119 protein-coding genes and 3 tRNA genes (1 of these 122 running past the window's edge) are annotated in these 114,644 nt (G+C 65.3%); 35 read left to right on the forward strand and 87 right to left on the reverse strand.

The features are described from left to right. Positions 1-67: 67 nt before the first annotated feature. The 6 genes from hadB to E4P29_RS01115 all read right to left on the reverse strand — a co-directional run bounded on the left by hadB (position 68) and on the right by E4P29_RS01115 (position 1,807). Entirely contained in the window at positions 68-493 is a 426-nt protein-coding gene (hadB, locus tag E4P29_RS01090; protein WP_135041206.1) for a (3R)-hydroxyacyl-ACP dehydratase subunit HadB, read from the reverse strand. After that, positions 480-992 carry a (3R)-hydroxyacyl-ACP dehydratase subunit HadA gene (hadA, locus tag E4P29_RS01095; protein WP_135041208.1) on the reverse strand — a complete coding sequence of 171 codons (513 nt, stop codon included), beginning with the start codon at positions 990-992 and terminating at the stop codon, positions 480-482. The genes hadB and hadA overlap by 14 nt, the downstream gene beginning before the upstream one ends. Positions 993-1,083: 91 nt before the next feature. Beyond that, the gene (gene rpmG / locus E4P29_RS01100; RefSeq protein WP_027498281.1) at positions 1,084-1,251 is read right to left on the reverse strand and encodes a 50S ribosomal protein L33; all 168 of its coding nucleotides are present in this window, start codon (positions 1,249-1,251) and stop codon (positions 1,084-1,086) included. 81 nt (positions 1,252-1,332) lie between these two features. Next, positions 1,333-1,405: transfer RNA gene (locus tag E4P29_RS01105), tRNA-Met, on the reverse strand. 63 nt (positions 1,406-1,468) lie between these two features. Next, positions 1,469-1,541, reverse strand: a tRNA-Thr gene (locus E4P29_RS01110). 183 nt (positions 1,542-1,724) lie between these two features. Then, positions 1,725-1,807, reverse strand: a tRNA-Tyr gene (locus E4P29_RS01115). 176 nt (positions 1,808-1,983) lie between these two features. Here E4P29_RS01115 and E4P29_RS01120 point away from each other — a divergent pair. Beyond that, positions 1,984-2,484 (forward strand): YajQ family cyclic di-GMP-binding protein, encoded by a 501-nt coding sequence (locus E4P29_RS01120; protein WP_135041210.1) that lies wholly within the window; start codon positions 1,984-1,986, stop codon positions 2,482-2,484. 66 nt (positions 2,485-2,550) lie between these two features. Here E4P29_RS01120 and htpX read toward each other — a convergent pair whose 3' ends face one another. Both htpX and E4P29_RS01130 read right to left on the reverse strand, forming a co-directional pair. Then, positions 2,551-3,420 carry a zinc metalloprotease HtpX gene (gene htpX, locus E4P29_RS01125; RefSeq protein ID WP_135041212.1) on the reverse strand — a complete coding sequence of 290 codons (870 nt, stop codon included), beginning with the start codon at positions 3,418-3,420 and terminating at the stop codon, positions 2,551-2,553. An 87-nt stretch (positions 3,421-3,507) separates the two neighbouring features. Then, positions 3,508-4,527, reverse strand: coding sequence for a polyprenyl synthetase family protein (locus tag E4P29_RS01130; RefSeq protein ID WP_135041214.1), 1,020 nt, complete (start codon positions 4,525-4,527; stop codon positions 3,508-3,510). Positions 4,528-4,823: 296 nt separating this feature from the next. On the opposite strand from E4P29_RS01130, the gene E4P29_RS01135 reads away from it, so the two are divergent. After that, positions 4,824-6,071, forward strand: a complete 1,248-nt coding sequence (locus E4P29_RS01135; RefSeq protein ID WP_135041216.1) for a geranylgeranyl reductase family protein — start codon at positions 4,824-4,826, stop codon at positions 6,069-6,071. 12 nt (positions 6,072-6,083) lie between these two features. Here the strand turns inward: E4P29_RS01135 and E4P29_RS01140 are convergent, their stop codons facing one another. The 4 genes from E4P29_RS01140 to E4P29_RS01155 all read right to left on the reverse strand — a co-directional run bounded on the left by E4P29_RS01140 (position 6,084) and on the right by E4P29_RS01155 (position 8,903). Then, entirely contained in the window at positions 6,084-6,779 is a 696-nt protein-coding gene (locus E4P29_RS01140; RefSeq protein WP_027498286.1) for a demethylmenaquinone methyltransferase, read from the reverse strand. A gap of 14 nt (positions 6,780-6,793) precedes the next feature. After that, entirely contained in the window at positions 6,794-7,933 is a 1,140-nt protein-coding gene (locus tag E4P29_RS01145) for a glycosyltransferase family 1 protein (protein ID WP_209205259.1), read from the reverse strand. A gap of 63 nt (positions 7,934-7,996) precedes the next feature. Next, positions 7,997-8,422, reverse strand: a complete 426-nt coding sequence (locus E4P29_RS01150) for a glutaredoxin domain-containing protein (RefSeq protein WP_135041218.1) — start codon at positions 8,420-8,422, stop codon at positions 7,997-7,999. Next, positions 8,415-8,903 carry a DUF3592 domain-containing protein gene (locus tag E4P29_RS01155; RefSeq protein WP_209205260.1) on the reverse strand — a complete coding sequence of 163 codons (489 nt, stop codon included), beginning with the start codon at positions 8,901-8,903 and terminating at the stop codon, positions 8,415-8,417. The genes E4P29_RS01150 and E4P29_RS01155 overlap by 8 nt, the downstream gene beginning before the upstream one ends. A 55-nt stretch (positions 8,904-8,958) precedes the next feature. Here E4P29_RS01155 and E4P29_RS01160 point away from each other — a divergent pair, with 55 nt between their 5' ends. Further along, positions 8,959-9,462, forward strand: coding sequence for a DUF2505 domain-containing protein (locus E4P29_RS01160; RefSeq protein ID WP_135041220.1), 504 nt, complete (start codon positions 8,959-8,961; stop codon positions 9,460-9,462). Here the strand turns inward: E4P29_RS01160 and menD are convergent. After that, a complete protein-coding gene (gene menD / locus E4P29_RS01165; RefSeq protein ID WP_135041222.1) occupies positions 9,459-11,069 on the reverse strand; it encodes a 2-succinyl-5-enolpyruvyl-6-hydroxy-3-cyclohexene-1-carboxylic-acid synthase in 1,611 nt (536 codons plus the stop codon). The two genes, E4P29_RS01160 and menD, sit on opposite strands and share 4 nt — an antisense overlap. Before the next feature lie 62 nt (positions 11,070-11,131). On the opposite strand from menD, the gene E4P29_RS01170 reads away from it, so the two are divergent. Genes E4P29_RS01170 through E4P29_RS01185 form a run of 4 tightly spaced genes read left to right on the forward strand, consistent with a single transcriptional unit; the run spans position 11,132 to position 15,098 of the window. Continuing rightward, entirely contained in the window at positions 11,132-11,719 is a 588-nt protein-coding gene (locus E4P29_RS01170) for a flavin reductase family protein (protein ID WP_094617372.1), read from the forward strand. After that, the gene (locus E4P29_RS01175; RefSeq protein WP_135041224.1) at positions 11,716-12,780 is read left to right on the forward strand and encodes an AbrB family transcriptional regulator; all 1,065 of its coding nucleotides are present in this window, start codon (positions 11,716-11,718) and stop codon (positions 12,778-12,780) included. The genes E4P29_RS01170 and E4P29_RS01175 overlap by 4 nt, the downstream gene beginning before the upstream one ends. Before the next feature lie 49 nt (positions 12,781-12,829). Further along, a complete protein-coding gene (locus E4P29_RS01180) occupies positions 12,830-13,678 on the forward strand; it encodes a siderophore-interacting protein (RefSeq protein WP_135041226.1) in 849 nt (282 codons plus the stop codon). A gap of 22 nt (positions 13,679-13,700) precedes the next feature. Then, positions 13,701-15,098, forward strand: coding sequence for a DUF2252 domain-containing protein (locus tag E4P29_RS01185; RefSeq protein ID WP_245154095.1), 1,398 nt, complete (start codon positions 13,701-13,703; stop codon positions 15,096-15,098). Between the two features lie 51 nt (positions 15,099-15,149). Here the strand turns inward: E4P29_RS01185 and E4P29_RS01190 are convergent, their stop codons facing one another. Genes E4P29_RS01190 through E4P29_RS01200 form a run of 3 tightly spaced genes read right to left on the reverse strand, consistent with a single transcriptional unit; the run spans position 15,150 to position 17,256 of the window. Continuing rightward, positions 15,150-15,593, reverse strand: coding sequence for a hypothetical protein (locus E4P29_RS01190; RefSeq protein ID WP_027498296.1), 444 nt, complete (start codon positions 15,591-15,593; stop codon positions 15,150-15,152). Positions 15,594-15,643: 50 nt separating this feature from the next. Continuing rightward, a complete protein-coding gene (locus tag E4P29_RS01195) occupies positions 15,644-16,615 on the reverse strand; it encodes an o-succinylbenzoate synthase (protein WP_135041228.1) in 972 nt (323 codons plus the stop codon). Beyond that, positions 16,612-17,256 carry a PaaI family thioesterase gene (locus E4P29_RS01200; protein ID WP_027498298.1) on the reverse strand — a complete coding sequence of 215 codons (645 nt, stop codon included), beginning with the start codon at positions 17,254-17,256 and terminating at the stop codon, positions 16,612-16,614. The genes E4P29_RS01195 and E4P29_RS01200 overlap by 4 nt, the downstream gene beginning before the upstream one ends. 68 nt (positions 17,257-17,324) lie before the next feature. On the opposite strand from E4P29_RS01200, the gene E4P29_RS01205 reads away from it, so the two are divergent. The 3 genes from E4P29_RS01205 (at position 17,325) to E4P29_RS01215 (ending at position 19,815) form a co-directional block, all read left to right on the forward strand. Beyond that, positions 17,325-18,218: a 1,4-dihydroxy-2-naphthoyl-CoA synthase gene (locus E4P29_RS01205; RefSeq protein WP_135041230.1), complete on the forward strand. Its 894-nt coding sequence runs from the start codon at positions 17,325-17,327 to the stop codon at positions 18,216-18,218. Positions 18,219-18,224: 6 nt separating this feature from the next. Next, positions 18,225-19,346: a GGDEF domain-containing protein gene (locus tag E4P29_RS01210; protein ID WP_245154096.1), complete on the forward strand. Its 1,122-nt coding sequence runs from the start codon at positions 18,225-18,227 to the stop codon at positions 19,344-19,346. An 88-nt stretch (positions 19,347-19,434) separates the two neighbouring features. Continuing rightward, entirely contained in the window at positions 19,435-19,815 is a 381-nt protein-coding gene (locus tag E4P29_RS01215; RefSeq protein WP_135041232.1) for a VOC family protein, read from the forward strand. Here the strand turns inward: E4P29_RS01215 and E4P29_RS01220 are convergent. Both E4P29_RS01220 and E4P29_RS01225 read right to left on the reverse strand, forming a co-directional pair. Next, positions 19,812-21,083, reverse strand: coding sequence for an EAL domain-containing protein (locus tag E4P29_RS01220; RefSeq protein WP_245154097.1), 1,272 nt, complete (start codon positions 21,081-21,083; stop codon positions 19,812-19,814). The genes E4P29_RS01215 and E4P29_RS01220 overlap by 4 nt on opposite strands. Positions 21,084-21,188: 105 nt before the next feature. Then, positions 21,189-22,517 (reverse strand): hypothetical protein, encoded by a 1,329-nt coding sequence (locus E4P29_RS01225; protein ID WP_245154098.1) that lies wholly within the window; start codon positions 22,515-22,517, stop codon positions 21,189-21,191. Positions 22,518-22,694: 177 nt separating this feature from the next. Here E4P29_RS01225 and E4P29_RS01230 point away from each other — a divergent pair, with 177 nt between their 5' ends. The 5 genes from E4P29_RS01230 to menE are packed head-to-tail and all read left to right on the forward strand — an operon-like array spanning position 22,695 to position 25,982. Continuing rightward, on the forward strand, positions 22,695-23,867 hold the full coding sequence (locus E4P29_RS01230) for an inorganic phosphate transporter (protein ID WP_135041236.1): 1,173 nt from the start codon (positions 22,695-22,697) through the stop codon (positions 23,865-23,867). A 7-nt stretch (positions 23,868-23,874) separates the two neighbouring features. Continuing rightward, positions 23,875-24,162: a hypothetical protein gene (locus E4P29_RS01235; protein ID WP_027498305.1), complete on the forward strand. Its 288-nt coding sequence runs from the start codon at positions 23,875-23,877 to the stop codon at positions 24,160-24,162. Positions 24,163-24,186: 24 nt separating this feature from the next. Further along, a complete protein-coding gene (locus E4P29_RS01240; RefSeq protein ID WP_135041238.1) occupies positions 24,187-24,516 on the forward strand; it encodes a DUF3349 domain-containing protein in 330 nt (109 codons plus the stop codon). A 4-nt stretch (positions 24,517-24,520) separates the two neighbouring features. Next, positions 24,521-24,835, forward strand: coding sequence for a DUF3349 domain-containing protein (locus tag E4P29_RS01245; RefSeq protein ID WP_135041240.1), 315 nt, complete (start codon positions 24,521-24,523; stop codon positions 24,833-24,835). 10 nt (positions 24,836-24,845) lie between these two features. Further along, a complete protein-coding gene (gene menE, locus E4P29_RS01250) occupies positions 24,846-25,982 on the forward strand; it encodes an o-succinylbenzoate--CoA ligase (RefSeq protein ID WP_135041242.1) in 1,137 nt (378 codons plus the stop codon). Between the two features lie 112 nt (positions 25,983-26,094). Here the strand turns inward: menE and E4P29_RS01255 are convergent, their stop codons facing one another. Together E4P29_RS01255 and E4P29_RS01260 are read right to left on the reverse strand one after the other, a co-directional pair. Beyond that, the gene (locus E4P29_RS01255; protein ID WP_135041244.1) at positions 26,095-26,463 is read right to left on the reverse strand and encodes a nuclear transport factor 2 family protein; all 369 of its coding nucleotides are present in this window, start codon (positions 26,461-26,463) and stop codon (positions 26,095-26,097) included. Positions 26,464-26,595: 132 nt separating this feature from the next. After that, entirely contained in the window at positions 26,596-28,272 is a 1,677-nt protein-coding gene (locus tag E4P29_RS01260) for an alpha/beta hydrolase (protein ID WP_245154099.1), read from the reverse strand. Between the two features lie 62 nt (positions 28,273-28,334). On the opposite strand from E4P29_RS01260, the gene E4P29_RS01265 reads away from it, so the two are divergent. The 3 genes from E4P29_RS01265 to E4P29_RS01275 all read left to right on the forward strand — a co-directional run bounded on the left by E4P29_RS01265 (position 28,335) and on the right by E4P29_RS01275 (position 30,960). Continuing rightward, complete coding sequence (locus tag E4P29_RS01265; RefSeq protein ID WP_135041246.1) at positions 28,335-29,114, forward strand: PIG-L family deacetylase; 780 nt, start codon at positions 28,335-28,337, stop codon at positions 29,112-29,114. Positions 29,115-29,176: 62 nt separating this feature from the next. Then, positions 29,177-30,130 (forward strand): ATP-binding cassette domain-containing protein, encoded by a 954-nt coding sequence (locus E4P29_RS01270; protein WP_135041248.1) that lies wholly within the window; start codon positions 29,177-29,179, stop codon positions 30,128-30,130. Beyond that, complete coding sequence (locus tag E4P29_RS01275; protein ID WP_135041250.1) at positions 30,127-30,960, forward strand: ABC transporter permease; 834 nt, start codon at positions 30,127-30,129, stop codon at positions 30,958-30,960. Before E4P29_RS01270 ends, E4P29_RS01275 begins: the two co-directional genes overlap by 4 nt. On the opposite strand, the gene E4P29_RS01280 is transcribed toward E4P29_RS01275, so the two are convergent. After that, the gene (locus tag E4P29_RS01280) at positions 30,957-34,226 is read right to left on the reverse strand and encodes a BTAD domain-containing putative transcriptional regulator (RefSeq protein ID WP_135041252.1); all 3,270 of its coding nucleotides are present in this window, start codon (positions 34,224-34,226) and stop codon (positions 30,957-30,959) included. The genes E4P29_RS01275 and E4P29_RS01280 overlap by 4 nt on opposite strands. Positions 34,227-34,344: 118 nt before the next feature. Between E4P29_RS01280 and E4P29_RS01285 the strand changes: the two genes are divergently transcribed. Together E4P29_RS01285 and E4P29_RS01290 are read left to right on the forward strand one after the other, a co-directional pair. Continuing rightward, a complete protein-coding gene (locus E4P29_RS01285) occupies positions 34,345-35,595 on the forward strand; it encodes an Hsp70 family protein (protein ID WP_135041254.1) in 1,251 nt (416 codons plus the stop codon). A gap of 47 nt (positions 35,596-35,642) precedes the next feature. Further along, a complete protein-coding gene (locus E4P29_RS01290) occupies positions 35,643-36,512 on the forward strand; it encodes a 1,4-dihydroxy-2-naphthoate polyprenyltransferase (protein WP_135041256.1) in 870 nt (289 codons plus the stop codon). Here E4P29_RS01290 and E4P29_RS01295 read toward each other — a convergent pair. The 5 genes from E4P29_RS01295 to E4P29_RS01315 all read right to left on the reverse strand — a co-directional run bounded on the left by E4P29_RS01295 (position 36,509) and on the right by E4P29_RS01315 (position 38,620). After that, positions 36,509-36,889, reverse strand: coding sequence for a phage holin family protein (locus E4P29_RS01295; RefSeq protein ID WP_209205261.1), 381 nt, complete (start codon positions 36,887-36,889; stop codon positions 36,509-36,511). The two genes, E4P29_RS01290 and E4P29_RS01295, sit on opposite strands and share 4 nt — an antisense overlap. A 33-nt stretch (positions 36,890-36,922) precedes the next feature. Then, positions 36,923-37,426 carry a Clp protease N-terminal domain-containing protein gene (locus E4P29_RS01300; RefSeq protein WP_135041261.1) on the reverse strand — a complete coding sequence of 168 codons (504 nt, stop codon included), beginning with the start codon at positions 37,424-37,426 and terminating at the stop codon, positions 36,923-36,925. A 6-nt stretch (positions 37,427-37,432) separates the two neighbouring features. Beyond that, complete coding sequence (locus tag E4P29_RS01305) at positions 37,433-37,648, reverse strand: hypothetical protein (protein WP_032365231.1); 216 nt, start codon at positions 37,646-37,648, stop codon at positions 37,433-37,435. A gap of 61 nt (positions 37,649-37,709) precedes the next feature. Then, positions 37,710-38,054: a nitroreductase/quinone reductase family protein gene (locus E4P29_RS01310; RefSeq protein ID WP_245154100.1), complete on the reverse strand. Its 345-nt coding sequence runs from the start codon at positions 38,052-38,054 to the stop codon at positions 37,710-37,712. A 65-nt stretch (positions 38,055-38,119) separates the two neighbouring features. Continuing rightward, positions 38,120-38,620 carry a MarR family transcriptional regulator gene (locus E4P29_RS01315; protein WP_135041263.1) on the reverse strand — a complete coding sequence of 167 codons (501 nt, stop codon included), beginning with the start codon at positions 38,618-38,620 and terminating at the stop codon, positions 38,120-38,122. 74 nt (positions 38,621-38,694) lie between these two features. Between E4P29_RS01315 and E4P29_RS01320 the strand changes: the two genes are divergently transcribed. The 4 genes from E4P29_RS01320 to E4P29_RS01335 all read left to right on the forward strand — a co-directional run bounded on the left by E4P29_RS01320 (position 38,695) and on the right by E4P29_RS01335 (position 43,856). Beyond that, positions 38,695-39,603 (forward strand): NAD(P)/FAD-dependent oxidoreductase, encoded by a 909-nt coding sequence (locus E4P29_RS01320; RefSeq protein ID WP_135041265.1) that lies wholly within the window; start codon positions 38,695-38,697, stop codon positions 39,601-39,603. A gap of 113 nt (positions 39,604-39,716) precedes the next feature. Continuing rightward, positions 39,717-41,054 (forward strand): HNH endonuclease signature motif containing protein, encoded by a 1,338-nt coding sequence (locus E4P29_RS01325; RefSeq protein ID WP_135041267.1) that lies wholly within the window; start codon positions 39,717-39,719, stop codon positions 41,052-41,054. A 25-nt stretch (positions 41,055-41,079) separates the two neighbouring features. Then, positions 41,080-43,539, forward strand: coding sequence for an aminopeptidase N (pepN, locus tag E4P29_RS01330; protein WP_135041269.1), 2,460 nt, complete (start codon positions 41,080-41,082; stop codon positions 43,537-43,539). A 5-nt stretch (positions 43,540-43,544) separates the two neighbouring features. Then, complete coding sequence (locus E4P29_RS01335) at positions 43,545-43,856, forward strand: hypothetical protein (RefSeq protein WP_135041271.1); 312 nt, start codon at positions 43,545-43,547, stop codon at positions 43,854-43,856. A 6-nt stretch (positions 43,857-43,862) separates the two neighbouring features. Here the strand turns inward: E4P29_RS01335 and E4P29_RS01340 are convergent, their stop codons facing one another. Then, entirely contained in the window at positions 43,863-44,945 is a 1,083-nt protein-coding gene (locus E4P29_RS01340; protein WP_032390389.1) for a PLP-dependent cysteine synthase family protein, read from the reverse strand. Continuing rightward, on the reverse strand, positions 44,942-45,211 hold the full coding sequence (locus E4P29_RS01345) for a DUF4229 domain-containing protein (protein ID WP_245154128.1): 270 nt from the start codon (positions 45,209-45,211) through the stop codon (positions 44,942-44,944). The genes E4P29_RS01340 and E4P29_RS01345 overlap by 4 nt, the downstream gene beginning before the upstream one ends. Before the next feature lie 283 nt (positions 45,212-45,494). Here E4P29_RS01345 and E4P29_RS01350 point away from each other — a divergent pair, with 283 nt between their 5' ends. After that, on the forward strand, positions 45,495-45,710 hold the full coding sequence (locus E4P29_RS01350; RefSeq protein ID WP_027498325.1) for a BldC family transcriptional regulator: 216 nt from the start codon (positions 45,495-45,497) through the stop codon (positions 45,708-45,710). Positions 45,711-45,845: 135 nt separating this feature from the next. Then, positions 45,846-46,043, forward strand: a complete 198-nt coding sequence (locus E4P29_RS26215) for a membrane protein (RefSeq protein WP_027498326.1) — start codon at positions 45,846-45,848, stop codon at positions 46,041-46,043. Between the two features lie 9 nt (positions 46,044-46,052). On the opposite strand, the gene E4P29_RS01360 is transcribed toward E4P29_RS26215, so the two are convergent. The 7 genes from E4P29_RS01360 to hemL all read right to left on the reverse strand — a co-directional run bounded on the left by E4P29_RS01360 (position 46,053) and on the right by hemL (position 53,884). Further along, complete coding sequence (locus E4P29_RS01360; RefSeq protein ID WP_348539757.1) at positions 46,053-47,282, reverse strand: MinD/ParA family protein; 1,230 nt, start codon at positions 47,280-47,282, stop codon at positions 46,053-46,055. Positions 47,283-47,852: 570 nt separating this feature from the next. Continuing rightward, on the reverse strand, positions 47,853-48,833 hold the full coding sequence (gene ccsB, locus E4P29_RS01365) for a c-type cytochrome biogenesis protein CcsB (protein WP_135041275.1): 981 nt from the start codon (positions 48,831-48,833) through the stop codon (positions 47,853-47,855). A 3-nt stretch (positions 48,834-48,836) separates the two neighbouring features. Continuing rightward, on the reverse strand, positions 48,837-50,456 hold the full coding sequence (locus E4P29_RS01370) for a cytochrome c biogenesis protein ResB (protein WP_135041277.1): 1,620 nt from the start codon (positions 50,454-50,456) through the stop codon (positions 48,837-48,839). Continuing rightward, positions 50,453-51,262 (reverse strand): cytochrome c biogenesis CcdA family protein, encoded by an 810-nt coding sequence (locus E4P29_RS01375; RefSeq protein ID WP_032365436.1) that lies wholly within the window; start codon positions 51,260-51,262, stop codon positions 50,453-50,455. The genes E4P29_RS01370 and E4P29_RS01375 overlap by 4 nt, the downstream gene beginning before the upstream one ends. A 5-nt stretch (positions 51,263-51,267) precedes the next feature. Then, positions 51,268-51,858 carry a TlpA disulfide reductase family protein gene (locus E4P29_RS01380; RefSeq protein WP_135041279.1) on the reverse strand — a complete coding sequence of 197 codons (591 nt, stop codon included), beginning with the start codon at positions 51,856-51,858 and terminating at the stop codon, positions 51,268-51,270. Continuing rightward, positions 51,851-52,513: a histidine phosphatase family protein gene (locus E4P29_RS01385; protein ID WP_027498332.1), complete on the reverse strand. Its 663-nt coding sequence runs from the start codon at positions 52,511-52,513 to the stop codon at positions 51,851-51,853. Before E4P29_RS01385 ends, E4P29_RS01380 begins: the two co-directional genes overlap by 8 nt. 51 nt (positions 52,514-52,564) lie before the next feature. Continuing rightward, positions 52,565-53,884 (reverse strand): glutamate-1-semialdehyde 2,1-aminomutase, encoded by a 1,320-nt coding sequence (hemL, locus tag E4P29_RS01390; protein WP_135041281.1) that lies wholly within the window; start codon positions 53,882-53,884, stop codon positions 52,565-52,567. 117 nt (positions 53,885-54,001) lie between these two features. On the opposite strand from hemL, the gene E4P29_RS01395 reads away from it, so the two are divergent. Beyond that, the gene (locus E4P29_RS01395) at positions 54,002-54,508 is read left to right on the forward strand and encodes a pyridoxamine 5'-phosphate oxidase family protein (RefSeq protein WP_057472741.1); all 507 of its coding nucleotides are present in this window, start codon (positions 54,002-54,004) and stop codon (positions 54,506-54,508) included. On the opposite strand, the gene E4P29_RS01400 is transcribed toward E4P29_RS01395, so the two are convergent. Genes E4P29_RS01400 through E4P29_RS01415 form a run of 4 tightly spaced genes read right to left on the reverse strand, consistent with a single transcriptional unit; the run spans position 54,505 to position 58,255 of the window. Further along, positions 54,505-55,032 carry a hypothetical protein gene (locus E4P29_RS01400; RefSeq protein WP_135041283.1) on the reverse strand — a complete coding sequence of 176 codons (528 nt, stop codon included), beginning with the start codon at positions 55,030-55,032 and terminating at the stop codon, positions 54,505-54,507. The genes E4P29_RS01395 and E4P29_RS01400 overlap by 4 nt on opposite strands. Positions 55,033-55,085: 53 nt before the next feature. Then, entirely contained in the window at positions 55,086-55,775 is a 690-nt protein-coding gene (gene bioD, locus E4P29_RS01405; RefSeq protein ID WP_135041285.1) for a dethiobiotin synthase, read from the reverse strand. Further along, positions 55,772-56,905 carry an 8-amino-7-oxononanoate synthase gene (locus tag E4P29_RS01410; protein ID WP_135041287.1) on the reverse strand — a complete coding sequence of 378 codons (1,134 nt, stop codon included), beginning with the start codon at positions 56,903-56,905 and terminating at the stop codon, positions 55,772-55,774. The genes bioD and E4P29_RS01410 overlap by 4 nt, the downstream gene beginning before the upstream one ends. Positions 56,906-56,944: 39 nt before the next feature. Next, positions 56,945-58,255 carry an adenosylmethionine--8-amino-7-oxononanoate transaminase gene (locus E4P29_RS01415; protein ID WP_135041867.1) on the reverse strand — a complete coding sequence of 437 codons (1,311 nt, stop codon included), beginning with the start codon at positions 58,253-58,255 and terminating at the stop codon, positions 56,945-56,947. Positions 58,256-58,327: 72 nt separating this feature from the next. Between E4P29_RS01415 and E4P29_RS01420 the strand changes: the two genes are divergently transcribed. Genes E4P29_RS01420 through E4P29_RS01430 form a run of 3 tightly spaced genes read left to right on the forward strand, consistent with a single transcriptional unit; the run spans position 58,328 to position 61,938 of the window. After that, the gene (locus E4P29_RS01420; RefSeq protein WP_135041289.1) at positions 58,328-59,674 is read left to right on the forward strand and encodes a serine hydrolase; all 1,347 of its coding nucleotides are present in this window, start codon (positions 58,328-58,330) and stop codon (positions 59,672-59,674) included. Between the two features lie 40 nt (positions 59,675-59,714). Beyond that, positions 59,715-59,927, forward strand: coding sequence for an inositol 2-dehydrogenase (locus E4P29_RS01425; RefSeq protein WP_245154101.1), 213 nt, complete (start codon positions 59,715-59,717; stop codon positions 59,925-59,927). A 43-nt stretch (positions 59,928-59,970) separates the two neighbouring features. Further along, positions 59,971-61,938, forward strand: a complete 1,968-nt coding sequence (locus E4P29_RS01430) for an acyl-CoA dehydrogenase (protein ID WP_135041293.1) — start codon at positions 59,971-59,973, stop codon at positions 61,936-61,938. 14 nt (positions 61,939-61,952) lie between these two features. Here E4P29_RS01430 and E4P29_RS01435 read toward each other — a convergent pair whose 3' ends face one another. The 15 genes from E4P29_RS01435 to E4P29_RS01500 form a co-directional block, all read right to left on the reverse strand. Then, positions 61,953-62,750, reverse strand: a complete 798-nt coding sequence (locus E4P29_RS01435) for a cyclase family protein (protein WP_135041295.1) — start codon at positions 62,748-62,750, stop codon at positions 61,953-61,955. Continuing rightward, positions 62,750-63,925: a PQQ-dependent sugar dehydrogenase gene (locus E4P29_RS01440; protein ID WP_135041297.1), complete on the reverse strand. Its 1,176-nt coding sequence runs from the start codon at positions 63,923-63,925 to the stop codon at positions 62,750-62,752. Before E4P29_RS01440 ends, E4P29_RS01435 begins: the two co-directional genes overlap by 1 nt. A gap of 85 nt (positions 63,926-64,010) precedes the next feature. Further along, the gene (locus E4P29_RS01445; RefSeq protein ID WP_135041299.1) at positions 64,011-64,214 is read right to left on the reverse strand and encodes a heavy-metal-associated domain-containing protein; all 204 of its coding nucleotides are present in this window, start codon (positions 64,212-64,214) and stop codon (positions 64,011-64,013) included. A 21-nt stretch (positions 64,215-64,235) separates the two neighbouring features. Beyond that, positions 64,236-64,517, reverse strand: coding sequence for a metal-sensitive transcriptional regulator (locus E4P29_RS01450; RefSeq protein WP_027498342.1), 282 nt, complete (start codon positions 64,515-64,517; stop codon positions 64,236-64,238). A 16-nt stretch (positions 64,518-64,533) separates the two neighbouring features. Beyond that, positions 64,534-64,785 carry a hypothetical protein gene (locus E4P29_RS01455; protein ID WP_135041301.1) on the reverse strand — a complete coding sequence of 84 codons (252 nt, stop codon included), beginning with the start codon at positions 64,783-64,785 and terminating at the stop codon, positions 64,534-64,536. Then, positions 64,782-65,270: a hypothetical protein gene (locus E4P29_RS01460; RefSeq protein ID WP_135041303.1), complete on the reverse strand. Its 489-nt coding sequence runs from the start codon at positions 65,268-65,270 to the stop codon at positions 64,782-64,784. Before E4P29_RS01460 ends, E4P29_RS01455 begins: the two co-directional genes overlap by 4 nt. After that, a complete protein-coding gene (locus tag E4P29_RS01465) occupies positions 65,260-65,700 on the reverse strand; it encodes a hypothetical protein (protein ID WP_135041305.1) in 441 nt (146 codons plus the stop codon). Before E4P29_RS01465 ends, E4P29_RS01460 begins: the two co-directional genes overlap by 11 nt. A gap of 35 nt (positions 65,701-65,735) precedes the next feature. Then, positions 65,736-65,909 carry a hypothetical protein gene (locus tag E4P29_RS25815; protein WP_155288423.1) on the reverse strand — a complete coding sequence of 58 codons (174 nt, stop codon included), beginning with the start codon at positions 65,907-65,909 and terminating at the stop codon, positions 65,736-65,738. Between the two features lie 81 nt (positions 65,910-65,990). Then, positions 65,991-66,629, reverse strand: a complete 639-nt coding sequence (locus E4P29_RS01470; protein WP_245154102.1) for a hypothetical protein — start codon at positions 66,627-66,629, stop codon at positions 65,991-65,993. Continuing rightward, positions 66,626-67,600, reverse strand: a complete 975-nt coding sequence (hemB, locus tag E4P29_RS01475; protein ID WP_135041307.1) for a porphobilinogen synthase — start codon at positions 67,598-67,600, stop codon at positions 66,626-66,628. Before hemB ends, E4P29_RS01470 begins: the two co-directional genes overlap by 4 nt. 94 nt (positions 67,601-67,694) lie before the next feature. Further along, entirely contained in the window at positions 67,695-69,257 is a 1,563-nt protein-coding gene (locus E4P29_RS01480) for a bifunctional uroporphyrinogen-III C-methyltransferase/uroporphyrinogen-III synthase (protein ID WP_094715079.1), read from the reverse strand. Positions 69,258-69,416: 159 nt separating this feature from the next. Then, complete coding sequence (gene hemC / locus E4P29_RS01485; protein ID WP_027498348.1) at positions 69,417-70,376, reverse strand: hydroxymethylbilane synthase; 960 nt, start codon at positions 70,374-70,376, stop codon at positions 69,417-69,419. Next, complete coding sequence (locus E4P29_RS01490; RefSeq protein ID WP_135041309.1) at positions 70,373-71,770, reverse strand: glutamyl-tRNA reductase; 1,398 nt, start codon at positions 71,768-71,770, stop codon at positions 70,373-70,375. The genes hemC and E4P29_RS01490 overlap by 4 nt, the downstream gene beginning before the upstream one ends. After that, positions 71,767-72,579 carry a redox-sensing transcriptional repressor Rex gene (locus E4P29_RS01495; RefSeq protein ID WP_135041311.1) on the reverse strand — a complete coding sequence of 271 codons (813 nt, stop codon included), beginning with the start codon at positions 72,577-72,579 and terminating at the stop codon, positions 71,767-71,769. Before E4P29_RS01495 ends, E4P29_RS01490 begins: the two co-directional genes overlap by 4 nt. Before the next feature lie 155 nt (positions 72,580-72,734). After that, positions 72,735-73,016: a glutaredoxin family protein gene (locus tag E4P29_RS01500; protein WP_135041313.1), complete on the reverse strand. Its 282-nt coding sequence runs from the start codon at positions 73,014-73,016 to the stop codon at positions 72,735-72,737. Positions 73,017-73,220: 204 nt separating this feature from the next. On the opposite strand from E4P29_RS01500, the gene E4P29_RS01505 reads away from it, so the two are divergent. After that, a complete protein-coding gene (locus tag E4P29_RS01505; RefSeq protein ID WP_245154129.1) occupies positions 73,221-74,156 on the forward strand; it encodes an HAD-IB family hydrolase in 936 nt (311 codons plus the stop codon). Positions 74,157-74,174: 18 nt separating this feature from the next. On the opposite strand, the gene E4P29_RS01510 is transcribed toward E4P29_RS01505, so the two are convergent. From E4P29_RS01510 to E4P29_RS01555, 10 genes are all read right to left on the reverse strand, one after another. After that, positions 74,175-74,663: a GNAT family N-acetyltransferase gene (locus E4P29_RS01510; protein WP_167735351.1), complete on the reverse strand. Its 489-nt coding sequence runs from the start codon at positions 74,661-74,663 to the stop codon at positions 74,175-74,177. Positions 74,664-74,682: 19 nt separating this feature from the next. Then, positions 74,683-75,732: a lysophospholipid acyltransferase family protein gene (locus tag E4P29_RS01515; protein WP_135041315.1), complete on the reverse strand. Its 1,050-nt coding sequence runs from the start codon at positions 75,730-75,732 to the stop codon at positions 74,683-74,685. Then, entirely contained in the window at positions 75,729-76,856 is a 1,128-nt protein-coding gene (locus E4P29_RS01520; RefSeq protein ID WP_228139283.1) for an NAD-dependent epimerase/dehydratase family protein, read from the reverse strand. The genes E4P29_RS01515 and E4P29_RS01520 overlap by 4 nt, the downstream gene beginning before the upstream one ends. Positions 76,857-77,039: 183 nt before the next feature. Then, positions 77,040-77,141 (reverse strand): AURKAIP1/COX24 domain-containing protein, encoded by a 102-nt coding sequence (locus tag E4P29_RS01525; protein ID WP_003402602.1) that lies wholly within the window; start codon positions 77,139-77,141, stop codon positions 77,040-77,042. 231 nt (positions 77,142-77,372) lie between these two features. Continuing rightward, positions 77,373-77,609: a helix-turn-helix domain-containing protein gene (locus E4P29_RS01530; RefSeq protein ID WP_008713658.1), complete on the reverse strand. Its 237-nt coding sequence runs from the start codon at positions 77,607-77,609 to the stop codon at positions 77,373-77,375. Between the two features lie 127 nt (positions 77,610-77,736). Further along, positions 77,737-78,552, reverse strand: a complete 816-nt coding sequence (proC, locus tag E4P29_RS01535) for a pyrroline-5-carboxylate reductase (RefSeq protein ID WP_135041317.1) — start codon at positions 78,550-78,552, stop codon at positions 77,737-77,739. Between the two features lie 18 nt (positions 78,553-78,570). Further along, positions 78,571-79,428, reverse strand: a complete 858-nt coding sequence (locus E4P29_RS01540) for a thioesterase family protein (protein ID WP_135041319.1) — start codon at positions 79,426-79,428, stop codon at positions 78,571-78,573. 20 nt (positions 79,429-79,448) lie between these two features. Continuing rightward, a complete protein-coding gene (locus E4P29_RS01545; RefSeq protein WP_032365210.1) occupies positions 79,449-80,291 on the reverse strand; it encodes a sugar phosphate isomerase/epimerase in 843 nt (280 codons plus the stop codon). Positions 80,292-80,303: 12 nt separating this feature from the next. Next, a complete protein-coding gene (locus E4P29_RS01550) occupies positions 80,304-81,518 on the reverse strand; it encodes a hypothetical protein (protein WP_135041321.1) in 1,215 nt (404 codons plus the stop codon). Beyond that, complete coding sequence (locus E4P29_RS01555; protein ID WP_135041323.1) at positions 81,515-82,468, reverse strand: Ppx/GppA phosphatase family protein; 954 nt, start codon at positions 82,466-82,468, stop codon at positions 81,515-81,517. The genes E4P29_RS01550 and E4P29_RS01555 overlap by 4 nt, the downstream gene beginning before the upstream one ends. Before the next feature lie 33 nt (positions 82,469-82,501). On the opposite strand from E4P29_RS01555, the gene E4P29_RS01560 reads away from it, so the two are divergent. Then, positions 82,502-83,299: a hypothetical protein gene (locus tag E4P29_RS01560; protein WP_027498360.1), complete on the forward strand. Its 798-nt coding sequence runs from the start codon at positions 82,502-82,504 to the stop codon at positions 83,297-83,299. 68 nt (positions 83,300-83,367) lie between these two features. Here the strand turns inward: E4P29_RS01560 and E4P29_RS01565 are convergent, their stop codons facing one another. From E4P29_RS01565 to E4P29_RS01615, 11 genes are all read right to left on the reverse strand, one after another. Then, positions 83,368-84,057 carry a response regulator transcription factor gene (locus E4P29_RS01565; RefSeq protein ID WP_027498361.1) on the reverse strand — a complete coding sequence of 230 codons (690 nt, stop codon included), beginning with the start codon at positions 84,055-84,057 and terminating at the stop codon, positions 83,368-83,370. Further along, on the reverse strand, positions 84,054-85,226 hold the full coding sequence (locus E4P29_RS01570; RefSeq protein ID WP_027498362.1) for an ATP-binding protein: 1,173 nt from the start codon (positions 85,224-85,226) through the stop codon (positions 84,054-84,056). Before E4P29_RS01570 ends, E4P29_RS01565 begins: the two co-directional genes overlap by 4 nt. Positions 85,227-85,363: 137 nt before the next feature. Continuing rightward, positions 85,364-86,119, reverse strand: a complete 756-nt coding sequence (locus tag E4P29_RS01575) for a phosphoglyceromutase (RefSeq protein ID WP_135041325.1) — start codon at positions 86,117-86,119, stop codon at positions 85,364-85,366. Beyond that, a complete protein-coding gene (locus tag E4P29_RS01580; RefSeq protein ID WP_135041876.1) occupies positions 86,116-87,258 on the reverse strand; it encodes a low temperature requirement protein A in 1,143 nt (380 codons plus the stop codon). Before E4P29_RS01580 ends, E4P29_RS01575 begins: the two co-directional genes overlap by 4 nt. Positions 87,259-87,485: 227 nt before the next feature. Further along, positions 87,486-87,893 (reverse strand): hypothetical protein, encoded by a 408-nt coding sequence (locus E4P29_RS01585; protein ID WP_245154103.1) that lies wholly within the window; start codon positions 87,891-87,893, stop codon positions 87,486-87,488. 10 nt (positions 87,894-87,903) lie between these two features. Next, positions 87,904-88,446, reverse strand: a complete 543-nt coding sequence (locus E4P29_RS01590; RefSeq protein ID WP_135041327.1) for a DUF3558 family protein — start codon at positions 88,444-88,446, stop codon at positions 87,904-87,906. A gap of 158 nt (positions 88,447-88,604) precedes the next feature. Further along, positions 88,605-89,744, reverse strand: a complete 1,140-nt coding sequence (locus E4P29_RS01595) for a lipase family protein (protein WP_245154104.1) — start codon at positions 89,742-89,744, stop codon at positions 88,605-88,607. A gap of 94 nt (positions 89,745-89,838) precedes the next feature. Further along, entirely contained in the window at positions 89,839-91,590 is a 1,752-nt protein-coding gene (locus E4P29_RS01600; protein WP_135041329.1) for a CocE/NonD family hydrolase, read from the reverse strand. Continuing rightward, positions 91,587-92,849 (reverse strand): lipase family protein, encoded by a 1,263-nt coding sequence (locus tag E4P29_RS01605; RefSeq protein ID WP_245154105.1) that lies wholly within the window; start codon positions 92,847-92,849, stop codon positions 91,587-91,589. The genes E4P29_RS01600 and E4P29_RS01605 overlap by 4 nt, the downstream gene beginning before the upstream one ends. A 37-nt stretch (positions 92,850-92,886) precedes the next feature. Next, the gene (locus E4P29_RS01610; protein ID WP_135041331.1) at positions 92,887-94,329 is read right to left on the reverse strand and encodes an MFS transporter; all 1,443 of its coding nucleotides are present in this window, start codon (positions 94,327-94,329) and stop codon (positions 92,887-92,889) included. Further along, the gene (locus tag E4P29_RS01615) at positions 94,326-95,780 is read right to left on the reverse strand and encodes a condensation domain-containing protein (RefSeq protein WP_135041333.1); all 1,455 of its coding nucleotides are present in this window, start codon (positions 95,778-95,780) and stop codon (positions 94,326-94,328) included. The genes E4P29_RS01610 and E4P29_RS01615 overlap by 4 nt, the downstream gene beginning before the upstream one ends. A 260-nt stretch (positions 95,781-96,040) precedes the next feature. On the opposite strand from E4P29_RS01615, the gene E4P29_RS01620 reads away from it, so the two are divergent. Both E4P29_RS01620 and E4P29_RS01625 read left to right on the forward strand, forming a co-directional pair. Then, positions 96,041-97,063 carry an alpha/beta hydrolase family protein gene (locus tag E4P29_RS01620; protein WP_135041335.1) on the forward strand — a complete coding sequence of 341 codons (1,023 nt, stop codon included), beginning with the start codon at positions 96,041-96,043 and terminating at the stop codon, positions 97,061-97,063. A 35-nt stretch (positions 97,064-97,098) separates the two neighbouring features. Continuing rightward, positions 97,099-98,064: a glucosyl-3-phosphoglycerate synthase gene (locus tag E4P29_RS01625; protein WP_135041337.1), complete on the forward strand. Its 966-nt coding sequence runs from the start codon at positions 97,099-97,101 to the stop codon at positions 98,062-98,064. A 69-nt stretch (positions 98,065-98,133) separates the two neighbouring features. On the opposite strand, the gene E4P29_RS01630 is transcribed toward E4P29_RS01625, so the two are convergent. From E4P29_RS01630 to E4P29_RS01675, 10 genes are all read right to left on the reverse strand, one after another. Beyond that, on the reverse strand, positions 98,134-99,726 hold the full coding sequence (locus E4P29_RS01630) for a 4-coumarate--CoA ligase family protein (protein ID WP_135041339.1): 1,593 nt from the start codon (positions 99,724-99,726) through the stop codon (positions 98,134-98,136). Positions 99,727-99,825: 99 nt separating this feature from the next. Beyond that, complete coding sequence (locus E4P29_RS01635; RefSeq protein ID WP_135041341.1) at positions 99,826-101,094, reverse strand: ABC transporter permease; 1,269 nt, start codon at positions 101,092-101,094, stop codon at positions 99,826-99,828. Then, entirely contained in the window at positions 101,091-102,311 is a 1,221-nt protein-coding gene (locus tag E4P29_RS01640) for an ABC transporter permease (protein ID WP_032365197.1), read from the reverse strand. The genes E4P29_RS01635 and E4P29_RS01640 overlap by 4 nt, the downstream gene beginning before the upstream one ends. After that, positions 102,304-103,806 (reverse strand): ABC transporter ATP-binding protein, encoded by a 1,503-nt coding sequence (locus E4P29_RS01645; RefSeq protein ID WP_135041343.1) that lies wholly within the window; start codon positions 103,804-103,806, stop codon positions 102,304-102,306. Before E4P29_RS01645 ends, E4P29_RS01640 begins: the two co-directional genes overlap by 8 nt. Positions 103,807-103,824: 18 nt before the next feature. After that, the gene (locus E4P29_RS01650; protein ID WP_245154106.1) at positions 103,825-104,916 is read right to left on the reverse strand and encodes a BMP family ABC transporter substrate-binding protein; all 1,092 of its coding nucleotides are present in this window, start codon (positions 104,914-104,916) and stop codon (positions 103,825-103,827) included. 77 nt (positions 104,917-104,993) lie between these two features. Further along, positions 104,994-106,424 carry a nucleobase:cation symporter-2 family protein gene (locus E4P29_RS01655; protein ID WP_135041345.1) on the reverse strand — a complete coding sequence of 477 codons (1,431 nt, stop codon included), beginning with the start codon at positions 106,422-106,424 and terminating at the stop codon, positions 104,994-104,996. Positions 106,425-106,481: 57 nt separating this feature from the next. Beyond that, positions 106,482-106,988, reverse strand: coding sequence for a YbjN domain-containing protein (locus E4P29_RS01660; RefSeq protein WP_135041347.1), 507 nt, complete (start codon positions 106,986-106,988; stop codon positions 106,482-106,484). Beyond that, on the reverse strand, positions 106,985-108,313 hold the full coding sequence (gene mshA / locus E4P29_RS01665) for a D-inositol-3-phosphate glycosyltransferase (protein WP_167735352.1): 1,329 nt from the start codon (positions 108,311-108,313) through the stop codon (positions 106,985-106,987). The genes E4P29_RS01660 and mshA overlap by 4 nt, the downstream gene beginning before the upstream one ends. A 67-nt stretch (positions 108,314-108,380) precedes the next feature. Then, on the reverse strand, positions 108,381-109,229 hold the full coding sequence (locus tag E4P29_RS01670; RefSeq protein ID WP_135041349.1) for an alpha/beta hydrolase: 849 nt from the start codon (positions 109,227-109,229) through the stop codon (positions 108,381-108,383). Between the two features lie 11 nt (positions 109,230-109,240). Then, positions 109,241-110,566: an ROK family protein gene (locus E4P29_RS01675; RefSeq protein WP_135041351.1), complete on the reverse strand. Its 1,326-nt coding sequence runs from the start codon at positions 110,564-110,566 to the stop codon at positions 109,241-109,243. Between the two features lie 332 nt (positions 110,567-110,898). Between E4P29_RS01675 and E4P29_RS01680 the strand changes: the two genes are divergently transcribed. Further along, positions 110,899-111,654, forward strand: a complete 756-nt coding sequence (locus E4P29_RS01680) for an SDR family oxidoreductase (protein ID WP_135041353.1) — start codon at positions 110,899-110,901, stop codon at positions 111,652-111,654. 135 nt (positions 111,655-111,789) lie between these two features. Here E4P29_RS01680 and E4P29_RS01685 read toward each other — a convergent pair whose 3' ends face one another. Beyond that, positions 111,790-113,064 (reverse strand): Ig-like domain-containing protein, encoded by a 1,275-nt coding sequence (locus E4P29_RS01685; RefSeq protein ID WP_209205264.1) that lies wholly within the window; start codon positions 113,062-113,064, stop codon positions 111,790-111,792. 86 nt (positions 113,065-113,150) lie between these two features. After that, positions 113,151-114,644 carry the 3' portion of an MBL fold metallo-hydrolase gene (locus E4P29_RS01690; RefSeq protein ID WP_135041355.1) on the reverse strand. 57 nt of this gene lie beyond the right edge of the window, so only the last 1,494 of its 1,551 coding nucleotides appear in the window; its start codon lies off the right edge, out of view — the gene reads right to left on this strand; its stop codon occupies positions 113,151-113,153.

Raw genomic sequence — 114,644 nt, forward strand, 5'->3', positions numbered from 1 at the left:
CACACTCTTCGGAACAGATAAATCCCGTCGTTCCGGCCGCACAGCGCCCGTCCGGATCGACCCATCATCAGGCCAAGCGCACCGTAGCGGTCGCTCGCCCGAAAATCTTCTTGCCCTCGAACTTCGCCACGATAGCGATGACGGCAGTTCGCTCGTCCGCATCCACCGACTTGATCTTTCCGGAGAACTCGACCGCAGCCGAGGAGTCCGCGGACACGTAGACCGAGCTGGTGAAGCGGACGTTGTATTCGGTGACCGCACCGGGATCACCCAGCCACGACGTGACGAACCCGGCACCGAGGCCCATCGTCAGCATGCCGTGCGCGATCACGTTGTCCAGGCCGGCCAGACGGACGACCTCGTCACTCCAGTGAATCGGATTCGGATCTCCGGACACACCCGCGTAGTTCACCAGATCGCCGCGCGTGAGCATGACGACTCGCTCCGGCAACTCGTATCCGACGGAGACGTCGTCGAAACTACGAAGCGCCATGCATGATCACTTCCTTGACCGCGTGCGCGATGTTCTCGTCGACCTCGCCGCCGGTACGCGCGACGATGGTCGTCCACGTCGTCTGCACGATCTCGCCGTTCTGATCGGTGACGATGTTCTTGGTGGTCATGATGTCGCTGCCACTCATCTGCCGAAACGACTCTAGGTGCACGTCGCACACCAATCGATCGCCGACCTGGATCGGGCGGTGAAATTGCAGCCGCTGATCGGTCTGCAGAATCTGACTCGGGTCGTAACCGGTGATGACCTCTTTGAACATCCGCGTCTGCGCGATGATGCCCACCAGCGAAATGAAGGTCAAGGGCGCGAGGAGACCGTCGTAACCGAGGCCCTTCGCTGCGTCCTCGTCATGATGCGCGGGATGGAAGTCCTGGACCGCACGCGCATACTCACGGACCTTTTCGCGGCCGACCTCGTAGAAGTCGTCGACGCGGTAATGAAAACCGACCATGGATGCCGCGTGAGCGGATACATCCATGGCCGGAATTTCAGTTGATGCCGCAGCATCGAGTGGTGCTTGTGACACGGTGGAAACGACCTTTTCTACCCTTACGCAAGGGCAGTTGGAACTAGCGAGACTCGCGGTGCGCCCGGTGCGTGCCGCAGTTGGAGCAGAACTTCTTCAGCTCGATGCGGTCGGGATCGTTCCGACGGTTCTTCTTGGTGATGTAGTTGCGGTGCTTGCAAACCTCGCAGGCCAAGGTGATCTTGGGCCGCACATCGGTGGAGGAGGCCACTGGACGCCTACTTTCGGGTAAATCTGATCTGGGTCAATCAGGACTGTTCATGCGTGCTACTTGCCGTGCTTGCCTACTGTGTAGCGGTGACCGGACTTGAACCGGCGACGCAACGATTATGAGTCGTTTGCTCTACCAACTGAGCTACACCGCCTCAGGTGCTCATCGTCCACCATCCCACGAACGGGAGCGCGGCGTCGAGCCATCCAATCCAGCGAGCCCCCTAACGGAATCGAACCGTTGACCTTTTCCTTACCATGGAAACGCTCTACCGACTGAGCTAAGGGGGCGAGTGACTACGGGAACTCTCGTTCCGCAGGCTCCTCGCCAACACACGAACAGGCCGTGCGCTGAAGCCTTCAAGAGGTTACACATTCCGAGCACCGACTGCCAAATTGCGAGGTCAGCGACCCTGATTTGTCCTCTTCACATGGAAACCCCAGCGAGAAAATTTCTCGCCGGGGTTCCAGGTGTGGCAGATGTAGGATTCGAACCTACGTAGGCATAAGCCGACGGATTTACAGTCCGCTCCCATTGGCCGCTCGGGCAATCTGCCGTGCTGCGATCGAAGTCCGTGCTGGTCTTCGACGCGGTGAGAAGAATACAACGAACGTCCCCCCGGAACGCAAACCGGGTGGATACGGTCGGTAGCGGGCCGATAAAGTCCCAGCGGGATGTGGACCGATACCACCGCAGATACAAATTTTTCGATTCGACTGGAGAGTGTGAGAAGTGGCTGATTCGTCCTTCGACGTAGTGAGCAAAGTCGACCGTCAGGAAGTGGACAACGCTCTCGGACAGGCCGCGAAGGAGCTGGCGACCCGCTTCGACTTCCGGGGATCGGACACCAGCATCGAATGGTCCGGCAGCGGCGAGGCCGAGACCATCGTCATCACGTCCGAATCCGAGGAGAAGGTCAAGGCAGCCCTGGACGTCTTCAAGGAAAAACTGATCCGACGCGACGTCTCGCTCAAGGCCTTCGAGACCAACGACCCCGCCGCGTCCGGCAAGGTCTACAAGGTCACCGGCAAGCTCGTGCAGGGCATCAGTACCGAGAACGCCAAGAAGATCTCCAAGAAGATCCGCGACGACGGCCCCAAGGGCGTCAAAGCGCAGATCCAGGGCGACGAGCTGCGCGTGAGCAGCAAGAAGCGCGACGACCTACAGGCAATCCAACAGTTGCTCAAGAACGAGGACTTCGGCATCGCGCTGCAGTTCGTCAACTACCGGTAGAGCGCCGCATGTGAGTGGAACCTCGTAGCAGACTACGAAGTTCCACTCACATGCCGCAGGCTCCGGTCAGTAGGGCCGGTGGCCGGCCATCCGCTCGAGCCGCTCGATTCGGTCGGCCATCGGCGGGTGGGTGGCGAACAGTGCGCCCGCCTTGTCGCCGATGCGGAACGGGTTGGCGATCATCAGATGCGACTCTGCGGCCAACCGCGGCTCGGGCGGCAGGGGTGCCAGCTGCACCCCCTGCTCAAGTTTGCGCAGTGCCGACGCCAGCGCCAGCGGATCACCGGTCAGCTCGGCACCGGACTGGTCGGCCTGATACTCCCGAGAGCGAGAGACCGCGAGCCGCACCAACGTGGCCGCGATGGGTCCCAGCATCGACACCAGCAGCAGAGCGAGCGGATTGGCTCCCCCGTTGCCGCGGCCACCGAAGACGTTGGCGAAGAAGGCCAGGTTCGCCAGGCCCGAGATGACCGCCGCCATGGCACCGGCCACCGACGAGATCAGGATGTCTCGGTTGTAGACGTGCGAAAGTTCGTGCCCGAGCACCGCTCGCAGTTCCCGTTCGTCGAGCATCCGCAGAATGCCTTCGGTGCAGCACACGGCTGCGTTGCGCGGGTTCCGTCCGGTGGCGAACGCGTTGGGATTGTTGGTCGGGCTCACGTACAGCGCGGGCATCGGCTGGTGCGCGGCGGTCGCCAGTTCCCGCACGATCCGATACATCGCGGGCTGTTCGAGCTCGCTCACCGGCACGGCGTGCATCGACTTCAGCGCCATCTTCGCGCTGTTGAAGTACGCGTAGCCGTTGACGCCGACAGCCAGCACGATCGACCCGATCAGAATCATCGAGTTGCCGAACAACGAACCGATGAAGACGATCAGCGCAGACATCCCGACCAGTAGGCCGAATGTCTTCGCACCGTTGGCGTAACTGTTCATCGTGACGGGTGCCTCCTCGTACCGGGTGTTCCTACCCGATTCAACGACGGCACCCCGACCTGCAGTTCCCGTTCACCGAGTGGGCGACTACCCCACGCGTTCGACGGTGTAGTTCACCAGTCGCCCCAGGGCGTCGTTGGCCGGGCCCTGCGGCAGCAGAGCGAGCTCGGCGTGGGCGCGGTCGGCGTACTCGCCGAGGGTCTTCTTGGCCGCGACCATGCCGGGTGACCGCTGCAACAGCTCCAGAGCCTCGGTGACCAGGGCGTCCTCGGTGACCGGGCCGGCCAGGATCTCACGCAGGCGGTCGCCGTCGGCACCTTCCTCGCGGAGTGCGAACAGCACCGGCAGGGTGTGTACGCCTTCGCGCAGGTCGGTGCCGGGAGTCTTACCCGACTGCTCGGTGGCCGAGGAGATGTCGATGATGTCGTCGGAGATCTGGAACGCGGTGCCGACAGCGTCGCCGAGGCGCTCGAGGCGTCCCACGTGCTCGGCATCGCCGCCGCTGAACGTACCGCCGAAGCGCCCACACGAGGCGATCAGCGACCCGGTCTTCTCCCACACGACCTTCAAGTAGTGCGCGATGGGATCGTCGGTGCTCTTGGCCCCGATCGTTTCGCGCATCTGCCCGGTGACCAACTCGGCGAAGGTCTCGGCGATGATGCGAACGGCGTCGGGCCCGAGCGTCGACACCAGACGAGACGCATGCGCGAACAGGTAGTCGCCTGCGAGGATCGCCACACTGTTGCCCCAGCGTGAGTTCGCGCTCTCCGCACCTCGACGCATCGACGCCTCGTCCATGACGTCGTCGTGATAGAGCGTCGCCAAGTGCACCAACTCGACCACGGTGGCGGCGGTGACGATCGCCGGATCGGTCGGGGACGGCCCCAGCTGGCCGGTCAGCACGGTGAACAGGGGCCGGAATCGCTTGCCCCCGGCCTTCGCCAGATGCAGAGCAGCCTCGGTCAGGAACTCCTCACCGTCGGACAGTTCGCTGATCATCAGTTCTTCGACGCGCGCGAGACCGTCGGCGACGGATCGAGCGAGCTCCGGGTCACCCAGGTCGACCCCGGCAACGACCGTTTCTGCGGTCGCGTCGTCTGTACTCACGATGTTGATCCCTGTCCTGTCGTCGGCGTCGAGCGGCGATGGATGACGGAAACTGCTGCTCGGGTACTACCGTAATGAACCTAGTGTGCACACTTGCACGACGGTGCCGCCCACCACAGGTGACTATTCCCTCACCGAACCGAGCCCGAGTCGCTTCCCGACGCGCCCTCCCGGGGCCGATGAGTGAACGACGTCACCGCTCCCGCGGTGAATACACCCGGTGAGCAGCGGCAACGACAACCGTCCACCGGAGGCCCTGGCGACGCAGCATCGCGGCGATCGGGATACTGGGATCTGTGACCTCATCCAACCCGGCCCTGCCCTCCTCGACCGACGTGTTGGTCGTGGGCGCGGGCCCCGCAGGATCGTCCGCGGCAGCGTGGGCCGCGCGAGCCGGCCGCGACGTCGTACTCGCGGACGCGGCCGTCTTCCCCCGGGACAAGACCTGCGGCGACGGACTGACTCCGCGCGCGGTCGCCGAACTCGATCGCTTGGGGTTGGGCGAATGGGTTCGCGGTACCGCGCGCAATCGCGGGTTGCGCCTGAGTGGGTTCGGCCAGGAACTCGAGCTCGAATGGCCGAGCAGATCTTTCCCGGCCGTGGGCAGTGCCGTCCCGCGAACCGAATTGGACGACCGCATTCGCCGCGTTGCCGTCGACGCCGGGGCTGTGATGGCCGAGGGTGCCAAAGCGGTGTCCGTCACCCGCGACGGAAATGCGGTCCGATCGGTGACGCTGCAGACCGGCGAAGGCAGCCACGACATCGCGTGCCGCACTCTGATCGTCGCCGACGGCGTCCGGTCCACGCTGGGCAAGCAACTCGGACGCCAGTGGCACCGCGACACCGCGTTCGGCGTCGCGGCCCGCGCGTACATCACGTCTGCGCGCAGCGACGACGAATGGATCAGCTCGCACCTCGAACTGCGCGACGGCGCAGGCACTCTGCAGCCCGGCTACGGATGGGTCTTCCCGCTGAACGACGGCAACATAAACATCGGCGTCGGGACGCTGGCCACCGCCACCCGGCCGGCACCGGGAGCCCTCCGCCCTCTGCTGGACCTCTACACCCAGCAGCGACGGTCGGAATGGGAACTGACCGGCGAGCTGCGGTCGGTCGCGTCGGCGCTGCTGCCGATGGGCGGGGCGGTCTCCGGGGTCGCGGGCGTGAACTGGGCGATCATCGGCGACGCCGCAGCGTGTGTGAACCCACTCAACGGTGAGGGCATCGACTACGGACTCGAAGGCGGCCGCATGGTCGTCGACCTTCTCGATCACTCCGACCTGACCGACGCCTGGCCGGCCCTGCTACGTGAGCACTACGGCCAAGCCTTCTCGATTGCTCGACGCCTCGCCGGACTGTTGACAGTGCCGAGGTTCCTGCCCGCAGCGGGCCCGGTGGGCATGCGCTCGCGGGCGCTGATGAAAGTCGCCGTCCGGTGCATGGGCAACCTGGTCACCGAGGCCGACAGCGACCTCGTCGCTCGCACCTGGCGCACGGCGGGAACCACGTCACTGAAAATCGATTCGCGGCCGCCGTTTTCGTAGCCGCTCGCGGCCTCAGGGCCGAATTGCCTTGTGCAGAGCCACGATTCCGCCGGTGAGGTTGCGCCACTGCACGTCTGTCCAGCCGGCGTCGGCGATGCGCTGAGCCAACTGCTCCTGGGTGGGCCAGGCGCGAATGGACTCGGCGAGATAGACGTAGGCGTCGGGGTTGCTGCTCACTGCGCGAGCGACTTTGGGGAGCGCCTTCATCAGGTACTCCATGTATGCCGTGCGAAACGGGCCGAAGACCGGGGTGGAGAATTCCGACACCACAAGACGCCCACCGGGTTTGGTGACTCGGGCGATTTCGCGCAGACCGGCGTCGAAGTCGGAGACGTTACGAAGGCCGAACGAGATGGTGGCGGCGTCGAAACTGGCGTCGGCGTACGGAAGCGCCATCGCGTCACCGGCGACCATCGGCACTCCGCGGGAGAGCCCGGCTCGGAGCATGCCCTTGGAGAAGTCGGTGGCGACGCACCAGGCTCCGCTGCGTCCGAGTTCGACGGTGGAGACGCCGGTGCCGGCGGCGAGGTCGAGAACCCGCTCGCCGGGCTTCAGGTCCAGGGCTCGACGGGTCAGCTTGCGCCAGCTGCGGTCCTGGCCGAACGACAGAACGGTGTTGGTGATGTCGTAGCGGCGAGCGACGCCGTCGAACATCGACGCCACCTCGTGGGGCTCTTTTTCCAGGGTTGCGCGCGATGTCGTGGCCACGAACTCCAGCTTACTCAGGCTGCTTCGGTCACCCGTGGCGCTGTGATGCCTTGCACGTCGTAGTAGTGGGAGATCAGCTCGTCGCAGATGGCAGGCCAGGTGCGGTGCAGAACCGATCGGCGGGCAGCGTGACCGAAGCGGGCGCGGGTGGTGGGTTCGGCGAGGGCACCGACTGCACTGGGAAGCAGTTCGGTGAACTTGTCGACCGGTAACAGGTAGCCGTTTCGGCAGTGCGAGACCAGATCGCGGGGTCCGCCGGCGTCGGGACCGATGACGGGGACTCCGCTGGCGAGGGCTTCTTGGACTGCTTGACAGAAGGTTTCGTGTTCGCCGGGGTGGACGAAGATGTCGAAGCTGGCGTAGGCCTGCGCCAGTTCGTCGCCGCCGAGTTGTCCGGTGAAGATCGCATTCGGCATCAGGGCCCGCAAGGCTGCCGTATCGGGACCGCCGCCGACGATCACGAGCTGGATCGACGGGTCCGCGGCCAGCACGGCAAGCCGCTCGACGTGCTTCTCCGGGGCAAGCCTGCCGACGAATCCGACGATCAGCTTCTCGCCTGCACCCCACTGGCTCCTGAGGGCAGCAGAGGAAGCCGAGGGCGCGAACCGAACCGCGTCCACTCCCCTGGCCCACCGGTGCACGCGCGGGATGCCGTGCTGCTCGAGAGCGTCGACGGCCGAGGTCGACGGTGCCAGAGTGCGGGCCGCACCGCGGTGCAGTCTCCTGGTCCACCGCCACGCGGCCTTCGAGGTGAGGCCGAGGCCGTAGCTCGCGGCGAACCCTGCGACGTCGGTCTGGTAGACGGCCACGGCAGGTACGTCGAGGCGGTTGGCTGCGGCCAGACCGCCCGCTCCGAGCAAGAACGGGGACGCCAGATGCACGACGTCGGGCGCGAAGGCCCGTAGCGCCGAGACCATTCCGAGTCCAGGAACCCCGACGGGCAGGGAGCTGACTTTCGGCACCATCACGGACGGCACTCGGTGGACCGGAACGCCGTTGTGCCAGGTCGCTGCTCGGGGTCCGGACGGATTGTCGGGGGCGACGACGATGGCGTCGTGCCCGGTTTTCTCGAGATGTTCGAGGACACGGATCACCGAGTGGGTGACGCCGTTCATGTTGGGTAAGAACGATTCCGCAACGATGGCTACTCGCACGGTCCTCAGTGTGGGTGGCCACGCGGTCGCCCAGGCATGGACAACGTTACGTGTGGGCCAACGTCACACGAATTGCAGGGCGACCCACGACGGACTCGGGTTGGTGCGGTGTTCGGTGCCCACGAACACCGTCGGAACCGTCTCGTTCCCGTCGTTCACCCACCGAACCCTCGCTGCGGCAGCCACATCTGCGCGGATGTTCGTCCAGACGGCCTTCTTTCCGCGGAGCAACAGCGCAACCCGCAGCCGAAGGCAGAAGATGCAACCGGGACGCCAGTAGATCAGCGGCACCGATTTCTCGGTCGCGAACACTCGAGACGCGTCGTCGGACAGAGAACGCGGATACAGCACCGGAGTCGTCAGAACGAGCATGAACATCACCACGAGCACCATCACCACGATCGAGGACGCGATGTTGCCGAAGTTCACCAACGCGAACCCGGCCGCGGCGGCGATAGCAGCGATGACCCAGTGCCGGGCATTACGCATTCCGTGTCTCCGTGCGCTGGGCCCCCATACGCTGGGCCTCCTTGCGACGTAACCAGAACAGGGCCGGCAGGGCGATCAGCCAGGTGACGACGATGACCGATCCAGCGGGGACGATGGCCACGGTGGCGTCACGGCCGGCGACACGCACCAGCAGGTCGTTGTCGCTGTCGTTGTTGCCGGAGTCCGCCTTGTAGTACTCGACCTCGATGCGTTGCCCGACGACGAGATTGGTGGGGTACAGGACGCCGAGTCTGGGGTTGTGGGTCACGCCGTCGGGGGTGATGAAACTGACCGCCGAACGCAATTTGCCCGCCGAGAGCACCTCGGCCGTCGCGACGCCCTTGTCGGAGTCGATGGTGACGTCGTTTCGCCAGGCACCGACCACCAAGAGGACCGACAGAACAGAGATGGCGACCGCGGCCACGAGCACGACCAGCCGGATTCTGTGCAGAGTTCGACTGCCCCTCTCGGTGTCCGTCACGGTGTTCAGGTTACTTCGCGGCCTGTTCGCCTCCGCTCCGGTAGCGTCTGTGCTCATGTCGCGCAGCTTCGAGTTCACCGTCGAATCGTCCAATCCGCCCGCTGACGTGCACGCCGCACTCACCAGTGAAGCCCAGTGGGCCGCTCGCTTCGCCAAGGCGAAGAAGACGGACGGGTACGAGATGACCAAGCACGACGACGGCGGCTTGACCGTGGACATCACCGAGGAGGTCGGCACGTCCGAACTGCCCGGGTTCGTCACGAAGGTCATCAAGGGCAAGCTGATCGTCTCGCGTACCGACCACTGGGGTCCACTCGACGGCGACCACGCCGAGGGCACGCTGGTCGGCGGCACCACCGGTCTACCCGCGAAGGTGAACGGCACCCTCTCACTTCGCCCCGACGGCACCGGAGCCAAACTGATCGTCAAGGGCGAGTCGACGGTCAAGATCCCGCTCGTCGGCGGCAAGATCGAAGACCTGATCAACAAGATGATCAAGGACATGATCGATCAGGAAACCGGCGAAACCCTCGAATGGGTTGCGGCGCAACAGAATTAGAGACGGGCCCGGATCGCCGCATGTAGGTCGCGCAGCCCGGACCGTTCCGTCGTCACTTCCAACACTCGAATTCCGTCGGCGTGGCCGGTGAGTTCGGCCGCCAGCTCCGCCACGTCCACCAGACGGTGTTCGACGCGGTACGCCCCGCACAACGCTCCCAGGTCCATTCCGTGCGGTGTTCCGAACACCCGCTCGAACACACCCGCGTACTGCGGGTCGCCCTGTTCGAGAAGCTCGAAGATGCCGCCGCCGTCGTCGTTGGCGACGACGATCGTCAGGTCGTCCGGACGCGGCTCACCGGTACCGATGAGCAGACCCGCCGCGTCGTGCAAGAACGTCAGATCACCGAGAAGTGCCACGGTGCGGCGCTTTCCTGCCATCGCCGCACCGATGGCCGTCGAGACGGTGCCGTCGATCCCGGCCACGCCGCGGTTGGACAGAACCTTCACGCCCGGGATCGGAGTGGAGACCAGGGCCGCGTCGCGCACGGGATTGGAGGCCCCGAGCACCAGCTGATCTCCGGGCTCCAATGCCGACATCACCGCGTCGGCCACATGCAGCCCCGTCGGCTTGGGATGCTCTCGAAGTTGTTGGTGCACAGCCTTTTCGGCGCGTTCCGATACGGCAGCGCATCGTGCGATCCACGCCGGATCGGGTGCGCCGGTGGTCACGGCACGCGTGCCGGTCGCCAGTACGTTGCCCGAGACGTCGGGCCACCGCGGGCCGGTGGTGAGCGCGATGACGTCCACCGCCGGATCCGCGAGGAGCGCCGACACCTGCCGGTGCAGGGTCGGGCGACCGGTGATGACGGCTTGACGCGGCTTCAACTGCGCCAGAGCCAAGGGGTGCAACGCAATTCCGTGCAGTGGCGCGGTCGGCTCGGCGACGGTCGGCAAGCCGGAGAGCTCCGGACGAACGGCACCGCCGTGCCCGGACACGACGACGGTGTCGACCGTCAGATCGAGTTCGACCGGCACGTCGAGGGTCGCCTGGGTGGTCGAGGTCCACGGCATCCCGTCGGGACGTCCTTCGGGCCGCGCCCCCGGATCGCCGAGAGCGGGAACCAACGGTTCGCGCAGTGGGATGTCGAAGTGCACCGGCCCGGCGTTGCCCGAGCGCGCACCGCGCGCAGCAGCGATGACCCGCGAGACCGCGCTTCGCCACTGACTGTTCTGCTTGGGTCCTTCCTCTGCGAGCCCGAGGCTGATCGTCGCGCGGACCTGCGACCCGAAGAGGCCCAACTGCTCGATGGTCTGGTTGGCACCGGTGCCGAGCATCTCGTACGGCCGGTTGGCACTGATGACGATCAGCGGGATCCGAGCGTAATTCGCTTCGAGCACGGCGGGTCCGAGGTTCGCCACCGCCGTTCCCGACGTCATCACCACCGGAACGGGTTGGCCGCTACCCAGGCTCAGTCCGATGGCCAGAAATCCGGCGGTTCGCTCGTCGATCCGCATATGCAGTCGTAGCCGTCCGGCCGCGTCGGCTTCCTGCAACGCGAACGCCAACGGGGCGTTACGCGAGCCGGGACAGAGCACGACGTCTTCGATCCCGCTGCGCGCCAGTTCGTCGACGACTGCAGTGGCCTGAGCGGTGGACGGATTCACAGTTTCCAGAGTGTCAGATGCTCCGGTCGGCCGCCGCAACCGGGCTTTGACAGTATTGAGGGGTGCGTACAGTCTTCCGACCCGATGAGGTCACCCCACGTCGCTTCTACCAGCTCCTGACCGCGTCGGTGGTGCCCAGACCCATCGCGTGGGTGTCCACCGTGTCCGCCGACGGTGTGGCGAACCTCGCGCCCTACAGCTTCTTCACGGTGTCGTCGGTGGAGCCGCCGGTCGTGCAGTTCACGTCGGTGAGCCGCAAGGACAGTCTGCGCAACATAGAGGCCACCGGCGAGTTCGTCGTCAATCTGGCCACGGCACCGTTGGTCGATCAGGTCAACGACAGCTCGGCGAGCTTCGATCACGGCGTCAGCGAGTTCGAGGCGGTCGGCATCGAGAGCGAACCCAGTGCGATCGTGACGCCGCCGCGCGTGGCGGCCGCACCGATCGCCATCGAGGCACGGCTGCATCGCGTCGTCGAGGTGGGAAACTGCTTCGTCGTCATGGGCACCGTCGTCGCGCTGTCGGTACGCCCCGAATTCTTGGCCGAGGACGGACTCCCCGAGTTCGAGACCATCGCACCGCTCAGTCGACTCGGCCGTACCGAGTGGGGACTGCCGCCCGAGGTTCGCGAGATCGAGCGACCTTCTTGATCCGCTGGCTGCTGCTGGTTCTCGTCACGGTCGCACTGACCGTCGGGGCCGACGCACTCGGTGTGCCCTCGGCAGCATTGTTCGTTGCACTGCTGGTAGCGATCGTGTTCGCGCTCGCCGGGTGGGCTCCGACGACCGGAACCGAGCGAGCGCCGCTGCCCCGCAGACTCGGCATGGCGGCGCAGGCAATACTCGGTGTCGAGATCGGAACGCTCGTGCAGAGCGACACTCTGAGCTCGCTGGGCGATACCTGGCTGCCGGTACTGCTGGCATGCATCGGCACCCTGCTGCTGTCGATCGCGGCCGGCGCGCTGCTGGGGCTTCGCAAAGACATCGATTCACTGACCGGCTCCTTGGCGCTGGTCGCAGGCGGAGCCTCGGGCCTGGTGGCGATCACGCAGGAGCTCGGCGGCGACGAACGCGTGGTCGCGGTGGTGCAATACCTGCGCGTCGTGCTGGTGACCACGACGCTGCCACTGGTGGCAACCCTGGTGTTCGACGCCCAACCCGGACAGTCTTCGGTCACCGCCGACGTACACGGGGCTCTGTGGATCGATCTCGTCTTCGTGGTGATCTGCGGTGTCGTCGGTGTGGTGCTGGCCAAGGCGATACGGCTGCCCGCCCCCGCCCTGCTCGGTCCGCTGATGATGGCCACGCTCGCCGACGTGCTCGGGGTGTCGTTCGACGCGTCCGTCCCGACGCTGTTGCTGTGGGCGGCGTACATCGTCATCGGCTGGCAGGCCGGGCTGCGGTTCACCGTTGCCAGCCTGAAGTCGATTTCACGTGTCCTGCCCGCTTCGTTGATGTTGATCATCGCCGTCACCGTCTGCTGTGCGTTTCTCGGTTTGTGGTTGGCGTCCGCGACGGGGACGAGCGGCTACGAGGGCTACCTCGCGACCACTCCGGGCGGGGTGTACGCAGTGCTGGCCATCGCGGCGTCGACCGGCGCGAACGTCACGTTCGTCGTGGCCGCCCAGGTGATCCGCGTGTTCATGATGTTGTTCGCGGTGCCCGTCGGAGCCAAGGTGGTTCAGCACTATCGGCGCGGTCGGCCCGAATGAAGGATCGGCGCACCACCATGCGCGGTTAGGGTCGACTAACCTCTGCGGTATGAGCAAGTACCTCAAACCGGAGAAGCCCGCGTTCTACCGCCTGACCGTGCTCGGAAGCGAGCGAATCAGCCCCGGCTTCATCCGGGTCACCCTCGGCGGCGATTCGCTGTCGAACTTCCGCTACATGGGCTACGACCACTGGTTTCGCCTGTTCCTGCCGCAGCCGGGCCAGGACGAGCCGCGCATTCCCAGCGCCACCTCGATGCTCTGGTACGCCCAGTACCTGACGTTCTCCAAGGACACCAAGCCGGTGGTCCGCAACTACACGGTCAGCCGATACCGCACTGCGGGAGAGGGCACGTACGGCGACGGCCCGGAGCTGGATGTGGACTTCGTCGTGCACGGCGAAGCCGATAGTGGAGGTACCGCCGATGGTCACAGTGGTCCGGCGTCGTCGTGGGCTGCTCGGGCGGTCCCAGGCGACCACGTCGCGATCTTCGACGAAGGACGTATCTACACGTTCGAGGGACAACCGAGCTGGCAGTTGCTCGTCGGCGACGAGAGTGCAGCCCCGGCGATTCTCGGCATTCTGCGATCGTTGCCGGACGACGTTCGGGTCAAGGCCTTCGTCGAAGTCCCTTCCGAGGCCGATATTCAGAAGCAGGACGTGCAGGCAGGCGTCGAGATCGAGTGGGTCGTGCGCCCCAACCCCCTGACCAAGCCGGGCGAGGCCGCATTGGCCGCGGTGCAGAAAGCCGAGCTTCCTGACGGCCATCCGTTCGTCTACGTGGCCGGGGAACAGGGATTGGCGACGGGCCTGCGCCGATACCTGGTGAACGAGCGTTCCGTGCCCAAGTCGCAGATCTGCTTCACCGGATACTGGAAGTTCGGTAAAGCCGCCCCGTAGCCCTCGATTAGTGTGATGTCACATGTCCGGCTCCGGAAAAGGTCACACCGTCGTCACCGACTCGGCAGGAGTCGACAGCGCACCGTACGCGTCGTTGCGTGCGCGGCCGCTCCCCCGAGCCGAACGATACGAGCTGGGTCGACGCCTGCGCGACAAGGTCCCGATCGCATCACTGGGCGACTGGACGCCGCCGCCGGATCGCCCGGACCCGGTGCAGCAGATCGAGTACTCGCACCAGGGTCGGATCGAATGGCTCATTCCCACGCGCCTCGAGCGCATGGTCGAGTCCCCGTACGGCTTCCTGCGCGGGACGGCCATCGTCATGGCCCGCGACGTGGCGATGCTGCCGTCCACCGGCATCAACCCGGTGATCAGCGGCGACGCCCACCTCGGAAACTTCGGCTTCTACGCCTCCCCCGAACGCGACCTCGTCATCGACCTCAACGACTTCGACGAAGCGCACCCGGGTGCCTGGGAATGGGATCTACGACGCCTCGCCGCGAGTATCTGGGTGGCCGGCCGACAGAACGGACGCAGCGAGGATCGGTGCCGCGATGCCGTCGCCGCCTGCGTGTCCGCATATCGAATCGAGGTCGCGCGTCTCGCCGACGAACCGCTGATGTCGCGTTCGTTCCAGCGGCTGACGGCGGAGAAACTGCAACGGGACGCCACCGCGGGATCGTTGCGCAAGGAGATCAAACGCGCCACCAAGAAAGCGCGTCGACGCACCAGTGACCGCGTCCTTCCGCGATTCACCGAGGAACACGAGGGCACTCGCAGGATCGTGGAAGAGCCGCCCATCACCACCCGCATCTCGGCCGAGGACGAGGAATTGCTGGCCGTCGGACTGGACGAATACCTGCTCACCCTCACCCCGCATTGGCGTCGGGTACTGGGGGGATACACGTTGATCGACGTCGCGCATCGCGTCGTCGGAGTCGGCAGTGTCGGGCTCCGGGCGTATGTGGCACTGCTCGAGGGCACCAGCGCGGACGACGTCGTGTTCCTGCAGCTCAAGCAGGCCAGACGGTCGGTGCTCGCGCCCTACGTGCACGGCGAATCGGCCTGGCACGACCACCAGGGACAACGCGTGGTGGAGTACCAGCAGGATCTGCAGACGGTCAGCGATCCGCTGCTGGGGTGGTGCACGATCGCCGGTCGGCAGTACTACGTGCGGCAGTTCCGGAATATGAAAGGGACGATCGATCTCTCGTCGATCGATGCACCAGCGCTGGTGGACTACGCGCGGGTGGTGGGGCGACTACTGGCGAAGGGACACGCTCGCACCAGCGGCGCGTCGATGATCTCGGGATACACAGGCGATTCCGACGAGCTCGACGTCGCACTGTGCCGATTCGCGCGGCTCTACGCCGACCAGACCGAGGCCGATTGGGAGCGTTTGAGCGCTACGCGCATGTGAGTGGAAACTCGTACCCTGCTACGAATTTCCACTCACATGCGGCGAAGCCGCTCAGGCGTGCTTGGCGACCAGATCGCCGACGCGCGGCAGTGCCTCGGTAACGTTCTTCTTCGCCGAGCCACGCAGGCTGCCGTAGAACTTCTTGACGACGGACTTGTCCGTCTCCTCGATGCGCGCATCGGTGACCGAGAGCAGAGCGTCGGACGCGGCATCTCCGTTGGCGGCGAGATATTCACCGAACGTGCCCTGCGGCGCGGCGTTGTACGACTGCCAGAACGGGTCGAGCTTGTCGACGAAATCGGGCCACAGCGCCGAGACGGCATTGTCGATGTAGGACGGACCGACCTTCTTCACTGCGCCGTAGCCCCCCTTGACCGCGAGGCCACTCGCGCCCTTCTTGTCGGCTACCTCGGCGTCGATCAATGCCAGTACGTCGACGCGCAGAGCGTCGGCCTTCGACTCGTCGAGCAGCGAATCCTTCAGTGCAGCAACCACTTCGAACTTCCTCCCAGATGTCGGCGGCCCCACGCGGACCGGGCGCAACACTACCGCAGCAGGGCGTGGCAGCGCCGCACTCGCTCGATCCACCACTGGCTGCGCTCGGCGTCGGCACCGAGTTCGATCAGCGCCTGCGGATACGGTTCGACGCTCGCAACCGGATACGTTCCGTCGACCACCTCGGGTGCCGGTGCAACGTCGCGAACGAACAGGCTGCCCGTCCCCAGTCCGCAGGCGAATTCGAGATGCGGCAGCGCGGCGGCAGCGGCGAGCCCGGAGGCGATGCCCACAGCCGAATCGAGTGCACTGGACACGACTACCGGCACGCCGTACTCCCCCAGGTCGCCGGCCAGTTCGAGCAGTGCACGCATGCCGCCGAGCGGAGCGACCTTGAGTACCGCGATATCCGCGCCGCCGGCCCGCACGACCTTCATCGGATCCTCGGCCCGGCGAATGCTCTCGTCCGCGGCCACCCGAACTCCCGGAGCCCGGCGGCGCAGCTCGACGAGCTCGGCAACGGTGGCGCACGGCTGTTCCGCGTATTCGAGTGGGCCGTCCGCAGTGAGAGCAGCCAACGCAGTCACTGCCTCGTCGACGGTCCAGCCGCCGTTGGCGTCGATCCGCACCCGCGGCACCAGCTCGCGCACCGCACGAACGCGAGCCACGTCGTCGGCCAGGCTCTGCCCCTTCTCGGCCACTTTCACCTTCGCCGTTTCGGCCCCGGGTGAGCGGCTCAGCACGGCCGCAACGTCGGAGGCGTCGACCGCGGGCACGGTCGCGTTGACCGCGATGCGTCGACGCATCGCACTGGGTGGGCCATCCCACGCGGCCTCGATCGCCGACGCCAACCACGGGGCGGACTCGACGTCGTCGTACTCGGGGAACGGCGAGAATTCTCCCCACCCACCGGGCCCGCGAATCAACATGACCTCACGGGTGGTGATCCCGCGGAACTTCGTCCGCATCGGCATCGAGAGCACGTGCGCACCGTCGAGCAGATCGTCGATCGGGGGAATCATTGCTGCCCCGGGAGCAACTGCACCATCAATGCCTCGCAATCGGCGAGCAGGTTGCCGTCCAGATCCGTGAGCCTCGCACTGATGAAGGTCTTGCGACCCTCCACCTTGTCCACTGCACCCTCGACGACCAATTCGGTGTTCAGCGGGGTCACCTTGCGGTAGTTGATGTGTAGATATGCGGTCCGGCTGATGGGCCGACCGTACGCATGCTGGATCAGGCCGAAGAGGTCGTCGAACAGCAGCGGAAGGGTTCCGCCGTGCGCGGCGGCGTTGCCCCCGAGGTGAAAGCGACGGAACATGCCACGGCTGCGAACGCCGTCGGCTGCGAACTTCTCGATGATCCACGGCGGCAGCAGCAGCGAACCGCGGCCCGGCAGAGCAGGTACCCGCCCCGCGGTCTGCTTGCCTTCGGCTACCACGTGCGGCTCCAACAACTCGATCAGTTCCCGAGTCTTGCTCGCGGCTGCCTCGGTGACGTCGGCGGGCAACGACGTGGACACCGCGAGATCCTGGACCGTGCGCAGTGCCTCGAGCAACTGCCCGTATTCCGGACCCACCTTCGCCGGAACGAAACGCGGGAAGCCGCCGTGGTGGTCGTAATCGGGGTCGGAACTGCGGTCGAGCTGCATCGGATCGGTCATGACCTGCACGCTAGCTGCATCGCCCGGCCGCAGCGGATTCAGCCCTCGCCACCGTTAAGCTGGCCCACGTGACCTTCACTCCCGCACTGTGGCGTCCCGTTCCCGGCTTCGAAGATCTGACCGACATCACTTATCACCGCCACGTGTCCGACGCGACCGTACGGGTGGCGTTCGATCGTCCCGAGATCCGCAACGCTTTTCGGCCGCACACCGTCGACGAGCTGTACCGCGCGCTCGAACACGCACGCGTGAGTTCGGACGTGGGAACCGTGCTGCTCACCGGAAACGGGCCGAGCAGCAAGGACGGCGGCTGGGCATTCTGTTCCGGCGGCGATCAGCGCATTCGCGGACGAAGTGGCTACCAGTATGCGGACGGTGAAACGGCCGAGACGGTCGACAAGGCTCGCGCGGGCCGTCTGCACATTCTCGAAGTACAGCGGCTGATCCGCTTCATGCCCAAGGTCGTCATCTGCCTCGTCAACGGGTGGGCAGCAGGCGGCGGTCACAGCTTGCACGTGGTGTGCGATCTGACGCTCGCGAGCCGCGAACACGCTCGCTTCAAGCAGACCGACGCCGACGTGGGCAGCTTCGACGGCGGTTACGGCAGTGCGTACCTGGCCAAGATGGTCGGGCAGAAGTTCGCCCGTGAGATCTTCTTCCTCGGCGAGACGTACTCGGCCGAGGAAATGCACCGCATGGGCGCGGTGAACAAGGTCGTCGATCACGCCGAACTCGAGAACACCGCCATCGATTGGGCCGCGAAGATCAACGCCAAGTCGCCGCAGGCGCAGCGGATGCTCAAGTACGCGTTCAACTTGCAGGACGACGGTCTCGTCGGCCAGCAGTTGTTCGCCGGTGAAGCCACCCGGCTGGCGTACATGACCGACGAGGCCGTCGAAGGGCGCGATGCGTTCCTGGAGAAGCGCGAGCCCGACTGGTCGCCGTTTCCTCGTTATTTCTGACGCTTCGTGACCCCGAACTCACATCACCGCGATCGCGGTACTGCCGCGGGTGCTCTGTGGGCCTGGTTCACGCAGCCGTACGACTACCGCTGGATGGCGGACTTCCAGAATTCGCGGCCCACCGGAAAGCTCATCCGATGGGTGATGGCGATCCTGACGCTGAACTACGGCGCTCTGGCGGTGGTGGCCCTCTTTTCCGACGGCACCTCGCGGAACGCTGCTGCGATCGGCTGGAAGGCATTCCTGGTCGTCATAGTGGTGGCGGTCGCGGCCGCGTGGATCGCCAAGCCGTTCCCGGGCCGTCTCGGGGTGTTGGCATTCGCGGTGTTCGCCGATCTGGGTACCGCGTCCTCGATCCTCGTCAACCCGATCGCCGACGCGATACTGACGTGCGCGCTGTTCGCCGTCATCGGCACGTTCTGCACGTTCTTCGTCAGTCCACGGTGGCTGGTGGCTCACCTGATCTTCTCGGTGGCGTGCACCGTCGCTGCCGCGGCGGCGACGTACCGCACCGGCGACGTGGACGTCGCATCGCTGATCTTCCGGACCGACGTGGTGTTGCTCGCGATCGCCGGCGTGCCGCTCACCTCGCACCTGTTGGTCACCGTGTTGACCGACGACGCCCGAAGTTCGTTGCTCGATCCGCTCACCGGGTTGCTCAATCGGCGCGGGCTCGAATCGGTGATCCACGATGTCTGGTTGCTCGGCCGCGAGGAGGATCGCTGCTCGGCCGTCGTGGTGGTGGACATCGACCGCTTCAAAGCCGTCAACGACGACTACGGGCACGAGGAGGGTGACGCCGTCATCGTTCGCGTCGCCGAGCGCCTGGGTGCACACATGGGTCGCTACGGCGTGATCGCGCGCACCGGCGGCGAGGAATACCTCGCCGTGGTCTCGACGTCGCGCCTGCACATCGATGCGTTGATCCACGGTGTTCGACGTGCACTGCGCGATCCCGATGACGGCGTCGCCGTGACGGTCAGTGTGGGAGCAGCCATCCTGCACGCGAATTCACCCCTGTGGGAGCAGAACGTCGACCTCGTGACGCGGGCGATGCGGGTGGCGGACTCGATGATGTACGAGGCCAAGGCAGCCGGCGGAAACCGAATCGTCACGACGGTGCTGTGATGCCACTGATCCGGGTCGTCCCGCAGGCTCCACTCTCGCTGTGACCATCCTGCGGCAGCGATGGTCGGTTGCGTGATATCCATGCGAGGTGGACATCCTCGCTGCACGTACCATCCTGCGCCCGGTCGACTACCGGACGACCCTCGAGTTCTATCGAGACGGCCTGTCCCTCGCGGTGTGCCGTGAATACCCCGGCGGCACGGTGCTGTTCGCAGGTCAAGGGCTGATCGAGATCGCAGCGCACGGCGGCACCGAGGAGCCGGGATCGTTCTCCGGGGCACTGTGGCTGCAGGTTCGCGACATCGATTCTGCCGCAGCAGAATTGGAGCAGGCCGGTATTTCCATCGTGCGACCGGCGACCACTGAACCGTGGGGGCTCATCGAGATGTGGATCGAGGATCCCGACGGAATCCCCATCGTGCTGGTACAGATTCCGCAGGACCACCCACTGCGCCGGGATACTCGCTAGCCACCCGAGACGGTTCGCAGTACCGCCGACGCCGATTGCGGCCTCGACCACAGATATCCCTGCGCCAGAGTGCATCCGAGATCGAGAGCGGCATCGGCCTGAGCTCGACTTTCGATCCCCTCGACGATCATCGTCAGCTCCAGATCCTTGGCGACCGACGCCAACGACTTGATCATCGCCCGTCCGGCCACGGTGTCGATGAACCGCGTCAGATGTCCGTCGATCTTGATGCCGTCCGGTTGCAACGTCACCAAGCGTTCGAGAGACGACCAGCCGGAGCCGAAGTCGTCGAGCAGGACGCGGAAACCCAGCCGGTGCACGTCGTCGATGTGCCTGCGCAGCAACGGCCCCGGCGTCACCGACGAGGTCTCGGTGAGTTCGAGCGAAATGGATTTCGGCGACACCTCGGACGACGCGATCGCGCGTTCGAGCTGGCCGACTCCGTCCGGATGCGCCAGGTGACGCCCGGAAATGTTGACGGTCAGCCGCAGGTCCGGTCGGTGTAGGTGCCACTTCTTCATCTCCGCGGCCGCCTGCGCGAGCACGCTCAGATCCACGTCGATGATCAGTTCACTCGCCTCGGCGAACGGCACGAAGTCCGCGGGCACCACCAGACCTCGAGTGGGATGGTGCCAGCGCGCCAATGCCTCGAAGCCGACGATCTCCTCTGTCCGTAGGTCCACGATCGACTGGAACCACGGGACGATGTGACCGTCGGCGAGGGAGTCGGCGATGTCGTTGTCGCTGCCGAGTCGGGTGGATCCCGAGCCGACCCGCCGATGCAGATCGAGCTGCTCCTCGAGGACCGACGCGAACTGTTCCAGCTCCTGCATCTGGTCGTCGGAGAGGGGCCTCGAGGTGCGGTCGAGCAAGCACAGAGTGCCGATCACCAGTCCTTCTCGTCCGCGAAGCGGAACCGAGGCGTAGGACTCGATGCCGTTCTCGTCGAGCAGCGCGCGTTGCCGGGTGGTGGCATCGACCCGGCCGTGGGCGACGACCGCAGGCACGCCCGTGCGCACCACGTCGTCGCACAGGGTGTCGGCCCGAACCACGGTGGACATCGGCGGACCACCGATGTTGACCAGTGTGTACTGGGTGTCCTCGTCCAACACGTTCAGCTGGGCGATGGCGAATCCGACACTGCGTGCCGCGAATTCGACGGTGGAGCGCAACGCGGGGGTGGTTGCTTCGAGATCGAGGTAGCGGCGAGCCGAGTCGCTCTGCCGCCGGGACTGGGAGCGTGCGGTGTCGTGCACCTCACCGTCCACCAGCATCTCCTCGCAGCCGACATCCGGACACGCTCTCGACCCGGGTGGAACCGAGTTTAACCGTGCGCGAACGGCAGACCGCAGGCAAACCCCATCTCGAGCTCGTCACAATGCCGGGAAGCGTGTGTGCAGGAGCCGATGACGCAACACAGCCGCGGCCACCCGTGCGCCTTCATCGGTTGCGACGCGGTTGTCGGCCGAACGGAACGCCCCGAGAGCGTCGAGTTCTGCGATCAACGTGTCCGCCAGAGTCTCGGCGTGCTCCGACTCCGGCTCCTCCCCTGCATGGGTCCATCCCTCCGCACGCAACAGTCGCGCCGAATCGTCGGCCGTCGCCTGCGCGTCGGCGATGTCGTTACCCAGGATCATCCGGGCCAGAAGAACCTCCGCAGCGATCGAGTCCGGGTGGTAGTCACTGCCGACGATCCCCCCGGTGAGCACGCGCCACAATCCGTCCGAGCTCAGCTGCCGGGTGCGCGTCGTTGGAACCAGCCTGCCTGCGGACCGACGCATCAACCGCAGTCGCATCACCAGACGCCGGAGAGCGAGAACCTTGTCGGTATCGAGTTCGCGTCCCACGAACTGCGGACGCTCGGCCACCGGAAAGACAGTGCGAGCGATCCGCGCCACCAGATCGTCCGGCAGATATCCGGCGTCGGTGAGCGTCACGCCGTCGCCGATGCACCCGATGACACTCTCGAGTCTGCGCACGCACCCGTACACCGGCTCGACCGCGTCGTGCAGCGCCTCACGCAACCCCAGGTAGAGCTCGGCTCGTGGAGCGCTGTAACTGCTCCACAGTTCGATGCGGTGGTCGAGAAGTTGTTCGAGCAGAACGTCGTCGGCGTCGTTCTTGCCCTGATCCGAGGTCAGCACCGCGTCGGTCACGCCGCGACGACGCGTCGCCCGCGCAGTGACTCCCAGCGGCCTGCCACCGGGCTTCGACGGCTCGAACTCACCGGCGATGGTCGCCACTTCCAGTGTCTCACCGATCTTTTCGACGATGGCCCGCTCGACACCGGTCGGAGCGTCCTGCCACGTCACCAACTCGGTGTCGACGGCTCCGATACCGGATTGCTCGGTGGCGGCGCGGTACTGCTGCAGCCAGATCGCGTCGTCGGTGGCACGCACGAGCTCTTCTGTCACGCCGCTACGTGCGATCTCCGCATACGCGACGCGCCCCAACCGTTCGAGCAGATCACCGAGCGCACGGGCGATGTCGACGGCCCGATCGGGGCCCTCGGCCGCGTGACGCAAGTAGACCCATAGAAATGTCTGTACGGAATGCTGTGTCGGACCCGCCGGCGGGGATACCCCGGCCAGTCCGTCCCACCCGAGCCGGGCGTCGGCGGCAAGAGCCGGATCGACGGAATCGAAGTACGACAGGGCGGCCGACACCGCGTCATCCATACCCGATCCCTTCACGTCGTCCACTGTTCCACAATGCTCCGGCTGGAGGAGACCAGCGCCGTGCGCTACGCCACAGGTGAACTGGACATATAAGGCAAAAAGGTGAACTTCAGGTGAACTGGAGACGACTTCGCGGCACCCAAGAAGAACACTTCGCAAGAAATTTCCGCGAATCGACGTTCATGTCCCACACTTTCCACCGTGAGCGCTGAATTTCTCGTACTTCTCGTGGTGGTCGTGACGGCACTGGCCTTCGACTTCACCAACGGTTTCCACGACACCGCCAACGCCATGGCGACGTCGATCGCAACGGGGGCATTGAAGCCCAAGGTCGCGGTCACCCTGTCTGCCGTCCTCAACCTGGTCGGCGCCTTCCTGTCCGTAGAGGTCGCAGCCACCGTCGCAAAGGGGATCGTCAACCTCGGCGACACCGGCGGCCAGGCCCTGCTGACCATCATCTTCGCCGGCCTCGTCGGCGGCATCCTGTGGAACCTCGCCACCTGGCTGCTCGGCATCCCGTCGAGCAGCTCGCACGCGCTGTTCGGTGGCCTCATCGGTGCCACCATGGCGGGCCTGGGAACCAGCGGCGTGGTGTGGGACGGGGTGTGGAGCAAGATCGTGCTGCCCGCCGTGCTCGCCCCCATCGTCGCCGGCCTCGTCGCCACCGTCGGCACCTGGATCATCTACCGCATCACCAACGCAGTTCCCGAGAAGTCCAAGGAGCGCGGATTCCGCTGGGGCCAGATCGGTTCGGCCTCACTCGTCTCGCTCGCCCACGGCACCAACGACGCCCAGAAGACGATGGGCGTGATCTTTCTGGCGCTCGTCGCCTACGGCACCGTCTCACCCGACGCCGAGATGCCCCTGTGGGTCAAGGTCACCTGTGCCCTCGCCATCGCACTAGGCACCTACCTCGGCGGTTGGCGCGTCATCCGCACCCTCGGCAAGGGCCTGGTGGAGATCGCATCTCCGCAAGGCATGGCAGCCGAGTCCTCCTCTGCTGCAATCATTCTGACGTCGAGCCACCTCGGGCTCCCGCTCTCGACCACACAGGTTGCGACCGGCTCGATCCTCGGATCGGGACTCGGAAAGCCCGGCGCCGCCGTGCGCTGGAACGTCGCAGGCCGCATGGCCGTCGCCTGGGTCATCACCTTGCCGCTCGCCGGCGTGGTCGGCGCTGCGTGCTGGCTGCTCGCACACACGATCGGCGGTCTGCCCGGCATCCTCGTGGTCTTCGCCATCCTCGTCGGCCTGGCCACCGTCATGTACATCCGCTCGCGCCGCGAACCCGTCGATCCGGACAACGTGAACGCCGAATGGGACGGCGGACTCGTTCCTGCCGCCGCCGAAGCCGACTCCCCCGCGAAGGTCTGAACACATCATGGAAACCCTCAAGCACACGCTCGATTCGCTCTGGCAGGTCGTTCTCGTCGGCCTCCTGCTCGGTGCCGGACTGCCCGCGATCTTCGCCTTCGGACTCAAGGCCCTGTCCGTCGGTGAGCCCTCGGACGAGGCCACTGCCTCAGGCACCACACGCGTGGCCCGGCCGGCAGTCGCCACTGCCGCGGCCGTCCTCTGTTTCGCAGTGGTCGTCGTCGCGATCGTGGCCGGAATTCTCTTCATCATGAAGAACTTCCTCGACAGCACATTCGGCATCTCCGTCTTCTGACACCTGAAAAGGGGTGTAGCTCTCATGACCGAATCCACCAAGACCGCATTTCCGGCCTCGGTGCTCGAATGGCTCCGAGCCGGATACCCCGAGGGCGTTCCGCCCAAGGATCGATTCCCGCTCGTCGCCCTTCTGCGCCGCGCCGCACTCACCGACGCTCAGGTGCAGGAGATAGTTCTCGAACTCGTCTCTCCCGCCAACGGCGCACTCGACGACGGTGCAATTTCGACCGACGAGATCGCGACGTACATCCGCGACCAGATCGACGCCGAGCCGACGGCCGAGGACATCTCCCGAGTCTCGGCGCGACTGGCCGCCGGTGGCTGGCCGCTCGCGGATCCGGGTGCCCTGTAAGACCATGGCGGTCCCGTCGTTCCTCCACTCGATCGTCGAGTGGCTCCGCGGCGGGTATCCCGACGGGGTACCCGAAGCGGATTACGTCCCCCTCCTTGCTCTTCTGAATCGGCGACTGTCCGACGACGAAGTGCAGTCGGTGATGGATGCCCTCATCGCCGACGGCCAGCTGCCTGCCGACAAGGCAGGAATTTCCGTCACCATCACCAAGGTCACCAACGAGATGCCCCGAGAAGAAGACGTCAATCGGGTGCGCGCGAACCTCGCCGCCGGTGGCTGGCCTCTGGCCGACCCGTTCACGATCCGGCGCAAGGACTAATCTCGGCGGTGTGCTCGAGAGCGTTCCCATTCCAGCAGGCTCGGCCGCGGCAGACATTCTGCCGCGGCTGAGTTGCATTCTGGCCGGCGACGGCCCGGCCATCCTCCCCGTTCCCGCCGACGATCCACGCGAGATCCGTCGCCTGCACGACGCGTTGGCCCCCGGAACCCCCATCGACGACGACGTCGCATTGGTCGTCGCGACATCGGGGACGACGGGAGTTCCCAAGGGTGCCATGCTGTCTGCGTCCGCGCTGGTCGCGTCGGCGACGGCCACCGAGGAGCGTCTCGGCGGCCCCGGCTCGTGGCTGCTGGCTCTGCCCGCACACCACATCGCCGGGATGCAGGTGTTGCTGCGCAGTGCGCTCGCGGGAACGTCGCCGGTGATCATGGATGTATCTGCCGGCTTCGACCCGGTTGCCCTGATCGACGCCGTGGGACTGATGTCGGGGCCGCTGCGCTACACCTCCCTGGTGCCCGGCCAGTTGGTCAAAGCACTGGAGAATCCCGAGGCCACTGCCGCACTGGCATCGCTGGACGCCGTGCTGCTCGGTGGAGCTGCGACGCCGATTCCGTTGCGCGAGAATGCTGTTGCCGCAGGCATTCGACTGGTGCGCACCTACGGCATGAGCGAAACTGCGGGCGGCTGCGTGTACGACGGGGTTCCGTTGCACAGCACCGTCGTACGGATCGACGACGGACGAGTGGTCCTGGGCGGGCGGACTCTGGCCTCGGGCTATCGCGGATTGCCCGATCACCCGGCGTTCGCCGAGCCGGGCTGGTTCCGCACCGACGATGCCGGCACAATGATCGACGGGGTGCTGAGCATCACCGGCCGACTCGACGAGGCCATCTCGACCGGTGGCCTGACCGTCGTACCGCAGGTGGTCGAAGCCGCGCTGGCAACGCATCCCGCTGTCCGAGAATGCGCTGTCGTCGGATTGCCGGACGAGCGCCTCGGCCAGAAAGTGGTGGTCGCAGTAGTTGCATCGGTGCCGGTGACGTTGGCGGAGTTGCGCTCTCACGTCGAGCAGTCACTCGACATCACAGCTGCACCGCGGGAGCTGTTCCTGGTCGACGCACTGCCGACCCGAGGCCCGGGAAAACTCGATCGAGCAGAATTGCGGGCGGTGCTCGGGAAGCGCTGAGCGGGCCGCCGCTCGGCTCGTTCGGGTGCAAACGCGAGCGCGTTTGTCAGGTGCGCGCGAGATAGTCGGCGAACCCGCGCGCGTTCGGCAAACGCGAGCGCGTTTGCGGCGGTCAGTTCAGCGGCGTGCCTTGATGGTGTATCAATTCCCATCCCGATGTCGTGCGTCGCCACAGCGAGGTTCGACGCGCTCGCTTGCCCGATGTTTGCGAAATCCAGTGCACAAGAACAAAATCGGCACTGATTGCTCGCCCACTCAGTTCGAGCACCTCGATCTCGACTGAATCTTCGGTGCCGAGTAGGTCGAGGATCGACGCCTTGTCCCACACCGCGCCCGAGGCTCCCACTTCGGTGAAGTCCTCGGCGAGCAGGTCGGTCAGCCGCTTTGTGTCGCATCGACAGTGCGCGGTCTGCAGCTCGCGCTCGAGCTCGAGAACTGTCGACAGGTCGGTGCCTGAACAGGGCTCATCGTTGGGCGACATGAGTCACTGTCTCACGCACAAACGCGCGCGCATTCGCCAGGTGCGCGCGAAATAGATGGCGCAGAGGCAGCGAACCCGTGCGCGCCTGACGAACGCGCGCGCGTTTGCGCCTCGATCAGGGTCCAGGTCAGCTCAACCCGCCATTTTCTCGTACAGTCGCTCCACGTCTGCGTCGGACCATCCGGGCGGCTCGAGGATGTCGGCCCACATGCGCACCGCGTCGGCTCCATAGCTGTGGCCGTGCCCGTCGTCGACGTCGGTGGAGAACACCTGGTCGAAGGTCAACTGCCAGAACGTCACGAACGGAAACCACTGCACTCCCGGGTCGACGTCGGTGCCGCGGGGTTCCCGTAACCAGTCGGGCTTGCCGAGGATCAGATCGGGTGACCACCACTCGATGGGGTCGGAGGCGTGCTGCCAGTACACGATTCGGGGCTCTTCCCACGGTCCGCCGATATCGAGGTCACCGGAAGCCCCAGCGGAACGGACGTGTTCGCCGCCGTCGATCACAGGCAGGATCTCGCGGGAACCGGCGTCGCGTCCACCGGTGATGCGGGCCCACTGAGGAGTGAAGTTCGGGTTGCCAACCCACAGGGCACCGTCGATACGCGCGATCATGTCCTGCGCACCGCTGAACGCATCCTGGCCACCGTAGGCGCCGAGACTCTCGCCGAACAGCACCAACTTGGGTCGCGAGTCCTCCGGGAGTTCGCTCCACACCGCGTAGATCGCCTCGAACAGCGCACGACCGGCATCCTGCGGGGTCTGACGATCGGCCAGAAACGCCATAGGACTCGGCAGGAACGAGTACTGCATCGACGCAATCGCCGAATTACCGTCGTACAGATACTCGAGAGGCCCGGCCACGGATTCGTTGACCCATCCGCGTCCGGTAGTGGTCGCGACACCGAGCACGGCCCGGGAGAACGCACCCGTGCGTTCGAGCTCCGCGACCACCCGGTCTGCGACGCCCTCTACGGTGTCGGCCGACTCGACTCCGGCGTACACCCGGATCGGTTGCACCGCAGGCCTTCCGGTGAAGTCGCCGATCTCGTCGGGCGATGCCCCGGAGACCACGAAGCGTCGCCCCTCCTGGCCCAACGAATCCCATTCTTCGTTCGACGCATCGGACCCCGAAAGTTCTTCTGCACCAGGCTTTTCCACACCCTCGTGGTTGCCGCGGTCGGCGGTCGACGCCGACTTCTCCGCAACGGCCACTATGCCCCGGATCAGGGCACCGTTGACGGCGAACACCACCAGCAGTGCAACGACGATCACGCTGGCGATCCGCGCCACCGGCTTCGGAACGTACTGCTTACCCCATCGCGTCAGTGCCCGGGTCGCTCTGCGCAGCAGGCGGCCCAGAGCAAGCACCGCCACCGCTACCACCACCGAGAGCACCAGCACCGCGAGGTAGAGCGGCCGGCCTGGGTCTTCCACGCCGACGAGCTTGCGCACGATCTGCTGCCACCACGATCCGAGGATCAGGAACAGCGGAATCACCACCATCGCAGCCACGACCAACGCCCACCACCCACGTCGACGCCACCGGTCCGACCAGTCCGGTGCCACCCCGCAGAGCCTGACCACCCAGGCGATCAGGCACCCCACGCCGTACCCGATCGCAACACTGATTCCGGTGGCCACAGCCTGCAGGTACCACACGCGGGGCAGCAGAGACGGAGTCATCGACAGCGTGAAGAACACCAGAGCGAAGAACGAACCGACGGGATGCAGTGAGCGGCAGTACCGATCCGCCCGCGAATCCTGCCAGTACGAACGTATCGAGGCAGACCGCTGTGTGGTCACCCGCCAATCGTAAATGGCCGCCGACTGGGTCGTACCCACTACGACGTGCAAGCATTCACAGCATGAGTGTTCTGGTCTGCTTCCACGCGCATCCCGACGACGAAGTGTTCGGGACCGGCGGCGTCATGCGGCTCGCGTCCGACGCCGGCCACCGCGTCGTCCTGGTGACGGCCACCGACGGTGCCGTCGGCGAATATCCCGCCGGCATCCTCGCCGACGGCGAGACGTTGGCCGAGCGCCGACACATCGAACTCGATCGGTCGGCTGCCGTCCTGGGCGTCGCGCGCGTCGTCCGCTTGCACTATGCCGATTCCGGGATGGCCGGCACGCCGGAGAACGGCAACCCGGAGGCGTTCTGCAACGTCGACGTCGACACCGCGGCGCAGCGATTGGCGGACATCCTCAGCGAGGAGCACGCCGACGTCGTCACCATCTACGACCCGAACGGTGGATACGGCCACCCCGACCATATTCAGGTGCACGTCGTCGGCAAGCGCGCGGCCGAGATCGCCGAGACCCCGTACGTGTACGAGACGACCACCAACCGTGACCACATGCGCAGGTTGATGGAAGCCAATCCCCACTGGGGCGAAGAGGCGTCACCACCGGACATGGAGACGTTCGGGTTGCCCGAAACCGAGATCACCACGGTCGTCGACGTGTCGAGCGTGATCGCGGCGAAGCGGGCTGCGATGGAAGCGCACGAGACTCAGGTCGGCGATTTCGGACCGTTTCTCGCAATGCCCATCGAGCAACTGACCACTGCGTTCGGCCTCGAATGGTTCCGCAAACTGAGGGGCACCGGCGGCGTCGGCCTGACGGAGACCTCACTCCCGCTCTGACACGACAGCCGACGCAAGCGTGACGTACGCGTCGTGCAAGCGGCCGGGGCGATTCTTGCCCCATGACAACTCCAGCCATCGAGGCCGAGAACCTCGTCAAGACATTCGGTAAGCAACGCGCGGTCGACGGCGTCAGTCTGACCGTTACCACCGGGGCCGTGTACGGCGTACTCGGCCCCAACGGGGCAGGCAAGACCACGACGGTACGCATGCTCGCCACCCTGCTCCGACCCGACGGCGGCTCTGCCCGCATCTTCGGTCACGACGTCGTCGCCGACGCCACCGCGGTCCGATCGTTGGTCGGCGTGACAGGCCAGTACGCGTCGGTCGACGAGGACCTCACCGCCACCGAGAATCTCGTCGTGTTCTCGCGTCTACTCGGGCTCGGCAGACGCGAGAGCAAAGCCAAAGCCGTTGCGCTGCTCGAAGAATTCGGCTTGACCGACGCCGCGTCGAGACCGTTGAAAATGTTCTCCGGCGGTATGCGTCGTCGACTCGATCTCGCCGCGAGCCTGATCTCGGCTCCGCCACTACTGTTCCTGGACGAGCCGACCACCGGCCTCGATCCCCGGACCCGTGCTCAGATGTGGGACACCATCCGTCGTCTCGTCGCCGAAGGGTCGACGGTCCTGCTCACCACGCAATATCTCGACGAGGCCGACCAACTGTGCGATCGCATCGCAGTCATCGACCACGGCCGCGTCATCGCCGACGACACTGCCGACGGGCTGAAGTCCTCGGTCGGAACGTCGTCGCTGGCACTGACGCTCACCGACCGCAGCCAGATAGACGATGCCCGAGCGATCGTCGCTCGGCAACTCGGTGTCGAGGTCACCGTGAGCCCCGAGGCAGCACGGCTCACCGCCCCGATGACCGAGACCTCGACCACGCCGGACATCCTGATTCGGTTGCGCGACTTCGGTATCGACGTCAGCGAGATCACAGTCACCAAACCCAGCCTGGACGAGGTCTTCCTGACCCTGACCGGCAAGAGTGCAGACGAGGACGCAGCATGACCATCACCGTTACCCACGACGCCCCGACGACCATCGACCCCGCGGACCGACACGTCCCGAAGTACATAGGTCCCGCCCGAACGGCCGCACAGTCGGTCACGATGGGTTACCGCGGACTGCTCAAGCTCCGGCACAATCCCGAACAGCTCACCGACGTGGTGCTGTTACCCGTCATCTTCACATTGATGTTCAGCTACATCTTCGGCGGTGCCGTCGCCGGCGACGTCACGTCGTATCTTCCGATGATCGTCCCGGGCATTCTCGTTCAGACGGTCATCACCGGCTCGGTCGTCACCGGTACTCAGCTACGAGAAGACATGGACAAAGGCGTCTTCGACCGGTTCAGATCGCTGCCGATCGCTCGAATAGCCCCACTCGCAGGGGCATTGATGGCCGACGTCGTCCGCTACCTCATTGCCGCAGTCGTCACCTTTCTCACCGGCTTCGCGATGGGATACCACCCGGCAGGCGGAGTACTGGGTCTCGCGGGAGCGATCCTGCTCGTCATGGTCTGCGCATGGGCCATCAGCTGGATCTTCGCACTCCTGGGCACCCTGATGAGCAAAGCCTCGTCCGTACAGGGCATTTCGATGATGGTGCTGTTCCCCCTGACGTTCCTGTCGAACGCCTTCGTCGACACCTCGACGATGCCGAGCTGGCTCCGGTCGTTCGCGAACATCAACCCCGTCTCGCACCTGGTGACAGCGGTGCGCGAGCTGGCCAACAACGGACACGTCGGCATCCACGTCGTCTGGTCACTCATCGGTGCCGCGGTCATCGTCGCCGTCTTCGCCCCACTGACCGTCAGGTCCTACATGCGCAAGGCCTAGCGAAGCGAAAGCAACCTCAGAATCTCCTGCAGTGCAGCATGTCTGGTCATCCCAGCAGCCCGGGCAATACCGGAATCGACCGCACGGTCGCCGGTGATCGCCCGGGCTGCGGTCACGTGCCGATCGATCCGCATCGACGGAAAGTCCTGTCGCCCCACCGCTCGGTTCGACGCCGCCAACAACTGCAGACCCAGCTCTCGGTCACCACAGTGCACCTCGAAAGAACCCACCGCGCAGGCGACGGCACCGAGCATCGGAATATCGTAGAAACCGCCTGGCATCAGCTTGTTCCACGGTGTGCGCAGCAGCTGCTCCACCGCACCGCGCACATCCTCGGCGCGTCGGTGCAACACATGTGCGCCCACGGCTGCACACACCAGGATCGACATGAACGGATCGGTCGGATCGTCCGACGGCCACCCACCCATCGCCAGCGCCTCACGAAACAGCGTCAACCCCTGCTCGATCGAACCGTCCTCCAGATCCGCGGCGGCTCGCGCCGCAGTCAAGGACGCCGATGTGGACCTCTGCTGGGCTCGATCCCATCGAGCACCGACACCGTCGCCGTCACGCTCCGTGGTCTCTGCACCCCCATCGACGAACCACTCCGGTTGCCCTGTGGGCGAGGACAATTCGTCGATCAGCGGCCGCGCCTCGGCAACCCGTCCCGCGCCGATCAAGGCCATCGCAAGGAAGGTTCGGGTCTGCACGCTCTCCTCGTACGCGTGCATCTCCCACATCACATCGGCGGCCGTCCGGTAGTACTCGGCCGCGCGAACGTGGTCACCGGACAGACCGTACGAGCTCGCCAACGTCTGCGAGGTCGACCCGACAGCCCACAGGTCGCCGCGCCGCCGAGCGATACTCAGTGCGCGCTCGCCGTCCCTGATCGACTCGAACAACCGACCCGAGTTCTGCGCGAGCATGGACCGAACCACGTACGCGTTACACCGCACATCCTCGTGTTCGGATCGACTGGCGAGGGCCAGCTTTCGGGCCAGCCCGCGGCCGCCCGTGTGATGGATCACCACCTCGCAATCGAACCGCAACCCCGGTGCCATTCCCGGCCTGGTGCGCAGGAGATGCCGTAAGTAGACCCGCATTCTCGCCACCTGGCGCAGGTTCCCGCCGTAGGCGAAGTGCGCCGCCAACACCAGCAGGCACATCGCGGCATTGTCGTCGGGTGTACCGGCGAGGCCGCGGCGCATACTGTCCTGCACCCGGCCGGCCCAGTTCAGCACCTCCGCGTGCGCGCCGCGCATGGCCCAGAAGTAGCCCAACACCGAGAACAGTGTGCACACATTGTCCGAATCATCATGCGCGAACGAATGTCTCATCACCGACAACAAGTTGTCGTGCTCGGCCTCCAACACCAGAACCATCTCGGCCGGTCGCCCAGCAGAGTAACCAGCCGACACCCGAACCGCGACGGCCTCGGACCACGAACGCACCCGTGCAGCAACCTCGGCCGCTTCCCCACTGACGTCGAGCTGCTCCTCACCGTACTCACGAACCGTCTCGAGCATGTGATAGCGGATTCCCAATTGCGTTTCGACAACGGTGAGCATGGACTGATCGACCAAACCGTCGACTGCAGCCGAAACATCCTCGACGTCGGCCCATTCCGCGACCAGACGCGCGGCCTCGAGATCGAAACCCGCCGGAAAGCGACACAGGCGTCGCAGCGCCGCCTGCTCGGTGGGATCGAGCAGATTCCAACTCCAGTCGATCACCGCGTGCAGGGTCCGGTGTCGTTCGGGTCTGGTCCGATCGACCGAACGAAGCAGCGTGAAGCGCCGGTCCAATCTGGCGGCGATGTCCTCCACCGTCATCGATTTGACCCGCGCCGCAGCCAACTCGATCGCCAGCGGCAGCCCGTCCAACGACCTGCACAACCGGGCGACCGCCTCGAGGTCGAGCGTCACAGAAGGGCGAACCGCACGCGCCCGGAGGCAGAACAGTTCCGTGGCAGGCGAATTCGGTCCGGCCGCACCGAGAGGCGGCAGCGGATACACCGATTCCGACGTCGACCCGATCGGAGAACGGGAGGTCGTCAACACCGTCACCGCATCGGTGGCCGAAACCAGGTTGTCCACCACCGCCGCAACCTCGTCGATCACGTGCTCGCAATTGTCGAGAACGAGCAGACCGGGCCGAGCCGAGAACGCGTCGACCAGACGTTCCTGGATCGAATGGATCCGAGCGACCTGCAACCCTCCCACCAGATAGTCGGCCTCGGCCAGACCGAGAGTCGCAGCCACGGCCGATGCCACGTCCTCTCCGCTACGGAGCGAAGCCAACTCGACGAACGCCACCGGCATTCTCGCTGCGGCCCGACGCCCGAGCGCGTGCGCGATCCGCGTCTTTCCCGCCCCACCGGGCCCGAGCACGGTCGTCACGCGTGAGCCGGCCAGGAGGTGTTCGATCGCGACGAGATCGTCGTCTCGACCGATGAGGGCATTGGGTGCGGCGCGCAATCCGCTGGTGTGCAACACCTTCGGAGTCGCGTCCATCTGTCGGAGAATGTCGGCGTTCACAGCGGTCGTCGCGGGCGACGGATCGGTTCCCAACCGCTGTGACAGTTCGGTTCGCAGCGACGAGAACACCGTCAGCGCGTCGTTCGATCTACCTGCGCCGTGCAGAGCCCGCATGAGCTCGACGGCAGCGCGCTCGTCCGCTGGATCGGCCGCGACCCGAGCTTTCGCGAGCGGGATCACCTCGCCGAATCGTCGCAGGCCGAGCAGCGCTGCTGTCCGCAGGGATGTCAGGGCAGCCTCCACCGCGTCGGCCTCGACGCGAACGGCTTCCGGCGGCTCGCCGCGCCACAGGCCCAGTGCCTCGGTGACAGCGTCGAGGGCCTCCTGACAGTGCCCGTCGTCGAGCATGTTGCCCGCTGCCCGGGCCTGGGCCTGCGCACAGCCGAGGTCGGTGTCCTCGGCACCGAGGAGCAACCGATAACCCCCGGGGCCGCCTGCCAATGCACCGTCGGGCAACACCGACCGCAACCGAGAGATCTGCGTCTGCAACGCATTCTTCGGAGATCGAGGGGGTTCGTCGGGCCACACGTCGTCGATGAGGGCCTGCGGTGATCGCGCCCGCCCCGGATGCAGCGCCAGAGACACGAGCAGGGACTGCGCTCGCGCACCGGGAACAGGCACCGAACGGCCGTCGACCGTCGCGGTGACCACGCCGAGAAGCCCCACCACCGGTCTGCCGGTCGTGGGGTCCGTCGTGTGGGGGTCGGAGATGTCACTGCGCACTGACATCAGATCGTAGGCCGCCCGTCGAGCACCCTCGACCTGACCTTCGGATTGTTTTGGACCTCTAATCAAACCTCGAGACGGTACAGTATCCACGTCGCCGTACAGGAGAGGCCGGGTGGAGATGCGTTCGTCGGTAGGTGTGTCCCTGGGAACGTGCGGCATCCGCACGTCTCGGACGACCGAAGACGGCACCTGGACAGACGCCGCTCCCTTCGAAGACTGGCAGCTCTCCCCCTCCCCTCAGGACGTCGCGCGCGTCGTTCGCGGAATCGTCGACCGCCCGGATGCGCCGCAATCGTTGGGCGTTGCATACCGGACCGCCGACGAACGTGATCGCATCACGAACGCTCTGGCCGAGGAATACGTCTCGGACGTACATCTGATCGACGAGACCGACGCTGCCCTCGAGTACCTACGTCCCGGCCTGGCCAGTCAGCACCGCACCATCGCCCTGTTCGACGCAGGCGAAACCGGTGTCGACATAGACATTGTCGACGTCGAGTCCGGCCGTTCCTACGGCTCGACTCGTACGACAGCGATCAGTGGGGCATCGTTCGACGCGGTGGTTCGGGAACACATACTGGGCCTCGGCATCGTGCGAGAGCCGCACACACACGACGAGGACACTGCTCTGACGGCATTCTGCCGCGGCATCAAAGAGGCACTGTCCACGCACGAGACCACCAGCACACCCGACGGCGAACACATTCTCCTCGAGCGCCACATCTTCGAGCTGTCGATCGCCCGGTTCACCGAACAGGCGGCCACCACGGTCCGCCAACTGGGGCTCGAAGCCGAGTTCTATCCCGACGCCGTCATCGCCATCGGCGGAACGAGCAACGTTCCTCTGGTCCGCACGACACTCGAACGGTTTCTGCAACTTCCGATCATCGTTCCCGAGCAACCGGAACTCGTCGTTGCAGGTGGGGCGGCCGTCCACGCTGCGCGCGTCGACGTCGACCGCATCGCGCCGGTCGTCTCGCACCGTCCGGCGCTGGCGCGGCTCGGACTGATCGCGCTCCCGATAGTGGGCGTCATCGCCGCCGTCGGACTGTTCTCGGGCCTGAGTTCCGAGAACGAAGACCAACCGCTGAGCACCCCGGCCAGCGTGGGCGAGGGCATCCGGCAGACCACGACACCGCCGGCTGCACGAACCACCACCGCGACACCGTCGCCGACCCCGGACGTCCCGGCCCCGCCGCCGACGTCCGCTGCACCACCTCCGGCCGCCGACAGCACGCCGTACGTGCAGTATCAACCGCACTACAACCCGCCGCCGCCGGCACCGGCTCCGACGGTGCCGCTTCCGCAGATCCCCGGTGTCCAGATGCCCGTCATCCCGCTGCCGGTACTGCCGCGTCTGCCGTTCTGACCGGCCGCGTCCACATCCTCCCGGCAGATACGGAAAGATCGTCGCTCATGGCCACCACAGCACAATGGATCGAAGGGGCGCGACCCCGGACGCTCCCCAACGCTATCGCCCCCGTCCTCGTCGGCACCGGTGCAGCCGTGTCCCTGGACGCAAGCGTGTGGTGGAAGGCTCTACTGGCACTGATCGTCTCGTTGGCGCTGATCGTGGGCGTCAACTTCGCCAACGACTACTCCGACGGAATCCGCGGCACGGACGACGACCGAGTCGGCCCACTTCGGCTCGTCGGCTCCAAGGCCGCCTCGGCAGGAGCCGTCAAACGGGCAGCCATCGGCTGCTTCGCGGTCGGTGCCGTCGCAGGTCTCGTCCTGGCGGCCACGAGCGCTTGGTGGTTGGTGATCGTCGGCCTGATCTGCATAGCCGGTGCCTGGTACTACACCGGTGGCTCGAAGCCCTACGGCTACAGCGGATTCGGCGAGATTGCCGTGTTCGTGTTCTTCGGACTCGTCGCCGTGCTCGGCACCCAGTACGTGCAGGCCGAGCAGATCGACTGGGCGGGGGTATTGGCCGCGGTAGCCGTCGGATCCTTCTCCAGTGCGGTACTCGTCGCGAACAACCTCCGGGACATCCCTACCGATACCGAGTCCGGAAAACGAACGCTCGCAGTGCGATTGGGCGATACCCGCACGCGCTATCTACACCTGGCACTGTTGGTCGTCCCGTTCGCCATGACCGTCGCGCTGACCGCCCGAACCCCGTGGGCCCTGGTTGCCCTGCTCGCACTACCTCTCGCTGCGCGCGCCAACTCGCCGGTTCGCGGCGGTGCTCACGGCTTCGAGTTGATTCCTGCATTGCGTGATTCGGGACTGGCGATGCTCGTCTGGGGTGCCGGCACGGGTGTGGCGCTGGCGTTCGCCTAACGCCTCTCGGGCACGAATGCGCCGAGCAGAAAGTTCACGATCGAGATGATGATCGCGCCCCAGAACGCGGCAGCGAAACCGACGATCTCGAGGCCGTAACCGGTCTGCGACGACAGCCACCCCGTCAACATCAGCATCAACGCGTTGATCACGAGAGTGAACAGCCCGAGGGTGAGAATCAGCAGCGGCAGTGACAGCAGCTTCACCATCGGCCTGATGAACGCGTTGACGATCGTCAACACGGCCGCAATACCGAGCAGGACCACGATGTCCCACCCGTCACCGCGGCCCGAGCTGGTCACGGTGATGCCGTCCACGAATTCCTTCGCAACCCAGATGGCGACGGCATTGATCACGAGCCGAATCAAAAAGTTCATGGCGCCCATCGTAGAGTTCGGGCCCGCTCGGAGCTAAGACGTGCGAACCAGCAGGACGGCGTCGCGCAGATCGTCCAGGCTGCCCCGAACACTCACGAGCTCGGTGAACGATGGATCGGCACCTGCGATCACACCGAGAAGCATGTGCTCGACGCCGATCTCCCTGTCCCGCAATCGGACGGCCTCCTTCAAGGCCAGCTTCAGCGCTTCCTTGGCCGACGGCGCGAACGGCAGGTGAGAATCGTTCGAATGGTCGACGTCGCCGAACCCCACCGCAGTCTCGACGGTGTCGATCACTTCGTTAAGGTCGATGCCGATGGACCGTAGGGCCCGGGCGTCCCTCGACAGCACGTCCTCGAGCGCGTTGTCGAGGGTGAACCCCGCCTCGGCCAGCGCAGACCCGAGCGGTTCGTCGGCCTTGTCGAGCGCACCGAGGAACAGATGGATGGGTTCGATCCGCTCCGAGTGCAACACCCGGGCGTGCAGCCGGGCACTGACGACGACCGCCCTGGCCTGTGTGGTGAATCGCTCGAACATGGTTGTCTACCTTCCCTTTCCGCCGTGCTTCTTGTGAACGGCCTGCCTGCTGACACCCAGCGAATCCGCTATCGCCTGCCACGCCCATCCCTGATTCCGTGCGTTGCGAACCTGGACGGCTTCCAGACGTTCGAGCAGACGGCGAAGTGCGGCTACGGCACGCAACCCCTCCCCCGGATCGGAACTGGCGGCCGCGGCGGCCAATGCAGTGGCTTCTGTCATGCATGTCAATGTAGGTTGACAGAAAGGGGGTTGTCAACCTTTGTTGACACACTTCGGCCGGTCAGCGATCCAAGGCGATATCGACAGAGACCCGCCCACGGTCGTCACGGGTCGCCGTCGCAAGGCCGGAGTACTGGACACCGCCGAGGTCGACGTCGACACGACCGCCGCCGTCCACGAAATTTCGCCACCAGTTCTTCTTGTCCGGCATCGCCACCCTGACCTTCAGGTGCTCGCCCTTCCGACTGATCGCAAGCGGCAATGAGATCCTCTTGCCGGACTTCCGGCCGGTGTAGGTCAAAATGCCCATCGAACGTCCGAGCACCCTGTCGAGAACCGGAGCCTTCATCACGACCATGAAGGCCTTGTTGAACACTGCCGCCGACTTCTGAAATGTATTCATCATGTCCGCCTAAGGAATCGCCCCGCACGTGTCGGCGAGCGTAGCCGTGACACAGGCCGACGGGAACGTCATTGCGACGACAGACCGGACTCCATCGACTCGGCGAGCGTGGTCAGGGCCTCGAGAACACGGGTTCGACGTGCACCCAACGCATCGAACAATCGTCCGTGCGCTTCGAGCTCTCGGGGAAATACATCATCCACGATGCGCCTCCCCTGCTCGGTCAGGGTGATCGACGCAGACCGTCGATCTTCGACGCTGGGCACTCGCTGCAGAAAGCCGCGACGTTCGAGCTTTCCGAGCGTCTTGCTCACACCTGCGCGGGTCATGCCGAGCAGCTCCGCCAACCGCGCTGCCGTCACAGGTTCGATCGCGTACCGCAGGGGCACCATCAATTCCACCTCGGCGACGGATACATCGGCCGCGGCGTATATCGGTTCGACGGCCACGTCGAGCAGCGCGACGATGCGCTTGATCTCGGCCACTACCTGCATCGGCGAGGTGTCCAGCTCCGGATTGAGCTCGGCCCACCGTGCACAGGTCAGCTCACGAAGCGAGGCATCGGTCATCGGCACCACCAATATTGTTAACTAGTTGACAGTTCTGCTACGTTCACAACATATCCCACCACCGAGGAGACATCTTGACGTACGACACCGTGGTAATCGGTGGCGGCCCCGCCGGACTCAGTGCCGCGACACTTCTGGCCCGCGCCCGCCGAAAGGTGATCGTCGTCGACGCCGAAGAGCCGCGCAACGCGCGTGCCGAACATGTTCACAACTTCCTCTCGCGCGATGGTTCCGCACCAGAAGAATTGCGTCGGGCTGGACGTCGCGAAGTCCTGCGCTACGGCGGAGAGTTTCTGCTTGGCAACGTAACTCGAATCGAGGTTGGCTTCGAGCTCCACCTCGACGATGACACAGTCCTCGGTTCGCGCTCGGTTCTGGTAGCGACCGGGCTGCGGGACGAGCTACCCGACATCCCCGGAGTACGAGAGCAGTGGGGTTCGGGGGTATTGCACTGCCCGTACTGTCACGGCTACGAGGTCCGGGGCCAGCCCATTGCCGTCGTCGGCGGCTCCAACCGACCGTTCACGATTCACCAGGCGTCGCTGATCCGCCAATGGTCGGACGACGTCGTCTTCTTCACCAACGGCATCGAACTGAGTGACGACGAACGTCTCCGACTCGACGCCCGATCGGTCCGAATCGTCGACGTACCGGTTGCCCGAATCGTTGTGCAGGACGGTCGCGTCACAGGCATCCAGCTGTCCGACGGGATGGTCCATCCTCGAACAGTCGTGTTCGTCGGCCCGACGTTCGTTCCGAACGATATTCTCCTGATGCCGATGGGGTGCACGCGTCTCGAAAACGGATGGATCGCCACGGACCCGACCGGGCTCACCAGCGTCGAGGGCCTGTGGGCTGCGGGGAACGTCTCGGATTCGCCCGCCCAGCTGATCAATTCGGCGGCAGCAGGATCGAAGGCTGCAATCGCCATCAATCACTACCTACTCGAACTCGATGTGAACCGCGCGGTCGGCGCGATCTGAGGCCTGTCACCAGGGCCGTCGAACTTGTCGGTGCCTCGCCTTACAATGTTGCCCAACGGGTCGAATACGCGTTCGATCCACCGTCGCTGGGGGGTGACATGGGGCTACAAAAAGTGGCGTGGGCGACTGAGCATCACTCTGCGCTTGCCGACGTTCTGGGCGCGCGACGGACGATCAACGCTGCCGTCGCCTCGGAGCTCGCTTTCATGGACGAGTACGTCCGCAGTCGAACGGCCGGCACATCTCCGTGGGGCACCGGGGTGACCGAGAAGGATATGTACAGCTCGGCGATCTGCGAAGTGGCAGCCGCACTGTCGTCCACCTTTGCCGCCATCGACAACAAGCTGCAGATGTGGCGTCAACTGCGCCCTCTCGTGCGTCAGGGTTTCGTCGACGGTGTGCTCGACCTCGAGCGAGTCAGGACAATTCACGATCATCTGCTTCAGGCCCGGCCGGAGACGGTCGTCGTCCTGGAGGTCGAAATTCTCAAGGCCGCCCAAGAGATGGCACCGGGTGCTCTGGGCCGCGAAATCGATCGACTACTCACCGAGGCCGACGCCGACTGGGACCGCGCGGTACGCAAACGTGCCGCACGTACCGAGAAGCGAATCCGCCTTCGTCGCCGGGCACGAGGACTGTCCAGCCTGACCACATTGATGACCGACGGCGAGGCCGACGAACAACTTTCGCGGATCGACGCCGAGGTCACCCGCCTGCACCCGGAAGATCCGCGTTCGGACGACCAACGACGGGGCGATGCTCAGACAGCACTCATGCGCGGGGAGACACTGTTGTGCGAGTGCGCGACGTGCCAGGTTGTTCGTGAAGACGGTACCGATCCGGCCCCGGAGAACCCCGCCCACGGTGACTCAACTACGGAGACATCCGGGCCAACCGACACGATCTCCGATACAACCCGTGGAACATCCACCGACAGTTCGGGTCTCATACCGCTGGAGCGCGAACTCCCGACGAGCCGGCCACCGGACGCACCTCCGGCCGATACAACCGAACCCGCTACCGCGACGCCGTCCCGGCCGGGTGGAGGCACATTGATCGAACGGTGGCGTGCCATCGTCGGAGACGACCCCATCGGCGTCCATGCCTTGTACCCCGACGGCCATGGGGGCATGAAGATCCCGCCGCCAGGCGCGCTGAGCTATACGCCCGGTCGAGCTCTCGCGGCGAAGGTTCGAGCCGAGAACCCGTACTGCCTGCATCCTGGCTGCAACGTGCCCTCGGAACGATGCGACCTCGACCACATCGTCGAATTCGACCGACACCGCCCCGAGAAGGGCGGCTGGACCATTCTCACGAACATCGGTCCGCGCTGTCGGCTCCACCACAACCTCAAAACGCGCAAACTCTGGCGCACCGAACTACTCCCGGAAGGAGTGCTACATATCGTCGATCCACTCGGAAATCACTACTTCACCCCACCCTCCCGGTGAAAAACCATCGCCTAGGGTTGGTTCGGTGAGCACCGCGAATCTGACCCGGACCGAAACTCGCAGGCGATCGCGCCACATAGACGGGGTGAAGTATCACGTCGATCTGAATCTCCTGCACGCCGAGGACACAGAGGTCGACACCTTCGAGACGGTGACGACCATCGAGTTCGGTGCGACCACGGCCGCGACATGGGTCGATTTCATCGGTGCCGCCGTGGACGAGATCACCGTCAACGGCACCGACGCGCAGGTCGACTACGACGGCGCTCGCATTCAGCTGGTCGGACTCACCGAGCACAACGTCGTTCGGATACGCGCGCGCGGGCGGTACAGCAGGTCGGGTGAAGGACTTCACCGCTTTGTCGACCCCGTCGACGACAACGTCTATCTGTACACCCAGTACGAACCTGCCGACGCTCGACGGGTGTTCGCGAATTTCGAGCAACCCGACCTGAAGGCCTCGTTCACGCTGAGGGTCACAGCACCCCCGGCATGGACGGTCCTGTCCAACCGCGCGGGAGTCACCGACGGCACAGTCACCACGTTCGCCCCGACGCTGCCCATATCGACGTACATCACCGCGGTTGCGGCCGGGCCGTACCACGGCGTCGAATCGTCCTGGACTCGAGGCGATCTGACTGTCCCGCTCGGCGCGTACTGCCGCGCATCCCTCGCCGAGTATTTCGACGCCGAGGACATCTTCGACATCACCGAGCGTGGCCTCGACTTCTTCCACGACAAGTTCGACTATCCGTACCCGTTCGGGAAGTACGACCAGATCTTCGTCCCCGAATACAACCTCGGTGCGATGGAGAACCCTGGGCTCGTCACGTTCACCGAATCGTACGTATTCCGTTCCGCGGCAACCGAAGCCCAGTACGAGGCTCGGGCTAACACGATTCTGCACGAGATGGCGCACATGTGGTTCGGCGACCTCGTCACGATGCAATGGTGGGACGATCTGTGGCTCAAGGAGTCGTTCGCCGACTACATGGGTGCGTACGCGTCGGCCGAGGCAACCCGGTTCACCGATGCCTGGGTCAGTTTCGCGAACCGACGGAAGGCGTGGGCCTATCTGCAGGACCAGCTTCCCACTACTCACCCGATCGTCGCCGACATCACCGATCTCGAGGCAGCCAAGCTCAACTTCGACGGCATCACCTACGCCAAGGGCGCGAGCGTGCTCAAGCAGTTGGGGGCGTTCGTCGGTGCCGACGCCTTTTTCGCTGCGTCCCGCAACTACTTTCGTACGCATGCCTTCGGTAATACAACCCTGACGGATCTCCTGAGCGAGATGTCCACCGCCAGCGGGCGAGACCTCGACACCTGGGCGGGCGCGTGGCTGCAGACCACCGGCGTGTCGACACTGACTTACACCGGCGACGCCGTCGAACAGACGGATCCGCGTCCGCACCGCATCGCGGTCGGGCTCTACGATCCGGACGAGGAAGGGAACCTGACGAGAACCCACCGCTACGAACTCGACATCACCGACTCGCGAACGCCCGTCGACTTTCCCGATTCTGCGCTGGTTCTGCTCAACGACGACGATCTGACCTACGCCAAGATCCGATTCGACGAGCGCTCCACCGCCACCGTGCGGACCTCCCTCGATCGCATCGTCGATCCCCTTGCACGAGGGCTGGTGTGGTCGGCACTGTGGAACTCCACCCGGGACGCCGAGCTCTCTGCGATCGAATACCTGGACATCGCAACCAGATTCGCGCCGACCGAACCCAAGATCGGGTTGCTCTCCGCAGTCACGGCCAACGTGGCGTACACACTCGCGCACTACCTCCCCGAAGACCGACGGGACGAGCCAACCCGGCATTGGTTGGAAGCGTCGTGGCGGCAGCTGCAGTCGAGCGAACCCGGAAGCGACGCGCAGTTGGTGTGGGCGCGGGCGGTCGCATCGGCTGCGCAACTCGATGACTTCCTGGCCGACGATCTACGCTCCTTGCTCGATGGCACCGCGACCATTGCCGGGCTGAGACTGGACCCCGATCAGCGCTGGGCATTCTGGCTGGCACTCGCCGCCACCGGACACGCAACTATCGCAGAGCTCGACACCGAACTCGCCTCGGACGACACACTTTCGGGGCGCACTGCCCACACCGCGGCGTCTACGGCGATCCCTGACGCCACAGTCAAAGCGAGCGCGTGGACTTTCATCACCGAGCGCGACGACGTGTCCAACGATGTTCTCGACGCCTTCATCACCGGGTTCGGGGCGGGCCACCGACCGGACCTCACTCAACCGTACGAAGACCGGTACTTCGAGTCCATCTCCTCGTTGTGGACCTCACGCAGCATCGAGATCGCACGGCGAATAGTGGTTCGCCTCTTTCCTCAGCAATCGTCGACCGACAGCGCAGACGCGTGGCTCGCCGAGCACGAGTGGGCACCGGCTGCGTTGCGGCGCTTGGTGATCGAGCAGAAAGACCACCTGGCCCGAAGTTTGCGCGTGCAGGCTCGGCTAGGGTGACGACCATGTCCGACCATGATGCTCGACAGCCGTTCGCCACGTCCGCTCTCGCCGCAGGCGGCTTGCTCGGCGGCTTCGCTGTTGCTCGCCGGTCGCACAATCGCCAACTCGGCGGAGCAGTGCTCGCTGCAGTCGGCGTTGCCTGCACCACGCAATGGCAGAAGTCCTCGGGCTCGGCTCGTGCCGGCGCACTGCTCGGGACGTACCTCGTGGCGTTCGGGGCGTCGCACCCGCTCGCGAAGAAGATCGGTGCGTGGCCGGCCGTCGCGACGGTCGCCGCTGCCACTGCGGTGACGTCGATCATCGTGACCAGGTAGATCTGCTCAGAACACCCCGGTACGGATGAACTGCTCGAGAGCGGCGGTCGGTTCGTCGAGATCCATCCCCTGGCCCGCGACCCAGGTGTCGTCGAAATAAGTCTGCGAGTAACGGTCTCCGCCGTCGCACAACAACGTCACCACACTGCCGGTGCGTCCCGCGGCAATCATCTCGGAGATCAATCCGAAGGCACCCCAGATGTTGGTGCCGGTGGATCCTCCCACTCGTTTGCCGATCGCAGCCGAGGTGAATCTCGCGGCCGCCACCGATGCAGCGTCGGGCACCGCGATCATTCGGTCGATGACTTGGCCGACGAAGGACGGCTCCACCCGCGGTCGGCCGATGCCTTCGATACGCGATGACTTGCCGGTCTCGAATCCCGCGTCGCCGGTCTCGTAGCCTCCGATGAAGGCCGAATTCTCTGGATCCACGACTGCCAAACGCGTTGCGTGCCTGCGGTATCGGATGTAGCGACCGATGGTGGCGCTCGTTCCGCCTGTTCCCGCACCGACGACCACCCAGTCCGGGATGGGACATTTCTCGAGCCGAAGTTGATCGTAGATCGACTCGGCGATGTTGTTGTTTCCTCGCCAATCGGTCGCCCGTTCGGCGTGGGTGAACTGGTCCATGTAGTGGCAGTCGGGTTCGGCTGCGAGCCGGTGCGCCTCGGTGTACATCTCGCCGGGGTGGTCGACGAAGTGGCACCGCCCACCGTGCGATTCGATGAGCGCGATCTTGGCAGGACTTGTACTTCTGGGCATGACTGCGACGAATTTCAATCCCAGCAAGCCGGCGAAATATGCCTCACTGACCGCCGTGGAGCCGGACGACGCCTCGACGACGGTGGTTCGCTCGGTGACCCAGCCGTTGCAGATCGCATACAGGAACAGCGACCGCGCCAACCGATGCTTGAGACTGCCGGTGATGTGAGTGGACTCGTCCTTGAGGTACAGCGAGATTCCCCATGCGGCGGGCAGTGGATAGCTCAGCAGATGGGTATCGGCACTACGTTGAGAATCGGCTTCGATCAACCGGACTGCGTTGTCGACCCACTCACGCGATCCGGACCGGTCCACCGATGCGGTCACTTGCGGCCGTCTTCACCGCGCAGCTTGGACTGCAGGTCCGCGCGAGCTGTGCGTCGGTGTTCGTCGACCGCAGCGATGGACTCGTTGACGCGGATGCGCATCTGCTTGAACAGCAGCAGGGATAGCGGCAGCGAGATCAGGACGCCGAAGATCGCGGCGACGAGAATCGGAACCTCGATGCCGAAGAGTAAACCGACACCGATGATGATCGCGGCGATGACGATGACGAGCCCCAGACGCGCGAACGTGTACACGGCGAGATCGATCGCGAGGGACTTCTTCGCAGAACGGCCAGGCGTGGGGTTTCCGCTGGTCGGGTCGCTTCGGTCGGCATTCGTCGCATCGCTCACGAGCTCAAGGTTACCGGGCCGGGCGGGGGTGCCCACCCACCCCTGGCGTGACCGATTTGTCCATTACCTCCCCTTTACCAACCTTGTATCAGTCGAGTACCTAGGGGTCCGAGTGCAACCATGGGGCTCATAACACCGCAGACCGATATCTCCGGTTCGACGCAATTGCACAGAACCGCACCGTAGGAGGACACGACAGATGAGCGCACCCACGTTCCACAAAGCTCAGGACTCACTTCTCACGCCGGGTCAGGTAGCAGCGCTTTTTCACGTCGACCCCAAGACCGTGACTCGCTGGGCGCACGCCGGACGTCTCGGATCGCTCCGCACTCCCGGCGGGCACCGACGCTTCCGCGAGACCGAGGTCATGCAGCTGCTGACCTCTCTGACGACGGAAGCCGGCGTACAGCACTGAGATAGGCCAGTCGACGCAGTTCAGGCAACGACCTCCGCACCCGTACGAACTCATCGAACATTCTCAGGAATCTTCGACGCTCGACGGGTGCGGAGGTCGTTGCATGACGGCTACCCTCGTAGTAGGAGGTGCGTCGTGATCTATCTATTGGCGTTGATCGGTTTGGTGGCAGTGATTGTGCTGCTGTGGAAGGCATTCGGACCCAGCACGCAACCTGAACCCCCGCGGACAGTCGGGCCCGATGACGATCCGGAATTTCTCTGGAAAATCAACCGGGACGCCCGTCGCGGAGGCAAGGACGGGACCGACGCCGGCACTGAAGTCGGCGAATAAATTCTTCGGTCAGCTGCGGCGAGACGTAGTGGGCGAGGCCGGAAAGCCTGCTGCCACCGCCGCAGCTACTTCGAGGAGTGCTTTTCGCGTGCGTCCACGAAGCCTGTCCAGTTCGATCTCAGCCCCCTCCTCCAGATGCGGGTCGAACGGAATCGTCCGCACCTGGGCGCACCGCTGCTCGAAGTGTTCGACCACCTTCTGCAAGTCGACTTTTCCTGCCCTCGGTCGTACGGCGTTGACCACCGCCACCGACGTGGCCACCAGTTCTCGGTAACCATGAGCATCAAGCCAATCCAACGTCGCCGACGCGCTCCGCGCCCCGTCCACCGACCCTGAGCTGACGACGACCAGGGTGTCTGCGCCTTCGAGAATGCTTTCCATCGCCGAATGCATCAGTCCGGTGCCGCAGTCGGTGATGACGATGCTGTAGAACTTCTCGAGCAGCGTCACCGTTCGGTCGTAGTCGTCACCGCTGAATGCCTCGGATGCCGCCGGGTCCGAATCGGAGGCCAGCACCTCCAGCCGGTGGACGTTCTGTGAGGTGTAGGCCCGAACGTCGCTGTAGCGCTCCAAAGAAGGCATGTCTCGCAACAGATTTCGGACCGTCGCCGTCGTTTCCGACGGCACCTTTTGCCCCAGCGTTCCGCGGTCGGGGTTCGCGTCGATCGCAATCACGCGGTCACCGCGGATGTCCGCGAACGTCGAGCCCAGCGTGGCCGTTGTCGTTGTCTTTCCGACCCCACCTTTCAACGAGAGCACCGCAACGCGGTAGCACCCCACCAGAGGTCGATCCACCTGCGCGGTCAACTCGAGGCGTCGCTGTTGCGCCGGACTGTTCCCCACATCGATTCGACCACCGGACATCAGATAAAGCGCACGACGCCACCCGGCCACCGGAGCGATACTCGCAGACCTGATCAGCAACGAATCGCCGAGGTCGGCGGCGGACATCGACTGCGAAGGTGGTCGATGATCCGGCTGAACGACAGCAGCCACGGCAGGAACCACAGCAGGAACATGGCCGGGCAACATCGGCTGCGGCCACGAGCCGGGTTGCGGAGCCCACTGCCCATACCCCTGACCCTGCCCATACCCCTGACCCTGCCCATATCCCTGCCCCTGCGCCGGCCACCCGTTCTGGGCCTGCCACTGATTCGGGGCTGCCCACTCGTTGTTCGGCTGCCAATACTGTTGGGGCGCACCAGCATTCTGGGGCAACGCCACCCCGTTCTGCGGCAGGACAGGGTGCTGATTCTGTTGCCCAGGCGGCTGTGGTTCGCGCGGAAGCGGCGTCGACGATGCTGGAAGCGAGGTCGCGTCGGACGAAACCGGTGACACAACCGGTGGACCCGATGAGTCGGGCATCGTCGGCATCTCGTCGGTCGGTGGCGTCACCTCGACGGGTGGAGTAGACATTGCCGCGACAACAGGAGTCGGGCTGGGAGCATCAACGGGCGGCATGGCGATCGGGGTGGACCGGAACGGTTCACGCTCCCCCGAAACCCGAGACTCCCCCACAACCCGAGTGGACCCCGCAGGCTCAGCAGACCCCGCAACCCCGGAAACTTCCCCAACTCCGACAGGCCCGGGACCCCCGGTCTCTATCACCACCGGCTCCGGCGTGTTCGGGGGTTCGTCGTCGTCCATCGGTCGGACGGGTTGCCAATTGTTTCCGTGCCGATCGGCCATGACCGATTTCCCCCCACTGTGCGTCCCGCGTCGAGTGCCGGCTCGGATGTCTCCCCCATCGAGCCGGATCGGACGCTACCAGCTGCACGTCGGCAGCGGAGCGTGTGGAACGCGCAGAGGTCAGTTCAGTCCTGCGTAACTGTGCAGACCGGAGACGACCATGTTGATGATGAAGAGGTTGAACAGCATGGCGGTGAAGCCGGCAACGTTGATCCACGCTGCACGGGTGTTACGCCAGCCGGAGGTGGCGCGGGCGTGCAGGTAGGCCGCGTAGATGATCCAGGTGATGAACGACATCGTTTCTTTGGGGTCCCAGCCCCAGAAGCGTCCCCAGGCGGCCTCGGCCCAGATCGCGCCGAGGATGACGCCGGCTCCGAAGAGCGGGAAGGCAACGATGGTCGTCTTGTAGGCGAGTCGGTCGAGGGCTTGGGCGTCGGGCAGCTTGGACGCGAATTTGCCCCAGAATCCCACGCTTTCCTCGCCGAGGGGCTGTTTGATCCGCAGCAGGAACAGCAGGCTTCCGACACCGGAGACCAGCAGGATGCCGCTTCCGACGCTGACGATGGTGACGTGGATGGGGAGCCAGTAGGAGCGCAGCGCGGGGACGACGGGTGCGGCGTCCGCGTAGAGCTTGGTGGCGGCGAAGAACATCAGCACGATGATCGGCGCGAGGACGAACACCAGCATCGGACGCATCGTCTTCTTGCGCAGGGCGACGACGGAGGTCAGCGCCGCGGCGGCGGTGGCCATGGTGACGAACTCGTACATGTTGCCGAGCGGAAAGCGGTGGGTGGCGAACCCTCGCAGCACCACCGCGGTGATGTGCAGGAGCAGTGCCGGCGCGAGCAACGCGAAGCCCATGCCTGCCAGACGATCGGACAGCGGCCGCTTGGGTGCTTCGACGACGCGTCCCGGGCCGGAGGACGCAGCCACCGACGCGGTTACCGGGGCTCCGGCACCGACGAGTTCCTTGGCCTGAGCGGCTGTCGCCTTGGCGGAGGCGTACTGGGCGATGAGCAGGACGAATGCGAGCACGTAGATGGTGAACGCTGATTCGAACGACCAGTCGCTGTACTGCGAGAGGGTCTCGTTGATCGGCATCGGTCAGTTCTCCTGTTTCGAGGTGTCGCCGAGCAGGCGGGTGCACAGGCGGTCGAACTCTTCGCCCCACCCCGCCTGATCGGTGCGTGCAAGTCCGCCGAGTTCTACTACAGTACGTCGTGAGTCGTCGTCGGCGGTGAGTCGGACCCAGATTCTGCGACGTTTGATCACCAGCGAGACGAGCAATCCGCCCATCATCGTCAGCGCGAACACCAGGACCCAGGTCTGAGCCGGGTCGTGCGAGACCTGCAGGTTGACGAATTCCTTCGCCCCGTCGAATCTGACGACGGTGCCGTCGCTGAGCGTGGCCGATTCCCCGGGCATCAGGTTGACGCGGTCCTGCTTGACGAGCCTGCCCTGGGCGATCATTTCCTGATCGAGCGAGAAGATGGACTGCGGGAGTCCGGTGTCGAGTCCGGTGTCGCCCTTGTAGATGTCGATGGCGACGGCCGGGTCGTTCATCGCCGGGAAGCTCGACGACAACAGGCTGCCATGGAACGACGCCGTCGGGGCGAACAGTCCTTCGATGGCGATCTGGTTCTTCCGCCGGTCCAGCGCGTCGGGGTAGAGGCCGCCGGGCGGGTCGACTCGCAGCACCCCGCTCGAAAGGAACGTGGTGGCGTCGGTCGGCTGCCACTGGATGGTGTCGGTGCGGGTCTCGCCGTTCGGGAACGTCACCGTGAACGTGGGCGCGTAGCCGTGGCCCTGCAGGTAGACGCGGTCGCCCGCGACCCGCAGCGGGTGGTTGACCTGTAGTCGGTCGTCCTGCCAGTCGTTGTTCGCCAGATCTTCGCCGGCCTGGTATTGAATGTTGGAGGTGAACATTTCTGCCTGGCCGTTGTCGAGGTAGTCCGCCTGGAAGTCCTTGACGCGCAAGCACAACGGCTCGAGATCGGTGCCGTCGACAAGGTTTCCCGCCCGGAACGAGTCGTAGTTGGCGGGCGTGGAGGTGCAGAATCCGGGGCCGTCGTCGGCGATGACGATGCGGTTTCCCTCGTAGCCGAGCAGCTTGCCCATGGCGATAGCGGCCAACAGTCCGACGAGCGAGAGGTGGAACACGAGGTTGCCGAGTTCGCGAACGTAGCCCTTCTCCGCCGAGAGCGTCACTGCCCCGCTGCCCTCGGACCGTTGCGCGACGCGCCACCCACGCAGCTGAGTACGGACCTGGGCTGCGATCTCTTCGGGTGCGCCGTCGACGTCGTACCGGGTGTGGTGCGGCAGTCGCGAAAGGTTCCGCGGCGCACGAACGGGCTTGGTACGCAACTGTTTTGCGTGCTCGATGCACCGCGGCAGAATGCAACCGATCAGGGAGATGAACAGCAGTGCGTAGATCGCGGTGAACCAGAAGCTGCCGAACACGTCGAACAGTTCGAGCTTGTCCATGATGGGGCCGAGTGTCGGACGGTCGGCGATGTATTGGTCGACCTTGCCCGCGTTGAGGCTGCGTTGCGGTACCAGGGCACCGGGCACGGCGGCGAAGGCCAGCAGGAAGAGCAGCACCAGTGCGGTCCGCATACTGGTGAGTCCGCGCCAGGTGTTGCGCACCACGGCCACGGCCTTACCGAGCACGGATTGCTTGTGCGGCGGCGAGGCTTCTGTTCGCTCCTCGGTCTCAGCGGTCATATCGGCAACACCACATCTGAGACGAAGGCGTCGCGCACCCAGCCGACGAATTGATCCCAGGCACCGGTGACCAGTGCAATTCCTACCGCTATCAACATGATTCCGCCGAACACCTGTATCTGTCGTGCGTGTGTACGTAGCCAGCCGACGCCTCGCAGGGCGCTGACCGATCCGAACGCGAGGATCACGAACGGCAATCCCAGACCGAGGCAGTACGCCACGATGAGGGTGACTCCGCGCGCAGCCGTGGCACCGTCGGTGCCTGCGGCGAGCGAGATGACGCCGGCGAGGGTGGGCCCGAGGCACGGGGTCCAGCCGAGTGCGAACACTCCCCCGAGCAAGGGCGCTCCGGCGAGAGAGCCGATCTGCTTCGGCTCGAACCGCACATCGCGCTGCAGCGCGGGAATCAGTCCGACGAACACCAGGCCCATGGCGATGGTGACGACGCCGCCGATACGCATGAGCAGTTCGCGGTTGATCGCCAGCACCGAAATGGCGCCGAACACCGACGCGGTGGCGAGAACGAACACCACGGTGAATCCGAGCACGAACAGCCCCGCGGCTCCCGCGACGCGCAGCCGACCGCTGCGTACCTTCGTCTTGACGGCCGCTTCGTCGGCGCTGACGGCCGGTGCGTCGGCTCCGACGACCCCGGCGAGGTACGACAGATATCCCGGAACCAGCGGTACGACGCACGGTGACGCGAAAGAGACGAGCCCTGCCAGGACACAGGCTCCGAGGGCCAGGATCAGCGGCCCGGAGGCCGCAGCTTCCTGGAAACTCGCGCCGACCCCGGCTAGGTACATCTCGCTCACGGCTGCACTTGCTCCTCGGCTGCTATCCGTTCGACGACGGGCTGCAGGTCCTCGGCGAGCAGTTCACGCAGGAACACTGCGGCGACGCGGTGCTGTCGATCGAGCACGATGGTCGTCGGAATGACGGAGGTCGGGACGCCACCGAGCGCGGTCAGGGTGCGCATCGGCGGGTCGTAGATCGAGGAATAGGTGACGCTGTTGCTGACGACGAAATCTTGTGCGGCAGTTTGTGATTCGTCGCGTACGTTGATGCCGAGGAATTCGACTCCGGAGGCCTTGGTGGCCTCGTAGACCTTCTCGAGGTCGTCCGCTTCTCCGCGGCACGGTCCGCACCACTGACCCCAGACGTTGAGGACGACGACGTCACCGTCGTAGTCCGACAGCGAGGTCGTCTTGCCTTCGGTCATCAGGTCGGGCCCGGAGAGTTCGCCGAGTGCGCCGCGGTCGGACGGCGGATCGTAGAAGATGTCGGTCTTGCCGCCCGGCGAGACGAACTGGAAGGTACCGCCCTGGGCAACCGCGTCGGTGCCGGTCGAACAGCCGGCGACGAGGGCCACAGCGGCAACCGCGAGCAGTAACCTACGCACCGGTGATCCTCGGGTCGGACGCTCCCGCTGGCTCGGAGTAGACGAGGTCGACGAGCTGATCGCCTTCGTAGACCAGTGATGTCAGCGACGCGAGTCCGCACTGGCGATTGCGCGGGTCGTGCCAGAGCCGGTCGCCCTGGAGGAATCGACGCAGCGTCCAGACCGGGAGTTGGTGGCTGACGCAGACGGCCTCGTGCCCGACGGCTGCGACTCGGGCCGCGTTGACGGCGGCGAGCATGCGGTGCGCGATCTGCAGGTACGGCTCGCCCCAGGACGGGGTGAACGGGTCGCGCAGCTTCCACCAGTGCCGAGGCCGACGCAGGGCTCCGTCGCCGACGGCAACGCGCAGACCCTCGAATTCGTTGCCCGCCTCGATGAGGTTCTCGTCCTCGGACACCGTCAGGCCGTGGGCTGCCGCGATCGGGGCAGCCGTCTCTTGGGCTCGTTGCAACGGCGATGCGACGACGTGGGTGATGTCGTGACCGGCGAGCGCATCTGCGACGGCCTTGGCCTGGGACTGGCCGGTGACCGACAGCTTGAAGCCGGGCAACCGCCCGTAGAGGATGCCCTTGGGGTTGTGCACCTCGCCGTGCCGGAGGACGTGCACGATCGTGCGCGTCGTCGAGTGCGGATGTGTTGCGGGGGCCTCGGTCACGTCGGGGTCCTGTTTCTCGCTAGTCGGGTGGTGATCACTTCTGAGTGGACGTCACAGTGGTGCTACAGCGGCTGCCGCTGCCTTCGCGGCAGCCGGGGCCGCGTCGGCGATGATCTCGAAAGCTCGGTCGTCGAGAGCAGCCGAGACGAACCACGCCTCGAAAGCGCTCGGCGGCGGGTACACGCCGCGGGAGAGGAACGCGTGGAAGAACGCCGGGTAGCGCCACGTCTGGGCAGCCTTGGCCTGCGCGTAGTCGGTGACGGGTCCATCGGCGAAGAACACACTCACCATAGTGCCCGCGAACTGCACGTGGTGGTCGACGCCTTCGGCGGTGAGAGCGTCCCCGAGCAGTGTTCCGAGTCGCTGCGAGTTGGTCTGCAGCTTCTCGTAGACGGCGGCGTCGGCCAGTTGCAGGCTCGTCAGGCCGGCGGCGACGGCGACGGGGTTTCCGCTGAGGGTGCCCGCCTGGTACACCGGTCCGGCCGGTGCAAGGTAGGCCATGACGTCCGCGCGGCCACCGAACGCTGCGGCCGGCAGCCCGCCGGACATGACCTTGCCGAAGGTGTAGAGGTCGCCGGCGACACCGTCGATGCCGTACCAACCTGCGGCGCTGACGCGGAATCCGGTCATCACCTCGTCCATGATCAGCAGCGCGCCGCGCTCGGTCGCGAGCCGGCGTAGGCCCTCGTTGAAGCCGGTGACCGGCGGAATCGCGCCCATGTTGCCCGCGGCCGCTTCGGTGATGATGCACGCGATCTCGCCGGGATTGGCGTCGAACGCGGCGGTGACGGCGTCGAGGTCGTTGTAGGGAACGACGATGGTGTCCGACGCTTGAGCGCCGGTTACTCCGGGTGACGTCGGCAGTCCGAAGGTGGCCAGTCCCGAGCCCGCGTCGGCCAGCAGGGCGTCGACGTGGCCGTGGTAGCAGCCGGAGAATTTGAGGATCTTGGTGCGGCCGGTGAAGCCGCGGGCCAGACGCACCGCGCTCATCGTGGCCTCTGTGCCCGAATTCACAAGACGGACCTGGTCGACGGGGCCGACGCGGCGCACGATTTCCTCGGCGAGTTCGATTTCGCGCTCGGTGGGTGCGCCGAACGACAGTCCGGTTGCGGCCGCCTTCTGGACTGCCTCGACGATGGCCGGGTGGGCGTGTCCGTGGATCATCGGACCCCAGGACGAGATGAGGTCGACGTAGGACTTCCCGTCCGCGTCGGTCATCGTGTATCCGCTGGCCTGCGTGATGAAGCGTGGTGTGCCGCCGACCGATGCGAACGCACGCACCGGAGAGTTGACGCCACCTGGAATCACTGTGCTCGCGCGGGCGAAGAGTCGGGCCGATACGGGGGCGTCGTTGCCGTCAGGAACAGTCACGACTTCCAGTGTCCCAGGTTCTGCGAAATCACCAACTACAGGGCGTAATAATCACCGAAACAGGGAGTCGGCCTGGTTTCGGCGATTGAAGACCCCTGCCCCGGGTATTTACATTCGATGACAAACACCGATGGCGTCACCAAGGTCGCCGAATTGATGTCCGAAGCCGGACTTTGCATGTTCACCACCGTTGGCCGGGACGGCCACCTCATCTCGCGACCGATGGCACTGCAGGAAGCCGAGTTCGACGGGGACCTGTGGTTCTTCGCAGCGCAGGACTCCAGAAAGGTACGGGACATCGCCGCCGATCCGACGGTCAACGTCTCGTTCCAATCCGGTCAGGGCTGGGTGTCGCTGTCCGGTACCGCTGCGGTCGTCGAGAACAAGGCCAAGGCGGAGGAGCTGTGGAATTCTCGGGCGGCCGCGTGGTTCGAGAAGAACCCCGATTCGCGTGAGGTCGCGTTGATCCACGTGGCCGCCGAAGGTGCCGAGTACTGGTCCACCCCGGGCTCGAAGGTGTCGACCCTGCTGGCCTACGCCAAGGCGAAGATCACCCACGAGCGTCCGAAGCTGGGCGAGAACGATGTAGTCGAACTCGAACTGCCCAATACCTCAACGAGTTAGATCTGTTCGTGCCGGTGTGTCGTCGGGGGCACGTCCGGGTTACCGGTCACGCGGGACAGTCCTGATTCGTTCCGGTCGGCACTCGCGTTCCGATCGACAGTCGCGTTGTGCTGCGCACCGAGGTCCCGATCCGCGCCCGCGTCGCGGCCGACGTTGTGGTCACCGGTCACCTTTCGGTCGCTCTTCACATCCGGATCGATGTGGTTGGCGCGCTCGAACTGTGAGTTCACTTCGTCGCGTGATGCCGCCGCGACTCCCTGGTGAGACTGGGCCTGCTGAGCAAGTTTCTCTGCCTCGGCAGCTTTGACGTCAGCCTCCGCCTGGGCGCGGCGTGCCTTGGCCTCACTCTCGCGGGCCTGCAGTTCACGCTCCTCGACGACGGTCGCTTGATCGGCCGCCTTCTCGCGAAGGTGGTTCGCTTCCAGCCTCTTTCGCTCTTTGCCCTTGCGTGCCACAACCAGGGCGACGGCAACGACCAACACTACGACTACTACTGCAACGATGATCCACACTGCGGTGCTCATGATGGAACTCCCGATCTGTTCCGACTGCCGAAGTGGCAGACGTTCCGAGCCGGTTACCCGAGTAATGAGCCGGCAAACTCGCCGAACATCGTCCGGGCGAGCGCACCGAAGTCCTTCTCGTCCAGCGCGGCGGACCCGTCCGGCACACACGCGATCAGCTCGACGCCCGTCACGAGCGGCAACTCCTCCACGTTGACCCGCGCCGCCAGATCAGGTTCGGCCGGCCACGATCCGATCACCAGGCCCGCACATCTCACACCCGCTGCGCGCACCGCGGCGACGGTCAGCGCGCTGTGGTTGAGCGTCCCCAGCTCTGCCCCTGCCACGATCAGGACCGATGCGCCGACGGCACCGGCGACATCGAGTGCGGTGAACCCGCCGGCACCCAGGCGCACCGCTACCCCGCCCGCACCCTCGACCACGACGAGATCGTGTGCCTCGTCGAGCCCTCGCACCGCGTCGACGACGTGGTCGAGTTCGAGCATCGACCGACCCGAACGGCGTGCTGCGACGTCGGGCGCGAGCGGCTCGGGGTACCGCGCCAGCTCGATTCCGCGGACTCCTGAAAGACGTTCCACCACGTCGATATCCGACTCGCCCAGGCAGTCGTCACCGACTCCGGTCTGCGCCGGTTTGCACACCGCCACCGTCCGTCCATGTGCTCTGGTTGCGCCCGCGAGCGCCGCGGTCACCACGGTCTTGCCGACGCCGGTCGACGTTCCGGTGACGAGAAGGACCGTCATCTCGATACCGCCGCAGCCAACACCGTCGAGAGAACGGACGTGGCACGGTCGATATCGATGTCGCTGAGGTCGGCACGTGCGGTCAATCGCAGCCGAGATGCGTTCGCAGGAACCGACGGCGGCCGAAAGCACCCGACTCGCACGCCCAGGTTCAGACACTCCCCGGCCGCGCGGACGGCACGCACGGCGTCGCCGAGTACTACCGGAACCACTGCCGACGCCGTCGGCGATACACCGGCGGCCACCGCCAATTGCCCTGCTCGTCGACCGATCGCAGCGACTCGATCGGGTTCGCTGCGCAGCACCGCCAGCGCTGCCGATGCCGCGCCGACCGCGGCCGGGGCGAGCGCGGTATCGAAGACGAAGCTGCGTGCACTGTGCAGCACGTGATGCCGTACCGACGCCGGCCCGAGCACCACCCCGCCCTGCGATCCCAGCGCCTTGGAGAGCGTCGCGGTGATCACCAGGTCCGGCAGACCCGCCACACCGGCGTCGTGCACGGCACCGCGTCCACCGTCACCTCGGACGCCCAGCCCGTGGGCTTCGTCGACGATCAGCACCGCGTTCCGTCGCCGGCAAGCCGCATACAGCTCGTGCAGCGGCGCGAGGTCGCCGTCGGCGCTGAAGATCGAGTCGGTCACCACGAGCGCGCGGGATTCCGTTCGTTCGCGCAGTAATTGCTCGACGTGCTCGACATCGCGATGCCGAGCCACGGCCACCCGCGCCCGAGACAGACGGCAAGCATCGATCAACGACGCGTGCGACGCGGCGTCCGAGATCACGACGGAGTCGCGGTCGGCGAGCGCGGTGACGACTCCGAGATTGGCGGTGTAGCCGGACGAGAAGACCAGTCCGGTCTCGGCACCGACGAAATCGGCAAGGTCCTGCTCGAGCTGTTCGTGGGCGGTGGTCGTGCCGGTGACCAGTCGAGATCCGGTAGACCCGGCGCCCCACCGACGCGTGGCCGCGCAGGCCGCGTCGACGACGTGCGGATGACGAGACAGGCCGAGGTAGTCGTTCGACGCCAGGTCGAGTGTCGGATCCTCGGGCCGGCGAGCGAGGACGACGCGCTCGAGCCCAGCCGCGCGACGGTCGTATGCGGCGGCGTCGAGCCAATCGAGTGCACTCATGTCCACGACCATACTTGAACAGCGTTCAAGTATGGTCGTTCAAGCATGGTCGTGCGCCACCGCCACCGCCACCGCCACCATTGCATCGGCAATGGCTGCCACGTCCGCCTCGGTGCAGACGTAGGGCGGCATCGCATAGACCAGCCTGCCGAACGGCCGCAGCCACACACCGGCGTCCACGGCGGCGGCCGTCGCACGTGCCATGTCGACCGCGCCGGTCAGTTCGATCACCCCGATTCCGCCGAGCACCCGCACGTCGGCGACGCCCGGGAGCGCCCGGGCCGGCGCGAGCCGCTCTGTCAGCACGTCGGCCACGGCGGCGACCTCGGCACGCCAGTCGCGCGAGAGCAGCAGCTCCACCGACGCCACCGCGATCGCGCAGGCCAGTGGATTGCCCATGAACGTCGGTCCGTGCATCAGCCCGCTCGCCTCACTGCTCGACACCGTCTCGGCCACGTCGGCGGTGCACAGCGTCGCCGCCAGCGTCACGTAGCCGCCGGTCAATGCCTTGCCGGCGCACATGATGTCGGGTGCGATGCCCGCATGATCGGCGGCGAACAGCTCACCGGTGCGGCCGAACCCGGTGGCGATCTCGTCGAAGATCAACAGCACTCCGTACTCGTCCGCCAGGCGGCGCAGTTCGACCAGCACACGTGCGTCGTGGAAGCGCATACCGCCTGCACCCTGCACGATCGGCTCGACGATGATCGCGGCCACGTCGTTCGCGTGCGCCGCGAGCACCTGCTCGAATTCGGCGACGTAGGCGGCGACAACCGCCGTGTCGGACGCGGCGGGCGGCGCGGGCGCGAACACCTGCTGCGCCAGCACACCGGTCCAGATCCTGTGCATCCCGCCGTCCGGATCGCAGACACTCATCGGCGCGAACGTGTCCCCGTGATAGCCGCCCCGCCACGTCAGCAGCTTCGTACGCCCGCTCTCACCCCGCCCGCGCCAGTACTGCAATGCCATCTTCACCGCGACTTCGACGGACACGGATCCGGAATCAGCGAGGAACACCTTGTCCAGCCCGGCCGGGGTGATCGAGACCAGCAGCTCCGCCAATCGCGCCGCCGGCGCATGAGTGAGGCCTCCGAACATCACGTGACTCATGCGGTCGAGCTGGTCTCGCGCTGCCGCGTCCAGCACCGGATGCCGGTAGCCGTGCACCGCCGCCCACCACGAACTCATTCCGTCGACGAGTTGGCGGCCGTCGGCCAACGTCAGTCGAACCCCGGACGCGCTGTCGACGACCAATGGAGTCGCGGTCGACGGAAACCCGCTGTAGGGATGCCAGAGATGCTCGGAATCGATTCGACGGATGTCGTCTGAAGTCAGCACGCCAGTGCACACTGCCACAGCACCCGACCGGCCGTGCCGAGACTGGGCGGGTGGCGAAATGTCCGAATCCTTTAGCATGGCGGCATGACGACGCGCACCGTGACGAGACTGGCAGGGGTGGTCGTGGCCGTAACCCTCACGCTCTCCGCCTGCGGGGGCACGTCCGAAACGCCGACGCCCACGACCACCACGGCACCGGCGTTCGCGATCGACACAACGACGCCGCTGGGCGCCATCAACGACCGGATTCTGCAGTGGATCAACGCCGACGCCGCCCCGGATCCAGCAGCGGTGGACGCCGTGACCGGTCCGGAGCTGGCGGCGGCACTCGAGCCGATGGGCGGGCTCGTCACCCCTCTCGAGCAGTTGCGTGCCGGCGCGCCGAACGTGGCGACGGGCTTCGAGGCCGGACCGGACGGTGCTGTCCTCCGCTTCACCACCGACGGCATTCCGGCCACGATCACCACCTCCCTCGGTGCCGACGGCACGCTCGACGGCATTCTGGCCAGTCCGGAAACTCCGCAGATCTCGTCGTTCGACGAGCTCGACGCGTCGCTGTCGAAGGTGGCTCCGAATTACTCCTACAGCGCGTCTCGTCTGAACGGCGGTGAGTGCGAGTCGGTGTACTCGGTCAATGCCGACGCGATGCTCCCGCTGGGATCGGTGTTCAAGCTGTACGTTCTGGGTGCGCTGACCGACGAGATCCAGGCGGGCAGCGTGCGATGGGACGAGCAGCTCACCATCCGCGACGAGAACAAGAGTGCGCCCTCGGGTGAGCTGCAGAATCGCCCGGACGGCACGGCGGTGTCGGTGCGCGAGGCCGCGGAGAAGATGATCTCGCTGTCCGACAACACCGCCACGGACCTGCTGATGGAACGCCTCGGTCGGGACCGCGTCGAGGCTCAGCTCGCCACGATGGGTCATCACGACCCCGCGGCGATGACGCCGATGATGGACACCCGACAGTTCTTCGTCATCGGGTTCGGTAATCCGAATCTCCGTTCCGAATGGGCGGACGCGGACGCCGACGCTCGCGAGCAGCTCCTGAAGGAAGCCGATTCCCGGGCACTGGACATCGACTTCGAGAACTTCCTCGACAACCCGGCGTCGGCCGACGGCGTGGAGTGGTTCGCCAACGCGCAAGACGTGTGTGCGGCCGTGGGCTACCTGGCCACCGGCCCGTCGGCCGAGGAGAACCGTCGCATCCTGGCCATCACCCCGGGTGTGCAGCTCGATCCCGCTCGGTGGCCGTACTCCGGCTTCAAGGGTGGTAACGCTCCTGGCGACCTCGCCGCGGCGTTCCTGGCAACCGACGCCTCGGGGCAGGACTGGATCGTCACCGAACAGTTCCGGGCGGACGGTGCCATCGACCTGATCCCGTCCAGCTACGCGTTCCTGGTTGCGCAGGAAGCTTTTGCTCTGTTGAAGTGAGTGGGATTTGTAACAACGGTGTTACCGCTGGATTACACTCATGGCCGTGGAGGCACAACACGAACCGGCTCAGCAGGCGTGGCCGACGGGCTTCAAAGAGTTCCTGGTCTGCGAGTTCACCGACTTCAGTCCCCTGGTGACCAGGGCCATGGAGGACAACTGCGCGTCGCTGTTCCACGACGGTCCCTACGGTAGATCCGGCTTCTGGCGAACCATCCGGGCCGTGTTCCGAGAATTCGTCTGGCCGGTCTGAAGTTCCGGGCCTCACAGGCCGCGGCAAAAGGTTACCGTCGAGTATGGCAACCACAACGGATCACCTTCGGAACACTCTGGACGGCCGCTGGCGTGATGTGAAGAACGAGGCGCGCAAGCAACTCGCGCGCGACGAGTTCCGTCCGCATTACACACCGAACACCGTCATCGCCCGCACCAAGGCGCTCGAGCAACTCAAGCTTCTCGCCGCGGCCGGAGCGGCCGACAACGGATTCAAGAAGGAACACGGCGGTACCGGAGACGTCGGTGCCGCGGTGACGATGATCGAAATGCTCGCGATGAGCGACCTGTCGTTGATGGTCAAGGCCGGGGTCCAGTGGGGACTGTTCGGCGGTGCCATCGAGAACCTGGGTACCGAGCGTCACCACGAGGCGTACGTACCGAAGATCATCAACCTCGAGTTGCTGGGTTGCTTCGCGATGACGGAGACCGGACACGGCAGTGACGTGCAGTCTCTCGAGACGACCGCGACGTACGACCCGAAGACCGACGAGTTCGTGATCAACTCACCCACTCCGTCCTCCCGCAAGGACTACATCGGTGGTGCCGCCGAGACCGCGACCGTCGCTGCCGTCTTCGCGCAGCTGATCACCGCGGGGCCCGGCGAAGAGCCCGAGGGCCACGGTGTGCACTGCTTCTTCGTGCCGCTGCGGGACGAGAACGGCGACGACCTTCCCGGCGTGACCACCTCGGATTGTCAGTACAAGGGTGGCCTGCCCGGCGTGGACAACGGCCGGCTGATGTTCGATAACGTCCGCATCCCGCGGGACAATCTGCTCAACAAGTACGCCGACGTCTCTGGCGACGGCACGTACTCCTCCCCCATCGAGAATCCGTCCAGGCGGTTCTTCACGATGCTCGGCACGTTGATCCGCGGGCGCGTCACCGTCGGTGGCAGCGCCGCGGCCGCAGCTCGGGTCGCCCTCGACATCGCGACGCGATATGCGTTGCAGCGCAGGCAATTCGCTGCCCCCGGTTCCGATCAGGAAGTGCTGATCATGGACTACCTGGTGCATCAGCGTCGACTCTTCCCGCTCATCGCCAAGTCGTACGCTCTGCAGTTCGCGCAGAACGAGCTGGTGTCGAAGATGCACGAGCTGCAGACAGCGGACAATCCCGATGCCGAGGAGCAGCGCGAGCTCGAGTCGCGTGCCGCCGGCCTCAAAGCGGCGAACACCTGGCACGCCACCGCCGCGATCCAGGAAGCACGCGAGGCATGCGGCGGCGCGGGCTACCTCGCCGAGAACCGGCTGATCTCACTCAAGGCCGACACCGACGTGTTCACCACCTTCGAGGGCGACAACCACGTGCTCACGCAGTTGGTGGCCAAGGAACTGCTCACCGCGTACGCCGACGACGTGAAGTCGATGAGCCCGGTCGAGTGGGTCAAGTTCGCAGCCGACATGGTCGGCGATCGCGTTGTCAAACGCACTGCGGCGCAGGCGATCATGCAGACCATTCTCGATCGGCGTCAGGACAACGAAGAGGAGGGGTCGCTGTTCAACCGCGGCACCCAGGTCAAGATGTTCGAGGATCGCGAGGAGTACCTGCTGTCCACGGTCGCGCGCCGACTGCAGTCGAAGTCGAAGGAGAGCAGTTCGTTCGATGCGTTCAACGCGGTGCAGGACCACGTTCTGCACGCTGCGAGCGCCCACATCGACCGCATCATCTTCGAGGCCTTCATCGCCGGTATCGAATCGTGTGAGGACGAGACCACCAAGGACCTGCTCGAGGAGGTCTGTGATCTCTACGCCCTGTCGGTGATCGAAGAAGACAAGGCCTGGTTCATCGAGCATCGCTACCTGTCCACCGAGCGCTCCAAGGCAGTGACCCGCGCGATCAACGAGCGGTGCCGCACCCTGCGTCCGCATGCGGAGTTGCTGGTCGACGGCTTCGGCGTGCCCGAGGCACTCGTCGGTGCCGCGATGCTCGGCGAGCCCGGAGCGGGTACCGAGGAAGAACCGGCCGGGAACCCCAGCCACGCGCACTGACGCGTAGCAGGGGTTCAGCCGGGGGAGATCGCGAAAACCCGGCAGGGACCACCGGTCGCGCCCGCGTGCTTCGGTGCGCCGACGACGACCGTGGCCCCTGCCGGGGGCACGGCATCCAGATTCGCCAGTGCCTCCACTCCGTATCGGCCCGCTCCCAGTACCGCTGTGTGCGCTGGATAGTCGCGGTCGCTCATCCGATCGAGACTGAGCGTGTCGACCCCGATTCCGACGACGTTGCGCTCGTGCACCAGCATCCGTGCCGCGTCACCGCCGAATCCGGGTGCGGCACGTTCGGCGAGCCGGTCCTGCCATCGACTGTGCATGACCACCAGTGCGCGATCAGGTATCCGTCCGTGCTCGAGCTCCCACCGGGCGATGTCCTCGGTCGTCACGACCGATTCCGGATCCGACGCGGCCCGACTGGAGATGTCCAGCACGACCAGCGGGGCGACCAGGTCTTCCAGCGGCAGGATGTCGGCCGTCGCGCCGCCGCGCACTCGGTGGGCGGGGGCATCGATGTGCGTGCCCGTGTGCTCGAAGTACGAGAGCTTGTTGACGAGGAAGCCGCCCAACTCGTAGGCGGCGACCGGGTGCATCGAGAACGGTTCGTTACCCGGCCACATCGGAAACGTCGGACTCAACGTGTGCGTCAGATCGATCAGTCGACCCGCGGGGATCGCCGCTACGACCGCCGGTGCGGCGCGTGCAGCACCGCCGGCCGCAACCGTCAGAGCAGCTGCCCCCAACGACCCGAACAGCGCCCTACGTCCGATCCTGCGGTGTACAGTCTCGACGACCTCGGGGCCGCACATCAGTCGGCAGCAGGGGTGACGAGCAGAACCTTGTCGTCGGATCCGTTGTCGGTGGTCAGCAGAAAGGCTCCGTCGCTTCCGAAGCTGGTGAGCGAGCGCAGCCGCCCGTAGGTACCCACCAGGGCGTCGGCTTCGTCGACGTAGTCCGTGCCGTCCTCGGACAGCTTCAGGAACACGAGCTTCTCACCCTGCTGACTCGACACCACCGCGGCCCCGTTCCAGGAACCCCACCCCGCGCCGTTGGCGAAGGTCAGGCCGGGAGTCGCGATCGTGGGACTACCCGAACTCCACACCGCCTCGCGGGCCCCGGGCACCCGGGTGGGATCGGTCATCGGCACCGACTCGTCGTAGACGAAGGGCAGCCGATCCGGCCGGTAGCCGTAGTTGCCGCCGGGGACCAGCAGGTTGAGTTCGTCGTCCCTGGTGGTGCCCTGCTCCACCTCGTAGATGTCCTGAGTGCCGGGTCGTATTGCGAGCCCCTGCACATTGCGATGACCGAGCGTGAAGACGCGGCCGGGTGCATCGGCCGCCGCGGAGCCATCTGCGTTGATGTGTAAAACTTTGCCGCCCAACGAGTTTCGATCCTGCGGCACCGACGGCGACGCGGTGTCTCCGGTTCCGATGTACAGGGTGCCGTCGGGGTGGGCCAAGATGCGGCAGCCACCGTGGCGACCGCCGTCGGCGACGGGGATGTCGTCGACGAGAGTGCCGGTGCGCGTCAACTCGGTCCATGCGGAGTCGACGGTCCACGACACCACGGCGATGTGGTTGTCGGTGCCCCCGCCCGCACTACCGGTGCCCGCACTGCCGGCACCTGCTCCCTGACCCCGCACGCCCTGGCAGGTGTAGACGGTTCTGGATGTCGCGAAGTCCGTGGCCAGTGCGATGCCCATCAGGCCCGTCTCGCCCGACGCGTAGAGATCGCCGAGATCCGCTTGGAGATCGCGGGTGGCACCGCCGACGTCGCGAATGACGAATCGCCCCGCTCGCTCGCCGGTCAGCACCGTCCCGTCGGGGGCAACCACGGCATCCCACGGTTTCGCGAGCCCGTCGAGCACGGTGGTGACCGTCAGGTCGGGCAGTGGATCGGCCTGTGCCGTCGCGCCCGTCGAGCATGCCAACGTCAGGAAGACGCTGGCGGCGAGTACTCCGGAACTGGACACCAGCTTGTTCATCCACACTCCTGACGACGATCGGCCACCAGCCCGATATGACCGGTATCACACGATCATAAACACACCACGGGGATGAACAGTGCTGTCAGGACGCGATTCGGTAGCCGGCTTCTTCGATCGCGGCGTCGATGGCTGCAGCGTCGAGTTCCGTCTCGCTGCTGATCACGACGGCACCGGTGTCGACGTCCACATCGACGCCCGTGACGCCCGGAACCTCGGATACTTCTTCCTTCACCGACGCTGCGCAGTGCGCGCACGTCATGCCCTCGACGGAGTAGGTCGTCTGCATTTTGTTGCCTCCTGTGCCTGATCAGGAACGTACGAGACGCGCAATGGCCTCGGACGCCTCTTTGACTTTCGCGTCTGCTTCGGGTCCGCCCTGCCGCGCGGCGTCGACGACGCACCCGGCGAGGTGGGCGTCGAGCAGCTTCAGCGAGACGGACTGCAACGCCTTCGTCACCGCGGACACCTGGGTGAGAACGTCGATGCAGTACCGGTCGTCGGCGACCATGCGCGAGATGCCGGCCACCTGCCCCTCGATGCGACGCAGTCTTTTCAGCAGGTCGTCCTGTTCGGCGCTGTAGCTGCTCATGCCGTCGATCATACCCCTACCCGGTATGGGGAGGTGCGACCGTCAGCAGTCGACGGACGCCATCGATGGCAACCAGTCCCCCGACGATCACCGCCAGGGCGGCGACCGCAATCCACGACCCCGAGTAGTACGTGCCCGTATACGCCGGAGACACGTCGGGGACGGCGGCGAACTCGGTGGTGCGTACGCCCGCCTTCCAGCACACCACCGCGCAGATCACTGCGACCACTGCGAGGACCAGTTCGACCCAGCCGACGGACTTCCTCACACGTACTCCTGCTTCGCCGTCTCGAGTGCGGCGCGTAGACCGTCGTCATCCTTCGCCCACGCTTGCACCAGACCGCCGCCGACCAGTCGCAGCCCGATGCCGTGCCGTTTGCGCGGCACCCCCGAGAGCTCACCGAGAACGCGTGCGGTTTCCCACTTCTTCGGCTCGTATTCGCCGTCCTCGTACTCGGCGGGCGGGAAGATTTCCGTGATCTCGGCGACGTCGACGGTTTCGGTCCCCTGGCGCAGCTGCCGCGTGGTCAGCTCGACGCTGACATGCATGCGGGCCGCGCGGAGCTGTACGTAGGTCAGTCCGACGAGAATCAGCGAGAACAGCGCCAGGGCGAACCAATGGATCACCGGCCCCGACGCCAGCTCGACCGCGAGCACCACCAGACAGAACGCGGGGCCCCACAACAGGGCGCGCCAACGACCACCGGGCTCGTGGAACAGAACGGGGTCGGCACCGCCGAGATCATTGCTCACGGACGAACCACTCTCGCGCCGACGGGCGATACACCAACACCGATGCGACGACCAGTGCAACCGTGATGATCAACAACACGAACGGAAAGACCAGCGCGGCGAAGGTCGACAGCAGCGCAGTGGCCCCGGACAGTGCCACCAACGCCCGCCGGAATCGTCGGTCGCCACCTCGGACAGGGCCCGACATCAACCCCACTGCCAGGCCGACCACGCCGAAGATGACACCGAGACCTCGGAACACGGTCAGAAACGAGTCGATCTGTTCGTCGCTCGCACCGCCGTCCGTGAACGACGCGCGGATCTGATCGACGGGCAACGTGAGCGCGATCATGCAGACGACGATCAGCATCACTGCCGACGCCAACCACAACCAGTACGCGGTGGAGACCACCCGGGGACGAACCATCGATTCGTCAATGTCAGCACTCACGCTCGACATACTGCCACCGCGCGGTGGCGCGGAGTTCAGCCGGCAGAGATTCCCAGCGCCATGATGGCGATGGCCGCTGACACGGCGAGCAGCAGACCCAGCAATGCCCACCCGGGCCTGCCGTTCTCGGCGGGACACGCGTTGCTCTCGGCCGCCGCGATCGACTCCGGGAGGGCACGACTGGGCGGCACCGGAATGTTCTCTGCCATATTCGATCCGATCACTCGATACGTTTATCGAAAGTGATGGTAGTCACACCGGCGGGCTGGGCGCGCGGAACACGCTCGAAATCAGCGCTTACGCGAGGAGAGGAAGTACTCGTTGGATTCCTTGCGGTGCATCAGGTAGATCGCACCCGCAGCAAGCACACCTTGGCCGATGCTCAGCACGCTCATGACGATGTTCATCGCACCGGTACTCGATGCGATCGCGAACAGGTCGAGAATCGTGGTGAACACGGTGATCGAGCCGATGATGGTCAGCAGCATGCGCGCCCACATCTTGCCGGCCCGCATCCGCTTCACCCAGAACAGGAACAAGGCACCGAATCCCACGACGACGAACAGCGTCACGACGAGCATCACCGTCACCATCGACTGCGTGGATTCGACGGTCATGTCCGCCGCCGCACCCTGTGCTGCGAGGTCGTCGAGCAGAGACTGCGCGAATTCCGCGCGTGCGCCGAACAGCGTCCACACCGAGTACAGCGCCGAGATCGCACCGATCAGTGCAACTCCCCACCACAGGTGCCGGGCAGTCTCCACATCCACCGGTGCCGGGCGAGCGGACGGCTCGAGCTCGGGACCGGACTGAGGGAAGCCGTGTTCGAGCTCCCAGCGCTGCCAGTCCGGTTGCAACGGAGGATTGTTCGGCACGTTGCTGTCAGGATTGCTACCGTCCGCGTTGTTGCTCGGAGGAAAATCGTTCACAGCCAGCCCGCCACTTCGGTTGCCCAGTAGGTCAGTACGACATCTGCACCGGCGCGCCTGATGCCGACGAGCGATTCGAGGACGGCGGCATCCCGGTCGATCCACCCGTTCTGGGCAGCGGCGGTGATCATGGCATACTCCCCCGAAATCTGGTACGCCGCAACCGGAACCGGTGACATCTCGGCCACGTCGCGGAGAATGTCCAGATACGACATCGCCGGCTTGACCATCACCATGTCGGCACCTTCGGCAAGATCGAGCTCGACCTCGTGGGTCGCCTCACGGCGGTTGGCCGCGTCCTGCTGATACGTCCGACGGTCACCCTGCAGCGACGAGCCGACCGCTTCACGAAACGGTCCGTAGAACGCCGAGGCGTACTTCGCGGAATATGCCAGCTGCCCCACCTCGACGTGGCCGGCCGCATCGAGTCCAGCACGAATGGCACCGACCTGGCCGTCCATCATGCCGCTCGGCCCGAGCAGGTGCGCTCCGGATTCCGCCTGCGCGACGGCCATGTCGACGTACCGCAGCAACGTCGCGTCGTTGTCGATCGAGCCGTTCTCGCCCAGCACACCGCAGTGGCCGTGCGAAGTGAACTCGTCGAGGCAAGTGTCGGCCATGATGACCGTCGAGTCACCGAGATCGGCTTTCAGACGAGCCAGGCCCCGGTTGAGGATTCCGTCCGGATCCGTTGCCCCCGAACCGTTCTCGTCCTTGTCCTCTACCTTCGGCACACCGAACAACATGACGCCGCCGACACCGGCTGCGACTGCTTCCTCGGCGGCCCTGCTCAGCGAGTCCAGCGTGTGCTGGAACACCCCGGGCATCGAGCTGATCTCCCGCGGCTCGGAGATGCCGTCGGCCACGAACATCGGCAGTACCAGATGCCGTGGCTGCAGCGACGTTTCGGCCACGAGGCGGCGCAGTGCCGGGGTGCGGCGCAGGCGTCGAGGGCGGTCGGTGGGGAACACAGCGGAACCTGCCTCACTTATTTTGTCGTGCGCGTTGTGTGTAGCCAGAGCTACGCACAACGCGCACGAGGCGAATCAGCGCCTGCGTGACTTCTTACCGCCTGCGTGACTTCTTGCGCGGTGGCGGCAGTGCACCCTCGGCGCGCAGTCGAGCTGCGTGCTCCGCGAGCGCCTCGACCAGCGGTCCGACCTGAGCCGACTCGGGCTGCACATCGACGCGCAGACCGAATTCGACGGCCGTCTCGGCAGTCTTGGGGCCGATGCACGCGACGAGCGTGCGAGCATGCGGCTTACCTGCGATGCCGACCAGGTTCCGCACGGTGGAGCTCGAGGTGAAGCACACCGCGTCGAATCCACCGGTCTTGATCATCTCGCGGGTCTCGGCGGGGGGCGGCGCTGCCCGGACGGTGCGGTAGGCCGTGACGTCGTCGATCTCCCAGCCGCGTTCGCGCAGCCCTTCGGCGAGCGTCTCGGTAGCAATGTCGGCACGCGGCAACAGAACTCGATTGACCGGGTCGAAGACCTCGTCGTACGGCGGGAAGTCCTCGAGCAGTCCGAGCGAGCTCTGCTCCCCCGACGGCACGAGCTCGGGATTGATGCCGAACGAGCGCACCTTGGCCGCGGTTGCCTCACCGACACAGGCGATCTTGACGCCGGAGAACGCACGTGCGTCCAGGCCGAATTCCTCGAACTTCTCCCACACCGCGCGAACGGCGTTGGTCGAGGTGAACACGACCCACTGGTAGCGGCCGTCGACCAGGCCCTTGACCGACCGTTCCATCTGAGCCGGGCTGCGCGGGGGCTCGACGGCGATGGTCGGCACTTCGATGGGGATGGCCCCGTGGGTGACGAGGCGTTCGCTCATCTCGCCGGCCTGATCCTTGGTGCGCGGCACCAGCACGGTCCAGCCGTACAGTGCGCGAGACTCCCACCAGGACATCTTGTTTCGTCCGGAGACGACCTTGCCGACGGTGACCACCAGAGATCCGACGAGCTCGGATCCCGCGTCGTTGAGGGTGGCCAGTGTTGCCTCGACGGTGCGCTGCTGACGGGTGGTGCCGCGCACGGTGATGGCTGCAGGTGTCTGCGGTGCCAGGCCGTGTTCGACGAGGGCACTGGCGGTTTCGGCCAGGTGCCCCGCCGTGGCGTGCAACACCAGCGGGCCGGGAGCAGCCGCGAGTGCAGCCCAGTCGACCTCGCCGCGAACGTCCGCTTCGGTGTGGCCGGAGCCGAGTGCCATGCCTGCGTAACTGGGTACCGCGGAGCCCGAAGGCAGACCGGGCAGCACCTCGAACGGCACGTGAGTGCGGGCCACGGCACTGACCTCGGCGATCACCGAGTCGGTGGTCAGCGGATCTCCCGAGACCAGACGCACCACATCGTGGCCGTTCTTGGCTTCGGCGAGAAGGGTTTTGGCGACCTCGGCGGGCTCGCCCAGTGCCGGGCGCACCTCGACCCCGTTCTCACCCGTCTCGGCATCGCGAGGGACGTCGGCACCGACGAGAGCGGTGACACCCTTGTCGACGTCGGGATCGGTGAAAGCGAGCTCGGCCGCTCCGAGCACTTCCCGTGCCCGGACCGTGAGCAGAGCCGGGTCACCGGGCCCGGATCCCACGAACAGGATCCGTCCGTTGGTGTTCTTGCGGACTGGGCTCATCGGTTGTTCTCCAGTGCTGTCTTGTATGGGTACTGCAGTTCTATCGGGGTTGCGGTGCCCCGTTTGGGAATCAGCCGGGCAGTGGCGATCGACTCTCTTCGCACTACGGGACGGGTCGCCGCGCGTTTGGCGCGTCCGCGAACGGGTGCCGTTATTGCCCTAGACATGAGATCCGCCCTGTGCTGGTTCGGTGACCGAAACGAGTTCGCGTGCACCGAGATCGAGTAGTTCGCGGGCCAATTCGCGGCCCAGTTCCTCGGCCCGGTCGGGTGACCCGACGATCGACGCGCGAATGGTGTCGCTGCCGTCGATGGCCGCGACGCAGCCGCGCAGCGACAACTCGTCGAAGATGCGGCCGTCCTCGTCGATGGACTCGACGACCTCGGCGATCGCACCCACCGGCGCGGTGCAGCCGGCTTCGAGTTCGGCAAGCAGTCCACGTTCGGCGGCCACTGCGGCCCGCGAATGTGCATCGTCCAGTGTGGCGATGGAGGCGGCGAGATCGGTGTCGCCACTGCGGCATTCGACGGCCAGTGCACCCTGTGCGGGAGCCGGCAGCAACTGCACCGGATCCAGCGCTTCGGTGACGACGTCCAACCTGCCGATACGGGCCAGTCCCGCCCGCGCGACGATGACGGCGTCGAGCTCACCCGAGGCCACCTTGCCGATGCGGGTGTCGAGGTTGCCGCGCAGGGGTCGAACGTCCAATCCCTGTCCGAGAGCACGCAATTGAGCAATTCGGCGAGGCGCGGAAGTACCCACCTTCGCGTCGGCCGGCAGCTCACCGAGCACGAGCCCGTCGCGGGCCACCAGTGCATCGCGGGGATCTTCACGCGCCGGAATGGCAGCGATGGTGAAGCGCTCGTCGGCGGCGGTCGGCAGATCCTTGTACGAGTGCACGGCGATGTCGACGGTGCCGTCGGCCAGGGCCTCACGCAACGCCGCGGTGAACACCCCGACGCCGATGGTCTGCACCGGTGCAGCCGACAGGTCGCCTGCGGTCTTCACGATCACCAGTTCGGCTTCGACTCCCGCCGCGGCGAGAGCCACCCGAACCGTATCGGCCTGAGTGGTCGCGAGAAGGCTTCCGCGAGTACCGATCTTGACGACGCCGGTCATTCCTGATCCCCCTCGGCGGTAGTTCCGGGGCGAAGATCGGTACGGCTTGCCGTGAAGTCGTCGACCAACTCCAGGGAACCGATTTCCATGGGAGTCGCCACGGCCTCGACCGAACCGGGGCTGAGCTCGAACAATTCGCGCAGCGCCGCAGCATAGGAATCTCCGCCGGGAGTGCTGGCGAGCTGCTTGACGCGCACCGTCGGTGAATGCAGCAACTTGTCGACGACGCGGCGCACGGTGCGGGCCACTTCGTCACGCTGCGGGGAGTCGAGCCCGGGCAGCCGCGACTCGAGCCGCAGCAGTTCCCCCTCGACCACCTCGGCGGCGCGCTGGCGCAGCGCCGTGACGGTGGGGGTGACCTCCGCAAGTCGTTGTCCCGCAAGATAACCCGAGAGTTCGCTGGAGACGATCTCGCGTGCGGCCGACGCGTCGTTCGCGGCAGCTCCGGCAGCGGGGTCGCGCTGCAGGGATTCCATGTCGAAGACGGTGATGCCCGGCAGACCGGAGACGGCCGGGTCGACGTCGCGCGGCAGTCCCAGGTCGCAGATCACGAGCGGCCGGTCTGCGTCGCGGCGGGCGAGTGCGAGGTGGGCGTCGGCGATGGAGACGACGGCCCCCACCGCACCGGTACAGGTGACGAGGATGTCAGCGGCGGCCACTGCGTCGGCCAGGTTCTCGAGCGCAACCGAGGAGGCGGTGATTCCGTTCGAGACGGCATTCTCGGCCAGGTGGTCGGCTCGTTCGCGGGTGCGGTTGACGACGGTCAGCGCGTCGATTCCGGCGCGGCCCAGGTGCGCGACGGCGAGTCCGCCCATCGCTCCTGCGCCGAGGACCACCGCGGTGCGGCCGCGGAGCGAGCCGCCGAACACGTCTGCGGCGCGGTCGAGAGCGACGGACACCACCGAGGCTCCGGCGGCGTCGATGCCGGTTTCGCTGTGCACGCGCTTGCCGACTCGCAGAGCCTGCTGCGCGAGTTCGTGCATGACGCGGCCCGATGCCTGCTGACCGTCGGAGGCGGCGTACGCCGATCGAATCTGGCCGAGGATCTGCTGCTCTCCGATGACCATCGAGTCCAGGCCACTGGCCACGGCGAACAGGTGCTCGACGGCTGCCTCGCTGTACCGAACGTAGGCGTGCTTGGTCAGGTCGGCGATTTCGAGGCCGGAGTGCTCACCGAGAACTTCGCCGACGGCGGTCAGTGCGCCGTGGAACGCATCGACGACCGCGTAGATCTCGACCCGGTTGCACGTGGAGACCACCATGACCTCGGAGATGTTTCCGCTGGCCATCAGTTTGTCGGTCAGTTTCGGGCGATCGGTGTCCGTCATGGCGACACGCTCGAGAACTGCGACGGGAGCGCTACGGTGCGATATCCCGACGAGAAGGACACTCACGGTGCAATCACCGATCCGTTTCTTGTCGAACTGTTGACTGGGCTTGGATTACCGGCGATGCGCGGGCCGTGACTGCGGCCCAGACGCGAGGTGGAAGGCAGTGGTGACGCCGACACGGGCGTCGGCACCGGGGCCGTGACGATCGTCGGCCCGGACACGTTGCGGGAGCTGTTGAAAGACAGGACCTGCATCTCGACGGCCAGGTCCACTCGGCGTACCTCGACGTGGTCGGGGACGTCGAGCACCATCGGCGAGAAGCTCAGGATGCACTCGACTCCGCCCGAAACGAACCGGCCCGCCACCTGATGGACGGCCTCGTCGGGAGTGGCGATGACACCGATGGTTGCCTCGAGTTCGCGGCAGGCATCTTCGAGCTCGTCGATATGCCGAACGGTGAGTCCCTCGACTTCGGTGCCTACTCGCGCGGGGTCGATGTCGAACAGACCGACCATGGTGAATCCGCGACGTGCGAAGCCGCCGTATCCGGCGAGAGCCTGACCGAGGTTGCCCACACCGGCCAGTACGACACGGTGTCCACGGTCGAGCCCGAGAGCACTGTCGATCTTGGCGCGCAGGCGCGCGACGTCGTAACCGACTCCGCGCACACCGTTGGGTCCGAGGAACGAGAGATCTTTGCGCAATTTCGCCGATCCGACGCCTGCGGCGGTGGCAAGTTCTTCACTCGAGACGATGAGAACGCCTTCGTCTGCAAGGATCGAGAGGACCCGCAGGTATGTCGCCAGACGAGTGACCGTAGCCTGAGGGATGACCCGCTCTACGCCGCTGGGCGACGGGCGCTCTTCGGTCACGTCTGGGGCTCCTCGTCCGAACGGCGTCGATGCCGGTCTTCACGCTGATCCTGCGTTCGTGTCTATTTCACGAATGCTGTTCACACCACGGTAACTGCTTGTGAACGAATGAACAAAGTTGCGCATACCGGCCCTCACCTGCACACGGAGAGCAATCACACGTTCTTAGGGTGCCCTGCCCGGCTCAGATCGGCCCGCAATCGGGGCACGTCGACCTCCCAGTAACTGTGCTCGACACCGTCGAGTAGCACCACGGGCACTCGATCCCCGTACTCCGCGCGCAGGTCAGGCGATTCGGCCGCGGCCTCGTCCACGTCGATGACCGTTACCTCGACGCCGAATTCGGCGCACACCTCGTGGAGCACCGCCGACGCGTGGGTACAGGAATGGCAGCCTGCGCGGGTGAGAAGTGCCACGCCGGACGGAGTCGTTTCCATCCGTCCACTCTGACATGGCATCAACAGAGACGAAGGTCACAGCTGCGCGGTGCGTCGGGAACTGTTCATCGTCGGTAGGTGCAGTCGTGCGACGCTCGTGTCGGACGCACGCATTAGGCTGCGAGTGACGTACTGGCGAGGGAGGTGGACGTGGTGACTGACGGGGGCACAGACCTGCCGATCGAGGACACGCCCGATGTCGACATGGTCGACACGAACGATCCGCACGGGGACAAGCAGCGCAAGCGGCGTATGCGCCGAATTCGCAATCCGTTCGGCCCGTCCGATGCGGAGGTCCGCGCCAACGTCGCGGGCGAAGCGAGCGCCGATGCTGCCCTCGCACTGCAGGTCGAGTCCGAGGGAGCTGTTCCGCGCGATCTGACCGCGGCCGCCTTCTTCGACGTGGACAACACCATGGTCCAAGGCGCGTCGATCATCCACTTCGCGCGCGGGCTCGCCGCCCGCAAATACTTCACCACTGGTGACGTGGCCCAATTCGCTTGGCAGCAAGTCAAATTCAGGGTCAGCGGCAAGGAGAACAGCGAGGACGTGGCCAGTGGCCGCGAGAAGGCACTCTCGTTCATCACCGGTCGTCCCACTGCCGAACTGAGCCGGCTCGGTGAGGAAATCTACGACGAGATGATCGCCGACAAGATCTGGGCGGGCACCCGTGCCCTCGCCCAGATGCACCTCGACGCAGGTCAGCAGGTGTGGCTGGTCACCGCCACACCTCTCGAACTGGCGCAGATCATCGCCAAGCGGCTGGGCCTGACGGGCGCGCTGGGAACTGTCGCGGAGAGTAAGGACGGCGTCTTCACCGGCCGTCTCGTCGGCGACATCCTGCACGGCATCGGCAAAGCTCATGCGGTGCGTTCGTTGGCCGTACGTGAAGGCCTCAACCTCAAGCGGTGCACCGCGTATTCGGACAGTCACAACGACGTGCCGATGCTCTCGCTCGTCGGTACCGCCGTTGCGATCAACCCCGATCCCGACCTGCGGGAGCTGGCGAAGAACCGCGGCTGGGAGATTCGCGACTACCGCACCGGACGCAAGGCCGCCAAGATCGGTGTTCCCACTGCGCTGGCCCTGGGCGCGGTGGGCGGTGGTCTCGCCGCGGTGATCGGTCGCCGCAAGGCCTGACCTCGCCCGTCCGTCGGGTCAGAGCGTCAGTTGCATCAGGGTCAGGTCCAGCCAGCGCCCGAACTTGACCCCCACCTCCGGCATCTGTCCGACGCGAAGGAATCCGAACTTCTCGTGCAGTGCGATGGACGTGGTGTTCTCGGATTCGATGAACCCCACCAACACGTGGATGTCGCCGCCTCGGGCCCGGTCGATCAATTCGCTCAGCAGGGCACTGGCCAGGCCGCGCCGATAGAAGTCGCGATGGATGTACACCGAATGTTCCACCGAGTGCCGGTAGCCGCTCTTGACTCGCCACTGGCCGTACGACGCATAGCCGGCGACCCGGCCGTCGACCTCTGCGGTCAGTACCGGGTACCCGGCCGCGAGCCGTCCCTCGAACCACGCTGTGCGATCGGCGAGGTCCACCTGTTCCTCGTCCCAGATGGCGGTGGTGTTGACGACCGCGTCGTTGTGGATGTCGAGAATGTCGGGGAGGTCTTCTACCGTGGTGTCGCGAATATGCACGGACAGAGAATAACCCGAGCTATCCGAGAAAGACGTTGCGTCTCTTGGCAAGTAGTCGATACAACGTGTGCTGAATGGTTTCGCGCACGTGGTCGGTCAGCTCGAAGAGCACCATCGGATCTTCGAACGCGGTGGAGTCGTAGGAGTCGGTGTGAATGGGCTTGCCGAACTCGATGTACCACTTCGACGGCAGTGGGATCAGGCCCAGCGGCCCAAGGTGCGGGAAGAACGGTGTCACCGGGAAGTAAGGCATCCCCATCAGTCGTGCCAGCGGGGCGATGTCGCCGATCTTCGGGTAGATCTCCTCGGACCCGACGATGGAGCACGGAATGATCGGCGCACCCGTTCGCAGCGCAGCCGAGACGAAGCCGCCGCGACCGAACCGCTGCAACTTGTACCGCTCGCTGAAGGGTTTGCCGATGCCCTTGAAGCCCTCGGGGAACACGGCGGCAACTTCCCCGGTACGCAGCAGCCGCTCCGCGTCGGGATTGCAGGCCAACGTGTGCCCGGCCTTGCGGGCGATCGTACCGACGCCGGGCATCTCGAATGCCATGTCGGCAGCCAACATTCGCAACGGCCGGTGGGCAGGGTGATGATCGCGCACGGCAACCGACGTCATCAGCGCGTCGACCGGTACGACTCCGGCGTGGTTGGCCACGACGAGCGCACCTCCCTCGGAGGGGATGTTCTCGATGCCTTTGACCTCGACGCGGAACCACTTGTCGAACAGCGGACGCAGCAGTGGCAGCCAGACGGCATCGGCGAAGTGAGGGTCGTAACCGAACTCGTCGACGCTGTAATCGCCGGCCAGGCGTCGACGCACGAACTCGGCAACGGAGGAGATCTGGTCGACGATGGCGGTCTTGGTGTCGTCGATCAGCGACAGCACGGGTGCCGCTTCTTCGGCGATGGTGGCCGCACTGGCGGCGGGGGTCGGGTCCACCAGCGGCGTCGGCTCACGTGGGTCGGCGTAGGCCGATGGGTGCCGCTCACGTGAACCCTGCGCTGCGCGGGCGGACCGGGCGGACGCTCCGCCGTGCAAGGGAATGACTTTGGCCACGTCGCTCACCTGTCCGCTCCGGATTCTCGCGCCGTGTCGGCACTGCCGAGCGAGGCCAGTACGCGCGCCGCGGACGCCCCTGTGTCGACGGCCCCGAGCAGCCGGTTCTCGATGGCGTCGACCCATTCGGTTCGGACGACCGGCCGAAGGGCCGCGCCGCGCACGAAGTCGTCGAACGCCTGGACTGTGGTCCACCGAGGCTCGAACCCGAGCACGGACCGCATCCGTGTGGTGTCCAATCCGCAGCCGAAATGGAAGTAATCGAGTTGCTCGGTCGTGAATTCGCGCATCATTCCGCCCATGAGCGCCCGCCCCACGCTCTTGAACAGTGGAAACGGCACCGGAACCTGTACTCGACCGGCACGTCGAATGGCCTGCGAGAGCATGATGGTGCCGTCGGCCCCGATGTTGAAAGTGCCTGCCGGCCCGCCGATGGTCGCGCGTTCGAGGGCCGCAAGGGCGTCCTCCTCGTGCAACAGCTGCATGCGCGCGTCGCGTCCGACGATGCTCGGGATCAGCGGTGACGTCATGTACCGCGAGATGGTGCCGTTGAGCCGCGGGCCGATCAGTGGGGCCATTCGCAGGATCGATACCGCGATATCCGGGCGACGTCGACCGAGTCCGCGAATGTATCCCTCGATGTCGATGGTGTCCTTGGCGTACGCGCCGCTCGGTGGGCGTCGGGCACTCATCTCCTCGGTGAATTTCACCGGATCCTTGGCGCTGCATCCGTACACCGAGGACGACGACCGCAGGACCACCTTCTCCACGGTCGGCGACTTCTGGCACACCGCGAACAGCTGCATGGCTCCGATGACGTTGAGGTCCTTCATCGTCGCGCGGCCGCCGGATTTCGGGGGCTTGGCGACCGTGGCCGCGTGCACGACGGTATCGACGCCTGCGTTACGAATCACTTTGCCGATCAACGGATTTCGAATGTCGGCACGAACGAATTCCGCGCGACCCATACGTCGCAGCAGATCTTTGCTCGGAGATTTCTCGTCGACGGCGATGACACGTTCGATGCGAGGGTTCTGAGCGAGCCGGGTGACGAGGTATCCGCCGAGGAATCGACTGGCACCGGTCACGAGCACCACTCGGGGCGCGGCAACACCACGATCGCTCGGACTCACTGCGCCTCCCCAACTTCGGCTCCCGTGCCGAGCCTACTGGATCGACGCGTTTCCGTGAGGTCTGAAAGGAAAGGAGGCCCGAAAGGAAAGGAGGTCCGAAAGGAAAGGTGCCACTCGTCTTCGAACGAGCAGAGCCCGCCACCGATGGTGACGGGCTCGGCCGTGAAGCAGATGACGGCAGGCTTATTTGCCGAGTTTCCTGCGCTGCACGCGGGTACGACGAAGCAGCTTGCGGTGCTTCTTCTTCGACATGCGCTTGCGACGCTTCTTGATCACTGAACCCATGCGGGTGTCCTCACGTTCTTCTCTAGCGTTTTCGCGCACGCCGTTTGCGTACGCCTACCTGACAACCAAGCCCGAAAGCTTCGAGCCAACAGCCTTGGTCACCGAGCTGGCGCTGGGGCCACGTACTCGCCCACGGCTACACACCGGCTGGCTGGCACGACGAGCGCCAATCCTACCGGTGTGAACCGTGACTTACGAAACCGGCCCGGTCTTACGACCTACCTACGTGCACTAGCCTGCGTCGAAGTACGAGGTCTCGAGATAGTCGTGTACCGCCTTGGCGTGCACACGAAAAGATCGACCCACCCGTACTGCGGGCAGCTCTCCGCCGTGTACCAGTCGGTACACGGTCATTTTCGAAACTCTCATCAGAGTCGCCACCTCGGCGACAGTGAGGAACTGCGTTCCGGCCAGAGCCGGTTGACCGTCCGGGGACGAACCCTTGGACGGCTTGTTTATAGACGCCATCAATCCACTTACCTCCGGCACGTCTCATGCGGCAGGCTTCCCCTCCTGCCGAACAGACACGCACGTGCTGCCCCCGAGCCTATAGGGACAGATGGGGTTACTGCGACGGGTGTGGGGAAAAGATTTTTTATTCTGCTGTGATGCCCATCTCAATCGACCGGGCGTTGGCAGCGCCGAGAGCATCGAAAAACGCAGCTCGGAGGCCGTTTCGCTCCAATTCGCGCACCGCTGCGGCGGTCGTACCGCCCGGGGAGGTCACCGCATACCGAAGCTCGCTCGCGGACTCGTCCGAACGATCCAGCATCGCTCCGGACCCCACCATCGTCTGCGCGACGAGCGCCGACGCGACATCCCGGCTCAATCCCAGGCCCACTCCCGCGTCGATCATGGCCTCGGCGACCAGGAAGAAATAGGCCGGACCGGACCCGGACACGGCCGTCACCGCGTCGAGCTGATGCTCCTTGACGACGACGACCTTGCCGACGGCCGACAGGATGGAGCGCACGAGCTCGAGGTGCTCGGCGCGGGCGTACTTTCCCGGGGCCAGCACACTGACGCCCTCCCCTACCAGCATGGGGGTGTTGGGCATGACCCGTACGACCGGGAATCCGGCGGGGAGCTTGGGCTCGAACTTGGCGGTGGGCACGCCTGCGGCGAGCGAGACGATGAGTTGTTCGCGGTCACCGTCGAGCTCGATCTTGGTGATCTGATTCAGAGCGCCGTCGACGTCGGCCGGCTTGACTGCCAGCACGATGACGTCGGCTCCCTCGGCTGCGTCGGCGACACTGGCCGTCAGCACTCCGAATTCCTTCGCGATCTCTTTGGCGCGCGGCTCGGACTTCTCGGCGACCACGAGGTCGCGCACGGCATGACCGGCCTCGAGGAGTCCCGCAATCAATGCCTCGCCGATCCGTCCGCCACCGATCACTGCAATTCTCGTCATACGGCCAAGCCTGCCATGTCAGTTCGAGCGCGGCACCATCGCCAACTGTCGGCTCTGCACCACCACGGCACCGGTCGAGTCGAGTATCAGGTGGTCCTCCTCGAACCAGGTGCTGCCGATGACGGAGCTGGTCGCTGCCACTCGCAGCCACCCCGGTGCCGGGCGGCGACGCAGGTACGTCGTCAGCTGGACCGTCGGTGCCCAACCGAACATTCCGCGGTTCATCGTCACCGGGGCCGAGATGTCGCCTGCCATCAACGCAAAGAGCACCGAAGTGTCGGCGTCGGCCTCGTCGCCCGCGAAGGGACGCACCCACAGTCGAATTTCGGCCTCGCCCTGCTGACCGGTGAGAAACGATGCCGACGACGGTTCGATCCGCATCTCGCAGCCCTTGGCCACGTGCACGATCGACGCCATGGGGTGATCGCCTGCCACCGCGAGGGTATCCGCAGGAGGCTCCGCGGCCATCGACGCCAGAGACAACGGGGTTTCGTGGTTCGGTTCCTCCGAGTCGGGCCGGCCGAGGGTGACCACCGCCCGCACTGCGACGCGTCCGGCCTGAGTCAGCTCGACGTCGACGTGAGAGACCTGCCGACCGCGCTTGCGCACGATTGTCGTGAGAGCCACGTCCCCGGGGTCGGGCGCGGCCAGATAACTGACACTGACGGCCAACGGCTGGATGTCGACCTGGGCCGGGTCGGTCAGCACGATCTGCTGACGCGCCGCGGCCGCACAGATGGAGAGCATCGCGCCGCCGTGCACTTTGGGGCCGATGGTCCAGGTGGAGTCGATGGCACCGGCGAAGGACGCCGTGTCTGCGGAGACGTCGAGTGGGACCAGCGTGGTTGCGGCCCGGAACGGGCTGGCGGAACTCATTGAAAACAACTTACCGGCAGTCAGGACAGGTGTGCGCGGGCGAACTGCAGCGCCTGGTCCAGCATCGACGAACGCTCGGGCACCGTGCGCGCATTCTGAGTGTTGATCTCGATGACGGCTTGGCCGTCGAATCCACGCCGCACCAGTTCGGTGCAGACCTGGGCGCAGGGCTGGCTGCCGTGCCCCGGGATCAGATGCTCGTCCACGGACGCGCCGCGGCCGTCGGCCAGATGCAGGTGCGCGATCCCGTCCCCCATGCGGTCGAGCATCTCGAGTGCGTCGGAGCCCGCGGTCGCGGTGTGCGAGAGGTCGAGTGTGTAGTGGCCGTGACCGACGTCGGTCGGGTCGTACGACGGCGAGAACGCCGACAGGGCCGCTCCCGGGCCTCCCCGTCGTTCGAGCCGCTGGGCGGATTTCTCCTTGCGACCGAAGAATCTGTCGGCACGCATCGGGAACATGTTCTCCACTGCGACCACGACGTGGGAGTTCGATTCGAGTTCCGCCACCTGATCGGCGAACCCGTCGCTGTACTTGCGCTGCCAGCGGAACGGTGGATGCACGACGACGGTCGCCGAACCCAGCTTCTCGGCCACTTCGACCGACCGGGCCAGTTTGACGATCGGATCCGATCCCCACACCCGCTGTGAGATCAGCAGACACGGAGCGTGGATGGCCTGCACCGGTATCGAGTACTCACGTGACAGCGCAGCCACCGCATCGACGTTCTGACTGATCGATTCGGCCCACACCATCAGTTCGACGCCGTCGTAACCCAGATCGGCGGCATAGCGAAACGCTGCCTCGGTGTTCTGCGGGTACACCGAGGCCGTGGACAATCCGACCTTGATTCGCTTCGCCGCCATCGTTGTCGAAGCTCAGCCGGTACTGAGCTGGAAGGCCAACGGACCGAGCGTGACGAACACACCCACGGCTATCGCAATGACGATCGAGACCAGATCATCGGTACGCCGCAGAATCCTCACCACCGCGACGAGACCCACGATAACCAGCACCGACAGCACCAGCGCCACCCACGGCAACACGTCCCACAGCTGCTCGAAGCCCTTGAACAGCAGCGCGCCGACGACGATCGACACCACTGCCTGCCCGATGAGCACCAGCCACTGCCGAACCGCGCCGCCCTTGCCCTTGACGGGGGCCTTTTCCTTGCCTGCAGTGTCCTTGGTCGCCGTGTCCTTGCTCGCCTTGTCCTTGGCCGCCGACTTGCGTCGATCGGCACGCGAGCCGGTACTCGGGGTGTCGGCGGTCGGCGAGTCGGCGGGGTCTTCGTCGGTGGTCGGCTTCGTGAGGTCGACTGCCTCGGATGCGCCCTTCACGCCGGCCTCGTCGGCCGTCTTGTCCGTGCTCTGCTTGCCGGTGGCCGTCTTGTCGGCGACCTTCTTGTCGTCGGTCTCGTCGCCGCGCGTGATGCGCGGGGTGACCGCAGTCTTGGCCAGGTCGTCCACCTCGACGAGAGCTGCACGTGGACTCTCCACGAGCGGCGCACGCGGGGTGACGTCGGTCTTGGGTTCGGCGGATTCGGCCGAACGCGGTGGCTGGAATCCCGCCGATCGACGAGCCCGTCCCTGCTCGGCTGCGGTCGAGCCGTACGGGCGTCGATCCGATTCCTGCGCGGCGGGAGCAGCAGGCCGCAACCCGCGCGCCGTGTCGTCGTGAGATCGATTGAGCAGATCTCCGGCGACGGTCGTGGAGCCCGACAGCAGTTCCGGTTCGGGCTGCTGCTTGTCGCGCTTGCCGGCCGGTTGGTACGGGGTCGGGCGGGTGCTCTGGGGCCGGGCAGGTTGTGGCCTGGACAACGCGGTCGTGTCGCCGTCGGATGCACTGCTCGAGGTCTCGCCGGCAGCGGTATCGGGAGCTTCGTCCTGCGGCTCGTCGACGACGGGTGCGCTGCGGTCGCCGGGCTCGTCTCGAACGACGGGAATCTCCCCGGTCAGTTCGGCCACGGAGATGCCGCCCTTGACGCCTCGCCGGCGTCGCCCACCTGCAGTCAGGTTGGTCTTCTGGCCGTTTCTGGCCAACAGCTCGGCGACCGAGATCTGCCCGGTGTCTTCCGGGTTGTTCTCGCTCATCGTGAACTCCCCACCAGATCGCCGTCGGCTTCGGTGTCCAGCTTCCTCAAAATCAAACCTTCCCTCAGCGCCCACGGACAGATCTCGAGTGATTCCACCGACAGTGCCCGCATGCTCGCCTCCGCGACCAGCGCCCCGGCCACCAGTTGTGGTGACCTGTCGGCACTGATGCCTTCCAATTCTGCACGGTCGGCGGCCGTCATCCGCGATATGAACGCGATGAGTTGCCTCAGACCGCTCGCCGTCAGCGTTCTCGTCACCCGCGGACCGGCCGCGGAAGGCGCAGCACCGGTCAAGCGAGCCAACGAACGAAATGTCTTCGACGTTCCCACAGCGCGGTCCGCATCCCCCGCAGCCAACAGTTCCTTGGCCGGCGTCGCGAGCTCGGCATCCAACCAATCACGCAGCACCGCGATACGACGCTTTCCCGGAGGATCCTCGTCGAGCCAGTCCCGCGTGAGGCGGCCGGCACCGAGCTGCAGGGAGAACGCCACGTCGGGATTCTCGTCGCTGCCGCTGGTCAGTTCCAGCGATCCGCCGCCGATGTCGAGTCCGAGGATGCGCCCGGCGCTCCAGCCGTACCAGCGGCGCACGGCCAGGAACGTCAGTCTGGCCTCGTCCACGCCCGACAGGGTTTCCAGGGCCACGCCGGTCTCGGCGATAACCCGCGCGAGAACGTCGTCGGAGTTGTAGGCGTCGCGCACCGCGGAGGTGGCGAACGCCATCAGTTCACTGCAACCCGATCGAGCGGCGATAGCGGCGAACTCACGCACCTCGGCGACGAGCCGATCGGCACCCGCAGGGGTGATGTTGCCGAACGCGTCGGTGTTCTCCGACAGGCGCAACGTCGCCTTGCTCGAGCTCATCGGGGTCGGGTGTGCACCACGGTGTGCGTCCACTACGAGCAGATGCACCGTGTTGCTACCGACGTCGAGCACCCCTAATCGCACAACCCCACGGTACTGGGTCTACCGTCGTCTTTTGTGACAGCAGGTCGTGAGCAGCAGTCGTTCGCTGCAGAGGTCGAGTTGGATTTCCCGCGAGAATGGGTCGAGTTTCCCGACCCCGACAATGCCGAACATGTCATTGCCGCCGATCTGACGTGGCTGTTGTCCAACTGGACCTGCGTGTTCGGTACCCCCGCCTGCCAGGGCACCGTCGAGGGTCGCCCCGACGACGGATGCTGCTCGCACGGCGCGTTCCTGTCCGACGAGGACGACAAACGCAAGCTCGACGAGTCGGTGAAGTTGCTCACGCCACAAGACTGGCAGCTGATGGACAAGGGTCTGGGCAAGAAGGGATACGTCGAGTACGACGATCTCGACGATGAGCAATCTCTGCGCACGCGGCGGTACAAGGGTGCGTGCATCTTCCAGAACCGACCCGGGTTCGAGGGTGGCATCGGGTGCGCACTGCATTCGATGGCGCTGCGCAAGGGCATCGAGCCGCTCGAGGTCAAGCCCGACGTGTGCTGGCAGTTGCCCATCAGGCGCACCCAGGATTGGGTGACGCGGCCCGACGGCTCCGAGATTCTCAAGACCACCATCGGCGAGTACGACCGACGCGGTTGGGGCGAAGGCGGACTCGATCTGCACTGGTACTGCTCCGGCTCACCCGACGCGCATGTCGGAGCCAAGCAGGTGTTCGAGTCGTACAAGCCGGAATTGACCGAGCTGCTCGGCAAGGCCGCGTACGAGGAGCTGGCATCCCTGTGCAAGCGTCGCCGTGGCCTCGGTCTGATCGCCGTACATCCGGCCACTCGCGAGGCTCAGCGCCGATAGAGCGGCTGCGCCGCATGTGAGCGGAACTTCGTAGCCCACTACGAGTTTCCACTCACATGCCGCAGGCTCTACCCCTCGAGCTTGTAGCCCAGACCACGCACGGTGACGAGGTGTTCCGGCTTGGCCGGGTCGGTCTCGATCTTCGAGCGCAGTCGTTTGACGTGCACGTCGAGGGTCTTCGTGTCGCCCACGTAGTCCGCACCCCACACTCGGTCGATCAACTGGCCCCTGGTCAAGACCCGGCCGGAGTTGCGCAGCAGGTATTCGAGCAGGTCGAACTCCTTGAGCGGCAACGTGATCTGATCGGATCCGACCATCACCACGTGGCGTTCGACGTCCATCCGCACCGGCCCGGCTTCGAGCACTCCGGTGTCGGTGCCGCCGTCGACCTCGGCGTCACTGCCGCGGCGCAGTACGGCGCGGATACGAGCGATCAGTTCGCGAGCCGAGTACGGCTTGGTGACGTAGTCGTCGGCACCGAGTTCGAGCCCGACGACCTTGTCGATCTCACTGTCGCGCGCGGTCACCATGATGACGGGAACGCCTGAGCGCGAACGCAATTGCTTGCACACGTCGGTGCCGCTCATTCCGGGAAGCATCAGGTCGAGCAGCACGATGTCCGCGCCGGCACGGTCGAATTCGGCCAGAGCCGACGGTCCGTCGCCGACGACGGTGGCCTCGAACCCCTCTTTGCGGAGCAGGAAGGCCAGTGGATCGGCCAACGACTCTTCGTCTTCCACGATCAGAACGTTGGTCACTGATTCTCTCTTTCTGTAACCGCGGCGTCGTCTTCTTCTTCGAAGTACGCGGGGATCTGGAGGGTGAAGGTGGATCCGGTGCCCAGCTTGCTCCACAGTGAGATGCTGCCGTTGTGGTTGGCTGCGACGTGTTTGGCGATAGCCAGGCCGAGGCCTGTGCCGCCGGTGGCCCGCGACCGAGCTTTGTCGACGCGGAAGAATCTTTCGAAGACGCGTTCCTGGTCCGCCTTGGCGATACCGATTCCGCGGTCGGTGACGGCGAACGCGACGTTCGATCCGCGCAGTGCCCTACTGACCGAGACGGGTGAACCGTCGGAGGAGTACGCGATCGCGTTCTGGATGAGGTTGGCCAGGGCCGTCACCAGAAGCGCCTGGTCACCGAGCACTTCGAGCCCGCTCGGATGGTCGGTGGTGACGGAGATGCCGGCGTTCTCGGCGGCGAGCTTGGATCGGTCCATCGCCTCGTTGACGACGGTGTCGACGTCGACGACCTCCAGATCGGGCAGTTTCTCGGCCCCCTGCAGACGCGACAGTGCGATCAGCTCGGTCACCATGTTGCCCAGGCGCTTGGATTCGGCGACGACCTTGCCGCCGAAGTGCCGGACGGAGTCCGGGTCGTCGGCGGATTCGAGTAGCGCCTCGGCCAGCAAACTCATCGCACCGACCGGTGTCTTGAGTTCGTGACTGACGTTGGCCACGAAGTCGCGACGCGTGGCCTCCATCCGCACCTGCTCGGAATCGTCGTCGGCGAAGAGAACGACGAACCGTCGGTCCTCTTTGCTGAGCAGTCTCGCGACGCACCGAACGGCGATCTTGTCGCGGCCGGGCCGGGGGGCCTTGGCGCTGAGATCGACTTCGACGGGATTGCCGTCGGACAGCACTTTCGTCGCCGCGGCCCACGCCCGCTCGTCGATGGAACGGTTACGCACCAGACCGAGCTCCTCGGCCCGAGGATTCGACAGCACAACGTCGTGAAATTGATCGACGACGGCGATACCGCTCTCCGACGCCAGCACGATCAGGTCCAGTACCTGCGACATCGTCAATCCGGAGGTAGCGCGGCGACGCTCGGAGTGCCGAGTGTTGAGGTACGGGATCAGAACACCGCCGACGAGGTATCCCACGAAGGCCGCGGCAATTGCCAGTAGTACGGCCGATGCAACACTCACACCGGAATCGTACGTTCGATGGACGGCTCACATACGCAGGGTGCAGGCATTTCCCTGGTCGTCATAGCCCTCGTCGGCAGTGTTCTTCGTTCGTTCACCTGCAGTTTCGACAAACTGCCGGTTTGTGCGTGGCGGAGTTACTTACCGCCCTGGTTTGCCACGGCAGCCGCACCCGCAGCCGCTGCTTCCGGATCGAGGTAGGTGCCGCCCGGGTTGGTCGGCTTCAGCTTCCCGTCGACCTCGGTGAGGTCGTACTGCAGCGGGATGCCGGTGGGGATGTTCAGTTCGGCGATGTCCGCGTCGGAGATCTCGTCGAGGTACTTCACGAGTGCACGCAGCGAGTTGCCGTGTGCGGCGACGAGCACGTTCTTGCCGGCCTTCAGATCGGCGACGATCGTCTCCTCGAAGTACGGGATGAGCCGTTCGACGACGTCGGCAAGGCATTCGGTCAGCGGAACGCTGTCCAGGTCGGCGTAACGGGGATCGGCATCCTGGCTGAACTCGCTGCCGACCTCGATGGCGGGTGGCGGGGTGTCGTAGCTACGACGCCACAGCATGAACTGCTCGTTGCCGTACTTTTCCTTGGTCTCGGCCTTGTTCAGGCCCTGCAGTGCGCCGTAGTGACGCTCGTTCAGACGCCAGTCGCGAACGACGGGGATCCAGTGCCGCTCGGCCGCGTCGAGCGCGAGATTCGCAGTGCTGATCGCGCGACGCAGCAGTGAGGTGTACAGCAGGTCGGGCAGGACGCCCGCCTCGGCGAGGAGCTGGCCGGCGCGCTTGCCCTCGGCCTCGCCCTTCTCGGTCAGTCGCACGTCGACCCAGCCGGTGAACTGGTTGGACGCGTTCCATTCGCTCTCGCCGTGACGAAGCAGGATCAGGGTTCCGATACTCATGTGGTCAGTTTCTCATGCTCTGACTCCGCCGGCCTGCGTGCGACGAGCACGCCCACGACGACGATCATGACGACCGCGGTGAGGGTGATCGGGATGGGGATGACGGGGTCGAACAACACGAGCACGGCACCGACCGGAACTGCGATGTTGACGACACGATCCGCGTGGGCTCGGATGGCGATCAGCCACACTCCGAGGACGAATACCGCGATCGGAACAGTGACGGTGAACGACGCGGCGACGTCGCCGAGCTTGCTGTGTTCGGTGAGCACGTCGATCTCGACCTCGATGCCGGCCGAGAACGCGCCGGCGGCCGCGAAGATGAAGTAGTGCGCGTAGCCGTAGATCAGCGAGTTGCCGAACTGTCCGATTGCTCGGTGATGCGGCGGCCAGAAGTAGATCCACCACAGGCTCGCGGTGACGACGAGTGTGAGGACGGAAATCGAGATCAACGGTGCCAGAGCCGTCTCGTCGTGCAGCGCTTCGATGATGGCGTTGGCCGATGCGAGCAGACTTTCGCCGAGCAAAATCAGCGTGAACAGCCCGTATCGCTCGGTGATGTGATGCGGATGCCACGGCGTCGAGCCGTTGCGTTCGGCGATCAGTGGAACCGCCATTTCCGCGGCTGCCAACACGAAGAACAAGACGACGGCGGCTGTGCCGTCGAAGAGCACCAGCCAGAGAATCCACAGAACCTGAACGCCCGCAATGCCTGTCGCGTATGTCAGTGCGGTCTTCTTGTAGTCACCGGTCCGTGACGCTCGAACCCATTGCGTCACCATCGCCACGCGCATCACGACGTAGCCGAGCACTACGACCGCAAAATCCTTGTCCACGAACGCCGATTCCACTCCGGCGGCAAGCACCAGCACACCCGCCATCTGCACGACGGTCAGCGTTCGATACAGCCAGTCGTCGGTATCGAAGGAGGTGGCGAACCACGTGAAGTTCATCCACGCCCACCAGATCGCGAAGAACACGAGCGCGTAGCTGAGCAGACCGTCGGCGACGTGGTTCTCCGTGAGCGCGTGATGGAGTTGCACCGCCGCGATACTGACGGCCACGACGAACACGAGGTCGAAGAACAATTCGAGTGGACTCGCTGCGCGATGCGGTTCGTTCGGATCGCGCGGACGCATCTGTACCAGCCGGGCCGTGGAAAGATTCACGAAGGCAGAGTAAGGCATCCGATTCGCGAATGTTGTCGCGATTGCGTTGCTGGAGTTGCCTTTACGGACATTTCGGGCAGGGTCGACGGTCTGGCATTGGCAATGTACGGAACCTCCCTCCCTTTTTGCGACCGCGCGCCGGGGTTCCGCGCATAGCGGGGATCCGAGGTCCGGAGAAGGGGTGTGAGGTTGCGGACCTACTCCCCCAGCGCTGCTCCGATCTCGCCGACCCGAGCGCCCACGCTGCGATCGACCTCTTCGGTGTCGACGAAATAGCGACGAAACACCGAGCGCATCAATTCTATGACCTCGATGTGTTGCCTGATCGCAACAGCCGCCGACCGTTCCTCACCATCGGCCAGTCGCTTGAACTTGCGACCCAGCTGTCGAGCTGACGGAAGCGTTCCGAATGCGTCGAGATCGACTAGAAACTCCGTCTTCTGCACCATGCCCTCCAGGTGGGCGATGTACGTGACGCATGCGGCGTCGCACTGCGCCGCAACGCCTTCCGGTATATCCAAAATTCCGGCTGCGGCCTGATCCGACAAGCGTCGCCAGTTCTGCATCGAGTCGAACAGATCCCCGGAGTCTTGTCCCACAGTCATACCCTCCAGTTCAGTTCGAAATAGGTGGGAGCGATGCGCGCGTGGTGCGCGTAATGTTCTCGATTTCCACACACGGATCTCTTGCTGGCTCGCTCGCCGCGCGAGTGTCGAGGACGAAATACACCAGACCCTTCTCCACCGCGAATGCCATGCCACAACTTCGTCCGACCGGACGGTCAGCGCGCAAGAACTGGTAACCGCCGAGGTCGTTGACCTTCGAGAACTGGCCGAATCGATCGTTTCTTCGCAAATAGTCCAGTGAGTGGAAGCCCGAGAACGCGCCCAGGTAGTACCACGACCCAGGATCAGGGTCTGTCCAGATACACGTCTTCCAGTCGTTCGACAGCGGTGCGTCTCCGAACAGGTTCGTGGTCTTGCTCCCCACATCCAATCCCGCGGCCTCGACGGCATGGTCCGGGATGGTGCATGGGTCCCAGGGCTCGGTGGCGATCGGCGTAACGCTGGTCGACGTCGGCAACGCAGCATTCGGTGCACTCGGCGTGGACTCACCACATCCGGCGACCAGCATCATCAGGCCGACCACACCCGTCACCCAGCATCCTGTTGCTCTCACAACTGGTTGGACGCGGCGAGCGCCACCTCGGTTCCCCGGCGACCTCACTCATTTACTACCGACTGCGCGCCCCCGCTCACTCGAGGGCAAGGGCGCGCAGTCGGCAATTACGGTGTGAGGTCACCACCGAGCGGAGATCAGGCGCAGTTCGACGGTGCCGGCTCCCCGCGGAATCGTGCGTCCACGTAGGCGTAGGCCTCGGGCAGTCCGACGATGGATCCGCTGAAGTGCTCGGCGAGTGGATATGCCCGGAACTGCACGGTGGCCCCGGCTGCGCAGTAGCGGTCGACCGTCTCCTTCACCGGCGCGTAGGGGGTGATGAAGTCGTTGATGCCGTGCCAGATGTACACCGGGGCAGTGGGGACGCCTTCGTAGTCGACGAGACTGTTCTTCTTCAGTACCGCCTGCGCAGAGGGCAGGGACGCGATGTCGACGTTCGACAGATCCCTCGCGCTCTTGAACGCTCCGCCGATGATGATGGGGCGCCTGCATTCGTTGCTCACGCGATCTCGCAGGGCCAGGCCTGCTGCATTCAGGTTCTCCGAGACGGGGAATTCGGTCGGATATTCACGTTCGAGTCCGAGTGATGCCGCGAGTGCCATTCCGAAGGCGGGGTGCGGAATCGCGCTGTAGCCCAGGTTCTGTGCGATCAATCCCAGGTCGGCCGGAGTTCCGCCGTGCACGCTGGCCACGATGTTCAGCTCCGGCGCGTAGGTGGGTGCCATGGCACCGGCCCACGAGGTCGCCAGTGCGCCTCCCGAGTAACCCAACAGTGCAACGGGGCTGTCCTTCAGCGGCAACTGCTCGAAGTTCTGTACGGCCCGAACCCCGTCGAGCGTCAAACGACCTTCGTACTCCGCGGCTCCGTAGGCACCGGTCGGGCCGAGGTAATCCGGCACCGCAACCGCCCAACCGCGGGCGACCATACCGACGTACAGGCTCGGCGCTTCACCGATCTCGTATGTGAAAAGACCATGTGACGGAGCACATTTGACGCCCAGGGCATTGATGACGGCCTGGTAGGACACCAGTGGGGTTCCCGCGCCTTTGCCTCGCGGCATCAGCACGGTAGTCACCGCGGCAACCGGTGCACCTGCGGAGTTGGTAGACCGATACTTGAGTTGCCAGATGTCGGTGTTGGGGTACATCCAGGCGTCGGCCCGTCGGCTGGCCAGGATGTCACCCGGCGCGTGATCGGCGATGTCGGCCGGTGCCGCGTAGAAGACGTCCGGGTCGGGGGCCGTCGGCGCGGGAGCCGCCGAAGCTGTTGTGCCCACTGCGAACAGAGACGCGCAGAGTGCCACCAGGATGGACCCCAGGGTAAAGAATTTTCGGATCACAGCGTGCCTTTCGGGTGAGCAAAATCGAAGATCACGGAACTACGGGAAGAGAGAACTGGTTGATCGGATCCGTCGAGGACACGGTCACGTCCGCTGGACCCGGCCCACCTGCGAAGGACGGATCCGACGCGGTGATCTCGACGGCGACGCGATGACCGCGGTCGAATCGATGGACGATGCTGGGTAGCGAGATGGTCACCGGTTCGCCGGATCCGGTGAGTACGGCGGGTGCAAGGAGTCCGTGAATCGGGCTCCGAGCACCGTCGGGCGCTACGTCGAGCACGGTGACGAAGACGGTCGCGGGACCGGACACCGTGGGACCGATGGACAATGTCGGTGCGCCGACGACGTCGACGGGTTCGGTCAGTGGCGGCGTCATCCAGTTCGCGGCAGAGCCGGGTAGCGAGACCCGCGGCACGGGCAACTCCGCCGCGAGATTCGGCAGTCCGAACGTGGTGGGCATCGACGTACCTGCACCTCGAATCGTCTGCGTCCACGTACCGTCCGTCGAATCACCCTCGGACAGCGATCCATTCGACAATCGGAACGTGCGGCGAGCACCGACGGGAAATGCCTCGGATTCGACGTAGGCCGGCGACGCGACGCCGGTGTAGGGCACCCAGTCCCGGAAGTAGGTGAAAGCAGGTCCTGGGTCGACGTCACGATCCTTGAGGTGTCGGTCGAGCCAATTGCCTACCAGTGCCGCTTCGTGCTGGGTGAACGGGTCGGGGGCCTTGATGTCGAACTCCCCCGAATAACCCTTCCGATCGTTGTGTCCCCACGAGTGCCAGACCATGGACGTCTCCACTCCCCGCGCCCGCAGCGTCTCGAACGTAGCTGCGGCCTCGTCGAGACTGAACAGAGAATCCTTCTGCCCCTGCGTGAGCAACACCGGCACATCGACGCGATCGAGATAGTCCACCGGCGAGACATGACGCATGGCCGCCAGAGTTCCCGGGTCGGGTTCGCGATTGGCAGTGAAGGCGGACGCGGCGTCGCACACCCACTGGGCGTAGTTCGGGCACCCCTGTGCCCGTGCCGGATCGGCTGCGTACCCGCCTGGTCCGGTCAGAATGGCACCGGCGGCCAGAAATGCCGAACCGAACACGCTTTTGACCGGCCCGACGGTTCTGTGGCCGGCCCCGTCCGGTGCCAACGACCGCGCCAGATCGTTCCAGGTGATCATCGACGCGACGGTGTCCAATCGCGAATCCACCGATGCCGTCGCCAATCCCGTTGCGCCGGCATAGGAACCGCCGAGGTAGCCGACGCGCGGGTCACCCGGTGCGTCGAGTCCAACCACATCCAGTGCCGGGGCGGCCACCGTCCGCGCGGGATCGGTGAACACCCCACCGCTCTCACCGGCGAGATAGCCGATCAGAGCCGACGCGGCCATGCCGTCGTAGTCGGGATCGGCGAAGTAGATCTTGCACGTCGAGCCGCCGAAACCCAGGGCCGAGTACGTCAGAACCACGTAGCCGTGAGTGGCGAATCTGGCAGCGGCACCGGCCTGGTCGTCCTTGGACCCGCCGAAACCGTTGCTGGTCAGAATGGCTGGAGCTCGATGGTCCGGTCCGAGCCCGACAGGAACGTAGACATCTCCGACGACGGTGCAGTGCTGATCGTGTTCGGGACCCACTGCGACGTCGAAGTATCGAGTCTGCACCGAGAAGTCGCCGAGCGTCTGCGGTGCCAGGACCGGAAGATCCGCTGCATATCCGGGCGCGGAAGCCGCGACCAGAGCCGTCGTCACTGCAGCGACGACGGTTGCCAGTCTTCTCATCGGAGGCAGTTCGTCGGCGGCGCGACACCCCGAAACCTGTTGTCCAGGAATGTCAGTGCCGCGGGAAGACCCTCGAACGCCGCCTGGATGTGCTGCGGTGCGTGCACGACGTCGAACTGCAATGTGGCACCACTCGCGCAGTACCGAGCAGCGGTGTCACGCAACGCACCGATCGGAATGAGCGGATCGTTGTCGCTTCCCCACAGCAGTGTGGGTGCCGTCGGCACACCGGCGTACTTGACCAAACTGTTCTCGTCGATGATCTGCTGCGCCTCGGGGCTGTCCACCAACGACGTAGTGGTCGACACCGCCAGCGCACTCTTGAAGGCTCCGGTGGCAAGGATCACCGGCGTGCACGCATTCGACACCTGATCCTTCAACGCCAGACCGGTGGGATTGAGCTGCGCGGTGATCGGCAAGCGATCCGGGTATTCACGTTCGAGTCCGAGGGCGGCCGCGAACGCGAGACCGAATGCCTGATGGGGCTGAAAACCCAACGCGCGAGCGATGTTGTCCAGATCCGCAGGCACACCTCCGGCTGCGGCACCCACGATGTTCAGCTCGGGTGCATAGCCGGGGGCGAGCGCCGCGGCCCAGGCCGTCGCCATTCCGCCGCCGGAGTAACCGGCCATACCTACCGGGCTCGCTGCCAAACCGAGTTCCGGCACGCGCTGTGCGGCGCGGACGCCGTCGAGCGTGATCTGACCGCCCAACTTGGCTGCGCCGTAGGCACTTTTCGGCCCGAGGTGGTCCGGTACCGCCACGGTCCATCCACGCATCAGCGCGAGGTTGAGAAATTCACGCTCCTGCACACCGGTCGTCGGGTCGGCACCGAACAGGGACTCCGACGGTGCGCACTGCAATCCGAGCGCGTTGACGAACGGCTGGTACGACAGTAGAGGCCCACCGGGTGCACGGTTCATCGGTGCCAGCACGGTTGTCACTGCGGCGATGGCGTCGCCTCTGGAATCGGACGACCGGTACTGGAGCTGCCAGATGTCGGCACCGGGATACAGGGGGCTCGAAAACCGCCGACTGGCAACGACATCGCCGTTGTTCTTCCCGTTCAGGTCCGCAGCCGCCGCGTACAACGTGCCGGGTACCGGGGCCGGATCACCGGGCGCGGCCGACGCATGGGGAGCAGATACGAACAACAGCGACATCAGCCCGACGACGAGTGTGGAGGTCACGAGGGTGCGAAGCATGGTGTAACTCTTCTCGATTTCGATCGGCCCGAACTCCTGGTCCGGGTGAGACATTGTCGGATACTGTTGCAGGACAATCACTTACGAATATTCACGGCACACCCTGGGATACCATCGACGAGCTGTGTTCGACGACGCCGCGGGGCAGCGCGGCCGCGACTGCGGTGGCCACCACCATGGTCGCGGCCAGCCCGAACAACACCGTCCGCTGAGACGCCAGATAGTCCGCGGCAACCGGCTCCGCAGGAAGCAGACCGAAGAACAGGGCCCCGGTCACCGCGGTTCCCACAGCCGATCCCACTTGTTGGACGGTCGGCAGAATCCCCGATGCCGAGCCGATGGCGTGCGGGGCCACCCCCGCGACGATGGTGCTCTGCAACGGCGCGATCACCGACCCGAGACCCGCGCCGAGCACCCCGAGCGGCACGACCGCCCACCAGGGAAAGCCGGCGCGGTCCAGATATTCGGTGGCGACGCCGAGAACGAGCAGAGCCAGTCCCATGGCGGCAGCGCCGGCCGCAACGACGCGAGAATCCCAGTGGTGGAACGAGATCGGCGCGGCCACGGAAGCGAGCACCGCCCCGAGCGCGAAGGGAACAGTGATCGCTCCGACCGTCGACGCGCTCTCACCCAGTCCGGATTGCAGTGTCACCGACATCGTCAGAACGAACCCGGTGAAGGTCCCGTAGACGAGAGCCGATACGGCGCATCCCACGGAGAATCCGCGCTCACCGAAGACGCCGATGTTCACCATGACGTGCGCTCCTGCTGCCCGTCGACGACGCTCCCACATCGTGAACCCGGCCAGTGTCGTCAGACCGAGCGCAACCGCGGGCAATGCTGCGGTGACACTCGAGCTGATCATGACGGGACAGACGATCAGCAGGGCCCCGATAGACCACAGGACGGCACCGACCGGGTCGAACCGCCCGCCGTGTCCGGCCGGGACCTGCTCGGTACCCGATGCCACGAACCTACGGCCGAGAACGACTGCCGACGCCGCGATCGGGACGTTGATCAGAAACAGTGCTCGCCAACCGGTTCCGAGGATGTCGAGGTGGAGCAGCGCTGCGCCGATGGACGGCCCCGCGAGTCCGGCCAGCCCCGCGGTGCCACCGTACAGTGCGAACGCGGTGGTGCGCCGCGTGCCGGAGTAGGCCGCTGTCACGATCGCCACCGTCTGCGCCGACATCGCCGCTCCCGCGAGCCCCTGCAGCACGCGAGCGAGGACGAGCAATTCGACAGTGGGCGCGTAGGCGCAGAGCACCGACGTCACGGCGAACAGTGCAGTGCCGGTGACGAATACCGTTCTGCGCCCGAACACCTCACCTGCGCGCGCCATCGTGAGCAGCGCGCAGGCGAACGCGAGCAGATACGCCGTCGGGATCCAGACCTGCTGGGTGCCCGACGCGTCGACGTCACGCGCGATCGTCGGCAACGCCACGGTGACGGCGGTGACGTCGATCATCTGCATCGTGACGGCCAGCAGGCAGGCACCCAGAGTCAGCCACGACCCGCGGCGAGGGAGCGTCATACCCTGCTGACGTCCGAGAGCTCGTGGGCCAACACGTGAGCCTCGGGTGGCTGCGGAATGTAGTCACCCTTGTCGACCACGGCGGCGTAGATTTCGGAGATCTTGGAGAAGTACAGGTCGATCGAACGATCGGCCTCGTCCGTGCCCGGGTACAGGAATTCGACGCCGGTGTGGTCCTCGAAGCGGTTGATCCACATGAAGACTTCCTCGGAACTGCCGCGGTTGCCGTAGAGACCCGCTCCCGCCGCGTCCAGTTCGGCTTCGCCCGGCAACTTGCGAACGTCGACGTACGAGATCATCGGCGCGGTCCATCCCGGCTGCGTCGTGATTCCGTGTTCCGGCAAGGCCAGCTCGAGCACCCGGTGGTACGAGGTGTTCGCCAGCAGCTTTCCGGAGTCGAATGCTTCCTGTGCGAGCACTGCGAGGGTACGGAACGTCGGTTGCTCACCGAGGTCGAATTGCACCGGAATCAGGCTCGAATACCACCCGATCGACGCGAATTCGCCCGGGGTCGCCCGAGTGCTCTTGGGCGTCAGACCGAGGTAGCTGCCCCGGCCGGCGAGCTCGTACTCCGCCAGGGCTGCGGCGGCGAAGATTCCGCCGATGAACTTGACTCCTACGGCTGCACACGCCTCGTCCACTGCCCGCGCCGTGGCACCGTCGAACAACGGGAACGAACTGTGCGAGGTCCGCGTGTAGTCGACACTGCTGCGTCCCAACGGAAGTGGGAACGTCGGCAGATCGCCCCCATTGTCGGTGACCAAGTCGATCCAGGTCCGAACTGCAGGGCTCTCGAGGGTCGTCGCGTCGCTCTCGAGACGTTCGCGCTGGCAGTACTCGAGGTAGCTGCCCGGGGTGAACAGGCCGTCGGACTCCCCCGTCACCGCGTTGCGATAGAGCTGGCGCAGTTCGTAGTAGGTCAGGGCCTGCGAGATGCCGTCGGTGTCGAGGTGATCGACCGCCGCGTACACCACGAAGTGATCGTCGTGTTCGATCGTTCCGAACGAGAAGCAGTCCCAGCTCTCGGGACCGGGCGTGCTGTCCTGCACGTGACGCCGAATGGCCTCGGAGTCCGCAGGGGTTCCGAAATCGGTCGCTTCGAGCGCGATGTCGGCGACGTCGACGAGGTGGCGCGTCGAACCCTCGGCTGTCGTGGAGAACCAGCTGCGGAACGAATCGTGTCGGGTGACGAACGTGTTGAAAGCTCGTCCCATCGCGGTGCGGTCCAGTGCACCTTCGATCTTGAACGTCACCAGGCACAGCCGGGAGAACCGGAACGACGATCCCCGGTTACGGTATGCGGCTTCGAGATACGCCTGCTGGATGTGCGAGGGCGGTGCCGGGTGGACGGGCGCAGCCGCGGCGGCAGCTCGTGAGGCGGCGGTGGGTGACCATGTGGTGAGCGGTCCTGGAGCGGGCTTCCACTCGTCGATGAGTCCGAATGCGACCACGACACAACCTTTCGAAGGAGACAGAGCGATTCGACGCGGCGAGGTGCGTCGGAGGGGCCAGTGCATCATCCGGGCAGAGGCCGAGAAACCCCGTCGACGAGCATTTTGGAAAATTGACAACGATTCGCGGGATATCTGTGTCAGAACTGAAGGATCGTCAACATTGTTGTCGACACCAGTGATTCGCATTACCGTCCAAAGGCACATCGCGCTCGCCGGAGGTTTGTCGTGCGCGGCTCCCACAATGTCAGGAACCGTTGATGCCCAGTCGATTTCGCCTCGGTCAGGCGACCTTGTCGGCTCTGAGCGTGCTCGCTACCGTCGTCGTTCTCCTATCGAGTACGGCGGGGTCGGCCACGGCCGAGACCACCTCGTCGGTGGTCGGCGTCGAGGGAATCGCCGCCCGACGAGACATCGTGTGGGTGCATTCGGCAGCCATGGACCGCGATATCCAACTCGACGTATTTCGGTCGGCGCAGTCCGGTTCACCGACGCTCTATCTACTCAACGGAGCGGCGGGCGGTGACGGGGGAAGCAGCTGGTTCGACCAGACCGACATCGCCGGCTTCTTCGGAGACAAGAACGTCAACGTGGTGGTTCCGCGGGGCGGCGCTGCGAGCTATTACACCGACTGGTTGCACGACGATCCGGTACTGGGCCGAAACATGTGGTCCACCTTCCTCGGTCGCGAACTTCCTCCGTTGATGGATGCTCTGCTCGACGGCAACGGGGCCAATGCGGTCGCCGGTATCTCGATGGCGGGCACGTCCGTTCTGCAGTTGGCCATCGCCCATCCCTCGGTGTATCGATCCGTCGCCGCGTTCAGTGGATGCGCACGTACGAGCGACCCGGTGGGCGCGATGTACGTCAGGTCCGTCGTCGAGGCCCGCGGTGGTGGGTCGACCGCCAACATGTGGGGGCCACAGGGCAGCGCCGACTGGATTGCCAACGACCCCTACGTCAATGCCGAGGGGCTGCGCGGCATCGCCCTCTACATCTCGTCCGGAACGGGAACTCCCGGCGCGTTCGACGTGCCGGGCGGCCCGGGTATCGGCAGCGATTACGGCAAGCTCGCCCAGCAACTCGCCGTCGGCGCAGTGATCGAGGCGACGACCGACGTGTGCTCGCAACAGATGCAGAAACGGTTGCAGGAGTTGAAGATCGAGGCCACCTACAACTTCCGACCCAACGGGACCCATTCCTGGGCCTACTGGCAACAGGATCTGCACGATTCGTGGTCGGTGATCGCACCGTCGTTGGGGCTGCCGACCGGCACGCCCTGAGCCGTGACTCCTCGAGCGATGACGAAGGAAATGCGATGAACCGAAACGACGTTGCGGGCACTCCGGCTCTGGCTGCCACCTGGGCCCGCTCACCGTGGCCACTGGCAGACATCATCCGGGCCAAACGTGGCCGGACCGTCTCGGTCGTACTGCCCGCTCTCGACGAGGAAGAGACCGTCGCCGGCGTCATCGCCTCGATGACTCCCCATCTGGGCAGCCTGATCGACGAGCTGGTGGTGCTGGATTCGGGATCGACCGACCGCACCGCGGCGCGGGCCCGCTGCGCCGGCGCCACCGTCGTCTCCAGGGAGGACGCGCTACCCGGCACACCCGTGGTTCGCGGCAAGGGTGAAGCGCTGTGGCGCGGAGTGGCCGCCACCTCGGGCGACCTCGTGGTGTTCGTCGACTCCGATCTGGTCGATCCCGGTTCGCACTTCGTTCCCTCCCTCGTCGGGCCGCTGGTCATGTCCGACGACGTCGAGTTGGTCAAAGGCTTCTACCGTCGACCCCTGACGATCGGTGACACCACCGACGAGGACGGCGGCGGCCGCGTCACGCAGCTGACGGTACGTCCGCTGCTGACGGCGCTTCGGCCCGAACTCGCCGGTGTCTTCCAACCCTTGGGCGGTGAATACGCCGCGACTCGTCGCCTCCTGGAAGCACTTCCGTTCGCCCCCGGCTACGGCGTCGAGATCGGTGTACTGATCGATACGTGCGACCGGTTGGGTATCGGCGCGATAGGCCAGGTCGGATTGGGAACCCGACGGCATCGAAATCGGCCGACGTCGGAGTTGGCTGTCATGAGTCGACAGATCATCGCCACGATGTTCTCGCGCCTGGGCCTGAGCGATTCCGGAGCCGGGTTCACCACTTTCTCGACCACCGGAACTCAGCTCTCGATGAGCGTGGCACCGCTGTCTCTCGTCGACCGTCCCCCACTGATCGCCGTCGACCACTACCTCCATGCCAGTCGTCGGCATTCGATGAGTGCTCCGGTGTGAGACGAACACAGCCGCGCCCTCCACCGTCGAGCATGGTGGAGGGCGCGGCTGAATCGTGCGAGGAACGAGCTACTTGCCTGCGGCTTCCGATGCCCGCAGATCCTTGCGGAGAATCTTGCCCGCTGCGGACTTCGGCACGGTGTCGATGAACTCGACGCGTCGGACCTTCTTGTGCGGGGAGACGCGCTCGGCGACGAACGCGATGATGCCCTCTTCGTCGATCGTGGCACCCTGCTGGCGGACGACGAAAGCCTTGGGGATTTCCTCGCCCTCGTCGTCGAGAACACCGATGACGGCCGCGTCGGCGATTTCCTCGTGCGTGAGCAGCAGCGCCTCGAGCTCCGCCGGGGGCACCTGGTAGCCCTTGTACTTGATCAGTTCCTTGAGGCGGTCGACGATGTAGACGACGCCCTCGTGGTCGGCGACGGCGATGTCGCCGGTGTGTAGGTAACCGTCGGAGTCGAGGGTCTCCGCAGTGGCGGAGGGATTGTTCAGGTAACCCGCCATCACGTTCGGTCCCTTGACCCACAGCTCACCGGGCTCGCTCAATCCCTCTGTGGGAAGCTCGATCTCGTTGCCGGTGCCCGGGTCGACGAGCTTGTTCTCGGTGTTGGCCAGTGGCTGGCCCACCGAGCTGAGCGGCATGTCGTCGCGATCGAACGGGATCGCGTGGCTGACCGGGCTGAGCTCGCTCATGCCGTAGCCCTGACGCACCCGCGTGTTCAAGCGCTTGGCGACGGCCTTGCCGAGTTCCTCGTCCAACGGTGCTGCGCCGGAGAAGATGGTGTGCACGCTCGAGAGGTCGTACTGATCGATCATCGGATGCTTGGCGAGCGCGACGGCCACCGGCGGGGCGATGAACAGGTACGTCAGCTTCTGGTCCTGGATGATGCGCAGGAACTCGACGAGGTCGAACTTCGGCATCGTCACCAGATGTGCGCGCAGCTTGAGGGCGATGTTGAGCAGCACCGTCAAGCCGTAGATGTGGAAGAACGGCAGCAGTGCCAGGATCGCGTCGTTGCTGTCGATGCCCACGCGCGGTTCCATCTGGGCCACGTTGGCGACGAGGTTGCGGTGCGTGAGGATGACGCCCTTCGGCACCCCCGTCGTGCCGGACGAGTACGGCAGCACGGCTACGTGCGTCGCCGGATCGAACGAGACCTCGGGAGCAGGCGCGCCCTGGGTGAGCAGATCGCGCAGGCTCGGGTGGCCCTCGGCACCGTCGAGCACGATGACGTGATCGGCGTCGATACCCACCTTGTCCGCGGCGGCCTTGGCCTGCGGGTACAGCGGGGAGACGGTGAACAGGAACTTCGCGCCCGAGCCGCTGAGCTGCTTGGCGATGTCCTCGGCGGTGTAGAGCGCATTGATCGTCGTCGCAGTTCCGCCGGCACGCAGAATGCCGTGCAGCACCGAGGCGAATGCGGGGAGGTTCGGCGAATGCAGTCCGACGACGTCGCCGACCTCGAGCCCGCGGGCAGCGAGCGCCCCGGCGATCGCGTCGACCTGGCCGATCAGGCTCTTGTAGGTGGTGACGTCACCCGACGTGCCGTCGATGAGCGCAGGCTTGTCCAGATCGGATTCGGCGATGGAGCCGAACAGGAAGTCGTAGACGCTCAGATTCGGGATCTCGACGTCGGGAAAGGGACTGCGGAAGCTCATGGCTCTCCTTCGAAAAACTGCGGCAACAATGATCGAACCCTACAGTGAAAGCGGTCACATCGGACAGCGACCCTACCGCTGAGTCAGGTTGAGCGGGCGCTAACTTCGCGACGCGTACGGTTTGCCCGCCGCGGCCGGTCCTCGCACGTGGCCGACCAGCCCGGCGACGGCGAAGATGGTCACCACGTAGGGCAGCATCAACATGAATTCGCTGGGCACTGGGGACCCGATGATGCCCAGCACGTTCTGCAGGTTCGACGCGAATCCGAACAGCAATGCGGCCAGGGTGGCCCGCACCGGATCCCACCGGCCGAAGATGACCGCGGCGAGTGCGATGTAGCCGGCACCTGCGGTCATCTCCTTGCCGAAGGCACCGACGGAGCCGAGCGTGAAGTACGCACCGCCGAGCCCGGCGATGGCACCGGCGAGGCAGACGTTCCAGAAACGCGTTCGAGCCACGTTGATTCCGACGGTGTCGGCGGCCTGTGGGTGCTCACCGACCGCGCGCAGTCGCAGCCCCCATTTGGTGTGGAACAGGCCGAAGAACACCAGGGCCACGGCGATGTACATCAGGTACACGATGAGCGTCTGCCGAAACAGCACCGGCCCGAGGATCGGTATCTGCGAGAGCACCGGAATGTCGATGCGGGCGAAGCGCGGCGGCGAGTTGAGCGTCTCGGCGTTCTTGGTGAGCACCACCGAGTACAGGAAACTCGTCAATCCCACGACGAGCACGTTGAGCACCACACCGACGATGACCTGATTGACGAAGTAGCGAATCGAGAACACGGCCAGCAGAGATGCGGTCAGTGCGCCGGCGACCAGAGCGGCGAGCAACGCCACGTAGGTCGAACCGGTGATCGACGCGACGACGGCGCTGACGAACGCCCCTGCCAGTAGCTGCCCTTCGATGGCGATGTTGATGACGCCGACGCGCTCGGAGATCACTCCTCCCATCGCACCGAAGATCAGCGGTGTGCTCAGAGCGACTGCGCCGATGAGCAATCCGGGTACGGGGATCGTCTCCCCGTCCGCGGCCCATGCGAGGAATCCGAACACGAACAGCACCGCGAACACGGCGAGCAGCCACAGCGGCGTCGACCGGTAACGCGACGCCAGCAGCGCCGCGTAGCCGGTGATGACGGCCAGCAGTACGACCACGACCAGGCCGGTGCCGTACGACGGCACCCCGACGGCGGGCAGTGCGAAGAAGTCGTCTTCCGAGGCCAAAGCGAATGTACTTGTCCCCGAGCCTTTCCGGACCACGAACAGCCCCAACGCCAGCAGTGTCACGACCCCGAGGATCGTGGGCACCTTCCAACTACGACCGAGGACCGTCTCTGCGGGTGAGTCGACGGATGTGGTCACAGTGCACCCACCTTCGCGGTCTCGGCTTTGGCGAGTTTCTCTTCACCGGGTTTGGGCAATCGGAACACCGCTCGCACCAACGGCGGGGCGGCGATGAACAGCACGATCACCGACTGCACGACGAGCACGATATCGATGGGCACGCCCTCGGCCGCCTGCATGGCGAACCCGCCGGCCTTGAACGCGCCGAAGAGGATTCCCGCGAAGAAGACGCCCCACGGTTTGGATCGCCCGAGCAGGGCCACGGTGATGGCGTCGAATCCGATACCGGCGTCGATGTCGGCACTGAAGCCGGTGGTGACCGTACCGAGCACCTGAGCGACACCGGCCAGACCGACGAGAGCTCCGGACAGGATCATCGCGTAGAGGTAGATGCGGTTGACGTTCATTCCGGCGACGCGTGACGCGTGTGGGTTCTCACCGACGGCACGGAATCGGAATCCGAGGCTCGATCGTTCGAGCAGCCACCACACCGCGACCGTCACGAGGATGACCAGAACGAACCCGAGATGCAGGTTGTACTTGTCGCCGAAGAGCTTCGGGAACACGGCCGTCGATTCGATGGGGGCCGTCTTGGGATTGTTCGATCCCGGAGCCTGCAGCGCACCGGGAGTACGGAGGAGGTACGAAATGAGATAGAACGCAACGTAATTGAGCATGATCGTGACGATCACCTCGTGGGCACCGGTGCGGGCCTTGAGAAATCCTGCGATACCGCCCCAGACGGCACCGCCCACGACGCCTGCGACGACGGCCACCAGCAGATGGATGCCGGCAGGCAGGCTCACCCCGAAACCGACCCAGCCCGCACATGCGGCGGCGATGAGCATCTGGCCACGACCACCGATGTTGAACATTCCGACTCGAAAAGCAAGGGCCACACCGAGTCCGGCGACGATGAGCGGTGTCGCGAACGTCAACGTCTCGGTCAACGGCCGGATGCCGTTCTCGAACCCGGGACGACGGAAGTTGTACACCGACCCCTGGAACAGCGACGAATACGCGCCGGAGACCGAATCCCAGATCGCAGTCAGCATGTCGGACGGACGGGAGAAGAAGTAGCCTGCCGATTCCTGGACGCCGGAGTTGGTCGCGGCAATGAGGACGGCACCGACGATCAGCGCAAGCAGGACCGCGAGAACCGAGATGATCGCACTGCCGGTGAAGATCTGCCGAAGTACGACATGAGCTTTCGACGGTTGCTCGGTCTCACTCACCGCGCTCGCCGCCCATCATCAATCCGAGTGTTTCGCGGGACGTATCCCCGGGGACGATTCCCACGATTGCTCCTCGATACATGACGGCTATGCGGTCGGCCAGTGCGGCGACCTCGTCCAGTTCGCTCGACACCACGATGACCGGGATCCCCGAATCCCGGGTGGCGACGATGCGTTTGTGTACGAATTCGATGGATCCCACGTCGATTCCGCGAGTGGGCTGCGCGGCGACGAACAGTCGCAGATCGCGACTCAGTTCGCGCGCGAGCACCACCTTCTGCTGGTTACCACCGGACAGACGTCCGACGGCGGTTCCGATTCCCGGTGCCCGCACGTCGAATTCGCTCAGTTTCTCCGACGCGAACGTGTCGAGGTAGTCCCGCTGAACCGCTCCGCGCCGCACGAACGGCTCACCGATGGAACGGTCGAGCATGAGGTTCTCGGCGATCGAGAACTCCCCCACCAGGCCGTCGACGGTCCGGTCCTCGGGCACGAACCCGACGCCGGCGTCGAGCACCTGCTGAACTGTCGCTCCGACGAGAGAGCGGCCGTCGAGGGCGATCTTTCCGGATACGTTCTCCTGCAAGCCGAGTAGCGCCTCGACAAACTCGGTCTGCCCGTTGCCCTGCACGCCGGCGATGGCAACGATTTCTCCCGCGGCGACCTCGAGACTGATGTCGTCGACGGTTTTGTTGCCCTGGGCGTCGAACACCGACAGGTTCTCGACGACCAGTGCGGCAGCACCCGGCTCGGCCGGTTCCTTCGAAACGGTCAGCTGCACATCACGTCCCACCATCAACGCGGCGAGTTCGGTGTTACCTGCCGTCGGCTTCGCTTCGCCGACGACCTTGCCGAGCCGGATGACGGTGATCTTGTCTGCTACTTCGCGTACTTCACGGAGCTTGTGGGTGATGAACACGATGGTGGTGCCCGACGCCGCAAGTTCCCGCATGATCCGCATCAGATCGTCGGTTTCCTGCGGCGTCAGCACGGCCGTCGGCTCGTCGAACACGAGCACCTTGGCTTCTCGAGAGAGCGCCTTGACGATCTCGACCCGCTGCTGCACGCCGACGGGCAGATCGTCGACGAGAGCATCGGGGTCGAGGTCGAAGCCGAACCTCGCGGATATCTCTCGTACCAGCTTTCGTGCTGCCACGAGGTCGAGTCGTCCACCGAGCGAGGTGGTTTCGTTGCCGAGCACGATGTTCTCGGCAACGGTGAACACCGGAATCAGCATGAAGTGCTGATGCACCATGCCGATTCCTGCAGTCATGGCCTCGCCCGGTCCGGCGAACTGCTGCTCGACGTCATCGAGCAGGATCTGGCCCTCCTCGGCGCGGTACAGGCCGCTGAGCACGTTCATCAACGTGGACTTGCCTGCACCGTTCTCACCGAGGAGGCAGTGGATCTCGCCGGATTCGACCGTCAGATCGATGTGATCGTTGGCGATCAACGAGCCGAATCGTTTGGTTATACCGCGAAGTTCGAGCTTCATATCCCTTTACGACCGGGGCTACTTGGGTGCCGACGGCGATTCGACGGTGATGGACCCGTCGACGATGCCGGCCTTGATCGTGTCCAGTTCACCCTGCAGTGCGGGGTCGACCTGGGACTCGAAGTCGTGGAACGGTGCGATGCCGACGCCGTCGTTCTCCAGGGTGCCCACGTACGGAGCGTTGTCGAACTTGTCTGCACCGGAGTTGGCCACTACCTCGTCGACACTGGTCTTGAGGCCCTTGGTCACCGAGGTGAGCAGCAGGTCGCCGACCGACGGGTCCGACTCGAAGACGTCGGCGTCCGCACCGATCAGTGCGACCGGACGAGAGGAGTCCCGAATGGCCTGCGCCGCACTCTGATAGATGGGTCCACCGACGGGGAAGATGACGTCGGCGTTCTGGTCGATCAGGCCCTGGGCGGTGTTCTTGGCGACCTCGTTGGCGGTGAATCCACCGGTGAACGAGCCGTTCTGGGAAGGCACGTCCCAGCCGATGACGCGGACTGCCTTGCCCTTCTGCTCGTTGAAGTAGTTCACACCGTCGGCGAAACCGTCCATGAAGATGGTGACGGTCGGCAGCTGCGAGCCGCCGAAGGTGCCGACGACTCCGGTCTTGCTGTAGCTGGCGGCGGCGTAACCGGCCAGGAATGCCGACTGCGACGCGTCGTAGGTCAGCGGCTTGACGTTCGGCAGATCGATCGTGGAGTCGTCGATGATCGCGAAATCGATGTCGGTGTTCGCCTCGGCCGCGACCTTGGTGGCGTCGGCCAGGTCGAATCCGACGGTGACGATCAGGTTGCAGCCCTGATCGACGAGGTTGTTGATGTTGGGGGCGTAGTCGGTGGGCGACGCGGACTCGACGGTGCGCGGCTCGACGCCGAGCTCGCCTGCAGCCTCGGTCAGTCCCTCGAATCCGAGCTGGTTGAACGACTTGTCGTCGAATCCGCCACTGTCGGAGACCATGCAGGGCAGGAAGTCACTCGAGCCGCCCCCGCCCGATCCTTCGTTCTCGGGTGCGGATCCACAGCCTGCGATCAGGGCGATGGCACCGAGCGACGCGACGCCGCCGAGTGCTGCCTTCCGCGTACTCGTGCGGGTAACGAATGACAAGATGTCCTCCAATATCGATGTGTGTTTCGTCTGTTTCGGGACGGTACTCGCGCGAACCTGGGTGCGCAGGATTTCACTCAGGTATCGGACTCGGGCGCGACCTTGCCGGGCAAGGTTCCGCCTTTGCCGAGTACCCGTGCTTCGTCCTCGCGCACCATCACTGCCGGGCCCGCAGCGACCACCGATGGATTCGACGGCGTACCGGGCTTGAATACGTTGAAGAATACGTTGAGCACCACTGCGACAATGCTTGCGGCACTGATTCCGGAATGGAACACCGTGACGAACCAGTCCGGGAACTCGTCCCAGAAGTCGCTCGCAACAACAGGAATGAGGCCGAAAGCCAAGGTCACCGCCACGATGACGACGTTCGCGTTGTTGTCGTAGTTCACCTTGCCGAGGGTGCGGATTCCACTGGCGGCGACGGTTCCGAACAACGCGATTCCGGCACCGCCGAGCACGGGCAGCGGGACCACGCCGACCACCGCCGCGAGAATCGGCGAAAGCCCCAGCAACGCAAGCACGCCGCCGCCCAGGGCGACGACGAAGCGGCTCTTGATACCGGTCATCGCAACCAATCCCACGTTCTGCGCGAACGCCGTGGCCGGGAACGTGTTGAAGATAGGGGCGACGGCCGAGGAGACCATGTCTGCGCGCAAACCGTCGCCGACACGTCTGGAGTCGACGTCGGTTCCGACGACCTCTCCCACAGCCAGGATGTCGGCCGTGGTCTCGACCATCACCACCAGGATCACGATCGTCATCGACACGATCGCGCCGACGGCGAAGATCGGCGAGCCGAAAGCGAAGGGGGTGGGCACCGCGACCACCGCAGCGTCCCCGACACCGCCGAAATCCGTCTTGCCCAGGATCAATGCTGCGATCGTCCCGACGACGAGCCCGAGCAGGATGGACATCCGCGAGAGCAGCTTGATCTTGGTCATCACCAATATTGCGAGCAGGGTGAACATCGCCAGTCCGATGTTGCCGGGGTGCAGGTAATCGGGATTCGGCGCACCGCCCACCATTTCCTGGCCGGTGATCCAGCGCGCGGCCACCGGCATCAGCGACAGCCCGATCACGGTGATGATGCTTCCGGTCACCAGGGGCGGGAAGAAGCGGACGATCTTCGAGAAGAACGGGGCGATCGCCAAACCGATCAGCGCGGCGACCAGAACTGCTCCGAGCACCGTGCGCAGTCCGGTTCTACCGTCCTCCGCGTTGCCGATGATGGTCAGCACCGTCGACACCGATGCAAACGAGATGCCTTGCACCAGCGGCAGTTGCGAGCCGAAGAACGGAACTCCGACGGTCTGCAGCACGGTCGCGACGCCGCTGACGAACAGCGCGCACGAGATGAGCAGCGCTTGATCGGCCCCGGACAGGCCCGCAGCACCGCCGACGATGATCGGGACGGCGATGACACCGCCGAACATCGACAAGATGTGCTGCATGCCGTAACCGAACATCTGCAGCAGCGGCGGGCGAGAGTCCTCGGGCCTGGTCATGACCTCAGGCTAGGAACCTGACGTTACCGAGGGCAATACCCAGCCGTTTCCGGCGAGTTACGGATGTTCCGGCTTGTCGCTGCTGCCATTGGCCACCAGGTGCTCGAACGCCTTCAGATTCGCGAGCGATTCACCCCGCGAGACACGCCAGGCCCATTCGCGCTTGATCGACTCGGCGAAACCCAGTTCGAGCAACACGTTGAAGTCGCCGTCGGCGGCCTCGAGGGTCTGACCGAAGATCCGATCGAGTTCGTCACCGTCGACGGCGCGCAACGACATTCGGCCCACCAGGTAGATGTCACCGACCTTGTCGATCGTGTAGTGCACTCCGTACAACCGACGGTTGCGACGCAGCAGGTATTTGTAGACGCCCTCGAAGTTCTCGTCGGGCTTGCGGCACACGAATGCCTCGATGCGCACCCCGTGGTGTCCGACGGTCACCATCGTCGTCGTCTTCAGTTTGCGTTCCCCGGGCAGTTCGACGGTGAACACCTCGCCGCGCCGCGTGTAGTCCAGTTCGCGATCCTTCAGGACCCGATCGATCAGTTCGGCGGTTTCGCTCATGCAGTCACTGCTCCCGATCTGCGCAATTTCGACAATCCTCGGACTCGACGCGGCGAGAATTCACTCGGTGCCTCGCCCCGATCGAAGTGGTATCGGGCCTGCCGGTAGCTCTCGATCAGGCCGTCCGCGGTGTGTTCCCACGAGAAGTTACGCGCATGAAGCGGTGCGGCAATTGCCATCTCGGACAACGCCGCTCGGTCGCCGAGCATCGACGCCAATGCGTCGGCCCAGTCCGTGATGCGGTGTCCCTGCACCAGTCGCCCGGTTTCACCCGATCGCACCGCGACGCCGAGCCCGCCGACATCGGCTGCGAGAACCGGTGTTCCACAGGCCTGGGCTTCGATCGCCACCAGACCGAACGATTCGTTGTAGCTCGGCACTGCTACGAGGTCGGCGGCTCGATACACCTGCGCCAGACGAGCGGACGGCTGCGGCGGCAGGAACGTCACGTGCGGGGTGATCCCGAGCGTATCGGCCAGATCGATCAGACTGTCGGGTCGATCCAACCCGCTGCCGGACGGGCCGCCCACGATCAGAATCCGCAGCGGCATGCTCGGATGACGTTGCAGCACTTCGGCAGCCGCTGCGACCAGAACGTCGGGGGCCTTGAGAGGTTGGATCCGCCCGACGAACGCGACGACGGCCTCGTCCTGCGAGAGTCCGAGCGCGGCACGTGCGGCCCGCTTGTCTCCCGGGTTGTATTGCGCCAGATCGGCTCCCGGGGCAACCACGTCGATCGACTCCTGCCGAGCCCCGTAGATCTCGACGAGCGATTTCGCTTCCTCGGTGGTGTTGGCGATCAATCGATCGGCCTCGGCGACCACCTGCTGCTCACCGATCTGGCGGGCCGCGGGCTCGGGTGCGTCGCCCTGAGCCAGGGACGCGTTCTTGACGGCTGCGAGGGTGTGCGCTGTGTGCACCAACGGCACTCCCCAGCGGTCACGCGCCAACCACCCCACCTGACCCGACAGCCAGTAATGCGAATGAACCAGGTCGTAGTAGCCGGGCTCGTGCCGAGCTTCCTCGCGGAGCACCCCGGCCGCGAAAGCACACAGTTGAGTGGGCAGGTCGTGTTTGTCCAGACCCTCGAACGGCCCCGCGACGATGTTGCGTACCAGCACCCCGGGAGCGGCCTCGACGACCGGCGCGTCGCTCGACGACGTCGCGCGGGTGAATATCTCGACCTCGACGCCGCGTTCGGCCAACTGCTTGGCGCTCTGCAGTACGTAGACGTTCATTCCCCCGGCATCGCCCGTTCCGGGCTGCGCCAGCGGGGAGGTATGCAAGGACAACACAGCGACCCTGTTCAGCCGGCGTCCAGTCACTTCTTCAGCGTGCACGCCTCCACATTACGTCGCCACGTCTGCCACTTCGCACGGCCTGCGCTTTTGCTCACCCGTCCAGACCGTCGACGAATTCGCTCACCTCGCCGAGAAAGCGCTCTGGATCGGCGACGAACGGGCCGTGGTCGACGCCGTCCCAGTACGACGCGCCGGCTCCGGGAATCAGGTCCGCGGCGTGCCGACCGGCCGAGACATCGACGACGGTGTCGTCGATTCCGTGCAGCACGAAGGCAGGGATATCGAGGTTGCGCAGCAGCTCGTCGTGGCCGACGGTGCGATCGAACAACGCCGCGCGAACCCGCGGTCGGGTGGACAGGGTCAACCCGAACAGCGCCTGCGCTTCGGTGCCCTTTCCCTCGACGGGGCCCGTCAACGCGTTGCCGAAACCACCCAGCGCCTTGATCGCGACACGCGGTTCTTCGGCCATCGCCCCGGGGATCGCTGCCCGCATGGCCGTGCCCACCCGTCCGCCTGCCTCGCCTCTGCCGATACTCGTGATCGCGCCGACGAGCACGATGCCCGCGATCGCGTCCGAGCCGTGGGTCGCGAGATAGTCGCAGATCACCAGCCCGCCGTACGACCACCCCAGCAGCACTGCGCCTGCCGTGATGTTCTCGGCGTCCAGCACCGCGGCCACGTCCCCGGCCCAGATCTTCGAGTCGTCGTATCCGGTCGCGGGGGCATCGGAGTAACCGTGACCACGCAGGTCGACGGCAACGACGCGATAGCGCGAGGACAGATCGGCCAGCAGCCCGTCGCCCCAACACGCCGAACTCTGCGCCCACCCGTGCAGCAGAACCAGCGGTCTCGCCGCCGGATCACCGGTGACGCGGTAGACGATGTTCGCTCCGTCGATGCCGGTGGCCTGCCGAACCGGTCCTGCTGCAGGGGTGCTCATGTGGGGTCAACTTACGCGGCTGCTCGGCGCATCGAGGCCAGTGGATCCGAGTACAGGGAACTGAGCGAGACCACCGTCGCGGCGAACTCCTGCACCCTGTCGCCGAAACCGGTGACCCGAATGTCCCTGCGCGGCAACGTCGAATTGGCGGCGAAGGCCTCCCCCACGTGCGGAATCCCGGCGGGATACGCCGTGAACGCCTGGCCACCGAGTACCACCCGATCCGGATTGAACATGTCGCGTAGCAGGGCAACCGTTCGACCCAACGTGACGGCCCGTTCGACGAGCAATTCTCGGGCCGCCTCCGAGCCGTCGGTTGCGGCTCGGTACACGGCGGAGATAGTCGGCCGGGGTTGCGGGGCAGTCGTATGGGTCGCTCCGCGGGCTACGCTCGCGAAAATTTTGCGGTCGATCGCTGCGGTCACGATCGCGCGATCGCTGACGGCCGCTTCGAGGCATCCCCGGTTGCCGCAGCTGCACAGCACCGACGAGCCGGTGGGCAGGTGAGCGATCGACCCGGGTCCACTGGACGGAGTGTGCACGCGGCCGTCGATCGTCAGCGCCATACCTGCGCTTTCGCGGGCATAGAAGTAGAGCGAGGTGCCGGTGCTGCTCGGCGGAGTAGCGGCGTCGGATACGCGGGGCGCGAGCAGAAGTTCCGACGCCGCCATCGCTTCGACGTGCCCGGAAACCGAGATCGGTAGCCCCAACCCACCGCCGATGACGCCCGCCACCTGGGCGTTCTCCCAGCCCAGACGCGGATGGTCGACGGTGCCGGTCGTCGTGTCGACACGGCCGCCGAGGGCAACCCCCACCCACAGTGGGGTGCGCCGATGCCATCTGCCGGCGAAGGCCCCGGCGCTGCGGGTGATCGAGGCGAGCGCCGCATCGGCGGACCCGCTCGGCGTGGGAATCTCGACAGCCCCAAGGATCTTTCCGCGTGGATCACTGACGATGATTCCGGTGACGACGGCACCGATATGGATCCCGATGGTCGAGAACGGCTCGTGATTGACCTCGAACGGTACCCGGGGGCGTCCGATCGCACCGGCGGCCGTGAGGTCCGCGCGCTCGCGCAGCAATCCGACGCCGAGCAGAGCAGACACCTGACGATTGACCGTGGCTATGCTCAAACCCGTTGTGCGAGCGGCACTGTCGCGCGAGATCGGACCCTCGACGCACGCGACCCGCAGTACCGACGCCGCGGGACTGTCGGCAATCCGCAGATCGGGCGCAACGAGCTGGACCCGCGATCGCGGCGGGGTGTGGGAGGTGGACCGCGCCGGCGAGCGCAGCGCGGTGGGGCGAGAGTGGTGGTGCAGCGTGGATACGGACATCCGTCTTGTTCCTCAGCAGTGGAATCCTTCGTCTCGTGTGCAACGTCGACGAAAGAGCGAAGTGATGCAGGTCAAGGGGTGAGGCGGACCCCAGAGGTCCACGTCACGCGAATCGACTGTCCGTAGCGCGAAAGGGCTAGAGACAGGTTCCTTGGCCGAGACAACACAGTTCCCGAGGAAGCGGGAGGCGAGACCCGAGGGACGCGGTCACATAGGTGACCCGCATCGCGGTGGTCTCGCTGGCGGACATGAGTCCAAAATTAGCACTCGAAGTCCGGATGTCCAATCGGGCCCGTCCAGAAGTGTTGTTTCTCCCGAACTAGAATTTCCCCATGACCTCGCCCGAACACATCGCACCCGATACCCGCATCGCCGTCGTCACCGGAGCGAGTTCCGGCATCGGCGCGGCCACTGCTCGCCAACTCGCCGCCGACGGATTCCACGTGGTGATCGGCGCACGCAGGCTCGACCGGCTCGAGGAGTTGGCGTCGGAGATCGGCGGCACGGCCCTGGAACTCGATGTGACGGACGAGGATTCGGTTGCGGCCTTCGCTGCGGTGATCCCCCGCGTCGACGTTCTGATCAACAATGCCGGTGGTGCAAAGGGATTGGCCCCGGTGATCGACGCCGACCTCGACGACTGGCGCTGGATGTGGGAGACCAACGTTCTCGGCACGCTCCGCGTCACGAAAGCGTTGCTGCCCAAGCTGATCGATTCCGGAGACGGCCTGATCGTCACCATCACCTCCGTCGCGGCATTCGAGGCCTACGACAACGGCTCGGGCTACACCTCCGCCAAACATGCTCAGGCCGTACTGCATCGGACGCTGCGCGGAGAACTCCTCGGCAAGCCCGTGCGGTTGACCGAGGTCGCGCCCGGTGCCGTGGAAACCGAGTTCTCACTCGTCCGCTTCGACGGTGACGCAGCCAAGGCCGACGCGGTCTACCAGGGCATCACGCCGTTGGTCGCGAGCGACATCGCGGAGGTGATCGGCTTCGTGGCCTCGCGCCCGTCCCACGTCAACCTGGACCAGATCATCATCAAGCCACGCGATCAGGCCGGTCCGGGGCGCTTCTCCCGCAAGTAGTAGTGCGCTGCGCGCCAGGAGTGGAGCCGGCGGAACGACCAGATAGCCAGGAGTGGAGCCTGCGGAACGACCCAATGGACAGTGGCGTGGTTATGTGCCCCCTGGGGTACATAACCACGCCACTGCCGTAGGCACTCACCCAGCGGGCGCGGGTGCCGTTGTCGTCGCGGGTGCCGTCGTTGCGGGTGTCGTCGTTGCTGGTGCCCCACCGGCAGGAAGAGCCGACATCGACTCCCAGGTCGGCCAGTCGATGGCCCAGTCGTACAGGTCACCGTCCGCCGCGGAGAGGTCGATGCGGGTGCCGGTGACCTCCACCGGATCGCCGTACATCGCGGTGCCGAAGTACTGCTGCGCGTCCTCGGTCGAGAGGTTGATACATCCGTTGGTGACGTTCGATGCGCCCTGCACGCCGGTGGTCAGCGGGTTGGCGTGAATGAACTCGCCGTTGTTGGAGATGCGCACCGCCCAGCGCTCACGCACGTTCTCGTAGAACGGCGGGTTCGACATCAGGAAGTCCTCGTGCTTCTCGGTGACGACGTGGATGCCGCTGCGGGTGACGTTGCGGTCCTCGTTGCCTTCGCCGTAGCTGACGGGAATGTCCATGATCGTGGTCCCGTCGCGGACCACCTGCATGCGGTGGCTGGTGGCGTCGGCGACGACGACCTGGCTGCGTCCGATGCTGAAGTTCAGGGTGACGTCGTCGGCCCCGTAGGCACCGTCGCCGTAGTTCACGCCGTAGAGCTTGGCGTTCACCGAGACGGTCGTGCCGGGAGCCCAGTAGTTGGTGGGACGCCAGTGAATGCGTGAGCCGTTGTCGTCCGGGAACCATGCCCATGCACCGGGCGTCGGCGGGTTCGTGGTCACCGTCAACGCCTTCTCGACGGCAGCCTTGTCCTCGATCGTCGAGTCGAACTGCAGGATGATCGGCGCTGCGATGCCGACTTCCTGGCCGTCGCCGATGTTGGTGCTCACCGAGGTGCGGCTGTCCGGTTCGACGGTGGTGAAGCTACCGTCGATCGGCACGGTCTTGTTGTCCGCGCCGACGGCGGAACCCGACCACGTGTACTTCACCCCGTACCCGAGGGGCTCGGTGACGGCGTAGGACGCCTTGTCGGGTGCCAACGCGCCCTGAACGACCTTGCCGTCCGGGTTGGTCAACTCGACCTGGGTGAGTGTTCCGTTCTTCACCGACACCGAAATCGGAGCTACCGGGCTGACGTCGGTGGCACCTTCGGCTGGGTTCTGCGTGATCTGCGCGACGGGCGCTGCCTCGGTCGTCGGTGCCGAAGCACCCGGGCTCTTGTCGCCCGATCCGACGGTGCACCCGGCTACTAGCGCAACCAATGCGACGAGCACGGTGATCAACCACACCGCCCGCGTCCGTTTTGTCTGTTCTACCTGCTCATGCACGTTGTCCAACGTACCTGCGTCTGCGGACCACCCCACATTTCCCACCGTTTTTGGGGGCAGTCTCACAGGGAACCGTCACGAACCGATCAGAGCTTCCGCGAGCGCAGCTCGTGCCCCTTCGACGTCAGGCACCGACCCGAGTCCAGGTTCCAGTCCCAGCCGTGCAGGTTGCAGGTGAGCTTGTTGCCCTCGACGATGCCGAACTTCGTCAGGTCCGCCTTCAGGTGCGGGCAGCGACGCTGGATCTCGTAGCCGCCCATCGTGATGGTGGCGGTGTCGTCGTGTGCTTCGGAGAACCAGCCGTCGGCGTAGGCGATGCGTTCGTCGGTGAGGCACTTGAAGAACGTGTACAGGAACTCGTTGTACCCGCCGACGCGTCGGGCCCGGAAGCGGGTGGACAGGAAGATCGAGTTGACCCAGTCCGGCTCCTGATCGCGCACCGCGGTGCGGACGAGTTCCGGCGGAATCGTGAAGCTGTAACGGAACTTCTCGTTCGAGATAGGTTCTCGGACAATCCTTTTCGGGAAGTCCAGCACAACCGTCTCGTCGCCCATCGTGATCCCGACGGGGTACCCGATGCCATCACAGATCAGATCCGTCTGCGCCATGATCGGCTCGAACAGTCCGCGCAGCGGCTCGAGGAGCGGCTCGCCCTCGGCCGGTGCCCAGCCGGCTTTCTCGGCCGCAATGACCGATGCCTGACGCTGGGCGTAGGCCTCGATGTAGTCGGCTTTGCCGGTGGTGAAGATGGCTTCGGCATCGGCCGTCGGAATGGGATGCTCGTGAGACTTCAGGTCCGAGCCCTCGAACGTGGCCGTCGTGCCCGGAATCATCAGCAGACCCTTGTCGTGGCCGTGCAGTCGCATCTGCTCGAGAAACACCATCTGGTCGGGGAACACGTTGGCCGGGTCGCCGTAGACGTCGTTGAGCGAGCGCAGTTCGTCATCGAGGAAACACGGCGGGCCCGCCGACGGAATGACCCAGGTGGAGCCGACCTGCTCGATGTACTGGCGCGCACGATCCATCTGGCGCTGACGCTTCTGGATGCCGAAGTTCCGCTTCGCGCGCGAGACCATGTCGTAGACCATCGGGTACCAGATCGCGCCCGAATACTGCAGCATGTGGACGTCGACAGCACCGAACTGCTCGGTCATCATGTCCAGGTCCACCGGCCGCGCGTCGTTCATGTTGAACGCGACGGTCTTCCCATCGGACACCACCAGGCCGGAGTCGCCGATCGGGCCGTCGGCGGGTGCGCGGAGCGCGATGATCATGATGTCGAGATCACCCTTGGGCCCGGTCAGCGTGTGCTTGACCGAGTCGGTGGTCTCGTAGAACTTGTGGAAGCCGAGCTTCTCCAGCTCGTGCTTGAGATCGAGCACCGGGTAGTCCGGCAGCAACACCGTCGCGTCCTTGTTGACGTGTTCGGCCAGGTTGCGGGGATCGAAGTGATCCTTGTGCAGGTGCGAGACGTAGAGGTAATCGCAATCACCCAACTCGTCCCAGTCCAGGCCCGAGTTGTCGGGGAAAGGGAACCACGACGCGTAGAAGGACGGGTTCACCCACGGATCGCACAGGAT

Origin of the sequence: Rhodococcus sp. 1R11, assembly GCF_004563845.1 — a bacterium.
GTDB lineage: Bacteria > Actinomycetota > Actinomycetes > Mycobacteriales > Mycobacteriaceae > Rhodococcoides.

Excerpts from the sequence above, each read along its gene's own strand:
- hadB (WP_135041206.1), bottom strand. The coding sequence starts at position 493 with ATGGCGCTTCGTAGTTTCGACGACGTCTCCGTCGGATACGAGTTGCCG.
- hadA (WP_135041208.1), bottom strand. The coding sequence starts at position 992 with ATGGATGTATCCGCTCACGCGGCATCCATGGTCGGTTTTCATTACCGC.
- htpX (WP_135041212.1), bottom strand. The coding sequence starts at position 3,420 with ATGAACAGTTACGCCAACGGTGCGAAGACATTCGGCCTACTGGTCGGG.
- E4P29_RS01150 (WP_135041218.1), bottom strand. The coding sequence starts at position 8,422 with ATGCGTAATGCCCGGCACTGGGTCATCGCTGCTATCGCCGCCGCGGCC.
- E4P29_RS01160 (WP_135041220.1), top strand. The coding sequence starts at position 8,959 with ATGTCGCGCAGCTTCGAGTTCACCGTCGAATCGTCCAATCCGCCCGCT.
- E4P29_RS01180 (WP_135041226.1), top strand. The coding sequence starts at position 12,830 with ATGAGCAAGTACCTCAAACCGGAGAAGCCCGCGTTCTACCGCCTGACC.
- E4P29_RS01185 (WP_245154095.1), top strand. The coding sequence starts at position 13,701 with ATGTCCGGCTCCGGAAAAGGTCACACCGTCGTCACCGACTCGGCAGGA.
- E4P29_RS01195 (WP_135041228.1), bottom strand. The coding sequence starts at position 16,615 with ATGATTCCCCCGATCGACGATCTGCTCGACGGTGCGCACGTGCTCTCG.
- E4P29_RS01200 (WP_027498298.1), bottom strand. The coding sequence starts at position 17,256 with ATGACCGATCCGATGCAGCTCGACCGCAGTTCCGACCCCGATTACGAC.
- E4P29_RS01235 (WP_027498305.1), top strand. The coding sequence starts at position 23,875 with ATGGAAACCCTCAAGCACACGCTCGATTCGCTCTGGCAGGTCGTTCTC.
- E4P29_RS01240 (WP_135041238.1), top strand. The coding sequence starts at position 24,187 with ATGACCGAATCCACCAAGACCGCATTTCCGGCCTCGGTGCTCGAATGG.
- E4P29_RS01245 (WP_135041240.1), top strand. The coding sequence starts at position 24,521 with ATGGCGGTCCCGTCGTTCCTCCACTCGATCGTCGAGTGGCTCCGCGGC.
- E4P29_RS01255 (WP_135041244.1), bottom strand. The coding sequence starts at position 26,463 with ATGTCGCCCAACGATGAGCCCTGTTCAGGCACCGACCTGTCGACAGTT.
- E4P29_RS01265 (WP_135041246.1), top strand. The coding sequence starts at position 28,335 with ATGAGTGTTCTGGTCTGCTTCCACGCGCATCCCGACGACGAAGTGTTC.
- E4P29_RS01270 (WP_135041248.1), top strand. The coding sequence starts at position 29,177 with ATGACAACTCCAGCCATCGAGGCCGAGAACCTCGTCAAGACATTCGGT.
- E4P29_RS01275 (WP_135041250.1), top strand. The coding sequence starts at position 30,127 with ATGACCATCACCGTTACCCACGACGCCCCGACGACCATCGACCCCGCG.
- E4P29_RS01280 (WP_135041252.1), bottom strand. The coding sequence starts at position 34,226 with ATGTCAGTGCGCAGTGACATCTCCGACCCCCACACGACGGACCCCACG.
- E4P29_RS01285 (WP_135041254.1), top strand. The coding sequence starts at position 34,345 with ATGCGTTCGTCGGTAGGTGTGTCCCTGGGAACGTGCGGCATCCGCACG.
- E4P29_RS01290 (WP_135041256.1), top strand. The coding sequence starts at position 35,643 with ATGGCCACCACAGCACAATGGATCGAAGGGGCGCGACCCCGGACGCTC.
- E4P29_RS01295 (WP_209205261.1), bottom strand. The coding sequence starts at position 36,889 with ATGAACTTTTTGATTCGGCTCGTGATCAATGCCGTCGCCATCTGGGTT.
- E4P29_RS01300 (WP_135041261.1), bottom strand. The coding sequence starts at position 37,426 with ATGTTCGAGCGATTCACCACACAGGCCAGGGCGGTCGTCGTCAGTGCC.
- E4P29_RS01305 (WP_032365231.1), bottom strand. The coding sequence starts at position 37,648 with ATGACAGAAGCCACTGCATTGGCCGCCGCGGCCGCCAGTTCCGATCCG.
- E4P29_RS01310 (WP_245154100.1), bottom strand. The coding sequence starts at position 38,054 with ATGATGAATACATTTCAGAAGTCGGCGGCAGTGTTCAACAAGGCCTTC.
- E4P29_RS01315 (WP_135041263.1), bottom strand. The coding sequence starts at position 38,620 with ATGACCGATGCCTCGCTTCGTGAGCTGACCTGTGCACGGTGGGCCGAG.
- E4P29_RS01335 (WP_135041271.1), top strand. The coding sequence starts at position 43,545 with ATGTCCGACCATGATGCTCGACAGCCGTTCGCCACGTCCGCTCTCGCC.
- E4P29_RS01350 (WP_027498325.1), top strand. The coding sequence starts at position 45,495 with ATGAGCGCACCCACGTTCCACAAAGCTCAGGACTCACTTCTCACGCCG.
- ccsB (WP_135041275.1), bottom strand. The coding sequence starts at position 48,833 with ATGCCGATCAACGAGACCCTCTCGCAGTACAGCGACTGGTCGTTCGAA.
- E4P29_RS01370 (WP_135041277.1), bottom strand. The coding sequence starts at position 50,456 with ATGACCGCTGAGACCGAGGAGCGAACAGAAGCCTCGCCGCCGCACAAG.
- E4P29_RS01375 (WP_032365436.1), bottom strand. The coding sequence starts at position 51,262 with ATGTACCTAGCCGGGGTCGGCGCGAGTTTCCAGGAAGCTGCGGCCTCC.
- E4P29_RS01395 (WP_057472741.1), top strand. The coding sequence starts at position 54,002 with ATGACAAACACCGATGGCGTCACCAAGGTCGCCGAATTGATGTCCGAA.
- E4P29_RS01400 (WP_135041283.1), bottom strand. The coding sequence starts at position 55,032 with ATGAGCACCGCAGTGTGGATCATCGTTGCAGTAGTAGTCGTAGTGTTG.
- bioD (WP_135041285.1), bottom strand. The coding sequence starts at position 55,775 with ATGACGGTCCTTCTCGTCACCGGAACGTCGACCGGCGTCGGCAAGACC.
- E4P29_RS01410 (WP_135041287.1), bottom strand. The coding sequence starts at position 56,905 with ATGAGTGCACTCGATTGGCTCGACGCCGCCGCATACGACCGTCGCGCG.
- E4P29_RS01420 (WP_135041289.1), top strand. The coding sequence starts at position 58,328 with ATGACGACGCGCACCGTGACGAGACTGGCAGGGGTGGTCGTGGCCGTA.
- E4P29_RS01425 (WP_245154101.1), top strand. The coding sequence starts at position 59,715 with ATGGCCGTGGAGGCACAACACGAACCGGCTCAGCAGGCGTGGCCGACG.
- E4P29_RS01430 (WP_135041293.1), top strand. The coding sequence starts at position 59,971 with ATGGCAACCACAACGGATCACCTTCGGAACACTCTGGACGGCCGCTGG.
- E4P29_RS01435 (WP_135041295.1), bottom strand. The coding sequence starts at position 62,750 with ATGTGCGGCCCCGAGGTCGTCGAGACTGTACACCGCAGGATCGGACGT.
- E4P29_RS01440 (WP_135041297.1), bottom strand. The coding sequence starts at position 63,925 with ATGAACAAGCTGGTGTCCAGTTCCGGAGTACTCGCCGCCAGCGTCTTC.
- E4P29_RS01445 (WP_135041299.1), bottom strand. The coding sequence starts at position 64,214 with ATGCAGACGACCTACTCCGTCGAGGGCATGACGTGCGCGCACTGCGCA.
- E4P29_RS01450 (WP_027498342.1), bottom strand. The coding sequence starts at position 64,517 with ATGAGCAGCTACAGCGCCGAACAGGACGACCTGCTGAAAAGACTGCGT.
- E4P29_RS25815 (WP_155288423.1), bottom strand. The coding sequence starts at position 65,909 with ATGGCAGAGAACATTCCGGTGCCGCCCAGTCGTGCCCTCCCGGAGTCG.
- E4P29_RS01480 (WP_094715079.1), bottom strand. The coding sequence starts at position 69,257 with ATGAGCCCAGTCCGCAAGAACACCAACGGACGGATCCTGTTCGTGGGA.
- hemC (WP_027498348.1), bottom strand. The coding sequence starts at position 70,376 with ATGACCGGCGTCGTCAAGATCGGTACTCGCGGAAGCCTTCTCGCGACC.
- E4P29_RS01500 (WP_135041313.1), bottom strand. The coding sequence starts at position 73,016 with ATGGAAACGACTCCGTCCGGCGTGGCACTTCTCACCCGCGCAGGCTGC.
- E4P29_RS01505 (WP_245154129.1), top strand. The coding sequence starts at position 73,221 with ATGGTCGACACGAACGATCCGCACGGGGACAAGCAGCGCAAGCGGCGT.
- E4P29_RS01525 (WP_003402602.1), bottom strand. The coding sequence starts at position 77,141 with ATGGGTTCAGTGATCAAGAAGCGTCGCAAGCGCATGTCGAAGAAGAAG.
- E4P29_RS01530 (WP_008713658.1), bottom strand. The coding sequence starts at position 77,609 with ATGGCGTCTATAAACAAGCCGTCCAAGGGTTCGTCCCCGGACGGTCAA.
- proC (WP_135041317.1), bottom strand. The coding sequence starts at position 78,552 with ATGACGAGAATTGCAGTGATCGGTGGCGGACGGATCGGCGAGGCATTG.
- E4P29_RS01540 (WP_135041319.1), bottom strand. The coding sequence starts at position 79,428 with ATGAGTTCCGCCAGCCCGTTCCGGGCCGCAACCACGCTGGTCCCACTC.
- E4P29_RS01545 (WP_032365210.1), bottom strand. The coding sequence starts at position 80,291 with ATGGCGGCGAAGCGAATCAAGGTCGGATTGTCCACGGCCTCGGTGTAC.
- E4P29_RS01550 (WP_135041321.1), bottom strand. The coding sequence starts at position 81,518 with ATGAGCGAGAACAACCCGGAAGACACCGGGCAGATCTCGGTCGCCGAG.
- E4P29_RS01575 (WP_135041325.1), bottom strand. The coding sequence starts at position 86,119 with ATGAGTATCGGAACCCTGATCCTGCTTCGTCACGGCGAGAGCGAATGG.
- E4P29_RS01580 (WP_135041876.1), bottom strand. The coding sequence starts at position 87,258 with ATGCGTCCGCGCGATCCGAACGAACCGCATCGCGCAGCGAGTCCACTC.
- E4P29_RS01585 (WP_245154103.1), bottom strand. The coding sequence starts at position 87,893 with ATGACTGTGGGACAAGACTCCGGGGATCTGTTCGACTCGATGCAGAAC.
- E4P29_RS01600 (WP_135041329.1), bottom strand. The coding sequence starts at position 91,590 with ATGAGAAGACTGGCAACCGTCGTCGCTGCAGTGACGACGGCTCTGGTC.
- E4P29_RS01605 (WP_245154105.1), bottom strand. The coding sequence starts at position 92,849 with ATGTCTCACCCGGACCAGGAGTTCGGGCCGATCGAAATCGAGAAGAGT.
- E4P29_RS01610 (WP_135041331.1), bottom strand. The coding sequence starts at position 94,329 with ATGACGCTCCCTCGCCGCGGGTCGTGGCTGACTCTGGGTGCCTGCCTG.
- E4P29_RS01620 (WP_135041335.1), top strand. The coding sequence starts at position 96,041 with ATGCCCAGTCGATTTCGCCTCGGTCAGGCGACCTTGTCGGCTCTGAGC.
- E4P29_RS01625 (WP_135041337.1), top strand. The coding sequence starts at position 97,099 with ATGAACCGAAACGACGTTGCGGGCACTCCGGCTCTGGCTGCCACCTGG.
- E4P29_RS01630 (WP_135041339.1), bottom strand. The coding sequence starts at position 99,726 with ATGAGCTTCCGCAGTCCCTTTCCCGACGTCGAGATCCCGAATCTGAGC.
- E4P29_RS01645 (WP_135041343.1), bottom strand. The coding sequence starts at position 103,806 with ATGAAGCTCGAACTTCGCGGTATAACCAAACGATTCGGCTCGTTGATC.
- E4P29_RS01655 (WP_135041345.1), bottom strand. The coding sequence starts at position 106,424 with ATGACCAGGCCCGAGGACTCTCGCCCGCCGCTGCTGCAGATGTTCGGT.
- E4P29_RS01660 (WP_135041347.1), bottom strand. The coding sequence starts at position 106,988 with ATGAGCGAAACCGCCGAACTGATCGATCGGGTCCTGAAGGATCGCGAA.
- E4P29_RS01670 (WP_135041349.1), bottom strand. The coding sequence starts at position 109,229 with ATGAGCACCCCTGCAGCAGGACCGGTTCGGCAGGCCACCGGCATCGAC.
- E4P29_RS01675 (WP_135041351.1), bottom strand. The coding sequence starts at position 110,566 with ATGTCCGTATCCACGCTGCACCACCACTCTCGCCCCACCGCGCTGCGC.
- E4P29_RS01680 (WP_135041353.1), top strand. The coding sequence starts at position 110,899 with ATGACCTCGCCCGAACACATCGCACCCGATACCCGCATCGCCGTCGTC.